Consider the following 115,343-nt stretch of genomic DNA (forward strand, 5'->3'; position numbering starts at 1 on the left):
GCCGATCGCCGAACAGGCCGTCGCGATCGGCGCCAAGGCGCTCTGGCTCCAGCAGGGCATCGTCTCCGCCGAGTCTCGCCGGATCGCCGAAGAGGGCGGACTGGCCTATGTCGAAGACCGCTGCACGGCCGTCGTCCGAGCGGTCGCGAAGCTGTCGGTGCGTTAGAAACACACTCCCGTCCGAACCCTCGCCACGCTCGACCGGCGAGGGTTCTTTGCTATCCGTGAACAGAACGACGACCCCTGAGGTCATCCGCCGAATCGGAACGGATTGGGCCGATCCGGTGATCTTGACCGACCGGCCCGAACAGGGAAAACTTGTCCGGTGGCCACTTTGTTAAGAAACCTTCCCAACGTCGGGCCGAGCTGTTAACGTCCGAATCCGCTTAGCGGCAACAGGTGCCGACCATCGGTACCCCGGTCCAACGGAGGGGCGCAGTGGGCACACCACGAGGCCTGGATTCCAGTGGCACACTCGAGCGCGGGCTAGCGGTTCTCGAGCACGTCGGCAAGAACCAGGAAATTTCCACCAACGCGATCGCCCGGCAGCTGGGTCTTTCCCGGAGCGCCGCCTACCGCATCGTCGGCACCCTCAAGAACCTCGAATACCTCGAAGCCGATCGCGTCACCGGCCGCGTGCGGCTCGGCACCCGGCTGGTCGAACTCGGCGCCCGCGCGATGGCGGCGACCGACCTCCACCGCTGCGCGCCACGCTATCTCGCGGCGCTGGCCGAGCGGAGCGGAGAGACGACGTACCTCGCCGTCCCGGACAACGACGCGATGGTCTACGTAGCCACCGAACGCAGCGCCGGCGCCGTCACCCTGGCCTGCCGTCTCGGCACCCGCCGTCCGCAGCACGCGACGTCACTGGGCAAGGCGTGGCTGGCGGCACTGCCCGAACAGGACCGCGTCGAACGCATCCGCCGGATGAAACTCGACAGTCTCACGCTCAAGACGATCAACGATCCGGTGCGGCTGCTCGACGACCTGGCAAGGACGAGCCGTCGCGGCTGGGCCGTGGACGACGTCGAAAACGAACCGGACGTGGGTTGCGTGGCCGCCGCCGTCCGCGACCACACCGGACGGCCGATCGCCGCGATCAGCATCGCGGGCCCCGCCGGCCGGGTGCTCCGCCGCACCGACGAACTGGGCGCGACGGTGGCCGGGACCGCCGCCGCGCTTTCGCTCCGGCTGGGGTACGTCCGCGCGCAACGGGGCTGAGATGGCCCGGGGCGGGCTGTGACCCTCCGCGTCGCCGGCGGCGTTTCCGATCGTCGTGCCGCTGGTGGCGCTGGCGGTCCCGCACCGCTCGGCACGATTTGTCGGCCGCACGCCGTTCTTGTGGGCGGTGGCGCTGACCGCCGTGATCGGAGTCGTCGCGGTTGGCCGGGCGGCCTTGCCGGAATTCATGATTTCGTCTCGAACGAGAACGCGGCTGTCCACAATGGTCATCCCCGTGACGCCTTGGCCGAAGCCGCCGTCAAGGCCCCGCCGGAACGGGCTCGGGCTGTGGCCGCGGGATGGCACGAACTCCGGGTTCAAGCTCGCGTCGCGACGGCAACTGGCCGACGAGCTGGTGATTCCGCCGAAACTGTTCCGCAGGCTCGTCGACCACCTCGCGCTCGACGAAAAGCGGCGGGGTCTCGCTCACCGGCTGCTCCGGCTTCCTCGATTCCCGCGACGACCGCCTGTTCACCGTCCCGGACGGGCACGCCACGGAATTCGAGACCCTGGTGACCGTGAAGAGGCAGACCGTGAACCTGACGGCCGAGCCCGAGCGGATCGTCTTCACCGCGGCCTGGACGCCGCCCGTGTCGGCAAAAACACCGTACCTCCGTCCCCCTCCGTCGTGCTCATCTGAAAGGTGGAGAGGGAGCCGATGCAAGGATACGGTTCGCGGCGGCCGCGGGAGGCCGGCGGACGGACGAAGACGGCCTCGAAACCGGTCGACACCGTCCGCGTCCTGGTCGTGCGCTACTGCCGGGCGCGGATCGGACGTCGTTCCGGCACCTACGAAGCCGCCGACGCGATCGCGAAGGCCGGTTGCCGCGAGGTTTTCGCCGGAGCGGCCGGGGCGTCCGCGCTCCTCACGTTCGCCTACGACGTCACGCGCGGCCTCGTCGACGACTTCCACCGGACCACCACCGAACTGCCGAACCCGCTTTCGGGGTTGCCGGACCGGCAACGCGAGATCCTGGTGCTGCGGTCGCTCGTCGGGCTTTCCGCCGACGACACCGCACTGGCGCTCGGCTGCACCGTCCAGGCCGTCCGGCTGGGTCAGCACCGGGCCCTGACCGCGCTGCGCCCCACCCGCGCCTGACCCACCCCCCTTCGCAATTCGTCACCTACTTGCGCCGGATACCGGCCAGTAGGCGCGGTATCGCACGCAAGTAGGTGACGAATTGCGAGGGGGTCAGGGGGCACACTCCGCCGCGCGGTTCAGCAGAAGGGTGCGTTCGCGGTCGTTCCCGGTCATCTCCGCCGCGCGCTCGAACTCGGCGCGGGCCTCGTCCAGGCGGCCGAGCTTCGCCAAGAAGTCGCCGCGCACGCTCGGCAGCAGGTGGTACGACTTCAGCGCGGGCTCCGACGTCAGCTTGTCGACGACCGCGAGTCCCGCTTCCGGTCCGACGGCCATCGACAGCGCCACCGCGCGGTTCAGTTCGATCACCGGCGACGGGTTCAGCTTCCCGAGCCCTTCGTACAGGGTCGCGATGCGTGCCCAGTCGGTCTCCTCGCCCGTTCGCGCCCGCGCGTGGCAGGCCGCGATGGCGGCTTGTGCGGCGTAGACGCCGAATGCGCCGCCCGTGAGCGACTCGGCGAGTTCCAGCGCGGCGAGGCCGCGGCCGATCAGGAGCCGGTTCCATTTCGTCCGGTCCTGGTCCATCAGCAGCACGGGTTCGCCGTTCGGCCCGACGCGTGCGGCCGATCGCGACGCCTGGATCTCCATCAGCGAAACGAGCCCGTGCACCTCGGGTTCCTTCGGCATCAGCCCGGCCAGGATCCGGCCGAGCCGCAGCGCCTCCTCGCACAGCGCCGGCCGCATCCAGTCCTCGCCCGCCGTCGCCGAATAGCCCTCGTTGAAGATCAGATAGATCACTTCGAGCACCGACTCCAGGCGCGCGACGCGATCGGCCCCCTCCGGCACCTCGAACGGCACCTTGGCGTCACCGAGCGTCTTCTTCGCGCGGACGATGCGCTGCGCGATGGCGGTCTCCTTGGCGAGGAACGCCCGCGCGATCTCGTGCGTCTGGAGGCCGCCGATCATCTTCAGGGTCAGCGCCACCCTGGCCTCGGTCGACAGCACCGGGTGACAGGCGGTGAACACCAGCCGCAGCAGATCGTCCTCGATGTGGTCGTCGAGCCCCGCGGTGAAGTCGGGTTCCTCCTCGAACTCCTGCTCGCGGCCGATCTCCCCGAGCTTCCGTTCATACCGCTCGGTGCGCCGGAAGGTGTCGACGGCCCGGCGTTTGGCCGTGGTCATGAGCCAGGCACCCGGATTCCTCGGCACGCCCGACTCCGGCCACTGCTCGAGCGCGGCGACCAGCGCGTCCTGCGCGAGTTCCTCCGCGAGGCCGACGTCGCGCGTCATCCGCGCGAGGCCGGCGATGAGGCGGGCCGACTCGATCCGCCACACCGCGTCGATCGCCGAACGAGGGTCTGCTGTTGCCGTCACGCCGACCAATCAACATCGTCGGCGTGACGACCGCAACCACTAGTTCGCCTCGGCCCGCTCCCGCAGCTTCTGCTCGTGTTCGACGATCTCGGGCGTGGCGTTGTCGAAGTCCTCCAGCTCGGCGACCCGCCGGATCTCGATCTCGCCCTCGCGGAACGGCGCGCGCTTCATCCACTCGATGACCTCGGCCTTGTCCTTGACCTGCAGGATCCAGAAACCCGCGATGAGTTCCTTGCTCTCGGCGAAAGGCCCGTCGACGACCCTGGCCTCGGCGGTGCCGGAATACTGGATGCGGACGCCCTCGGCGCTGGGGAGCAGCCCTTCACCCGCGAGCATGACACCGGCCTTCACCAGCTCCTCGTTGAACTTCCCCATCTCCTGCAACTCCTCGGCACTCGGCTGAGCGCCGGCCACGTCGGTCTTCTCGTCGCTCTTGACGATCACCATGAACCGCATCGTGAATCTCCGTTCCCGGCGGGGCTCGTCCCCTGCCACATCAACGCGTCGATCGGGCACCCCCGGTTTCGACACGGTCCCCGAACTTTTTTCCGCGAGTATTCGAGCAGCCGGAAAACCGCAGGTCAAGCCCGCATGGGAGAATGCCGAACCGTGTCCGCACTCCCCGAAACCCTCCGCTCCGCCCTCGACGAAGAGCTGGGCAAGTACCCGCAGAACAGGCTGACGCAGTCCGTCGAGCGGCTCTCCACGCGCTACCGCGAGAACAACCCCGCGAGCGCGCCCATCCTCTCCTCCGAAGTCGACATCGCGGCGTACGCGGGCTATCGGATGCCGGCCACGTACGCGGCCGTACACGCCGTTCTCGCCGAAGCCGCCCTCCGCGCTCCCGGGTTCGCGCCGCGCACGCAGATCGACGTCGGCGGCGGGACCGGTGCCGCCATCTGGGCGGCGGCCGACGTGTGGCCGTCACTGGAGGAGAGCACCGTCGTCGAGCAGGTACCGGGTGCGATCGAGCTGGGCAGGCGGCTGGCGGGGAACGCCGGGGGCAAGGCGGTCCGCGGCTCGACCTGGCGGCGCGGCCTGATCGATCCGGCCGCTCCTGCCCCGGACGCCGATCTGGTGACCCTTTCCTACGTCCTCGGCGAACTGCCCGAGGCCCGGCGGGCCGACACCGTCCGCTGGCTGTCGGCGAAGGCCGGGATGCTGGTGCTGATCGAACCCGGCACGCCCGCGGGCTACGAACGGGTCGTCGAGGCACGGGATCGGCTCGTCGAACTCGGGCTCTCCCTCGTCGCGCCCTGCCCGCACGAGGGCGCGTGCCCGATCCCGCGCGGCCGGGACTGGTGCCACTTCTCCGCGCGCCTCCCGCGCACCGGCCTGCACCGTCAGCTCAAGTCCGGGACGCTCGGCTTCGAGGACGAGAAGTTCTCCTACGTCGTCGCCTCACGCGCGGCGCCGGACCGGGCCGAAGGCCGGATCCTGCGGCATCCGGCCAAACGCAAGGGCATGGTCAGCCTTTCGCTGTGTGCCGAAGCCGGGCTCACCGAAACGATCGTCACCAAACGGCACGGCGAGGCCTACCGCGCGGCCCGCGACGCCGAATGGGGCGACGCCTGGCCCAGCCGCTGACCAAGTGAGCGTGTCGCTGGGTTTGGCGTCGAGCCGGACGACGCGTGTTTCCAGCCGTAACTCGCGTGCTTGGAGCCGGATCTCGCGTGCTTGGAGCCGGATCTCGCGTGACTGGAGCCGGTACGCCTCCAAGCACGCGAGTTACGTCTTCGAGCACGCGAGTTACGCCTTCGAGCACGGGGCTTCACGGACCGCGCCGCGCCGAATTGCCGATGACGGCGAGCAACGCGCCGAGCGCCGGATTGTCGTTGCCCCGCCGCCACACCAGTTCGAGTTCCGCCGGGCGGCCCTCGACCCCGCCCACCGGGCGGAGCACGACACCCTCGAACCGCAGCGCCGCGGCCGCGGCGGGCACCAACGCGACACCGAGGTCCGCCTTGACCAGCGCGAGGACCGTAGGCACCTGGCAGGGGTACTGCGTGTACTCCGGCAGTACCCGCGCGGCGCGGAACACCGCCACGAGCAGATCGTGGAGGTACCGGTCCTCCGACGGCGAATACATGATGAACGGTTCGCCGTCGAAGTCGCGGACGTCGGGATTCTTCTTGCGCCGCGCCAACGGATGCGCGGACGGCAGCGCGGCCAGCAGCGGCTCGCGCCACAACGGCAGGCTCACGACGTCGGCGCCGGTGACCGGCGGCCGGATCATGCCGAGATCGATCCCGCCCGACGGCAATTCCTCCATCTGCGCCGCCGTCGCCATTTCCCGCAACACGAGATCGACGCCCGGCACTTCGGCGTTCGCCGCGGCGATGACGCGGTCGAGATACGAATAGGCCGCGGTGGCGGTGAAACCAAGCGTGACGACGCCGGCTTCACCTTTCTTCGCGCGGCGGGCATACAGCGCCGCCTCCTGCGCCGAACGCAGTATCTTCCTTGCCTCGGCCAGAAAAACCCGTCCGGCGGGTGTCAGCCGGACCATGCGGTGCGTACGGTCGAAAAGCTCGACCCCCAGTTCGCGCTCCAGCAACTGGATCCGCCTGCTCAACGGCGGCTGGGTCATCGAGAGCCGCTCCGCCGCCCGGCCGTAGTGCAGTTCCTCGGCCACCGCGACGAAACTCACCAGCTGCTCCAGGGAGAACACCCATCCAGTCTAGATATCACCGGCGGGCGGACAAGCGCCGAATCGATATCGTTCAGCGCGGGATTTCCACCGTGCGGTCGACGATCCCGGTCGCGACGGAATGAATCTTGCGGTTGTTGCTCCGCGCGTAGGCGCGCAATACGCCGAACGCGTCGTCCACCGAAACCCGGAGCCGTTCGGCGAGCACGCCTTTCGCCTGTTCGATGATCACCCGGCTGTTCAACGCCGTTTGCAGCTGTGCGGTGATCGTCTCCTGCCGGTGCAACAGGCGGTGGTGCAGGATGCCGATCGTGGCGATGTCCGCGAGTGCCTGTCCCAGCCCCAATCCGGCGTCGTCGAGCGAAGCGGGGCGGGTGTCGAACAGGTTCAGCGCGCCGATCACCTCGTCGCGGCGGCGCATCGGCAACGCGTACACGGAGCGGAAATCCGCGTCCTCCGCCGCACGCGAGAACTTCGGCCAGCTCGCGCCCGCGCGCGTCAGATCCGGGCAGACCACCGGCTCGGCGTGCCGGTAGCAGTCCAGGCACGGCCCCTCGGAATTCCGTAACTGGAACAGTTCGAGCATGCGGGTCCGCTCGTCGGACGCGGCCACCATGGTGAGCGTGCCCTGCGCGTCGGCGAGCAGTAATCCGGCGGTGCGGACGCCGAGCAGTTCGACACATCTGAGCGCGAGCAGGTCGAGGAACTCGATGAGGTCGAAATCGTCGACCAGGGTGTCCGCCAACTGCACGAAGGTTTCGCCCAAGCCCGCCGCGAGGTCGGTCATCGTCTCTGCTGTCTCCTTAGGCACACGTCCGTCACACCCGGGCCGGAAGGTGATCCGGCGCCGCACCACGTCCATGACGACCTCGTCCGGTTTCCGGCCATGGGCGCAGGCGTGGGCCCGCAAGCGGGTGAGCGCGTCCACCAGCCCGAGGTCGAGCTGGACCGACACCAGGCCGACGGCCTGGTGCACCCGGTCGTGGTGGCCGGTGAACGCGCGATCGATCACTTCGGCGAGGCCGGGCCCGTCGCCGCCGAAATCGGCGACGGCGAGGGCGAGCACCGCGTCGGCGCAAACGAGTGCCTCCGCCTGTCCTTCCCTCGACGGGAATCCGGCGAGTTCGCGACAACAGTCGACGACACCCAAGTTGATCGCACCGGCCTGAATCGGCACCGCGATGATCGATTTCACCCCTCTGTCGATCGCTTCGGGCGCGAACATCGGCCATCGGAGTGACGTCTCCGAACTGGTCACATCGGTTACGACGAGGAGCATACCGCCGCGCACCACTTCCCATGCCGGGCCTTCGCTCAAGGTGAACTGCAGATCTTCCCGTTCGCGGCTGCGTTCGCCGGTGGCGAAGAATGGCTCGGTGAAACCTGCGCCGACAGCGAGGAGAGCTCGGCACCGGCCCGCTTCGAGGACGGTTCCGCAGACGACACAGGCGTGTTCCGCGGAAACCGCCGAATCGGTTTCCGCGGCGAGGAAACGCATCTTCGCCCAGACCAGCGCGGCGCGCGCATGCCGGTGAAACCCCATTGCGCCTCCTGGCATCGAACGAACCCACCGGGGCCGGGGCGAACGGCGCGGACGAGTCGCCCACGCACACCTCACTCTCCCATGTTCTCGTCCCTTTGCCGCTGCCTCAACGACTTCTCCGGCACCAATGCCGTAGTCCGAAGGGCCGAACGGGCGACCCGGGCGGCGGTAATCGTCCGTTCGGCCGGTAGCGGCCCTCCGGTTCACCCCTAGGCTGGAACGCGAGACCGCTCGTCCTGGCCCTCGGCGAACGGCGCTCGACAGCGAGCTCTGGAGGGGCCATGTGCGTTCGCATTCTCGAAACCCGCGCCAAACGGGGGAATCCCTTTCTCCGGTTATTGGTCCGTATTCAGCTCAAGACGTCGCGGCGCTGAGCGCAGGCGCGCAGCCTGCTGATCGCCCGGTGTTTGGTCACCCGCACCCGCGACGACGTCGTCCCGAGCGCCGCGGCGGTCTCGTTCGACGTCAATTCGCCGATCACCCGCATCCCCAGCACTTCCCGGTGGGAGACGGGCAGCATCCGCATCAGCCTGCCGAGCCGGACCCCGAGGTCGGCCCGCAACGCGCGCTGCTCCGGTTCGTCGGCGGCCACCGCCGGACGTTCGGGGAGCTCACCGGTCAGCACCTGCTTGCTCCGCGACGCCTTCCGGAAGGCGTCGGCGACCTTGTTCGCCGCGATGGCGCGCAAGAGGAACAGGAAGGAACCGCCGCGCAGGCCGTGCCCGGGGACCGCGACGAAGACCGCGAGGCAGATCTCCTGCGCCACGTCGGCCGGTTCGAGACAGGTCAGCTCGCGGCCACCGAGGCGGGTCTCGGCGTACCTTCGCGCCCACGCGTCGACGGCGACCATGAGGTCGTCCATGCCGTGCGGCTCGCCGGCCGCCACCGCCGCGGCGAGGTCGTCCCAGCCGGCAGGGGAGATCCACGCCTCACCGCCGGTTCTTCGCATCACAAAATCGTCGTTCACGTCCCGCTCCCCACGGATGAGAAATCCGGCCGCCGGGGTCCAGGGCGGAACGCGGACAACGGTAGCCGAGCGGACCGGCCACCTCAATCGACGAAAGTCCGCGACAAAGTGTCCGCCCCTTGGCAAAACCGGACAGATTTCCACCAGTGGTCTGGACATCTCCGGGCCCGGCGACGTAACTTCCCGTGCTGAGACCCCTCGCCAAGGTCACCCCCAGGCCGGGAACGCGCCCCCGGCCGCCATCCGCAAGCACCGCCGCGGCGCGTTCGCGTTCCGCGGCGGGATTCCGCCGAGGAGTGAACTGTGCGCATCCAGGAGAAGATCCGGCGAGTCTTGACCGCGTTGGCGGTCGCCCTGCCCCTGGTCACCGGAGTTTCGGCACTTTCGGCACCCAGCGCGGTCGCCGACGGCCCCGATCCGCTGCCGTTGACCGTCACCAACAATTCGAACCGGTCCGACGCGGTGCACCTCTACGTGCTCGGCACGAACCTCGAGACCGGCAAACTCGGCTACGTCGACGCCGCCGGCGCCTTCAGCCCGTGGCCGCCGGGGGCGAATCCGCCGAGCCCCGCGCCGGACGTCGCGATCGCGGGCCCCGGTAACGGCGGCTCGGCCACGCTGCGGATCCCGCGGATGCTCTCGGGCCGCGTCTACTTTTCGTTCGGGCAGAAGATCAAGTTCTTCCTGACCCCGGACGGGCTGGTACAGCCGGCGCCGTGGGCCGACGGAGACCCGAACCGCGACATCCTGTTCGACTGGAGCGAATTCACCTACGACAACGGCGGGCTGTTCATCAACAGCTCGCAGGTCGACATGTTCAGCGTGCCGCACGCCGTCGGGCTCACCAACGGGGCCGGTGCGAACAAGGAGACCGGACGGCTCAAGGCGGGTGGCCGCGAGGCGATCTTCAACGCCGTCCGAGGACAGTCCGGTTTCTCGAACCTGGCGTACAACCGGCTGCGCGTCCTCGCGCCGGGCAAGGGGCTCGACACCGGCAAATTCAGCGGGACCTACCTCGACGGCTACGTCACCAGCGCCTGGAACACCTACAGGTCGACCCCGCTGACCGTGGTCCCGTTCGAGGCCGAACCCGGCAAGAAGTTCACCGGCCGGACCGGCGGTGACGACGTCCTGCGGTTCACCGACACCTCGGGCGCGACGGTGGCGTCGTTCGGCAAGCCGAGCACCCGCGACGTCTTCAACTGCGACGGGCGGCTGCACGCGCCGAACGACCAGGTCGTCGGCCCGATCGCGCGGACGCTGTGCGCGGCGCTGCACCGTTCGACCCTCGGCTTCCTGCACACGCAACCGACCTACGACGCGGGCCAGTTCTACCAGCGGCCCGTGACCGACCACTATTCGCGGATCGTGCACGAGCAGATGGTCGACGGGAAGGCGTACGGATTCGCCTTCGACGACGTCGGGCACTTCGAGTCACTGGTGCACGACGGTGACCCGCGCACGGCGCGGGTCGTCCTGACCGCGTTCTAGCTCGTGCCGTGAGCGGCAAGTCGCGTTGGGCAGCGCCTGGATCGAGTGACAAGCGCACGATCCAGGCGTTTGCCCGGTCTCCCGCGGGGGTCGTGAGTGGCGAATAGGGTTCTTGAGGGGTAAGGCAAACGTGTCCGGACGCCGAAGTCTTGAATGGCGTGATCGCCACAGGGATCCGGCGCGTACAGGGGACTTCGAAACGGGCCTCAGTGCCCGATCGGATGCTTTGCGTAGCCGCGCGCCGGGGTCGTGAGTGGTGAGGACGGTCAGGGTCCAGAGTGTCTTGGATATCCACTGCATTCCGGCTTCGGCAGGGGTGAGGGTCGGGTTTCGTCGGCTGTGCCGGTGCGCCTGGAACGGACGGAGGTACATGAAGGCCCCCTTCCTTGCGCTAGGCGCAAGGAAGGGGCCTTCATGTACTCCCGCGAAACAGAACCACGGCGGCGGCATAGCGGGCACTGGGATTCGGTTCACCACTCGAAATCCCGAATCGTCACTCATGACGCCTCAGCGTGTCCCGCTCCCGATCCGCCAGGCCGACATACCGATCCCGCTCGGCTTGAGCGAGAACTTCGGCGGCTCGGGAACGCGGAGGCGCTCCAGCTCCTCCGGCGTGTACCGCACGCATTTCCGGTGCCATTCCAGGATTCCGGCCATCCAGTCCTTCAGATTGTCCGCGTACCTGGTCAGCATCGCGCGGACGTCGTCGTCGAGTCCGAGGTCGTCGCACATCCGCGGCAGATCCTCGTCGGCGAGCTGCTCGAACTGGTCCATCCGCGCGTTCATCAGCCGGGCCGCGACGTCGCGGGCCTCGATGCGGTCGACTTCCAGGAAGCGCTCCACGACGTAGACGAGATTGTGCACCTCGCCCTCGTATTCGATTTCCTTTTGATAGGAGAAGAGATCGTTGGTGAACGTCGCGTAGTCCTGGGCGGCGGTGTCGAGTTCGAACAGCACCCGGTTCTGGTAGATCTCCGGCGGTACGACCTCGCCGAGCTGGAGCCGGGCGAGGCTCTTCGTCAGATCCGATCCGAACGTCCGCCGCCGCATCTCCACGTAGTCGACCGGATCGGGGACACGGTTCTGCGCCTGGTTCGCCACCTCCCAGACCCAGCTCGCGGTCATCCTCTCGACCGCCTGCCGGAACTCCGCCCGCGCGGACGGGGTCAGTGGCCCGGCGGTGCGGTTCCACAGGTCCGCGAGGCCGCGTTCGACCGGATTCGACGGCTTCGGTATCGGCTCGCCGTCGAGTGGCATGAAGAGGGACAAGCGGTCATCGCACAGTTTCGCGGCGACGGGATCCCTTCTCATCCCGAACACCAGCGGAAAGTAGTCGTCGCCGTAAGTGCCCCAGGTCAGCCAGTCCGACGACAGCTTGAGCTGTTCGAGGTCCGCGTCGGCGTGGATCATCGCGGCGCAATGCGGCAGGTCGATGCCGCGCATCCGGCGCTCGTCCCAGATCCCGCCGTCCCCGAACATCCCCATCGCCCGCGCCCAATCCGGCGCGTACTCGCGGGCGGCGGCGAGGTGCGGGCTGGTGCGCACGGGGTATGGCATGCGGAATTCCGGCAGCGGCAGAGGCCCCACCTTCGCGAACGGCGGAGGCGCCTGCTGCCGCACCCGCTGGACCAACCCCAGCCGGTTCGGCGAGAGCCGCAGCGATCCGGTGCCGAGCCCGCTCGGCCCGTTGGCGCCGGACACCGGCCCCTCGTTCATGTACCGGCTCGACCGCGCGTGCCATTCGTGACCGCCGGACTGCCAGTCCTGCAGGCCTTTGACGTACCGCCCGACCGCGATCTGTTCGGCCAGCGAGACGTCGTGTTCGGCCAGCAGCGCGGGCACTTCGACGAGCGCGGTGTTCTCGAACTGCTGCAGCCGCGAGGTCAGCAGGTCGTTGGTGAGTTCGGCGGCCTCCTGTGTCGGGCGGTCTAGGAACTTCTCGAAGACGAGAACGGCGTTGGAGTTCTCCCCTTCCTCGCGTACTTCTCGTTGGTAGGAGAAGAGATCGTTGCGCAGGTGGACGGCGTCGGCGAAGGTGTCGCGCAGCACCTCCATCGGCCTGGTCGCCGCGATCCTGTCCGGCACTTCGGCGCCGACGGCGAACTCGATCAGGTTCGCCGACCACGGCGCACCGCCGACGCGACGACGCATCTGGACGTACTCGATCGGGTTCGCGATCCGGCCGCGGTCGATGTTGTCCAGTTCCCAGAGCGATTCGACCATCAGGTTGTGCGTACTGGTGACGAAGCGCCGTCGCCAGGCCTCCGACATCGAGGGAATGGTGCGCGCCCAGAGGTCTTCGAGCCCGGCTTCGGCGGGATTCCCCGGTTCCGGAGAGGTTTCTCCCGGCCCGGTCATGAACAGTTCCAGCCGGTCCAAATACGCTTTCGCGCCCTCGGTGTTCCGGGTGTACTTGAATTGTGCGAGAAAATCGTCGTCGAAGAAGAACACCCAGACGTACCAGTCCGTGACCAGATCGAGGGACGGCCCGTCACAGTCCGGATGGGTGTGCGCGCAGAGCAGCGCGTAATCCATTTTCGCGAGCGCCTGCTCCGTCCAGACGACGTCACCGGACGGCGCCGGTGAATCGAGCATGCCCATACGCCTGGCCCAGGCCATGCTGTGCGTTCGCGCCGCTTCGACGTGCGGATTCATCCTGGCCGGATGCGGCACGTAGAACTCGGGCAAGGTGAAAGCCTGCATCGGCGACTGCCTCCCGCGGGTGTCGGACATACCCCGACGTTTCCAGCCCGCGCGGTACCGGGCAACGGCCACCCGAGCGATTCGGTGTGCCATGGAGTGAATCAGTCCCAGATGGACGCCGAATCGACATACGGCGCGAGCAATCCGCTCAATACCTCGTCACCGTCGCCGTGCAATTCGTCCTCGGCGATCCGGCGGGCGACGCCGGCCAGGAAATCGGCGGCCTGCACCCGCGGATCCGTCCGCGAATCCACGAACTCCACCCCGGCCGAACCCGGGCTCGACTCGATCCTGGCGAGCCGTTCGCCCGTGAGCGACGGTTGTTCGTCGTGGACGAGGAAGACCTGTTCCCCGCCCGCGCTCCAGTACTCGACGGCGCGAAGGATCGCGGGCACCAGCGGATCGAGGGGCTTGGCGGCACGCGCCTCGGCGACCTTCGCCCGCAGTTCCGCGGTGTCCCCGACCATCGCGAAGAACGATCCCGCCGCCGGATCCCGGCGGTTCCTGGTCCGGAGCACGTCGTTGAACGCGGCGAGCAGTTCGTCGTCCGGCCGGACCCCGGGGCCGACGAGGGCGCGGAGTTCGTTCGCCAGCAGCAGCTTCTTGTCCACGAGGTACACGTGCGCACGCCCGTGGACCGGGCCGAGCGGACCGAGGAACCATTCGAGCACCCGCCGGTGCTTCGTGCGGAGAAGGTGGTTGGCCTTGTACTCGACCGCCGGCGAGCGGATCCCGCGCCGCAGTTCGGCCAGGCAGTCCGCGGCCTGTTCGGGACTCAGCCGGACTCCCGCGTGCGCGAAGACGTCGGTCTGCCCGCCGATCAGTTTCTCGCCCTCGGATCCGGACTCGTCGCAGGCGATCTCCAGGGGCACGCCGCGCATCGTGCCCGATCCCGGCGGTGTCCGTCGAACGGGTTACGCGGGCTCGGGCAGCGGCGCACCGGTCTCGAGCAGCGTCTTGAGGCTCGACAGGATCGACGGCCAGCCGCCCTCGACCATTTCCAGCACGGTGCTGCCCCGGTCGAAACCGTCGTGCACGACGGTCAGCTTCACCGTGTCGCCGACGGGTTCGAGGTCGAACGCGACCTTCGACCGGGACTCGGCCCGGAGCTTCGCCGACACGTCGTCGTCGAGCCCCACCGACTCGGCGAACTCCGGGGTGAAGGTGTGCCACGTGTAGGACAGCCGCCGGTACGGGTCGGACTCGAGGATGACCTGCTCGGGGTCGTCCAGCCGCACACCGTGCTGCTCCCAGGCCATCGTCGACCCCGGCTTCCAGTCCGAAGTGAACTCACAGCCCCAGTACCGCTTGGTGAAGGCCGGGTCGGTGAGCGCCTGCCAAAGCCGCTCCGGCGTCGTCCTGAGGTAGCTGGTGTACACGAATTCCTCGGTGCTCATGGGTTGCTGCTCCAATGCCTTCTTGAGGTCGGCGAGCGCGTCGACCCGGCCCTGGTGGTACCGGTCGATCCAGCGCTCGGCGATCGCGTTGATCGGCTCCGCGTTCACGAAATGCAACTTCTCGCGGCCGCGGCGGACCGTGGTCACCAGATCGGCCGCTTCCAGCACGGCCAGATGCTTGCTGACCGACTGCCGCGCCATGTCCAGCCCAGCGCACAGCTCGCGCAGGGTCTGCCCGTTGCGCGCGTTCAGGTCGTCGAGCAACCGGCGCCTGCTCGCGTCCGCCAGCGCTTTGAAGACCTCGTCCATACCTCTCCCTCACATGCAGCCTGGTGGCTACCTGTTCACGTTAGGCAGCCACGAGGCTGCATGTCAACATGTCCTGTTGGGAATTTCCCCCTACTGGCTGATCGCCCCGCACGCTGGAGCTACGGCCACCTCACTACGCTCGCCTGACGCCACAGGGCCGTCAGGAAGGGACGGGATGGCCATCCCGCGCACGTTGTACCGGGAACCGAACCTTCCACCATTCCGGGCACGGTGAGCACATTTCCGGCGACACGATCGAACCGGAGAGTGAGCACGGCGGCGCGGACGCTCCCGACCACCGCGATGGCTTCCGATCCAGAGAAGGTGTGCAGGCGAAGTCGCCGGGCTCGTCAGCGCGGTCGGCGAAGCGTTGCGGTCGAATAATTTCTCGGCGCCGGCGATCGTTCGAGCGCCGAACTCCACTGCGAGCGGCCACGCAGCTACCTGCCGGGCGGTACCCGGTCGCCGTCAGCCGCAGCGCTATCCGTCCCGTCGCCGGCGGCTGAACAAACCACTTCCTATCCTGGCGAACCGGCCACCCTGTTCCGGTTGTTGCGGTGTCGGCTGGAACGCGCGGTATCGCTGTTTGGTGACGCACAGGATGACGGCGTGCATGAACCTTTCGCGGTCCGGCACCTGTACTTCCCAGCGTTCGTCGGTGCGGGTATTCCACAGCACACCCGATCGGTGGCCGCTCATCACCAGGTAGAGCGCTAGCTGAAGGAACATGGCGCCGTCGAGTTCGGAGACGAACTTGAGCTCGAAGACCTGGCCGTCGTGCACGGCGTCGGCGACGCCCACGAACGTGATCGGTGTCGCCGCCGGTGCTGCGACGGCCGTGCCGGAGAGGTCCATCGGTACCTGTGCCGCGCAGTCGCGGGGAAGCTGTGTCGCCAATCGTCTGGTCAGTGCGTCGCGAACATCGCCGCTGACTTTTCGGGTGACCTGTTCCGCGTAGCGCATTTGGTCGGTGTCGACGGCGGTCAGCAGTAGCGAGTTGTGCCAGGGATCGTCGGTCAGCTTGCCGCGCAGCTGCTTCGCGATCGGTTTGGGGTTCAGTATCACCTCGAGGGTGGGGTTGTATTTGTCGAAGAAGACCGCTTCCTGGTAGTGCCCCACCACGGGAGAGAGGTCGATCAGCCCGTCGACGCGGTCGATGTTGATCTCTTCGCCCGTGCCGTCGTCGAGGCGTCGCCTGTCGAGCAGGTCGACGCAGGCTTGGAGATTTTCCGCGTAGGTGAAGTCGAAGCAGTCCGATGCCAGCATCGGTTTGTCATACTTGGGTTGTTCGTCGGTCTGTAGTCGCGTGAACCGTTGCACGGGAATGAAGCCGATGCTTTTGGAGTGCCGCTGAGCGTGTTTTGCTCGTACGAAGACGACTTCGTGCTTTCCGCGGGAGGCCGCGACCAGGAACACGTTGCGCATGACGGCCATGTCCACGTTCGGGAAACCGCAGCGCATGTCCCACATGTCCTCGTCGTAGTCGAACACCACGCTCACGGGTCGTTCCAGCCCCTTGCTGGAGTCGAACGTCGTGAACACCGCGGTGTCGTCGCTGTAGGTCACCGCGGTGTCGCTGTCGCGGATGGAGGCGTAGACGGTTTCCTTGTTGAAGATCTCACCATGATCGCGTTCCAGGTGATTCAACGCCTCGGCCATCTGGCCGTTGCGCCTGCCCAGGCACAGCAGGTCACCGGGGCTCTTCGCTTTCATGAAGTCGAGTGCCTTGTGATAGGAGACGTACCGGATCGTTTGCGCGGGATTGACCCCCACCACCGGTTTGTTCCATGCTTCGCTGAGCAGCGCGCCGAGTTCCCGGCCGGCCCGGAAGGACTGCGTGAACGGCAACAGCTCGGCCTGCCGAGTGATCTCTCTGGTGAACCGCTGTACGTCCAGCGTGGTGTTCGAGTGCACCTTTTGAGCCAGGTCACCGACCAACACGGTCTGCATGGACGGGTTCAACGACTTGATGTTGCGCAGCAGCTGCGCGTATTCCTCGTTGATGTCCTGGTACTCATCGACCACGAGCAGGTCGAACGCGGGGAACTGGGCCGAGAGGCTGGGGAACGCCGCGTTGAACCGTCGGATGGATTCGTCAAGACCGCACTTGATGCCCGCCTTGATCAGCGACGGATACACGATGCCGTGGTAGTTCTGCACTTTCGCGTGTTTCACCCGGCGTTGCGCATCGGCTTTCAACAGCTTGCTGTAGGTCAGGTACAGCACCCGCCGGTCCCGGCCCACTTCGGTGCACAGCGCCTGAATCGCCGTGGTCTTGCCCGATCCCACCGTCGCGTCGACGATCACGTCCTGCCCCGACCGCACCGCGTCGATCATCCGCCGCTGTTCGCCACTCAACGACACGGGTGGCACCGAGGCGGTGCGGACAGGACTCCCCCGCCGAGCTGATGTCCGGTTCGGGCTCGTGGCGGCGGCGAAATTCGGGTCGGCCGCCAGTTGACGGCGCAACACCGCCTCGGCATCGGTGCGCAACGCCGGGCGAAGATCCGGCGGCAGCAGCACCTTGCACCGTGCCTGCAGCGCACCGGGCGTGCGCTGCAACGTGCCCGCCAGCACTTCCAGCCCCACACCGCGCCGAAGCCCGTCCAGCAGCGTCGCGATGTCCGTCGCCGACCAAGCCGCGCCCGCACGGCGCGGCGCAGATCCGGCACCCTCGTTTCGGTTCCCCGTGGTCACTTCGTCACGCTATCGGCAACCAGTGACAAAATCTGCCGGTCTCACGAACAAAGGGCCCATCGCGCTTTGGGTAGTCCCACGCGAACTTCGGCCCTACTCGCAGTCCGGCAGCCGACCTGCCGACAACCCGTTCAGGCCCGAACCCCACAACAGGAATCCCAGCTCGACAGCCACTGACAAAAGCACCACTGGAACCGGTCGGCTCCATCCTGCGTGCGGCGGGACTTCCGGGCGAGATGTCGGAACCCGGCGGATATCAGCGCCGTGACCAGTCCGGTCACCAGCAAGAACCACCCGATTCCCTGGCCACGGGAGGCGACGATGCCGATGCCGGCCACCACCCCCATGACGGCCATCAACGCCGTGGTCACAGCCCGCCAGGTAGAGGGCGACCGGTTGTCCGAGTCCTTCGTCGTGTCGGCTCCCAGGGGCTCTCGATACCCGGAAACGGCTTCCGTCGATCCTGGGAAGCGTTCACCCCATTCGGCCGAACCGATGGATCGGGATCGACCCCGCGGTCAAGCGAGCACTGACGCCGTCGAAATAACCGGGCGTGTAGGCGGCCCCGCGGCGGGTAGCCAGGGTGCATGAAACCCCGTGACCTGCTTCGCGCCGCAGAATCTCTCCGTGCGGCGGACACATCTTCCGCCACCTTGGCCGCCGCCGTGCGCCGCGCGCTTCGAGTGACCCGAACCGGCCGGCTGCTCCGGGGAGAGTGGCTCGGCCATCCACTGCACCCCTTGGTCGTGACCGTGCCCCTCGGGGCGTGGATCTCCTCGGCCGTGTTCGATCTGGGGACCCGCAACGAGGACGCCGCCCGGAAACTGGTCGCCGTCGGCCTCGCCGCCACCGGGCCGGCGATCCTGGTGGGGTTGGCCGATTACGCCGATCTCGACGAGCGTCAGCGCCGGGTCGGCGCTCTGCACGCGGCGGTGAACACCGTCGCCGCCGGTGTCTTCACCGCCTCCTATCTCGCACGTCGGCGCGGTGCCCACCGCAAGGGAGCCATACTGGGGCTGGTCGCGCTCACCGTCGTCAGCGCCGGTGGTGCCCTGGGTGGTCACCTGTCCTACGCGCAGGGAGCCGGAGTGCGCCGCTGGCCGGAAGCCACCGGCTCCGGTCCGCGGATGGCCGATACGGCGAGCTGACGCCGGGCGCGTTCCGGATTCGAACCACGATCGCGGGGTATCCGCCACCATGGACCGTTTCCTGAGCATCTACCTCAACGACCAGCTCGCCATGGGCATCGCCTGGCGCGAGCTGGCCCGCAGATCCCAGAAAGCCAACCAGGGAACTGAGACCGGCGACGCACTCGCCCGCGTGGCGACGGGCATCGCCGAGGATGTCGACACCTTCGAGCGCATCATGCGTGAGCTCGGCATCCGCCGAAATCCGCTCAAAGGTGTGCTGACAGCCCTGGGCGAGCGCGTCGGCCGCCTCAAACCCAACGGGCGACTGACGAGCTACTCCCCGCTGAGCCGCTTCGAAGAACTCGAATTCCTGATCATGGGCATCGAGGGCAAGAAACAACTGTGGGAGACCCTGGGCCGCCTCGCGGGCCTGCGTTCGCGCCTGCCCGACATCGACTTCTCGCGGTTGGGCGAACGGGCCGAAGAACAACGCGCCCTGCTCGAACCCCACCGCGCCCGGGCCGGCGCCGATGCCTTCGGGACCTGATTCACCCGCGACCCGTCCCTGTGGTCAGGACGGGCCGCGGCGGCGGGCCGACTCGACCATCCTCTCGGCTCCGTCGGTCCACGCCGGCCCGTGGCCGACGAGGACGGTGCCGACACCGGTTGCGGCGATGAGGCCGATTGTCTCGAGCGCTCGTTCCTCGTCCGCGGTCGCGGCACCGGAGACGATCTGGGGACCGGTGGTACCGCGGTACGGGTCGAGGGTGACCAGCGCGTCGCCGGCGATGACCGCGTCACGGTCGGGAAAGTGCAAGGCACAGTGCCCCAGCGTGTGCCCCGGGGTGAACAGGACGCGGGGGCTGCCCGGGACCGGCAGCACGTCGTCCCGGATCCGTTCGACCCGCCTCACCGGCTTCGGCCACCACGCCCTGCGGACGAGCAGGCCCGCGACGATCGGCATCGCCTTGAACTGGGTCAGCAGATACCACGTCAGCGGCCGGGCGCGGGCATACTGTCTCGGATGCCGGGTCAGCGGAACATCGTTGTCGTGGATGTACACCGGCACACCCAGTTCGCGGCGTACTCGTTCGGCGATGCCGATGTGGTCGAAGTGACCGTGGGTCAGCACCAGCGCCACGATGTCTCGCGGTCGTCGGCCCAGTGCGGTGAGCGCTTCGAGCAGCAGCGGCCACGAGGTGGGCAGTCCCGCGTCGACGAGCAGTATTTCGTCCCCGTCTTCGACGAGGTAGAAGTTGACGTGTGATTCGGTGACGCAATGGATTCCGGGCGCTACATCCTTGGTGAGCATGAACCGGGGTACCTCGCTCGCGACGATTGATGCCAAATGTCTTCGACGAGACCCGCAAGCCGCCGCGATCTCGGACGCCGTTGCAGGGCACAAACGCAGGACTGAGGTCGTAACGTGGTCAACCCCGTCGGCTTCCTGAGGGTCGATTGGCGCATTCCGCTCGCGCTCTGCGATCGCGGACCGTTTCCGCGGCTCACCCGCTTACCGGCTGGTTACGCTCCCGATCCGCAGGCGGAGGGGCGAGCCGTCCGAGCCGTACCGCGCCACCCACGCCGTCGACGGTCGCTCCTCTCGCGTTCGAGCCCGCGCTCGCCGAATCGTTCCTCTGGAGATGGCGACAGTGGTTGTGGCGGAGCCTTTTGCGACACACAGGATCAGGCACCAAGAGCGTGGGGGGGGAACGTCACGCGTGGCGTTCCTCGATCCTAGGCCTCGCCGCACTGGTGACCGCACACGATCACATGGGTAGTCGGCTGGCTATCCCTCGTAACAGAGGCGGTGTCCGTGGCGACAGCTACCGGTGTCGCGGCGTGCGGCCGTGCTGACGAGATTGGGACTTCTCATGAGTTTGCGCCGTCCGCCGTCCTCGGCGGTTCCGTTCGGTGATCCGGACGTGTTGGATCTCGCCCGCGAGATCGTCGGCACGCACTATCCGCCGGAGCTTGACCTGTTCGACGCCGTGGTGGACGAGTACCGGCGTGACCCGGACCGTCTGCTGAATCCGGAGACGCTGCGTGCGCCGGTGGGTATCGGGGTGGATCTGGTGCTGATGACGCCGTACGTTCTCGCGGCGGCGGCCTATCTGGGGAACATGCTCGTGGAGAAGGCCGCAGACAAGACGCTGGACGCGGTACGCGACCGGCTCATCGAGGCGTGGTCCGCGCGCAAAGCACGCCGAGCCGCCGATGACGACGTCGCTCGCCCCGTGACGAATGCCGACGCCGACCTCACCATGGTCATCACGATCCACCTGACCGGTACAGGAGCCAGCCCCGAGGTGGCACGCGAAATCGCGGGAAAGGTCAGCGACGCGCTGCTGCCCGGAAAACCTCCCAGTGACGACGACTGAGCAGCGACCGCCCGGCGTCAGCGCGGAGACCGCACGCGTACCGTCCGCGGGGCGCGGGCGGTACGCACTGCTCATCGTGGTGCTGCTGCTCGCCGGAGTACTCGTCGGAAGCCTTCTCCACGGCCAGTTCCTGGGATTGGCATGGAGGGACGCCTTCCTGGCTTGCCGGGCGGCGACACCTCCAGTCACCGCCGGAGACACACCAGCCCAAAGCGTGGAGAAGTCACAGCAGTTCCTGCAGTGCCTGGCACCCGCCGAACGACGCAAGGGACTGGTCTCGCTCAGCGGTGCGGTCCTGGTACTTCTGCTCGGTCTCGCGCTGACACAGTTGTTGCCGTGGCGGCTCTTTCGCCGCGCGGGTCCCGTCCGGCCCGCGCCGCGGGAGTGGCAGGAACGCGCGGAGCGAGCGGTGCGCTCGATGCACCGCCGCGCGGCACCCCCGCAGGTCGTCTTCGGTTCGCTGGCGTTGCGGGAGGCGTTCACCATCCGGTTCCTGCGCCGGACCCGGATGGTGCTCCCACCCGGAATCGTGACCGCGCCCGCTGAGCAGGCCGAGGCCATTGTGCGGCACGAAAGCGCCCACGTGGCGGCAGGTGATGTCGGCCTGGTGTGGCTCACCCGAGGTGTTTGGTGGGCGTTACCGCCCGTTCTCCTGCTGCCCATGATCACCACCGAGATCCGGGTATTGCTGAGCGGTGACACGGCGTCTCCGCACACGCTGTGGGCACCGTTCTGGGCCGAATACGCCGCTCGTGCGGCACTGGTACTCACGCTGACCGCGCTGGTCTCCACCAGCGTCCTGCGTTCACGCGAGCACGAAGCCGACCTCCGCGCTGTCCAAGGGTTTCCGTCGGGACCGCTGCGCGCGTTGCTCAGCCGCACCACCACCAGGCGAATGTCCTGGTGGCACCGGGCCAGGGCCATCCATCCCCCGCCGGCGCGGCGTATCGCCGTGCTCGACGCGGGCGATCTTCCCGGGCAGACCCGGGTCCTCGACGGTGTCGTCTACGGTGCGCTCGCCGCGATGGCCGCCCAGACAGCCACCCTGGTGGCACTCCCCACTTTCCTTGGCACAGGAGAAAATTCCCAGTCCTACGCGGTACCCCTGTCGTGCCTGCTGGCCGGTGTGCTGACCGCGGCGGGCTGGGGCACCGCGCTCTGGCGAACCCCCCAGCGCTCCGCGCTCACCCTGGCCGGTGTCACCCTCAGCCTGCCGCTGGGTGTGGCCTTGGGTTTCCTGACCGACTTCTCCCGCACCGGCACCACCGACCTGAGTCCCTTCGGCGACTGGCCGCAACTCGTCGCGGTCTCACTCGCCATGGCCGGAGCCGCCTGCCTGAGCCTCGCCCTCGCCGCACTCTGGGCCGGCCACGCCGGCACCATCCCCACGCCACGCCGAATCTGGCTCCTCGCCGCCGTGCTCAATACCGCGTTGTTCACCGGCGCCTGGTGGATCGGGATGACCTCCGGCACCCTGATCACCGTCACCGGAAACTGGTTCCACGGGATAGCCATCGCGGGCATGACCGCAACGTGGCAAGAACCCGTCGCACTCGGCTTGATCGTCGTCGCCGGACTCGCCTGGTGCTGGAACCGCCGACGGCTCTCACTGCTCGCGGTCGGTGTCGCCGCCACGGCCGCGGCACTGGCCGGACGCCGGCTGCTGCCCGTCGACGTCCAGCACACCGACCCGCTGTCCCTGGACCGGCTCGACTGGTGGGTCGCCGTCAGCGCGGCAACGGCATGCGTGCTCGCCCTCACCGCACTCCACGGGCGCACCGGACTCGGAAACTCACTCGCCGCGGCCCCGCTGGCCGCTCTCCTCACCGCCACCGGATGCCTCCTGACCCGCGACCCACAGCACAACCTCATCCCGTACCTCACCTCGGCCATGGCCCTGTCCACCCTCGCCATCCTCTGCCTCGCACTGCCCGTCACCCTGCTCCCCAGCCGATGGCTCCGCGCCCGCCCCTGGCACCGACCGGCACTCGCACTCGCCACGGCGGCGGGCACCACCACGATCGTCATGCATCTGGGAAACGTGCTTACCTGAGACTGGCGAATCGTCCGCACTCGGCGTCACCGTCCTTGTTCGCAAGAATGCGCGAAATGATGCCGCGTCGAACTCTGCCAAGCGGCGGCGGCCGTCATGCCGAACTCGGCCGAGCGTGGACGACACGGTCTCGTGTCGCCTCCGGACGGCGTACGACCATTCGAGGTACAGCCGTATCGGTTTCTGCGACCGCCGGAGTAGCTTGCCTGTTGCACCCCTGGACCTCGGTGACGTGACATATCCGCGAAAATCGCGGTTCAAGATCACGGACCGAGGTCCTTATGCTATCGAGGCGAGCGTCGACGGTTCGGCCGCGCAGCGGCGCACTGTTCGCACACGTCCCATTCCGCCGGCGCACCGCGCCCGTGCGAGTCATCGCTCAATCGTGTTTCATGAAATGAAGAACATGAGATTTCATCAGCATCCGGTCCGCCGGGGAATCGTCGCCATGCTGGCCGGAACCCTTGCGGTCCCGGCCTTGTGGGCGGCTACCCCGCTGACCGCCCACGCCGCCGTCAACTGCGTCGTCAGCCCCGGCGTGACCCAGACCGGTACGGTCGTGACCGGAAGTCCCGGCAACGACACGATCGACTGCGGTGGCACGAACCCCGCCAAGACGATCTACGGCAACGGTGGAAACGACACCATCACCGGCTCGGACTTCGACGACACGATCGACGGCGGCGATGGCAACGACACCATCACCGGAGGCACCGGCAGCGACACCCTCGCCGGCGGCCTGGGCATCGACACGATCTCCGGCAGCGTCGGCAATGACACCCTCATCGGCGCGTCCAATGACGGCAGCCAGGACAGTCTCGACGGTGGCGGCGGCATCGACACCTGCCAAGGCCCCGCGCCGGACCCCGACATCCACGCCAGCTGCGAGAACACGAGCACCCCGCCGACAACGGGACCAGGCTCGAGCACGGGAACCGCGACCGAACTGTGCAACGTCACCGGCGGTGTACTGACCCTCACCGTGAATCCGGTGGGCTACGTCTGCGTGTTCAACCCCCTCAACCCGGCCGACCGCCGCGCCCAGGAAGCCAATCGCATCTGCACCGGGACGGGCGGAACATTCGTGAGCCTGCTCCCACTGAGCTACACCTGTCTCCTGCCCACCACGCAAGCCATCCACTACACCAGCTGACCTCGTCACTTGGTCTTGAACGAACAGAGCCGACAAGGACGGCCGCGCTCGGACTCAGCGCGGCCGTTCGAGGTCGGGTGCTGTTCGGGCAGACGGCTTCGGCCACTGCAAACGGGGTCCGAGCCGGTCACGCTTCCGGGCCGGCATCTTGCGCCGGAGGCGACATCCTCGAAACACCGTGACACCGGCACTCACTCAGGAAAGGGCCTGGCGAGGCTTCAGGGATATCACGACCCCTGTGCCCGCTATGCCGCCGCCGTGGTTCTCTCGTGGGGTACATGAAGGCCCCCTTAATGCACCCCAGGCGCACCGGCACAGCGGCCTGATCGAGATATGTGCCAGAGCCGAGAGCCACGGCGGGCACCGCGCCCTCACCCGCACCATCCCACCGGCAGCGTCCTGACCCGGCACCTTCAGTACTTCTCCTGACGCCTGGCGCTGGAGGCGCGGTGGTCCTCGAAGTTTCGGTGGCCGGATCCCCGGCGACGTCCGCGCCGATTGCGGGAGTCACGGCTCCTGACCTTCCTCCGCTTTCATACTGTCCATACTCTCGGTCGATTTCGAAGAATTCCCTGCGAGAACACGCGCTTTCCGCGGTGCACCACCGGTTTCTTACCCTCGATATTCGCTGCGAAACATTTCGTGATTCCACATGATCGAAAGTCGTCGAGAGGCATCAAGATTGCCTCCCTGTTTATTTCCGGCCGAGGGGCGTAGGGTCGGAAGTGGTTGTTCATCGACCGCCGGTGACCGCTTTCCAGCGGGACGTTCGAGCTTCTTGCTCCTCCACCATCGGTCTCGGATTCAGGAAAGTCGAAATGCGACACAATCGCACGCTGCCCACCCTTGCCTGCACCATCGCCCTGGTGACCGGATCGGCTGTTCTCCTGCCCGCCTCGGCGCTGGCACGTGCCGAATCCGTTCCCTGTGACGAGGCGGCGCTGGTCTCCGCGGTCGACGCGGCCAACGCGGCGGGAGGAGGCACCGTGACCTTGACCCCAGGCTGCACCTACACCCTCGCCACCGCGCACGGCGACGACGGTGTGCACGGCCCGGCCGGCCTTCCGATCATCACCTCGCCCATCGTCATCGAGGGCAACGCCAACACCATCACCCGCGCATCGGCAGCAGCCTCCTTCCGCATCGGCCAGGTGGCTCCCACCGGCGGCATCACCCTCAAAGCGGTCACCATCAGCAATGGTCACGCGGCCGCCGTGGGCACCGACGACGGAGGCGGCATCCTCAGCTTCGGCGCGGTCACCCTCACCGGCAGCGCGTTGTCCGGTAACACCGCCAACGGCCGAGGCGGCGCCTTGTACAGCACCGGAACTCCGGCCGCGGCGACGTTCACCAGTAGTACGGTCAACGGCAACACCGCGGGCCAAGGCGCCGGAATCGCCAGTCTGAACGGGACACTCACGCTCACCAGCAGCGTGGTCAACACCAACGCGGCGACGGTGAATCCCGGCGGGATCTACTACGTGGCGGGGTCGGCGACGCTGAACACCTCCACCGTGACCGCCAACACCGCCACCAACTGCACCGGAAGCCCCTCCCCCGTCTCCGGATGCATCGGATAGTTTCCGGTCCTTTGTGGCCGTACCCCCGGATTTGCTTCCAGGAAAGAAGAAGAAAATGCGAAGAAATCGCAGTATGCTGCGGGCTGTCGTCAGCGCGACAGCCCTCACCGGGGGCATGATCGTGCCGGCCCCGATGGCACAGGCGACCACCATTCCCGTCGCGTGCGGCGAGAACGCCCTTGTCGCCGCCATCGACCTCGCCAACTCCACGATCGACAGAGACACTCTGACGCTGGCGGGCGGCTGCACGTACGCGCTGACCTCCCCGCACGGCGGGCCTGCCAACGGGCTCCCGGTCATCACCACGCCGATCGAACTGCTCGGACCGGCGACCATCACGCGCACCGCGGTGGCGCCCTTCCGGATCGCCCAAGTCGGCCCCACCGGCAATCTCACCCTGACCACCTCCGTCGCCTTCACCAACGGCAGCGCGGTCGGCGACGGGGGCGCCATCCTCAACAGCGGCGCCGTGACGCTCACCACGAGCAGCCTGAGTGGTAATAGCGCCACGCTCGCCGGCGGAGGCCTCGCCAACGCCGACACCCCGTCCGGAACGGCACCCGCCGCGACGTTCACCAGAAGTGCTGTTCTCGGAAACACCGCGCTGTTCCAAGGCGGCGGCATCTACAACGGTTTCCGCGGCACACTGACCACCACCGGTGTTTCCGGCACCCCGATGCTCATCAGCGGTAACAGCGGTGCACAAGGCGGCGGGATCGCGGCGGTCAACTCGACCGCGACGACCATCACCCAGACCGCCGTGACAGTGAATCATTCGCTGCTGACGGCGGGCGGGGCCTACCGGACCGGCGGCACCATGACCACCGACAACGCGCCGATCACCGCCAACACGCCCGGCAACTGCGCCGGGAGCGTCCCGGCGGTCCCCGACTGCACTGGCTGACCCCGACGGCCGGTGTGAGACAGAGACCCCAATGGGTAACCCCCGCTGGGGTCTCCGTCTCACACCGGCCGACGTGTCCGCGGGGCAAGGCTCACCGTGGGACTTTGGGGGCTCACCGAACGGCCAGAACCTCTGCCCGTTCACAACTATCGGTTTGGCTTATGGCTACCGGATACAGGTCGGGATCACGGGTGGTGATGCGGCCACCGGGCACGCCGTCCGGATAGCTGATGGGGCTCGTGTCGATCCCAGCCGACCACAACCTGCAGCACAACCGCAGGAGGTCACCGGTACTCAGTTCCGGGACGATGATTTCCGGACGGCTGCCGGTACCACCGTGTTCGAGAACGAACACGACACCGGCGTTGCGCAGCCGCACCCAACCGACCCCCGACCGGTGGACTTCACACCCCAAGGCGAGATAGAACCCCAGCGATCGCACCAGATGAACGACCCGGACACGCTGTGGTTCCCCGGAAACCGATGAGTTCACCGAGGCGATGCCAACCACGCTGGGCTCCTGACGAGACGGGCGAACGGGAGATCCGCCACGGTTGGAGCGGTGGCACCGGCCGGCGCGGAAACCACGCCGGTAGCTGTCGGCAAGGACCATTGCAGCCATCGAAGCCGGATGCAAGCAGCGAGCGTGGACGCACCCGTGTTCGCGATCGCCGCGGGACTGCCCCTTCCCTTGTACGACAAGCCCCTGACCCGGCCGCGCGACGCTCCTCCGCACCACGGCGATCGGTTCAAGTTGACCCGATCGTGGTGGCTTCGTCCATCGTTCTCGAGCGCACGATGATGGCGCCGGGAGCGAGGTGCGGATGATCGGTTGTTCGTGCAGACGGGTGACCTGCAGCGGCCGCCAGACGGCGTGCGTGGTGGCGACGAGGCGCAGGTCGGTGTCCTGCCCTGTCCACCGGCGCGCGGCAAGCGGCACCTCCGGCCGGGGCCTCCATGACCGCACCGCGGAACAACCGCGCACTACGGAACACCCGGCCCTGCCCGAACTCGGCCAACCCGGCCGCCGATCACCTCACCACGTCACTCCCGCGCGGAAGCCTTGCCACCGAGTCCGCCCTCGGATTCCCAGCGGGACACGTCGCTGTCGCGGGACGCCGACACCGCCTGGCCGACCAGCGCGCCCGACTCGCCGAGGAGCAGCTCCGGGCTGGTCACATTGTTCTGCCCGGAGGCCGCCGTCAACGCCCGCTCGGCGGCGGCGGGGTCCGCGTGCGGTGGCACGACCAGGAGCGTGACCCGGCGCATGGTCCCACCGGTCGCGTGCACGAGATGGATGTTCTGCGAGCTGATTCCCTCCAGCCGAATCAAGCGGCCTTGGTAGATCAGCTCACTGACCGTGACCGTCCAGCCCGCCGGGGAGAACGCCACGCGCCAAACCGGGCCGATCCAGGCGGCGAGCACCGTGGCGAGTTCGGGTACTTCCGCCACCAGATCACGCGACCGCGGCCACCAGGCGCCGTCGACAAAACCGCTCTCCGAGTTGGCGGGCTTGAGCCTGAGCCGTTCGACAACCGTCGGGACACGGGATTCGACGGGTGAATTCAGCGGCATATGATGCTCCGGTCTCCGGCCATGAAGGCCGGCGTGGTGATCAAGCGAAGGCGATATCAGCTCGAACACCGACACGCGGAATATTCTCGATCATCTTCGATTGTACACCCACGCTCCACAGAAATCAGGATCCACTTCTCGGGTATTCCGGATTTCCCGTCGTATTCCACGACCGTAACGGGTTGAGCCGAGGAAACTGTGGCAGAACAGCAATTCCCCCGCTCGCGAATCCGAACGTCGCGCCGCTTTGGTGATCGACTGCCCCGTAGGCGCTGATCACTGAGGTCACCTGGTTTCTCGGAGGTGTGGCCGGTGAGCACGCGCCGAGCTGACAGCCGTTCCGCACCGGACGACAGCGACCTGCCGCGATGGTCTGGCGGCCCGGCCACGTCCGAGGCACGCTTGGCCTACCACGCTTTGCCGGGCAGGTCGTGACTTCTGACAGGTGGACGTTCATGACGGCCGTCAGCCGGCGCCGGCTGGTCGTCGCCGGACTGTTCGCGCCTGCCGTTCCTGGCCGGCCCGCAGGATGGTCCCGCGCGGGCGCGGTGGTCACGTTCGTGGTCGTCACCACCACCGTGGGCATGCCCGAACTGATCGACCAGATCACCGCGAGGGTGATCGCATCGGGCGCGCTCACGCGGCGGTGACCGTGGGAGACCTGCTCGCCGAATTGCCGTCCGTCGTTTCTGCCTGCTCTTCTTCCTCGCCCAGGGCACCAAGATCTGGACATTCGTGCTGCGCGCCGCTCCGGCCCGGATCCGCGGCGACGTCGCCGGGCGCAGCGGATTCACCACTCTCGCGCACTACATCCGCGGCCGTCGCCTTCGCCGACGCCTCGGGTATCGGTCTGGGGCTGCTCACCATCGGCGTCCCCTTGACGGCACCGTTCAGGGCGCGGCCGCTGTCCTCGTCACGCTGGTCACGAAAGCCACGTCCTGCAACCCCTGCTGCTCGGCCGGGCCGTCCGGCTGCACCCACTGGCCGTCGTCCTCGCCCTCGCGACCGGACTCGTCGCCGTCTTCAGCTCAGGGGTGCGAAGTCTCACCACCCGGCCGGTCACTCCGCCGAGACGCCGCCTCAGGACGATCAGTCGCGGTGCCCGGCCCTGCACCACCGTCTCAGCTCGCCGGCATTGTCCGAGCCGGTCGTGCACGGTGGGGGGTAATGTCTACAAGCTCGGGTCATCAGGCGGTCAAGACGCTTCCGGAAGTGATCACGAAAGGAGCGGCTGTTGACCGAGGATCAACGGCGACGGCTGCGGTCGTTGCTGGCGGCGAACGACGACGGCGACTCCTCGGCCGTCGCCCGGATCTGCGCACTGGCCGTGGCGGAACTGGCCGTCTCCGGGGTCTGGGTGACCCTGATCGCACAGGCAGGCACCCCGGCCCCGCAGCAGCGCCTGGTTCGGGCCACCGACGCGATCTCCACCCGTCTGGAGGAATTGCAGTTCACCGTGGGAGAAGGCCCTGGTCTGGAGGCAGTCGTCTTCGGCACCGCGATCCTGGCGCCTGACCTGCTGGTGACGGCATCACGGTGGCCCGCTTTCACTTCCGGTGCCCAGGCCGCCGGGGCAGCGGCAGTGTTCGCGTTCCCCCTGTCGCTGGGCACCATCCGGCTGGGATCGTTGGATTGCTACCGCATCACTGCCGGGCAACTGAATTCACGGCAAATCGCCGCTGCGCTGGTTTTGGCCGAAATGACCTTCGAAGCGGTCCTGTCCGAGACCGCCGGGCACGCCCACAACGATCTGGGCTGGATCACCGACATTCGCGCCGAGGTCCACCAGGCGTCCGGGATGGTGAAGTACGACCTCGGCATCACGATGGAGGCCGCGCTCCTGCGCATCCGCGGCTACGCGTACGCCAACGACATGCCGGTCGCGGTGGTGGCCCAGCGGATCGTGGATCGCGAACTGTTCCTGGAAGAAGAATGATCCACAAGCGACGCGGCAACGGTGAAAGAAGTGAGCGGCGATGAACGACCGGCACGAACGACGGCTGGCGCGGGTGTTCGTGGAACTGGCGGACACGCTCGTCGATGAATTCGACATGTTGGAGTTCCTGAACAGTCTTGTCGAGCGGTGCGTGGAACTGCTGGACATCGCCGCGGCGGGTGTCGTGCTCTCCGACCAGAAGGGCAAGCTGGCCATGGCGGCCGCCTCCTCCGAGCAGGCCCGGCTGCTCGAACTGTTCGCCGTGCAGTCCGATGACGGTCCGTGCCTGGACTGCGTGCGCACCGGCCTGCCGGTCTCGAGTGCGAATCTGGCCGACGAGGGCGCCAGGTGGCCACGGTTCGTGCCCGCTGCCCGCGCGGCCGGCTTCCGGGCGGCCTACGCGGTGCCCATGCGGTTACGCCATACCGTGATCGGGTCGCTGAACATGCTCGACACCCACCGCGACGGGGTTGACGACACCAGTGTGCTGCTCGGCCAAGCCCTTGCCGACGTCGCCACCATCGGCCTGCTGCAGCAGCGAGCGATCCACGACGGCGCGATCCTCTCCGAACAACTGCAGACCGCGCTGAACAGCCGCGTCATCATCGAACAGGCCAAAGGGGTGCTCTCGGCACATGCGGGATTGAACATGCAGGACGCCTTTACCACGCTGCGTGACCATGCCCGCTCGCACAACCTGCGGTTGTCAGACCTCGCCAGAACCGTGGCGGACGGGACAGCCGGCCTCAACGCCATCCGGGTCCGTACACCTCACCCGAAACCACGACCGGGACCCCCCAAAGGTCCCTGAATGCTTTTTCACCTCTTCGTGGAACTCGATCGATCGGTCGTCGTCCGTTGATGCGGTCTGCACATCCGGCAATGGTCTGCCGCCCTCGGTCATGGTGTCAGTGTCGAGCAGGACATACGGCCACGCTCATCGTGTGATCGACAAAGCGAACTGCGCGCGACACTTCCTGGCCAGGTTTCCGCTCGTCCTCACCGTTGCCGAGGTCTGGATCGCCGAACCAGCGGGCGTGGCACGAACACAAGACCTGGCGTCCGGGTGATGTCATCGACCACATTGACGACTATTGAGCGGTAAGTCGAAGGTGGCGTGGCTTCAGGACCAGCCGACGAGGCCGATCGCGCCCGCGCGCGTCCACAAGGGACGAATCCCCCCAATTAAGGTTCCGGTTGACGGCCGTATGCACGGTTACGTGCGAAGTCGGGATGAAGAGCATTAGAACGCTACTTACACTCACGACCTCCCGGCGGGAGCCCTTGTGGACAGTCGAGGATGGGCTGACGCTCCTCGGTGAGTTCGCTCCCGCCTCCAGCTCCAGTACGCCACGTTGATTCACTCCTCGATAACTCGGCAGCGGCCTCCCCGGGCCGGCCACTGTTGTTCGTCGCGTTTCATCCGCCACGTTGCGCCGGACGGCGACAGGGCGGTAGGTGTGCAGAGCGAAAGCAGCGTGTCCGTCGACGAAATCGCGTTCGGCGGCGGCCGGCCCGGTGTGGCGGAGCAGATGACCGTCCTCGCGGCTACCCAGGCTGATACCGCTGTCCTCTCTGACGGCAGATAGTCGGCCGAGGCGCACGAGCGCCTATCTGTCATTCGACACGCCACAGAGCACCGTCATGGCGTTCCGTCTCCTGGCATCCGGCGGCGAGGCCATCAGCTGAGAAACGGGGCACCGTACCTCGTTGAGGCAGGTAAGTGCCCGTGCTCGCGGCAAGCGACGAACTCACGTACACACGTGGGAAGAAGAAGACCGTCTTCGGTGAAGTAGTGGTGTAAGCAGGCCCCAACCGGAAGGACCCCATGACAGAGGCGGGGCATAGGACAGCTGAGGCAGGTGTGAGCGGGGCCGGCCTGAGCACTCGCTTACCCCGGGATCCGGAGTCGTTCACCGAGGTGCACGACCGCTATTTCGCGCTCATCTTCCGGTATGTGGCGGCTCGTCTGGGTGCTCAGGCCGCGGAGGACGTCGCATCCGAGACGTTTCTGGTCGCGTTCGACCGGCGGAGCACTTTCGACCCCGAACGTGGTGACCTGCGGGTCTGGTTGTTCGGCATCGCCACGAACCTGGTGGCCAGGCACCGCCGCCAGGAGGCGCGCCGCTATCGGGCACTGGGCCGGATCGCTCCCGCTCCGGACGCCGAGGGACACGAGAGTCGAGTAGTCGCTTCCGTGGCCGCGCGGCGACTGGCTCCGGAACTCGCGCTGGCGTTGTCTCGGCTGTCGCCGGGAGAACGTGACGTGCTGCTGCTCGTAGCGATCGGGCAGCTCGGCTATGAGGAAGTCGCCTCGGCGCTCAGCATCTCCTCGGGCACCGTCGGCTCCCGGCTCAGCCGGGCCCGCAAGAAGCTCAACACCACTCTTTCCCCGGAGGTTCACGATGAATGACCTGGACGTACTGCGCACCGCGTTGGTCTGTGACGAGCCGCCCCAGGAGGTGATCGACCGCAGTCGGCACCGGCTGCAGAACCATTTGCGTGGCGCCTCCACGCCCCGCAAGCGGATCGGGTGGCTGGTCGCCGGATCAGGGACCGCCGTGGCAGCGGCCGTCGCCGCGGTGCTCGTCCTCGTGCCCGGCCCACAGGCCGGCGGCCCCCCGTTGGCGGAGTCACCGGACCCGGCGGCAGCCAGGACGGTCGCCGGCCAGGAGATCCTGCTCGCGGCTGCCGCCGTGGCCGAGCGCACACCCGAGGGGACGGGCACGTACTGGCACGTCCACGTGACGCTCCCGGAAGTCACCTACGAAACTTGGGTCAAGACCGACGGCAGCAGGTGGTTCCGGGGCGCGAAGTCCGGCAACCGGGTCATCGCAGTAGTGAAGCCAAACCAGGAGAAACCGGTCTCGCCGTTCTCGCTGGTCGGCGTCGATCTGACCCTCGAGCAACTGCGTGGCCTGCCCACGAACCCCGACGCCTTGACGGCATGGATCGCCGAGGCACTCACACACTCGACCGCGCGCACGAGTGCGGGCCCGTTCACCGCGGCCGACAGGGAATACGCGGCATTCCTGTCGTTGATCTCGCTGGCCTCGACGCTGCCGGCACCGCCCGCGGTCCGGGCCGCGGCGTTCCGTGCGCTCGCCACGTATCCAGGCGTCCAGAACCTCGGTGACCAAGGTCTGCTGCTTCCCGACGGCCTGCGCTTCGCGGTCGACCCGGCGACCGGCAGGGTCAATGGGACGTCCTCGTTCGTCGACATGGACGGCGCGCTGTACAAGGTAGTCGACTCACCCGGCGCGAAGATCACCGCCGAATGGGTCAACGACCTGCCCGCGTAATCGCCCTCCCACCGGGGGCCATCCAGAACCGCCTTGCCTTGGGAAAAGGGTGAACGGCGAAACAGATTCCCCTGGCGGGGCAGAGCCCGACCCGGTTTGCTCAGGGATGTGGCAAAGGTGCCGTAGATCGTGAGTGGCGATTCGGGCTATTGAGGGGTAGGGCAACGTGTCCGGACGTCGAAGCCTTGAATGGCGTGCTCGCCACAGGGATCCGGCGCGCCCAGAACCGTCCACAAGGGACTGCGGAGCGGACCTCAGCGCCCGATTCGAGCACTTCGCACAGCGTCGCACACGGGTGTCAGTGGCGAGGACGGCCAGGGGCAAGATCGTCTCGGATACCTACCGCATTCCGGTTTCGTCGGCTGTGCCGATGCACCTGGGGTACATGAAGGCCCCTTGGCTGCATTTCGACTTAGTACTGCAATGACATTTCGTTATAGAGTGGTTGAGTGTGTCGGTTAGGCTTTGGCCCGGCGATCGTGTAGTTGATCTCCTGTGTTGGAGATGGCGACGGGTTGGTCGGCGCATTTCACTGCGTTCGCGGGGCGGTTCGCGTCGCGGTTCTCGCGGGTGGAGCCGCGGCGTCAGATGGTGTCTTACCTGCGGGGACTGCTGGCTGAAGTCGAGCGCAAGAACGGCTGGACCCTGGCGGAGATGGCCGGCGAGGCCGGCCCGCAGGGCATGCAGCGGCTGCTGAACTTCTACGCCTGGGACGCCGAAGGCGTGCGTGATGATGTGCGGGCCACGGTGGTCGAGGTGCTGGCGGACGCCGAACGTGGCGTGTTGATCGCGGACGAGACCGGGTTCGTGAAGAAGGGCACGAAGTCCGCGGGCGTAGCGCGCCAGTATTCGGGCACGGCCGGGCGCATCGAGAATTCGCAGATCGGCGTGTTCTTGGCGTATGTATCGGCTCGGGGGCGGGCTTTGATCGATCGGGAGTTGTATCTACCGAAAGAGTGGATCGCCGATCGGGATCGGTGCAGCGCTGCGGGCATTCCTGACGGCGTCGGATTCGCGACGAAACCCGAACTGGCGCAATTAATGTTGGAACGCGCGCTCGCCGCGAGTATCCCGTTCGCGTGGTTCACCGCCGACGAAGCGTACGGGCAGGTTGGACGGCTGCGGCTCTGGCTGGAAGAACACGACATCGCACATGTACTGGCGGTGCCCAAGTCCCAGATGGTGATTTCCATGGATCTGCGGCAGCGGCGCGCCCACTCGGTTATCGCGGACGCCGCCCCGACTGCCTGGCAGCGCCTGTCCTGCGGCGATGGCGCCCACGGGCAGCGGATCTACGATTGGGCCGTAGTTGACATCCGCCCGCTGCGCCGGCGAGAAGTCGGCCACTGGCTGCTGGCCCGCCGCTCGGTCAGCGACCCCACCGAGATTTCCTACTACATTTGCTTTGGCCCCGCCGAAACCGATCTCCGAGAACTGGTACGCGTCGCTGGCAGCCGCTGGGCGATCGAAGAAAGTTTCCAAACCGCAAAGAACGAAACCGGGCTCGACCACTACCAGGTCCGCCGATACGAAGCATGGTATCGGCATATAACTCTCTCCATGGCAGCGGCAGCATTCCTCGTCATCACTCGAGAGACCGCAAAAAAAGGGGATCTACACCCGGCCTGATACCGCTCACGTCCAACGAAATCCGCAAGCTATTCAACCGTGTCACCACGCGGGTCCAGCACACAATCCAGCACGCTATGCACTGGTCACGATGGCGACGAACCAGCCAAGCCCGCGCCCGAACCAGCCACTACCGCCGGCGCGGCCATCACGAAGTGTCATTGCAGTATTAGAGTGTGTCTTACGCGGTGATTTGTCGCTGATGAGCGATGATGTTGACTGTGGTTGATCAGTTGTCGTTGCGGTTGTCCGGATGAGTTGTGGGTTCTGTCGGAGCCGTTGATCCCGGTGTTCGAGCCGCGTCCGCAGGCGGTGGCACTGCTCCGGTGGACGCTCGCGCGGTGTTCACGGCGATCGTGTAAGTGCCGAGCAGCGGGTGTGCGTGGAGGGATCTGCCGCCGTCGTCCGGGGTGCCGTTCCAGACCGCGCACCGCCCGCACACTCGTACACCCCCCGTGATAGGGGAAACGATTATGCCCACCTGTTCGATCGGGGTCTTATCGGTGGTATCGGATGACGTGCAGGAGCTTGAGTCCTTTCTTGCAATTCAGGATCGATGGCCAGTCGAGCCGGAACGGAAAATCCTACGCTCCTGAGGTGGGAGCAATTTTCGCAGCTTGCGCCACCTGACACCGCTATACACGAACGCGAAGATGACCATGCACTTCGCAGAAAAACTACCTAAAATACTCCAGATCGAACTCTCGCTCCGGCTCAGGTCGAAAAAGAAGTCTAATCCGAGTATTGGCATCAAGGGCACGAGAACGATCGTCACTATGCGTGCTATTACGTATTGGTCCTTTGTTGACCACTTTTTCCCCATAAGGCGAGTCTACTGATACGGCAGCTGACAGTGTGTGATCCGACGGTGTGTGGTGATCATGAGGACGGTCACAGCGTGACCGACTTCAAGCGGATGGGGCTCCCCAGCTGACACCGCTGGACGCCTTGCCGCGCCCCTTGGCCTTGGGGGCGATGGTGGCCTTCTTGCGGGCGGCGCCGCGTCGTCGCTTGGCTGCGGTGGCGGTCAGTCGCTTGCGTGGAGCATTCAGTTCACCCCCTCGGTCTCGTCGGGTTCGGGCATGGTGATGCCGAGCAGTTCCGCGGTGGCGTAGCCGTCGAGGTACTTGTCGCCGATGACGACGAGTTTCGACGGGGTGCGTGCCTGGAGAGGCACGCACCCGCCACAACGTTTCCCCCTCCTGTAGCCCTGACCTGCGGAAATGCTGGTTACGGTTTTACTGCCTCAGGTGAAACTTGACTTTCCTTGCGCTAGACACGAGAAAGGGGGTCTTCATGTACCCACGAGAGACAGAACACGGCGGCGGCATAGCGGGCACTGGGATCGTGATGTCCCTTGTGGACTGTCGAAGCCATGCTAGGTCCCTTCAACGATTTCGCGCCTGCCTCCGACGTCAACACGCCAAGTTCGCCCTTCCCTCTCACCATTGCGGCAGCTCCGATGTGCGTGGCGGCCGGACCACGCCGTGTCCACCGTGAAGGCCACCACGGCATTCGCGGCGCGCGCTGCCCACGGCGAGTTGCCCAGCAGTGGGTACGTCGCGATCGATGACACGACCACCGGGGAACTGATCGCGTCGCTTCGCGATGAGCACACCTCACCGATGTCCGTACAGCAGCAGCGGGTGCGGGTGCGTCACCGGGTGCGGGCGGTGCGCGCCGTATGTCCCATCGACACCGTGCGCTCCTCACACAAGGACGTGTCGGACACACCGATCATGGGATTGACCTTGGGTACGGCAACTCCTGAGCCGAGCTTGCCTTCGAGCGCGCTCGAACGTTTAACGTCGGCGCCATGAAGACGATCAGCGGTACGAAGACATGGATCATCACCGGAGCGTCGTCGGGCTTGGGGCTGGCTTTGGCCGACGCGGCCTTGGAGGCGGGCGAGTTCGTGGTCGGGACCGCCCGGCGTACGGAACGGTTCGACGCGCTACAGGCCAAGCACGGTGACCGGCTTCTGGCGCTCGAGCACGATGTCCGGGACACGGAGGGCGCCGCCGTGGTCGTGGAGCGGGCTGTCGAGGCGTTCGGGCGAGTGGATGTCCTCGTGAACAATGCCGGTGCCGGTCAGGTCGGTACCGCGGAGGAGATCACGGACGCGCGGTTGCGCGACATGCTCGACCAGCATCTGTTCGGTCCTGCGGCGTATGTCCGCGCCGTGTTGCCACCCATGCGGCGGGCCGGGTCGGGCGCGATCGTGCAGATGAGCAGCCAGGGCGGGCGGATGTCGTTCCCGGCGGTCGGCAGTTATTCGGCGGGGAAGTTCGCGTTGGAGGGATGGTCGGAGGCGCTGGCGGGAGAAGTCAAGCCGTTCGGGATCCAGGTGCTGATCGTGGAGCCCAGCCGCTTCCGCACCGAGTTCAACGCGGGCGGAGTGCTCAGGACCGCACCGCGTAACCGTGCCTACGACCAGGTCACCGACGGCATCCGCACCAACATGGCCGACGCGGACGGCAGCCAAGAGGGCGACCCGGTGCGCGGTGCCGATGCGATCCGCCGAGTGCTGGACGCCGAGAATCCACCCCTGCGGCTCCCTCTCGGAGCGGAGGCCGTACGCAACCTCACTCGCGCGTACACGACCGCGCTCGAAGGAGTGCGCACGTGGGCGGAGACCAGCGAATCCGCCGACTTCCCCGGTATGCCGCCGTCGGTCCGGGCTTTCTGAGGACGCCTGCGATGGTGCACATGACGACCGACACGATCCTCGAACGACTGCTCGCTTCCTCGGGCGACCACTCGGTCACCATGATCGACAGACTGCACGAACTCCTGGACGATTCCAGCCTGGACACGTCGGCGACGCCCGTGACCGTCGCCAAAGCGTCCAAGATCATCGGCCTGTCCCCGCACACCCTGCGGTACTACGAGCGGGAGGAGCTCGTCCGGCCCACGCGCAACTCCTCCGGATACCGGCTGTATTCGGTGTCCGACTTGCGACGTCTGGTGTTCCTGGCTCGGATGCGTGTCTCGGGCATGTCGATGCAGGATCTCAAGCACTACGTCGCGTTGGTCGAGCAAGGCGAAAGCACCATCCCCGAGCGTAGTCGCATGATGCTCGAGCAACGCGACCGTATCCAGCGGCGGCTGGACGAACTCGCTGTCGCCTTGGAGGCCACCGAGTACAAGATCCGCACGTATGGTGGCACCGCGCCGAAGGCACCGTGAAGCAGTACGTATCCGCGCTGTTCGACATTCTCGATGTCGGCAACCGAGTGCACGCGGCCGTCCTCGCCTACCGAATCGGACTGCTCCGTTAAGGCACGGGGCAGGTCCGGCGACCATCGACGAAGGCCAGCCCCTGAGTTGATCGAGGGCTCCCCACTGTCACGTCATCGAGCGGTCAGCGCCTTGCCCGAGTAAAGCTCTTTGGTGATACTCGCCAGACGCTCCGCGCCGGCACCGTCGAGGGGGTCGACGCCGAATGCTTCGGTGATACGAGTGCGCAGGATCAATACGGACAGATCGTGGACGAGAAGGAGCACCGCGAGGTCGTCCCGGTCGACTCCCGAGGCGACCATTCCCTCCTCGGCCAGTTGCTCGATGAGGCCGCGAGCGAACTCGGCGAGTCGCTCGAACGCGTGTCGAGAACGGGTGCCTTCTCCCGTGAGCAGCTTTGCCAGGTACGGGCCTGTGCTCGAGGTGCCGAGCAGCCGAGAGAGCGGTGCTCCGATCGCGTCGAGGCCCAGGTCTCCGCCGGACTCGATCACTACGCCGTGCAGTAGCCGCTCTGTGACGCCGAGGACGTGTTCGTCGGCCGCCGTGATCAATCCGTCCCGCGAGCCGTAATGCTTGATGATGAGCGCTTGGGACACCTCGGCCTGAACGGCGACGTTCCGAAGTGGTACGGCGTCGGCACCGTGACGGCCGAACAATTCGACGGCGGTGTCTCTGATGATGGCTTTCGCCGTTCGATCTTCGGGTGAATACATGGTTACTATAGTGACTGAATATTCACCACATGCCAAGTAGGCACCGGAGGAAGCGTCGATGGCAGTACTACGTTCCTGGATCGGCCGGGCGGACCGGACCCTGATCGCCCCCGGAGCGGCTCCGGTCGAGCGACTTCTCGGCTATGGCGCCGCGGTTTTCGGCGCGGTGTTCGCCGGGGCATTGGCCGTCGCCGAGGCCCTGCCTGCGCTCCCGGCGATCATCCTCGTCGTGGTCGGTTTCGACCTTTTCGGAGGCGCGGTGGTCAACGCGACGCCATCGGGGTCGCGCCGGTTTCACGCATCCGGACCGCCGCGGTGGTCAGCGCTCGGGTTCGTCGCCGCGCACATCCACACGCTGATACTCGCCATCGTCCTGCCCGGAATGCCTTGGGCGACGGCGATCGCCGCCTATGCGGGGACCGTGCTCGCCGCCGTTTTCGTACTCCTCGCCCCCGACGCGTTCCGCCAGCCGGTCGCCTTCGCGTCGGCCGTGACTGTGCTCGCCGTGTGCACCGCCGTCCTGCCGCCGTCCGCCGTGATGGCCTGGGTGGTGCCGCTCCTGGTGATCAAGTTGCTGCTCTCGCACCTGCTTCCGCACCCGGCCCACTCCGCCTTCGAAGTCCGCGCGAATCCGTGAGTTCCGCGTGGGCACCGTCATCGAAGAGCGGCACGATCCTTCGGAGGTTTCGTCCGGTCCGTCGGCTAGACCGCTCTCGGCGGCGACCACCCCCTGCCGATACCCGAACGACAACCAGAACGGACACCATGAACCTGCCCCCCGCAGACCAGCCCCTGCCTTCCTGCCGCGATCTGGTGGGCGCGCTCGCCCAGAACGACCGGCGCGCCGCCTACGCGGCTCTCGCCCTCGGTGCGACCACAGTGGCCGAAGTTGCCGAACGTGCCGGGCTGCGCCCACCGGCCGCCGCCGTGGCCCTGCAGAAGCTGGCGAACGTCAGAATCGCTTCTTTCGACCCTGAAACGCACATCTACGGTCTGATCGACGACACCTTCCAGCTGGCGGTTCAAGCGGAAGCCAGGCTCGCTGGGCGAGCAGGCGGGGACGGAGCGGGCGCCTACTTCCGGCGTGGCCGCCTGACCTCCATTCCCGGCGACAAGACAGTGCGAAGCCGGGTGCTGGAGGTGGTGAGCGATTCGTTCGAACCCGGCGTGTCCTATCCCGAAGCCAAGGTCAACGCGATCTGCGGCGAGTGGTTCGACGACTGGGTGACCCTGCGCCGCGCCCTGGTCGACGAGGGCATGCTGCGCAGGGACAAGTCCGGTACGAGCTACGAGCGCGGCTGACGAACAGGCGGTTGACCGACGGTTTCCAGTGCCGGGGGAGGTCGGGCTGGATCAGATCGCCAGGGTCGGCATCGAGGGAATCCGGCCGGGCGGTGGGCGGTAGCCGCGCCAGGCAGCGGCCAGGCGTTGGACGGCTTCAGTGAGGTCGTCCGGCGTTGCGAGGAAGTGGAGCCGCAGGTGGTCCGTGCTGCCTCCTTCCGCGTCGAGTCCGGTACCCGGGAGCACCGCGACGCCGTGGCGCAGGGCGGTCTGGGTGAAGGACGTCCCGTCGCCGTGCGGCAACCGAACCCACAGGGTCTGGCCGCCGGGCACGGCGGGCACGTGCCAGTCCGGTAGCTGCCGGGCGAGCTCGGTACGGAGGTGGTCGTGACGGGCCTGTCGCTCTGCGGCGCCGCGGCGCTGGAGCGTGTCCAGGCGGGAGAGCAGGTCGACGGCGGCGAGCTGCGCGGGGATGTTGCCGCCGAGGTCATGCACGACCCGCAGCCGCGCCAGTCGTGCGACAACCCGGGCCGGTGCCCGTACCCAACCGATACGCAGGCCGCCCCAGGCGACCTTGCTGAACGACCCGATCGTGATCACCTGGTCGTCGTAGGCGGCCAACGGCGGCGGTGTCGATTCGCCGGGGAACCCGAGATCGGCGAGTACCTCGTCGTCGACCAGGACGACACCGGCGGCGGCCGCTGTCTCCACCAGTCGCCGCCGTCGCAACGCGGGCATCACCGCACCGGTGGGATTGTGGTGCGTGGCGATCGTGTAGGCGAGCACGGGACGGGGTTCGGCCAAGGCATTCGCGAAACCGGTGAGCCCGACGGGCATCCCCCGCAGCACGGCGCCCTCTGCCCGGAACGCTTCCAGTGCACCGTGGTAGGTCGGGGTCTCCACCAGCACCCGGTCGCCGGGCCGGAGCAGCGCGCGTGCCAGCAGTGACAGCGCCTGCTGCCCGCCGGTGGTGACCAGCACCTGGTCCGGTGTCGTGGGCACGCCACGTTGCCGGTAGCGCTCGGCGATCGCGCGGCGCAGCGCGATGTGTCCCATCGGGTGGTAGCCGATGTCATCCGTGGTGGCCGCCAGCTGCGGCAGGATCCGGGTATACGCCTCGATCAGCTCCGCGGGTGGACCGGCCGGTGCGGCGCACGCCAGCATGATCACCCCGTCCTTCGGTTCGAACAGGTGCAGGAACGCCGGCGCGTCCGTGGTGGATCGGAGCGGTGTCGGGGCGGCTCCGGCGACCCTGGTGCCACTGCCCTGCCGACGCACGATGCGGCCCTCCACCGCGAGCTGGTCGTACGCTGCGACGACCGTGCTGCGGCCGACCGCCAGCGCCGAGGCCAGCGCGCGGTCGGGTGGCAGTCGTGAGCCCGGCGGCAGCTCGCCGTCATCGATCAGCGTGCGCAGCCGCGCCGCGAGCAGGACATACAGCGGTCCGCGGCCCGATGACCAGCGACCGAGGCGCTCGTTCAACCCGGTTGGCTCCATCAGCAAACCAATTTAGCGGTATTGGCTCTGCCGCGACAGCGGGCTTGCTTCGACCATGGACGACATGACCACCTTCCCACCCAGCTCCATGACCAGCCTGATCGACAGCTCGATCCGCTACGACCTGGCCGAGAGCACCTGCCCGCCACTGCGGGTCGCTGATCTGGCCGACCCTGGCGAGCTCGCGGACATGGCACTCGGTTACGGCACCTCACGCGGCGACACCGAGTTGCGTGAGCTGATCGCCGCGGGTGCCGGGGTGCGCGCCGAACAGGTGCTGGTGACGGTCGGCGCGATCGAGGCGATGTTCCTGCTCGCACAGGCCACCTGCGTCCCGGGTGATCGGGTTCTCCTTATCACGCCGTGCTTTCCGCCTGCGCGAACCGTCCCGGAAGGGCTCGGTGCACGGGTGGACGTGGTGCCGTTGTCGTTCGACGACGGGTACCGGCTGGCACTGGACACGGTCGCCGACGCGCTCACCCCCCGCACCCGGCTGGTGTCGCTGGCCTCACCGCAGAATCCTTCCGGTGTCCGGTTCACCGACGACGAGCTGCGCGGACTGCTCACCGTCGTGGCGGATCGCGCACCGGAGGCGGTCGTGCTGGTCGACGAGACCTACCGCGAGTCCACCTACGATGACGACCCGACACCCTGGTCGGCCGCGGCCATGTCGCCACAGCTCGTCACCTGCTCCTCGCTGTCCAAAGCGAACGGCGCACCCGGCCTGCGCATCGGCTGGCTGACCACCACCGACCCCGAACTGTACGAACGGCTCCGCCAAGCCAAGTTCCACACCACCATCGCCTGCTCCACCGTCGACGAGTTCCTGGCCGCACATGTCCTACGCCGGCGAAAGGAAATTCTCCGCCCACGCGCCAACCGGCTGGGCCGAGCGCTCGCCGAACTGGTCGACTGGGCACAGGACGAGCCCGTCGAGATCGTCCGCCCGGACGGTGGCGCCCTGTGCTGCCTACGCCTGCCCGCCGACCTCTTCCCGCACGACGACGCGGTCGCCACCTTCTACGCCCGCCTCGCCAAGAGCGACACCCGCGTCGCGCCCGGCTCATGGTTCGGCGAGCACGACAGGGTGTTCCGGCTTGGCTTCGGCCACCTTCCGGCCGACGACTTCAGCACCGCACTCGGCCGCCTCGCCGACGCCCTCACCCAGTGAACCCGGAGATGACCGATGTACCCCAAGCTCACCGATGACCTGGACGACCTGCCCGAATTGCTGATGGCCACCCGAGCCGCGGCCGAACGCGCGCTCACCAGCCTGGACACGCGGCCGGTCGCCGCGCGAGCGCCTGAGGCCGGTGCCGCCCCGACACCCGTGGCCGGGATCGGCACGGCCGGCGCGCTGACCCGGTTCGAGGAACGCTGGGCACCGTGGTTCTCCGGCAGCGCCGGTCCGAGGTACTTCGGGTTCGTCACCGGCGGCGCCACCCCCGCCTCGGTGGCCGGAGACTGGCTGACCAGCGCGTACGACCAGAACGCCGCCTCCGGAGGAGATTCGGCCGCGGTCGACCTGGAGCGCGAGACGATCGGCTGGCTCGCGGAACTGTTCGGCCTGGGCACTGAACACCACGGCGCCTTCGTCACCTGTGCCACGATGTCGAACTTCGTCGGCCTCGCGGTGGCCAGGGAATGGCTCGGCGAACAAGCCGGCATCTCGGTGACCCACGCCGGCGTCCGCGCGCTCGGCCGGATCCCGGTGCTCTCGGCGACCCCGCACTCGAGTGTCTACAAAGCACTGTCCATGTTGGGCATCGGCAGGGACGAGCTGACCCTGGTACCCGTGTTGCCCGAGCGGGAGGCGGTGGATGTCGACCGCCTGGCCGAAGCCCTCGCGGCGCTGGACGGACAGCCCGCCATCGTGGTCGCCAACGCCGGCACGGTGAACACCGTGGACTTCGACGACCTTCGCGCGATCGCGGCGCTGAAGGAGCGGTTCCCGTTCTGGCTGCACGTGGACGGCGCTTTCGGCGCCTTCGCGGCTTTGTCGCCCCGCCACCGCGGGCTGGTCGACGGCCTCGCGGAAGCCGACTCGGTCTGCGTGGACCTGCACAAGTGGCTGAACGTCCCGTACGACGCCGCGGTGCAGTTCACCCGGCGCCGCGACCTTCAGTTCGCGGTGTTCAAGAACGTCGCCGCTTACCTGCCGCCACCGGTCGGCGAACCCGCGTACGCCGATCTGACCCCCGAGAACTCCCGGCGACTGCGAGCGCTGCCCACCTGGTTCTCACTGGTCGCCTATGGCCGTGAGGGACACCAGGAGATCGTCGACCGCACCACCGCGCTGGCCGCCCGGCTGGGCAAGCGGCTGGCCGGCGAACCAAAGCTGCGACTGCTGGCACCGGTCCGCCTCAACGTCGTCTGCTGCACCCTCGCCGACAACCCGACCCAGGAACGGGTCGACACCCTGATCCGAGCGGTCACCGGCAGCGGCGAGGCCGTGATCACGCCGACCGCGTACCACGGCACACCCGGCTTCCGAGTGGCGTTCAGCAACTGGCGCACCACCGAATCCGATGTGGACAGACTCTGCACGGTACTGACCACGGCCGCGGAGCACGTCACCGACAAGGGAAATCCCGCACCGGCCGATGACTCACCGCGTTGACAGTGCGGTTCCCCCAGGAGTCGCACGGGGTTTCACGCTGCGGGAGTGTGGTCTTGGCGATAGCCGATGCGGGTTTCGTGAGGTGTTCGGTGATCAAGTGTCGAATGTAGCCGGTCGCAGTAGCCGAGATAGCCGAATTCGGCCTGTGGGGCCTGGTCGCGGGCGGGCCAGGCTCGGGTAGCCGGTTACGAACTCTGCCACTGGCCGGCCGGGTGTCGGTAGTCGGAACCCAAGTAGCCTCGGCTACTTCGTGCTGCCGGCACGGTAGTCGACCGTCGGAGAACGCGACGTGATGGTCCTGAACAGCTCGAGCGGTGCCTGGCACTCCGATGCCAGCGCGAGTTCGTCCACCTCGGTTTCGGCGCGAATGAGTTCGATGGCGCGAGGTAACAGGGACGGCCGCTCCAGCAGGGGCATCGGACCGGGCTCGCGCCGCCGCCACCCCTTGGAGGACACCGTGACCATCGCGTTGCGATAGGTGACGTCGCTCATGACGCCAAGAGTTCGTGCCCGGAACAAGAGGGCTTGCAGGCTGACGTTCCAGTGCTGCTTGAGCTGGCCGAGTCGTCGCCAGTCCGCTCTGCTTGGCAGCTGTTCGGCGATCTCGTCCGCCGGCATCAACAACTCCGCGGCGAAGCGGTGTGCCTGATCCTCGACGATCCGGCCCCCTGGTTCGGCATCCACATGCATCACCAAGTGCCCGAGCTCGTGTGCCACGTCGAAGCGTTGGCGGTAGTAGTCGTCCTTCAATGGATTGAGCAGGATGATCGGCCACTCGGGCGTGTCGAAGGAGTACGCGTCGACCGTCGCGTTGTCCAAGGGGCTGAACACGACAAGGCCACCGTGGCTCTCGGTCAGCCTGACAAGATGCCCGACAGGTCCTTCCGGGATTTCCCATTGCTTCCGCAGCAGTGACGCCGCCTCCTCCGGGGCGCGGCCACCGGTTTCCTCGGTCGATACCGGGTAGCTGGGCAAGTCGCGTTTCGGGAACTCGACATGTCGCTCGATCGTGGTCGCGATGTCGACCGCGAGGCATCCGTAGGAGTAGGCCTGATCACGCGAGATCTGACTGGTCGATCTCAATGACCGGAAATGCGGGACGGTGGCGGCGACCGGGAACGACTGCTTCCGGGCCAGAAAGAATCCCGGCGCGACCTCCAGCGCGATCGCCAGGGCGCCTACCGTGGCCGGGGCCGGTCTCTTCGTCCCGCTCTCGTATGCCGCGACCGCTGTAGGCGTTTTCTGGATCAACGCCGCCAGAGCGTTCTTCCGCAAGCCCGCCAGTTGTCGAGCCAGGGTCAGGCGACCGCCGTCGAAGAAGGCGGCGATATCGCCCAGCCGTTCAGTCATGCGTCACCAATAGCACGCGGTCCGCCGCCACCGCGCGCCGACCTCCGGACTCGCACGTCCGCGTCAGCGGCATCTCCGGACGGCGGGAGAATCGGGTCGACCGGCTGCGGCCGCGCCCCGCTCTTCGGGGGCCCAGGCGGCAGATCCAGCAGATTCTCCCGCCACACCCAGGCATCGCCATGGTCGGAGTTCCACCGGATGCGACCGAAGAACAGCTCGAAGTCGACGGTCACCGGGTCCATCGCATGCGCGAGAACCAAGGTCTTCCGGAGATCACGCTCGTGGTCCGGAAGCCCCTCCAACGGCGGCAAGCCGGGAATCGCCGTGACCGGGAACAGGCCACCGTCGTCCTCGGAGTGAGGCTGCCGCGCGACTGTCTGCTTCGTATCGCTCTTCTCCGGCCAGCGAATCTTCTCGACCTGCCCGAATTTGTACGAGGCCAGCAGCCATCGCCAGCCATCGACCACCCAGCCAGGAGATCCGTTGAGGTCATATCGGACCACGGTGCCCGCAGGCAGCAACGGTATCGACTGGAAGTCCCGCCCGGCGATGCCATCCGCCAGCACGTCGCGCCCCACCGATTCCTCACCCGGCTGTGCCGCGAAGTCTCCGCACTGGAAGACCCGGTCGAGACGATCCAGCAGGTAGATGTAGGCGTTGTAGCCGATCCAGGACTGCTTGTGGCCACCTGCAGGGTTGTAGTCCTGGCGCACCTGCCGGTAGGCCGACCTGTGCGCCCAGGCGATGCCGTCCAGCACGCCAGAGCCACGCAGCATGCCCAGGACCTTCGCCTGCTCACTCATGGGCCCGAACTCTACCCCAATGCAGTATCGAGCGCTCGAAAATGAACCACGTCGGCGGCCTTCGGCACGGCGAGGGAAACGGAGCCCACCGAGGCTGAAGCAAACGTGAACTACCCGCATTGCACATGAAGTCGGCAGGTCGAAGACAAAGTAGAACTTGAGCGCCAAGGGGCTCGAACCCCTGACCTTCTGTTTACAAGTCCCCTCCGCCGCACTGTCAGCCGGTGCCACGAAGTGTCGAATTTCGACCATCTATGCAGGTCAACGTGGGCTTCTGACTGCGGCGGGTGTCATGCCGTGCCATGTCGTGTCAGGCTCTCCTTCGGCAACGGAGCCCAAGCGGAGACGTCACGGCATACGCGAGGAGAGCCTCGGCAGGCGCCCAGCCATTGTCCTGCCAGTCCGTTCATCGGCGTGCAAGCTGGCTCGTCCGGCCCCGCAGGTAGTGCCGAGGTTGGCCGGGAACGTCTCGGTCCGTGCGGCGTGCTGGACCCAAGTTGGTCGTGTCCGGTCGAGATCGGTCCTCGACGTTGAGCGCGAGGATCTCCTCGGCACGGGCAGTGGTCTCATACAGCAGTGCCCACAGCACCCGGTCGCGCAGCGGGTGGCCGGTGTCACGCAGCACCGGTCGACGTCGCCGCGCGGCCGGGCGCGCGGGCGCGGTTTGGGCCGCGGGGTACAGGCGAGCACTTACTTCGTCCGGGAGTCGGCGTAGTCCGTTTGATCATCTGCGGCAATGCGGCCAGGCCCGCTTGGTCGTGGAGGGTGCGAAAAATTTAGGCGGGTACCGCGCGCCAACGAGGTACCCGCCTGATCATCCGAGCGCATGTCCGGACCCAACCGGAAAGGCGACATGGATGGGGATCTCCTCACGAAGAGGGTGTCCGACCTCCACGGTAAAGGCCCCGGCCGCCCGGTCGCCAGGCGGGTTGGACGTCCAGGACGCACAAACCCCCGTCCTGGACGCCAACGACTTTTTCGCCGCCGCGCCGTACCTTGTTTCCGCAGGTGAGAGAACCCACTCGAACAAGGTAATGTGACCTAGGACACTTTTGCTTTTCCGGCGAAAGACCGTCCTGCGCCGTCCTGGACGTGGTCACGGACGGCGGGCCGGTGCACCTTCTGGGACATCGGGCCATGATGAACAGGTCGGTCGCGTCACTGTCGGTCCCGGACTCGTTACTTCTCGCTTGGCGGCGCCAAACGCCTCGCGGGTGTCCGGTCTCGGTGTGTATGGCCGGTGTCGTCCGGACCCAACCTGGAGAGTCCCGCGCGTCTGTGCGCGCGGGGAAGAGGAGTTGCGATGTACGCGATGATCACGCCGAGAGGGACCAGAGGGGTTGCCTGCTCGCAGACCGCGGGGGAACAGATCCGCGCGGTGGCGCAGCTGTCGATGCTGCTGGTGTTCGTGCTGGTGCTGCTGCTGCACGGGTTCGACCCGCAGACCGCGGTGGCGACGGCGGCGGCCACGGCGGTGGTCGCCCTGTGGGGCGGGCCGGTCACGTCGGCCGCGCTTGCGCGGCGGCTGCCGGGGTTCGGCGAACCGGCCGGTGCGCGATGAGCACCCCGCAGTCGTTCTCGCAGCCGGAACAGTCTGGGCCGCCGAAGGCATCGTTGCGGCTGGTGCAGGACAAGCCGGTCCGTGCGCAGCGAGGACCGTCGCCGGCGTCGTTCCGGGCAGAGGATGCGGCCACGGCCAAGGAGTTCTGCGGGCTGCTGGACGAGCTGCGCAAGTGGGTCGAGATCTCCTTCATGACCATGCAGCGCCTGACCGACAAGAGACTGTCCAAGTCGCGCGCGCACCAGATCGTGCACGCCGATCACCTGCCCAGCCCCGAGGACCTGACCCTGTTCCTCGAGGCGTGCAACGTCACCGCCGAAGAAGCTAATCGGTGGCGGAGCGGCGCGAACCGCGTCCTCAACGGCCCGCCGCGGGAGACCGTGTTCGAGACCCTGCCGCGGCGCCTGGCACCGGTCCCCCCGCCTGCGGCACCAGAGCCGGAACCGCAGTCCCCGCCCGAGCAGACAGCGCAACCCGTGTCCGCACCGTGGCCTCCCGCACCGTGGCCTCCCGGCGCGGGGGCGGCGGGGACACCACCTCCCCCGCAGGCGGCGCCGTTGTCGGTCGCGCCGCCGCAGTTCGCGACGCCGGTCCCAGCGGGCGCGAAGGTGCCGATGATGGTGACCATGCGGGCGCTGATGGTGTTCACGCTGGTGGTGTTGCTGCTCACCGGCGCCGTCACGACGCTGTGGCTGATGCGGGTCCCCAGCGAGCTGATCATGACGATGCTCGCGGTCATCGCCATCTCGGTGTCGGGCTGGCTGCTGTCGCTGCGCTGGCGCTGGCAACTGCTGGCCGAGCAGCGGAAGGGGGATCGCCACTCCCCGCCTTACCTCGTCCAGGCCGATCCCGAAGAGGTTTTCGGCACGGACGCGAAGACCGCTCCCCCGGTCATCGGCCTGTAGCAGCGGCCGTGGTCGGACGTATCCGCATCCTGCCGCGGCGTCGCCGGCCTGGTGACGCCGCGGCCCGGGACGCCCAGCCCCAGCAAACCGAGGACAGCGTTCCCGCGGCGCCGAGCCTGTGGGACGACTACCTCGCCCGCCCACCCGCGCCCGCCGACGACGAAACCCGCTGGCTCGGCGAGGCCGAGGACGGCGACACCGACGCCATGTTCGCCCTCTCCCAGCTCTATGAGACCGACGGCCGCGCCGCCGACGCCGCGACCTGGCGCCACCGCGCCGCCACAGCCGGGCACCCCGCGGCGATGGCCGCCGAGGCCTATCTGCACGACCAGCGAGGCTCCACCGGCGAAGCCCGTTTCTGGTGGCGCCAGGCCGCGGAACACGGCGACCTGCACGCCCGGTACTCCCTCGCCCTCCTGCTCGAACGCGACGGCGAGACCGACGAAGCCGAAACCTGGTACCTGGCCGCCGCCCAAGACGACCACGTCCTGGCCCAAGCCCAGCTCGCCTACCTGCTGCACCAGCGCGGTGATGAGCAGGACGCGGACTACTGGTGGCACCGCGCCGCCGAACACGACCACCTCACCGCCCTCTACAACCTCGGCGCCCGCGCCCTGGAAGACAACCGCCCCCGCGACGCCGAAACCTGGTGGCACCGCGCCGCCGACCTCGGCCACCTCGACTCCACCCTGCGGCTGGCATCCCTGCTGGCCGGAGAACAGGACGAACGAGCCGAGCACTGGTGGGAACGCATCGCTGACCACCACCCCTACGCCGCACGGCAGGCCGCGGTGACGCGAAAGCGGAAACGCCGCCGCGGCATCGCCGAAGACCAGGATCTCAGCCCCGCCGCCCGGACCTGGAAACTCCAAGCCAGGCACGGCGACACCGACGCGATGTTCCAGCTTGCCTTGTACTACCAGGAAAACCGGCAGCCAGAACACGCCAACACCTGGCTGCTGTCCGCGCTCCACGCGGGCAGCACCGCCGTGCTCGCCTACCTCGACTACGTCCACGACCGGGCCGAACACATCATGACCGGCCGCCCCCCGCCCTGCGAGCACGTCGAACAGACGAGAACCCAGCGGAACCACCAACCCAGCACCGACATCCTGACCACACGCACCGCCGAGATCATGATCCACTGCCGGATCCAGTGCGAGACACGCTCGCCCTACCTCAGCCACTGAAGCCCCCGACGTTGCCACGACCGACGGACAAGAGGATCAAGCGGGACTGCAACGTGCAATCGGGTGATGACCGGCTCCTCAGCAAGTTCGAGGCCCCGGTCCTCGTCGCCAGCGAACGGTTTCCCGATCTGCCCCTTGCCCGTCGGCATCGCGCCCATCGAGGTCGCCTACTTCAGGTTGACGCGTATTCCGGTGGCTCCCAGTAACACGAGACTCCGGTTTGCGGCTATCGATCATGAATCGATCAGGCAAGGGCTCTCATGCAGCCAAGACGATCGCCTTCTTCGATCACAAGGGCGGCGTTGGAAAGACCACGATGTTGTTCGATGTTGCGATCGAGATGGGGCGGCTCGGTCGCAAGGTTCTTATGGTGGATCTGGACGCCCAGGCCAACTTGACTGCCATCACCCTCGAAGAGGAACGGCTCTCTCGGCTCTACCCGCCACCACCGAAGATCAGCCCCGAAACGGTCGCCGGAGCGTTCGCACCACTGGTTGGTGGCTCGGGAGATGTAGCCACTCCTTCAGCTCTGGAGGTACGACCAGATCGAGTCTGGCTCCGGCCAGGCGACATCCAGCTGTCGGCCTTCGAAGCGATCCTCCCGAGCGCCTGGACAGAGTCCCTGGCAGGTAACGAGCGCGGGTTTCGGGTCACTAGTGCTGACATCTGATCTGTTTCGCTACGCGCCCTCCCCAGCGTAGGGCAGAGCTTGGATACCTGGATTCGCCAATGGACGACCGCTAATTCAGTCGCTCCGGCGTTGCCCTTCCCGCTGCCGCGCGGCCTACCAAAGGTGCTGGGTTACGTCTCCCAGCAGTTCAACATCTACAGAGGCGGGGCAACGCAAGCCCCGCCGGAGCTTGTTGCCGGCTGTCCCGCATGGGCCTCCGGTCCTGTACATACTAGTTGTTACAATTACAGCATGGACTCACGGGGCCGGTTGACGGGTGCGATGGCGGAGCTGCTGTGGGAGCGGGGCTACGCCGCGACGAGCCCGCGGGACGTGATGGCGCGCGCGGGGGTCGGGCAGGGCAGCATGTACCACCACTTCGCGGGGAAGCACGAGCTCGCCGTCGAGGCCTTGTCGATGGTCGCCACGGACCTGACGGGCGAGTCGTCGTTGCTGGATGGCGAGGGCTCGCCGCTGGAGCGGATGAAGCGCTACCTCTCGTTGCCGCGACCGGGCACGCGGGGCTGCCGGGTGGGACGGATGACGCAAGACCCGCAGGTCGTCGCGGACGCCCAGCTCATCACGATCGTCGCCGACGCCTTCGAGACGATGCTGGCCCGGTGGGAACAGACGATCGCCGAGGCGATCGCGGCCGGTGAGCTGCCGGCGAGCACCGTGCCGGCCGACCTCGCCCGGACGTTGGCCGCGGTCATCCAGGGCGGCTACGTCCTCGCCCGCGCGCAGGGCGACCAGGCCCCGATGGAAGCCGCGATCCGCGGCGCGATCGGTCTGGTCGACGCCGCACACGCCACCACAGCCGCCGACCACTGACCACCGACATTGACCCATCGCGAGAAGGAGACCACTCATGACCGTTCGGATCGGAATCAACGGCTTCGGCCGCATCGGCCGCAGCTACCTGCGCGCCGCGTTGCGCAGTCGAGCGGATGTCGAGGTCGTCGCGATCAACGACATCGCCGACGCCACGACCCTCGCCACTCTCTTGGAGTGGGACTCGATCGCCGGGCACCTGGACGGCGTGCAGGTCGAGGACGACGCGATCCTCATCGACGGCGCACGCATCCGCGTCACCGCCGAGCGCGAACCCGCCCGCATCCCCTGGGGTGAGGATCATGTCGACGTCGTCATCGAGTCCACCGGCCGGTTCACCGACTCCGCGAGTGCCCGGCGGCATCTGACGGCGGGAGCGCGCAAGGTCCTCATCTCCGCGCCCGCCGACGGCGAGGTGCCCGCGCTGGTGCTGGGCGTCAACGACGACACCCTCGACGTGACCCAGGAGGTGTTCTCCAACGGCTCCTGCACCACCAACTGCCTCGCCCCGATGGCCAAGGTGCTGCACGATGCGTTCGGCATCGAGTCCGGCCTGATGACGACCATCCACGCCTACACCAGCGACCAGCGCCTCCACGACGCCCCGCACGGCGACCTCCGTCGAGCCCGCGCCGCCGCCCTGTCCACGATCCCCACGTCCTCCGGCGCGGCGAAGACGATCGGACGTATCATCCCCGAGCTCGACGGCAAGCTCACCGCCGTCTCCCTCCGCGTACCCGTCCCCGTCGGGTCGATCACCGACCTGACCGCCAAGCTCACCCGCCCCGCCACCGTCGAAGAGGTCAACGAGGCATTCCGCGCCGCAGCAGCGACTCCCACGCTGTCGACGTATCTCGCCTACTCCGAGGCACCCCTCGTCTCCGCCGACATCGTCGGGAACCCACACTCCGCGATCTTCGACGCACCCCTCACCCAAGTCGTCGGCGACCAGGTCAAGATCTTCGCCTGGTACGACAACGAATGGGGCTTCTCCCACCGACTCATCGAACTCTCCCAGCGCATCGCCGCATAGAACACCGACACAACGCAAACCGGACCGGGCGGAAGCGTCGAGAACTCGCTTCCTCCCTGCACGAGCCACTCACCGAGCCGTACGCCATTCCCATGTCCGGGGTTCCCACCTCTGCCGATATCGCGGAGTCGATCGGCGCGAACGGCAGCATCTCCGTCAGCTCCGCCTTCAACGCCCGCGCCTCGTCCGGGACGTCCTCGGCGGTCAACGGTGAATCACCAGATTCCCCGGCCGCCAGGACCTCCTCCAGCTCGCCGAGTGCCTCGCCCAGCTCGTCCTCGGCCGCGGCGAGCGCCCGGTCCGGGTGGGCGGGTTCGCCGACCAGCTGGCAGAACTCCGCCCGCTGCCCGTCCCACTTGTCCGGGGTGAGCAGGGAGGCGGCCGGATCCGAGTAGTGGCGGCTGCCCGGCACGAACACGTCCCCGGCGCGCAGCCCGTCCCGCAACGCCGGCAGCGTGCACAGCTCCCAGTAGTGCCGGTAAGCGTTGTTGTCGCCCGACTTTTTCACAGTCTTCAGATAGCCGCGCCACCGCGCGGGCACGAACCCCTCCGGCGCGCCGGAGGGGACCCGGCGGCGGCGGTGGCGTTCAGGCCGCGCAGGATGCCCACCGCCTCCAGCAGTCCGGTCGCGGCGGTGCCGCCGGCAAATGGCACCGCGGCCAGGACCTGCGGGGTGGACTGGCGCAGGTATCCGTAGGAGCCGTCCAGGGCGGCGAGATGCCCATGATCGCGCGGCAATCGGGGTGTGGCCTGCGCGACCGCAGCCGGGGACAGCCGATCCGGTCTCCCCGGATCAGGCCGCCGATCTGCTCGTCGCTGATCTGCGGGTCGGTGATGATGGCCAACAGATCGTCCAGCAGCGCTTGGCGGTCCTCACCAGACTTGCCGCGCTCGGCGAGCGCGTCGCACATCTTGCGTTCGGCTTTGCTCTCCCGCACCGAGATCGCCTGATCGAACAGCTGCACGACCTCGTCGAGCACCTCGGTCGCCGACTGCGCCAGCAGGATCGGGTACCGGCGCTGCGGATCCTGGCGCTCCAGCGCCTGCCCAATGGCGCCGAGAAAACGTGAACAAGACTTCTAAAAAGCGAGATATCAGCAGGTCAGAAGCTATCTGACCTTGAGCCGCCAAGGGGGCTCGAACCCCTGACCTTCTGTTTACAAGTCCCCTCCGCTGCCGTGTCAGCCGATATCGCAAAGTGTCGAATTTCGACCATCTATGCAGGTCAGCGCGAGTCTTGCGTTACATCCACGTGCCAGGCTGTATCGGGCCGTGTCGGGCTCTACTTCGGCAACGGAGCCCAATCGGAGACGGCGCAAGCGCGGCCTCGCTGCTGTACAGCGGCTCCCTGCCACCTACGAGACCCCAGTTTTACCCGGCAGGGTCACTGGGTGACGCTGGAGCGCTGGCCGATGATGGCGAAATCGGTCACATGAAATGCCCAGTGGCGTCCTCCGGGCAGGTAGACCACCAGAGGTACCGCTCAGGAGGCTTAGTACTGCAATGACATTTCGTTATAGAGTGGTTGAGTGTGTCGGTTAGGCTTTGGCCCGGCGATCGTGTAGTTGATCTCCTGTGTTGGAGATGGCGACGGGTTGGTCGGCGCATTTCACTGCGTTCGCGGGGCGGTTCGCGTCGCGGTTCTCGCGGGTGGAGCCGCGGCGTCAGATGGTGTCTTACCTGCGGGGACTGCTGGCTGAAGTCGAGCGCAAGAACGGCTGGACCCTGGCGGAGATGGCCGGCGAGGCCGGCCCGCAGGGCATGCAGCGGCTGCTGAACTTCTACGCCTGGGACGCCGAAGGCGTGCGTGATGATGTGCGGGCCACGGTGGTCGAGGTGCTGGCGGACGCCGAACGTGGCGTGTTGATCGCGGACGAGACCGGGTTCGTGAAGAAGGGCACGAAGTCCGCGGGCGTAGCGCGCCAGTATTCGGGCACGGCCGGGCGCATCGAGAATTCGCAGATCGGCGTGTTCTTGGCGTATGTATCGGCTCGGGGGCGGGCTTTGATCGATCGGGAGTTGTATCTACCGAAAGAGTGGATCGCCGATCGGGATCGGTGCAGCGCTGCGGGCATTCCTAACGGCGTCGGATTCGCGACGAAACCCGAACTGGCGCAATTAATGTTGGAACGCGCGCTCGCCGCGAGTATCCCGTTCGCGTGGTTCACCGCCGACGAAGCGTACGGGCAGGTTGGACGGCTGCGGCTCTGGCTGGAAGAACACGACATCGCACATGTACTGGCGGTGCCCAAGTCCCAGATGGTGATTTCCATGGATCTGCGGCAGCGGCGCGCCCACTCGGTTATCGCGGACGCCGCCCCGACTGCCTGGCAGCGCCTGTCCTGCGGCGATGGCGCCCACGGGCAGCGGATCTACGATTGGGCCGTAGTTGACATCCGCCCGCTGCGCCGGCGAGAAGTCGGCCACTGGCTGCTGGCCCGCCGCTCGGTCAGCGACCCCACCGAGATTTCCTACTACATTTGCTTTGGCCCCGCCGAAACCGATCTCCGAGAACTGGTACGCGTCGCTGGCAGCCGCTGGGCGATCGAAGAAAGTTTCCAAACCGCAAAGAACGAAACCGGGCTCGACCACTACCAGGTCCGCCGATACGAAGCATGGTATCGGCATATAACTCTCTCCATGGCAGCGGCAGCATTCCTCGTCATCACTCGAGAGACCGCAAAAAAAGGGGATCTACACCCGGCCTGATACCGCTCACGTCCAACGAAATCCGCAAGCTATTCAACCGTGTCACCACGCGGGTCCAGCACACAATCCAGCACGCTATGCACTGGTCACGATGGCGACGAACCAGCCAAGCCCGCGCCCGAACCAGCCACTACCGCCGGCGCGGCCATCACGAAGTGTCATTGCAGTATTAGAGCGTGTCTTACGTGGTGAGCTTTCGGAGTTTCTTGTGGCAGGTGAGGGCGGCTCCGAGGGTAAGGAAGGCGAGGAAGTGTTCGGCTTTGCGTTCGTAGCGCAGGGTGAGGCGGCGGTATCCGGTGAGCCAGGCCATGGTTCGCTCGATCACCCAGCGGTGTTTGCCGAGTTTGTCCGCGGATTCGATGCCTTTGCGGGCGATGCGGACTGTGATGCCGCGGTCGCGGACCCAGTGTCGGAGCGCGGGCTGGTCGTAGGCCTTGTCGGCGTGCAGCTTGGCGGGCTTGCGGCGTCGCGGGCCTCGGTGGGACTTGACCGCGGGGATCGCCATCACCAGGGGTTTGAGCGCGAGCGAGTCGTGGGTGTTCGCGGCGGAGATCGCGATCGTGAGCGGCAGGCCGGCACGGTCGGACAGGACGTGGATTTTCGAGCCGGGTTTACCTCGGTCGACCGGGCTGGGGCCGGTCAGAGATCCCCCTTTTTCGCGCGGACGGAGGCGCCGTCCACGATCGCACGACTCCAGTCGAGCAAGCCCCGGCTGCCCAGTTCGTCAAGCAGTACACGATGGAGCTCGCGCCATAGCCCGGCCTCTGTCCATTGCGCGAACCGGCGGTGCGCGGTCTGGAAGGGCACGCCGAACGACGGCGGCAGATCCCGCCAAGCACATCCGCTGGTCAGCACGTACACGATCGCCGTGAACACCTGCCGCGGATCCAACGGCGCGGTCCCACCACCCTGCGGACGCGGTGTGAACGCGGGGATCAACGGCTTCACCAGTTCCCACAGCTCATCCGGCACAAGACGCAAAGACAACCGATCAACCACGACCAAGATCATGGCGCATCAGCCACCGGTCGCCACGTAAGACACGCTCTTAGCACCCTGCCCGTCAACGCTCATGCTGGAGCGCCTCCAGCAGCCCGTATGCCCCGACATCGGCCAGCTTGTCGACGACGTCGAGACATCTATCGCGCATTACCGCGTCGCCTTGCCGATAGAGCCGGAGCACGACCGTGACAATGTCACGGCTGACGGCCGCGATCGCTCTACTCAGATCACCGAGTTCGACACCGGCGTGTTCGACGGCACGTTCGCAAGCGATGATCGGGTGTCAGACGACTTTCGGGCAACGCCGACATCAGCACGTACTGAGTGTACCCCCAAGCTCCATTTCTTCCGGGCTTCCTCTCCCAGGTGGGGTAGTGGGCAAGGAGCTTCGTGCCTAGAGCCTCGAGTTGGGCATCGCCGCAATGCGGTGTGGTCGCCTCGATGAGTAGCCGTGATGCCCAGACGTTGCTGCCATGCCAGCCTAGTTTCAGGTTTCGGTCATCCGATCGCAGCCAGTCGATCGCCTCGTCCGCTGCTTGCTCGGCGATGACTGCGTAGGCTCGGCACGCGAGAAATCGCGCGACCTCGTGAGCGCTACTGCTCAAAGTAGAGATAGTGGAGCTCGAGTTGCTCCAAAGGTCGTGTGCAGTCGCGCGTAGGGCGATATCGATGCCGTCTAAGACTGCGTCGGTGACTTGATGAGATCGGTAGAACCTGTACGCCCAAGGACCGCCGGCCTTTCGCTCGCTATCGGCGTCTGTGGCAGTGTCGTCCAATACTGTAAGTACGAAGGGGAGCACGTGCTCCAGGTACTGCTGAGGCGCTGCTGTGGCGATCTCGACGATCGTCTTGTCGCCACCGGCACCTCCCGACTGGTCGATGTAATCCGGAAACGGGTTGGCGACGTCGTCGGCCTGTGCTCGTTCTCTGGCGCGGTTTAAGTACGCACCGACAACCCGCGCCGCTCCTGCGGGATCTTCGTCATGCAGGCCGACGATGATCGACCAGAAGTTGCTGTTGACCGCGATCGGCCCTCGAGCTCCGTCCAACAAGCCGCAGCGGAGCAGCTCAACGGTCAGGTCGACCAGGCCTGGCGACAGAAACCACTCGACCATGGACCGCAGTCGAAGCGTCCACTCGTCACAGCTGCCGATGAAGGGCCTGACCAGTTCAGCGACGCGTTTCCCACGCTCCCTGGCCGCCCTGACCAGGACGTTGGCTGTCGGTGTAGCCGTCGCAGGCTCCGCGAGCGGCGGCCCCCAGCGACCGGCCGAGTCGGCAGCATCGAACCAGGCGGGCTCCATCAGCAGGCCGAGAAGCCGCCCACTACGACGTGAGCCCCCGAATGCGAACGGTTCGATCGCCAGCCAGTCATCTGCCACGGCCGGCAGGGAACTGAGGACCCCGATCACGACATCGAGAAGGTTCGAACGAATCGCGTCGCTGGTCAAGAGCCGGACCGCGTCTGTCCGGAACCGCCGTCGATTGACCCCGATGAGGTGTTCGAGGACCTGGCGCAGCTGGGCGCGCCGGAACAGTTGCTGACCCGAGTCCACCACGAAGTCGTGCAGAACTTGTCCCTGGGCGACGAACTCTTGTGCGAACAAGAAGTCGAAGTAAGTCTCATGAAAGAACTGGACAGTGTCGCCGTCATCGCGGATGACACCCACCGAAGCCAGTGCCGGCCATGCACGTTGTGGAAGTCGATCCAGGAGTGCAGCTGGTGCATGCAAGGTCTCGTATTCGCTCATGTAGGTCACGAGAGGCGCGATCGCCCCGTGCCAACCGGCCGCTCCGAGGTCACCTTCAATCAGCGGACGAAGCTGGCTCGTGAACTGTCGATATAGGTCCGGAAGTGTCCCGGTAGGGCAGCTCACGCGACTTGGCTTCCAGCTGGAAGAACACCGCCAGGTGCAGCGGTACATGCAACAAGTTGAACGTATCCGACGCTAAACGCTGTCTCGTAACTGATCTTGAGGTTTTGCCGGGGATGCTGTGGTCAGCCGGTGAGGATGATGTTGTGCAGGTTGGCGATGCCGGATGCGGTGTCGCCGAGTGTGCTGGCGGCGCGGCGGTAGTCGCGCAGGATGGTGAACAGCTTCATCCGGGCGAGGGCGTGTTCGACGCGGGCCCGGATCGTGCGGTGGGCGACGTTGCGGTCTTCCTGCCAGGCCTTCAGTGCCTGCTTGTCGCGTCGTTTGCGGTAGGGCATGATCACGGCCGGGTTGCCTTGGTAGCCGCCGTCGGCCATGACCGGGCGCCCGGCGAGTTTGTCCTTGATGCCGGAGTCGCGGTAGGCGGTGCAGTCGTTGCGGTTGCCGGGTTGCGGGTCACCGGTGGCGATGACCAAGCGGGTCTCGGCGTCGATGACCACCTGCAAATTGGTGGAGTACCGGTGGTTCTTCGACGGGGCTGCCAGTCGGTGGTCGCGGGTCGGGACCAGAGTCCCGTCGATGATCGCGACTTGGTCGACTCGTCGGCGGCGGATCGGGGCGCGGGCGAGCAGAGGGCCGACGGTGTCGATGACCCGGTGCGCCGCGGAGTGCGAGACCCCGAACAGTGGCCCGATCTGACGCATCCGCAGGTTCGTGCGCCAGTAGGTGGCCTTCAGCAGCACCCGGTCCGCCAGGCCCAGCGACCACCGCCTGCCGGGCGCCCGTCGGCGATGTCCTCGCCACCGCGCACGGCCACCACCCGCACGAGCTTGCGGAACTGAGCGGGCTGCAACCCGGTGAACGGGAAGATCCACTCCGGGCTCGATGCCGAGATCACCTGCACACGGTCATGATCAACCACCTGCTGCAGCGACCAGCCACCGGGTTACGAGACAGCGCTTAGCCGCGACGGACGGCGGGGACGCCGCCCCGGATCAGCAAAACTTGCCGCCTGCGAGCGGATCTGGTTAGCGAAAGAAATGTGACCTGGCTCGTCCGCCACGCCCCCCCGAGCGGGCGAGACAGTGCCTCGCCTGTTGGCATTGAGCCCACAGTGAACGGCGGCCGGGGCTTCCATAACTTACTGGAGAACGTCTCATGCCGACCATCGCGCGGGCGACCCTGCACGGAGTCGTAACGCTCGAACTGGCCGGAGCGCTCGACACCGCCGTCGGCGAGGTCGCCTTCCACGCGGCGATCCCGGCGGCACTTCGTGGCTGGGTACCAGCCATGCCATCCCGGGACCACAGGCTCCATGACCTTCGAAACGCTGCAGGGGCTGCTGGACGCGGGCCGAATGATCGCCGACCCCGGCCGGCGGTTCGCCGACGTCGACGAAAGCACAGCCGCGCCAGCAACATTCACTTCGTCGCAGGATTCCGCCTCGAGATCGAAGAACTGCGCGACGACGACGTGGTCGGCGGCAACCACCCGATATCCGTTGCGCCGCCGCCTTCCCAATTACGACGACCAGTGTGCAGACGGGAACGCCACGTGTGATCTGGCTGAAAGGCTTCCGGCAGGCAGGGATCGCGCCTTTGTCTCAGCCGCCACGTCCGGCCCGTACGCCCACGACGTGACAGCCCTGGACCCCACCTGGGCTGACTATCTCGGCCGATCTGTCGGCTGTGGGTTCGGTGGTTCACGCCAAGTCGTAGAGTAAGCGGTAGTAGGCGATGCGTTGTGGGTCGGGGTCGATCCCGTATGTGTCGTACAGGATGCCGTCGAAACCGGGACCGTAGTCCCAGTCGAGACTCCACGTCGCGACCGCCAGGTCGGCCCATCGGTCGGCCACTCCGAGCGAACCCAGGTCGACGTGCGCGGCGAAGGTGCCGTCGTCGTGCAGCAGGGTATTCGGGGTGCAGGCGTCGCCGTGGCAGACCACGAGACGGTCGATCGTGGGCGGTTCACCGAGCCGGACCCTGGTTTCGGTGAGTCCGAGGTGCTGGTGCTCGGGGGACCAGTCGGCCGGTCCCTCGCCGTCGGTGATGCGCTCGTCGGCGCGTACGAGCCGCCGCTCGACGCTCCAGTCGAACGGGCATCGGTCCGTGGGCAGGGTGTCGTGGAGCAGGCGCAGTCCGCGGCCGATCGCGGCCGCCGCGATAGCAGGCTGGGCCTTCCATCGGGGCTCCACCGCCGACCGGCCGGGGACAGCCGCGGTGATCAGCCACGCGCCCTCGGCGTCGGTGCCGTGGTCGAGGACCGGTGGGACGCGCGCCCAGCTTTGCGCCCAGGCCAGGCGCTCGGCTTCGCCGGGCAGGTCGATCTCGGGGGTCCCGGCAGCGACCCACTTGACGTATCTGGCGCCGTCGTCCCCGTCCAGCCGGAAGGTCAGGCCGCCGAGCTCGTTGCGCCATACGGGGGTGATGGCGGCGTCACCGGCGAGCGCTACGACGATGTCAGGGACGGGCACCGGCCCGGCCGGAACCTCGGAAATGACAGGGCGACTGCTCATAAGATCACGATCTTGACAGGGGTCGGGCCCTACCGGCCAATCGATTTCCCGAGCGCTGATCGCAGGTGTCAGCGGCGGACGAGCCAGTGCTGACGGCACGATGGTTGAGCAGCCGGACGACAACGGCCGCCGGCCGCCACCAACCTGGACCACCACCGCGCCTGCTCGCCACCTCCGCCTCGACCCCCAAGCCCGCCCCCGCCTGGTCGAGATCATCCGCAATCTCAACGACCGGATCAACGAGGCACAGGCCAACGGATGGCTCGGGGAGGTCGCCGGCCTGAAGACCAGCCGCGACGCCGCAGCTCGCCGGCTCGTGAACCTCGAAAAGCTCCGCGAGCGCCCACCAGTCGGTCCGGTCGACCTCGGGAGCCCAGCCATCAGCGACGACAGCGCCTAGTCCGGAAAAGACAGGTTCAGCCGGGCAGGACAACCACTGTCTGTCCATTCGAACTTTGCGGAGCTTCACCGCGCTGAGCTGCGGTCCGAAAGGTAGGTCCGGACGATGATCGCTCGAGGTGTCGGGACCTACTTTGCGGAATCGGTGGCGCGTGGTCGTTGGCAGACCGGGTCACTCAAGCGTGGCGTGAGAGTTGGGCCAGGCGTTGCCTCACCGGGCATGGGGTCAGGGACCGATGGTGCAGCATCGCGTCACCGCCGTGATGGTGACGCGTGGACCACCTCGCGCTGGTGCGCCGCGTAGTCTCGGCGTTCTTGTCGGGCTTGCGGGGACTCTGCCGGGCCGCCGAAGGTCCACGGGCCGCAGGACAGACAGGTCCCAACGGGACATCGCGACGTAACAGCGCAATGACCCCGAACGACCACCCGGTGGAAAACGCTACACGACGGGGGCCATGGACATGGCACGCGCCAGATAGCCGAGAGGCTGTGCCGCTACCTTGACTCGCCCGCGTCGCTTCGACGAGCAGAAAGGCGACCTGTGGACTACTGCCGTTGCGGAAATAGCGCAACCGGTCGATGTGTCCGCGACGGCACATTCGTCTGCGCACGCCACCGTTGCGAATACCCCAGCCCTGTCCTCTTCTGGCTGGAGAGAACGAAGGTGGCCCTCTCGCTCTCGAACGGGTCTCCTCAGCATCGCCCCAAGTTCAGAAGCGCGCCGATGTATTCGACCTGGCGTTGTGCGCGGCGTGCTACGACGTGGTGGCGAGCGAGGCGATACGCGTGATCGCCTCGCACCTGCGCAAGGTCGAGGGCGGCTCCGCCGAGCGGGCACTGGTCCGCTACCTCACCGAGACCGTCTCGGACGACAGCGGCAACTACGCCTCCATGCTCACCCCTCCGGGTCTTTGTTAAATCTAGTAATACACGGCAAATCGGGTTAAGCAAGTATCTGGATCGCTGACACGCGGCAGGTCCATCGTGCTCGTAGTCGGTGTCGACATCAGCGAAGAACTCGGTGAGGAACGAACTGCTGCGGTAGACGAAATGCGATGACTCCGCTGGAGATTCCCGCAGATCAGGTCGGCGATCTGAGTCAGCGTCCGTCGCTTGAACTGCATCCCAGCTCCTGCTCGTCATCGGTGGTGACCATCGCGCCCGCCGGTTGTGTGCGGGCTTCTAGCTGGGCCTTGTAGATCATCAACGGCTGCCAACAGTTGACTGGTCGAGTTTTTCCAGTTCAGCGACTTCTGCTTGGGTGCGACCGCTAGCGACGAAGTGCCCCTCGGTGTCCGTGTCCGAAGCTTCGAGCAGATTCGTCAGCCGGACGATGTCCGCCGTGGCTCGCCGCGCAAGGCCGGGTGGGGCGGTTGTCCAGGTAGCCGCTGACGGGCTGGTCGGTGTCGTCAGCGACGTCGCCGGGTTCGAGGTGCCGCAGATACCAGGCGTCGAGGTCCTCGGCCGGTTTCCGGCTCGTGGCGGCTTTCCGGCTGCGCAGGGCGTCCGCGCCGATCCCGTCGGTCAGCGCGTCGACGGTCTCGGCCGCGTCGGCCCAGCGGCGCTGAGCCGACTGCTTGGTGATGCCGCCGGCGGCCGCGCCGATCTCGTTCCAGGTGGCGCCGCGGGCGCGTTCGACGACAATGGCGAGCTCGGCCAGGTGCTCGGCATGCCGCAGGAGCAGGAGTGCTTCGTGGATGTAGTCACCTGGGGCGTGGTCGCGCCCGGTCGCGACGAGCCTACGCGCGAAGTCCGACAACCGACGTGCGTCGTCGGCGTAAAGCAGACGTGCCGCGTCCGCGCCAACCGGTTCCTCGTCCAGCCCAAACCGATCTCGCGAAGACATGGCCACGAGGTCGCTCTTTCTCACCATGCGCACGGTGAGGGCACCGTTCACCTGGTGTCGGCGGATGGTGCATAGAGGTGCGCTAAATGGATCATCCGGCGTTAAGTTTTCTGGCCTGTTCGAGTGGTGGTGATTTTCCGGCGCTGTGTGCGGTGATCTTCGGGCGCAAGCGTCGGCTGTTCTGGCGGCGAACCCGCCGTCTGGGGAAGCCTTCGGGCTTTGAGGGAAGATTTCCTTATTATGCAACGAAAATTGTTGCGTCGCTTTGTGCTGCGCGTAATCAGTGCGACCACCGCTGTGGTGCTGGTGGCCGCGATCCCGGTGTCCGCCTCGGCGGCCACCGGGATCGCTGGTGGTGTGCCGCTGCCGGTGACGTGGACACCGCCGACGCAGGTCAACCGGACTCCGACCGGTGTCCCGGCTGATCAGGTGACCGCGAAACTCGAGGAAGCGACGCCGGGTTCGAGACCATCGATCACATCGGCGAACTGCGCGACCGGGGCCCGCCTGGGCACCCAGCCATGGTTCCCGATGGATCGGTACGCAATCTCCGACCGCACCGAGTTGCTGGTCAACCGGGCCAACGGCAACGCTGTCATCACCGATCGGGCGGTGACGGTCAAGGGCACTGGCCTGGATCTGTCGGTGAACGCGGTCTACAACAGCCGCGGTATCGCCGGCGCGTTCGGCAAGCAGTGGACGGTGTCGAGTGGGCCGGACGTCCGGCTTATTCTCGGTACCGCCGGCGCCGTCGTGGTGCAGGACCCGACGGGATACTGCTCGGAGTACAGACAGAATCCCGACGGCAGCTACGCCACTCCGATCGGTGGGCACGCCACGCTGGTGAAGCTGGCCGACGGCAAGTACACGCTGTCGCAGCACTCGTCGGGTGAGACATGGTCGTTCACCGGTGCGGGGCGGTTGATCTCGCAGGCCGACCGTAACGGGCATGCTCTGACCTACCGCTACAACGCCACCGACGGCACACTCGCCTCGATCACCGACACCCAGGGCCGCGTCACCACCGCCGTCACCAATGCCGACGGGCGCATCAGCGCGATCACCGACCCGTCGGGCCTGGTCGCCGGCGGCTACGCCTACGCCCAGCCTGGCCCGGGCGGCCGGCTGGCAAGCATCACCAACCGCAACGACGGCAAGACCACCTTCACCCAGGACGAGATGGGGCGGGTCACGTCCGTAACACCGCCGGGGGGCGGGACCTATGTACTGGCCTACGACTCGGTGGGGCGGGTGACGCAGGTAAAGGAGCCGGACTCGGACGGCGTTCCCAGCATCACCGACTACGCCTACGGCGACACGACCACCACGGTCACCAACCCCAACCGTCACAAAACCACCTACACCATCGACGACAAGCAGCGTCAGATCAAGGCCACCGACGCACTCGGCCACACCCGGGCCCAGTCGTGGTCGGCGAACGGTGATGTCGCGAGCCTGACCGACGGCATGAACAACTCGGTGACCTACGACTACGACGCGCTCAACAACCTCAAGGGCGGCAAGCTCCCCACCAGCGCGACCGCGTCGGTGGGCTACACCGACACCGCCCACCCGCGTCTGCCGACCCAGGTGTCGGACTTCTCCGGCACCAAGGTCACCAAGTCCTATGACAGCAACGGCAACGTCAAAGCCGTGCGCGCCGACGGTCTCGGCGCCGACGTGGCGAAGTACACCTACACCGCCACCGGCCTGGTCGCGACCAAAGCCGACGGCAACGGCAACATCACCCGCTACGGCTACGACAACGCAGGCAACCTGACCACCGTGATCCCGCCGACGCCGCTCAAGCCCACCACCTACACCTACGACTCCCTGTCACGGGTGACGAGCGTGACCGACGGTAGCGGCGTCACCATCAATTACGGCTACGACAAACTCGACCACATCGTGGCCGTCTCCGCCGCCGACGGCACCGGCCTCGCCGCGTACGGCTTCGACGGCATCGGCAACCGCACCACCGCCCGCACCGCACAAGCTGACTTCACCAGCACCTTCAACCGGCAGCTGCTGGCCAAGGTCACCCGCACCGCCGGCGGGAACATCCAGGCGACGATCTACTCCCACGATCGCGGCGGCAATGTCACCGGGGTGGAAGACCCGAGCGGACGGACTCTCTACGGCTATGACGCCGCGGACCGGCTGACCTCGCTGACCGACCAGGCGGGCAAGGTCACCACCTACGGCTACGACACCGCCGGCAACCGCACCTCTGCGTCCCTGCCCGGTGGTAGCACGCAGACCATCGAGGTCGACGCCAGCGGGCGGCAGAAAGCCATCGCCCTCAAGAACTCCGCGGGCGCCACCCTGTTCTCCAGCACCTACCGCTATACGCGTGCCGACGGCACCGACACCGGCCAGATCCAGTCCCGCACTGACTCCACCGGCACCGCCGCGAACACCTACGACGGATTCGGCAGGCTCACCAAAGCCGGCACCCGCGGCTACGCCTACGACCTGGCCGGAAACCTCACCTCCGGCGACGGACGCACCTACACCGTCAACACCGCCAACCAGATGACCAAGGTCGACACCACCACCGCCACTTACGACGGCGCCGGCAACCTGTCCACCACCACGCCGGGCGGGCACGCGCACTACAGCCCCACCAACCAGCTGACCTCGATCACCTCAGGCACGGACACCCTGTTCACGGCGTCCTACGACACCCTCGACCAGACCCAGCCCAACGCGATCACCGAAACCACTGACACTGCCGAAGGCACCACCACCACCAGCCACGCCTTCACCCGCACCGCGCTCGGCGTGTCCCGCACCGTCGTCAACGGTGCAACCACCACCTACACCCACGACACCGACGGAAAACTGACCGCCGTCACCGACACCGCCGGCCAGCACCACAACGCGATCACCGACGACCAGGGCAGTGTCCTCGCCCTGGTCAACGACACCGGCCAGGTGACCGCCCGCTACGACTACACCCCCTACGGCACCACCACCGCCACCTACCTTTCCGGCTCAGGTGCGGAAGCCAACCGGGTCCGCTGGATCGGCACCTACCGGCTCACCTCCGGAATCTCACTGACCGGATCGCGCCACTACAACCCCGTCTATAGCCGCTTCACCCAACCCGACCCCACCGGACAGGAAGACAACATCTACGCCTACGCCCAAGGCGACCCGGTCAACGCCAGTGACCCCTCCGGCACGAAGGCGAGCAAGGGATGCACCGGCGCCGGGGTCGCCGCGATCTTCGGCCTAGTCGGTGCCGCGGCTGCCGTCGCCGGAGCTGGGGCGACAGGCGGAGCTCTGGTACCAGTCGCCATTCAAACCAGTATCACGGCGACCGGTGCCATCACCGGCGCGGCAATAGCCTGTAGCTGAACACACAAGCTATTGGCCGAGGTGAAAGGACGCCAGCCATCGACAAGAGGATCATCGGTCCCGCAATAGCAGGAACAGTATCTGTTCTTTTCGCGCTCTTCTCGTTCCTGTACTTGCGCAACCTGTATGTCAACATCATCGCCGTAGCAGGCCTCCTAGCGACGGCCTATGCTTTCTGGCACTACTTCCATCACCAAAGACAGGCCGATTAGGTAGTCCTGGCCCGAGTCATCAGCGCCTCGACTGGCTCGGGCCAGGACTTCAGGTATGCCGGCATCAGCTCATCCGAGTTCGCCCTGATCCGCCTGGGACACCTCATCGACCCGTCGGGCTGGCGGCGCGCGATCGCCGAGGAGGCGCTCAGCAGTGACGTCCAGGCCGTCGCCGGGATCGTGATCGAGGTGCCCGCCGACGCGGTCCTGCGACTGCTGCGGGCGGCTGCGCCGATCATCGCGGCTGCGGCGATCGAACCGGATGACTCAGCCAGCTGACGCGGCGGCTGCCCCTGCCGTGGGGCGCGCCCGGCGGCTCGACGCCGACGACGCGATAAGTGCCCTGAACGCACGAAAGCCTCCGGCCTGGGCAGGCCGGAGGCTTTCGTTGTCCTGTCACTTCGTGAGTCGGGTCAGGGGGTTCGTGCTGTTGTGGGCGTTACCGCAGGGCGCGGGCCACATCGTCCGCGCTGGCGGCCAGCAACGTCGTAGAACGTGTCGATCGGCGCTACCTCACGTCGCTGTCCACCGCGCCAGTGCTCGACATGGCCGGCGATCTGCTGCACGCCTGGTGCGCCACCGCGATCGAACGCGGCGCCGACATGTCCGGCGACTACCCCGGCGACGACTGGGCCCAACGGCTCGCCGTCGTCGCCCTGGAGATCACCACCCGCAGCGTCCGCGAGGGGCGCCCATCCGCACCCGAGGAGGCGGTCGCGCTGCTCGACACCGTCGCGGCCGCCTCGGCCAGCGGGGCATCACCACCCACCGCGACGTGCTCTACGTACCACTGCCCCGCACCGAGACCCCCCGGCCTGGGGTGCATTCGAACCACGCCCGCTCGCGATCACCATCGACATCAACCGCGGCTGGGAACTGGTCATCGACCAGCCCAACGCCTCCCCGGTCGTCGAGATCGTCGCTGGCGGCGCAGCCGGCGTGAAGCCAGCATGGTGCCCACTTCGCCGGGAGAACGGTGACGCATTCCGAGGACTGAACGCGGTCTTCGCGCGCGCAGGTACCGGAGGGGGTGGTAATTCGCGTGACGGGCCGGTACCTCGCTGTTAGGCTCCGGCCGCGTCAGGTGTCCCCCGGAAAGGAGAACGGCGTGCGGTGCGCTGTCGAGTCCCCGAGTCGTACGGACCCTTCGACAGCCCTGGAGCCGTTTATCCATGGAGCACCTGAACATCGGAATTCTCGCCCATGTCGACGCCGGTAAGACGAGCCTGACGGAGCGCCTGCTCCATCACACCGGTGCCATCGGCGCTCTCGGCCGCGTCGACGCCGGGGACACCCACACCGACACGATGGAACTGGAACGCCGTCGCGGCATCACCATCCGCTCGGCCGTCGTCGCCCTTCGCGTCGGCGATCTGCGCGTCAACCTGATCGACACCCCCGGCCACCCGGACTTCATCGCCGAGGTCGAGCGCGCGCTGCGCGTGCTTGACGCCGTCGTCCTCGTCGTTTCCGCCGTCGAGGGAGTGCAGGCGCAGACCCGGGTGCTGATGCGTGCGCTCATCCGGCTGCGGATTCCCGTGGTGATCTTCGCCAACAAGATCGACCGCACTGGCGCCCGCTACGACGGACTTCTCACCGACCTCACCGAAAGCCTCGGCGTCGCGTGCGTGCCGATGTCCGAGGTCGAGGACCTCGGCACGGCGTCCGCGAAGGTCCTGCCGCGTCCGGTCTCCCCATCGGCCAGGCTCGCCGAGACGCTGGCCGAGCACAGCGACGACTTTCTTGCCGCGTACCTCGAGGGAGCGCCGACCGCCGAGGATTACCGGGCCGAAGTGGTCCGCCAGACCCGGCTCGGCGTCGTCTTCCCCGTCTTCTTCGGGTCCGCGCACAGCGGTGCAGGGATCGCCGAGCTGACCGGCGGCATCCGGGAATTCCTCGCGGGCACGGCGAAACCCGCGCCCGACGACCGGCTGCGGGCGACGGTGTTCAAGATCGAACGCGGCCGCGCACACGAGAAGATCGCCTACGTCCGCGTGTTCTCCGGTCAGTTCGGTTCGCGGGACGTCGTCCGGTTCCATCGCCGGGGCCCGGGCGGAACGATCACGACGGAGGCGAAGGTGAGCGCGGTGCGCGTCTTCGAAATCGGCGACGACACCGTCGAGGCCCGCGCGCGGGCCGGGCGGATCGCCAAGGTGACCGGTCTCAAGGAGATCCGGATCGGCGACCAGGTCGGCGTACTCGACGCCGAAGGTGTCGCGCCGCAGTTCCCGTCGCCCGCCTTGGAAACCGTGGTCGTTCCCGTCCGGCCCGAGCAGACGCCCGTCGTATTCGCCGCCCTGCAGGAACTGGCGGAACAGGATCCGCTGATCTCCGTCCGGCAGGACGACGAGACACGCCAGATCTCCGTACGGCTCTACGGCGAGGTGCAGAAGGAGATCATCGCGGAGACGCTCGCCGGGCAACACGGCCTCGACGTCGGTTTCGCCGCCACCCGCACAATCTGTGTCGAGCGGCCGATCGGCACCGGCTCTTCGCTGTGGGACATCACCGAGCCGCGGAATCCGCATTTCGCGACGCTTGGTCTCCGCGTCGAACCCGGCCCTCCCGGGTCGGGACTGACCTTCGGCCTCGCCGTCGAACTCGGCTCCCTCCCTCTCGCCTTCCACAAGGCCATCGAGGAGACGGTCGAGGCGGCGCTGCGGCACGGGCTGTCCGGCTGGGAGGTCGTCGACTGTACGGTGACCGTCACCCACACCGGTTATTTCAGCCCGGTCAGCGCGGCGGCCGACTTCCGCAAGGTCGCTCCGCTCGCGGTGAGGGAGGCGCTGGAGGAGGCGGGAACGGAAGTGCTGGAGCCGATCAGCCGGGCCGAACTGGAGTTGCCCTCCGATGCGGTGAACGTGACGCTGTCCCGGCTGATCGAGCTCGGTGGGATCATCACCGGATCGGTGCTTCGCGGCAACCGGGCAGAACTGACCGGCACCCTTCCGACCAGGCAGATCGTTCATTTCGAACGGCAACTCCCAGGGCTGTCCCGTGGCGAAGGCTTGCTGACCACCGAGCCAGGCGGCCACCGGCCGCTGGTCAAACCGAATCGTCCACCGCGTGGGAACCCAGGCCCAGTAGTTTCAGAAGGTCGGCGTACCCAGGCCGGCCATGGGAAAGGGACATGATGGATCAGTTCCGCGCCACCACCTCGCACACAAACCGGAAGATCCGGGAGATCTCGGTGCTGATCGCCGAAGACCCGAAAGCAGTCTTCGGCCGCTAGGCCAGCGAGATCCGGCGGTTCTCCCGTGAGCATTCGAGGACTGCGGTTCCTCGGGCGTCCGACCTGGACCGCCCAGCCGCACGACGCCGACCGTTTCCTCACCCGCCAACGTAAAGAGCCCGGCTGTGCGCGGACGATGGTGCAGCACAAGGCGTGGGCGGTCGGCCATTTCTTCGGCTTCGTTCTCGCCCGCTACCAGGGTGATGTCCACGCTGACTGGGTGCGTGGTCGGCCAGCCGATCGAATGACACACGGATTGTCGGTGAGCCCAGGTACCGTTCTTGATCGTGTCCTCTACCGCAATCCCCACCGACAACGGCCGCGAGATCCCCGGTCTCGCGGACCTCGCCCGCACCGCCACGCGCCTGCACCCCCGGCCAGGCGTGCCCACCGTCCGTGACAGCCACCTCGGAGGCCCACTGTTGTGGCCCACCGACGAGCCGTGGCCACACTGCGACCAGCCACACCCGTCCAAGGACCAAGGTCCGCTGCTGGCGGCTGCGCAGTTCTTCGTCCGCGACCTTCCGAATCTGCCGTTCCCCGACGGGACGGATCTTCTTCAGGTGCTGTGGTGCCCCTGCGAACACGACGCAGCCCACGCCTTCGGCCCGGCCGTCCGCCTGGTCTGGCGCCGCTCCGAAGACGTCAACGACGTGCTCGACGAACCACCCCACCCCACGACGGCAGAAGACGAGTTCTCGCCCACCCCTTGTCTCCTGAGCCCGTGCGAGGTTGTCGAGTACCCAGATGTGCGGGAGATCCCCGACGAGATCAAATCCACACTCTCGTTCGTCGACGAAGACGGCTTCTTCGACGAGGATAGTGATACCTACAACAACTGGCCCACAGTCACGCTCGGCAGCAAGCTCGGTGGCTGGGCCTACTTCTGGCAAAGCGACCCGTGGCAACTCGACTGCCACGACTGCGGCACCCCACTCAGACTCCTGTTGTCCTTCCACACCCACGAACACCAGGACGACCGGTGTTCCTGCAAGCAGCCACAACGAAACTCCGTGGGATGGAGGTTCGGGCGCGATGGCGCGTTGAACATCTTCGCCTGCACACAAGACGTCACCCACACCATCAAACCGCATATCGACTGAACCACATGGACAACGCAGGGCCGGGGCGTCAGCCCCGCCCACTTCACAACAGCGTCGAACCAACCGACCCGAACTGCCCGAACTCCGGACAACGAGTAGCCCCATCTGAGGGGCCCCGGATCTTCCGGATGGCGAACCCACTAGGGTTTTCATTCGGAAGAGAAGGTTTTCGTGTCGAGGAAACGTAGGTCGTTTACTCCTGAGTTCAAGGAGGAAGCGGTGAAGATGGTGGTGGAGTCGTCTCGGTCGACGGCGTCGGTCGCGCGGGAGCTGGGTCTCACCGAGCAGACACTCCGCAACTGGGTCAACGACTATCGGAAAACTCATGCTGCGGATGAGCCGCCATTGACGGTGTCAGAGCGGGCGCGACTACTCTACACCGCCGCGTCAGCGGCCTGAAACACGACACCCCCGGTGTCAACCAAACTCGGGGCAGTCCCCTCAGCTCTGCGACAGATGCCGCTGACGTACCAACCCCGACGTCAGGTGAGCACGGCCACCTCGAGGTAGTTCCCGGGCCGGACGAGGCATGTCGACCTCCGACGATGCGCCACAAACCGCGACCGACATGGCACCTCGAACATCAACAGCGCGTCGACGGCGTGCAGCCGGTGCCCGACGGTCATGCCTGCCGAGCCGAGCGCCTCCGCCCGCGCACCGGCGCCCTGCACGATCAACGGCAGGTCACCGCGCCGGGCGTCGTCGTAACCGTTCTCCAGCAACAGCTTCACGTCGAACAGGTGACGGTCCAGCTTGCCGGAACCGACGTCGGCCACCGCGTCCTGCGGCACCACGAGCAGCTCCGTGCCCGTGCGCCGGATGTCGAACCGCACCCGCTCCCGACCCTTGCCGGGCTGCACGAACGCGGTCGGCACACCAGCTTTCTGCTCCAGCACGGTGCCCTTGTCTCCCGACAACAGCGCCACCTGCCCGCGGACACCGCTCGCCTGCTCCGCACGAACACCGCCCGCCTGCGACTGCGCAATCTCGCCTGCGGCTACCTGCCGCGACAGGGCACCGCCCACCAACGCGACCGTCGACACCGCTGTGACCACCGCTGTGCGACCACGCGCGGAGCCGAGTGTTCCAGCTCGGAATCTGAACATCAATCACCCTCCAGAAAGACGAAATGCGAAAGGGAGATGGAGCATAAAACGGGCCACATAGGGAATGCACTAACGCCCGATTTCCCGAAAGTAACGAAGTGCCCAAATGGAAACAATGTTTGCAGCCGCACATTTTCCGCCTGTTGTGCACAGCGGTCGCGAGCAGCCTTGGACAACGACAACGACAACGCTGCGCGAAGACTGTGAGGACAAGAGCCACTTCATTAACGGGACGAGAACCAACGGGTGTGGTTTTCGACATACGGAGAGAGCTCAAAAGTGTGTATTGAGCCATGTTGTCGCCGGTTTCACCTTCGTAGCATCAGCAAAACAGCGTGACCCCCCGGATCACCTGTCGATTCCCTGCATCACCCGGTCCCTGGAGGCTCTTCGAATGTTCACAAAGAACGCACGCGCCGTCATCCGCCGCCGCGGTCCGGCACTGCTCGCGGTGCTGACCGCGGCGGCGGCCGCGGTGTCCCTGGTCGGGTTCTCGTCCCAGGCCAGCGCCGGCCTCGCCGACACCGCCCCGGCGGCCATCGAGCACGACCCGGTGCTCATCATCCCCGGCATGACCGGCACCACCCAGTACATGGAACCGATGAAGACCAAGTTCGTCTCCGCCGGCTGGCGGTCGGACCGGGTCGAAACCTGGACCGACAGCACGAGCATGACCGGTGACCTCACCAAGGCGGGGCAGGAGATCGGTCAGAAGGTCGACAGCGTGCTGGCCAAAACCGGCGCCCGCAAGGTCGTCCTGGTCACCTGGTCCGCTTCCACGCTGGCCGCCCGCTCCTACCTGAAGAAGGTCACCGGCGCGCAGGACAAGGTCTCGCTGTACTTCTCGATGGCCGGGCCGCACCACGGCACCACCGCCGCCGCGCCCTGGTGCCAGAACCTCTACCCGTCCTGCAAGCAGTTCGCCATCGGCTCGCCCTGGCTGGCCGACCTGAACTCCGGCACCGAGGTCCCCGGCTCCCCCGGTGTCCGCTACACCACCCAGCGCTCCACCTGCGACACCAACGTCAGCCCCAGCACCTCCGCCGAACTCGTCGGCGCCACCAACCTCCAGACACCGACCTGCATCACCCACGGCAGCTTCCCCAGCGACACCGGCGTGTTCACCCAGATCAAGAACATCATCATCGAACACGAAAAGCAGACACCCACCACCACTCCCACCCCGACTCCCACCGGCACCTCGACCGCCACGAGCAGCCCCACGACCACCACCTCCCCGCCTGCCTCGCCCTGCTCGTCGGTCAACGGCCAGTGGGGCACCGCGGGCCCGTTCGCGGTGACCTCGGCCTCCAACGGACGTGGCACCACTGTCGTCCGGCCGGTCAACCCCGGCACCCTGGGCTGCACCACGCACCCGGTCGTGCTGTGGAACAACGGCGCCAAATCCAAGCTGGACCGATACCTTCCCCTGCTCAACCACCTCGCCTCCCACGGCTTCATCGTCGCCGCGGCGGAGGGCAACGCCGGCAACGCGGCCCCCATGCTTCAAGGCCTGGACTACGTGACCGCGGAGAACAACCGCGCCGGAAGCCCCCTGCAGGGCAAGGTCGACCTGACCAACGTCGGCGCCACCGGCCACTCCTTCGGCGGCGGCGCGGCGATCGACGCCGGAGCCGACCCCCGCGTGGACACCATCGCCCCGATCTACCCCCTCGCGACCACCAACGGCAACCGGCTGCGCGGCCCCGCACTGTTCATCGCCGGCCAGAACGACCCCACCATCGTGCCGATCGTCGTCCGCACCCCCTACAACCAGGCCACCCAAGTCCCCGCCATCTTCGCCGAACAACGCGGTGCCGACCACTACAGCATCCCCGCCCTGCACGGCACCATCACCTCCTGGTTCCGCCTCCACCTCATGCGCGACGAACAAGCCCGAGGCCTCTACTTCGGCCCGAACTGCACCTACTGCTCCTCACAGTTCTGGTCGACCTACGAACGCAACGCCAAAGCACAGGCCGTCCCCGGCGCCTGACCACACCCGCACACCACGAGCGGGGAGCCCGACACCGGTCGGGCTCCCCGCTCGTTTCTTCGCGGCACACCACATCGACGGCGCGCCCGGTGCCGACGGTGGGGCGCTTTGTGTCGCGCCCCTCTCGTTGCCGAATGGCGGTTACATCGGTATCCAGAAGTCAAGACCGCATCGCCCCGGCCAACACATTGACGAGGAGGCTCGGGTACAGCACGCGGCAGTCACGACGGCTGACGATCTCGTCCGGATGCCACGGATCAACGCGAGCACAGGGAGCGGCGGGGGACGACCTGGGCGGTACCCACAATGCGCTGTGGCGGCGCGGGCACGCTGGTCGACCTCGGCAGGGCCGGGGCTCGCGAGTGATGCGCTCGTCGAAGCCGACCGCGCCGGTCCGTATCAGCGATGAGGCTGCACATATATACGTCCTTGACCGAACTTACTCGTAGCGGCATCATGCCGGCGAATTCCTTGTTCTTTTCCCACGTAGGACGCGACGACACGGCCGACGTGTCCCGCTTCGAGCAGGAACCCCATGCCGCGGCCGTCGGAGCCGCAGTTGTTTGGCACGACCTTCAGGCCGGAAGCGCCGTTGTGGCGGGCGGCGCGAAATAGGGGTCGGGGCACGCCGCGGAATCTGAAACCGCGGATGGCGATCGGGGGGCCGCCGGGAAGGTCGGCTACCGCCTGTGCAGCGGGCGTATCTCGCGGGCGAAATCGAGGTCGGGCTAATCCCTCAGGGCACGCTCACCGAACGCCTGCGCGGGCGGGGGCGGGTACTCCCGTCTTGTACCCCGCCCACCGGACGCCGCATCACCCTCGAAAGGACAACGTGCTGATGCCCTGGACCGCGACCAGATGGCCGCCCGCGCCGCCGCCGAACTCACCGACGGCAGCTACGTCAACCTCGGCATCGGCCTGCCCACACGCTCGTCCCCAACCACATTCCCGACGGCGTCCACGTCGTCCTACCCGCCGAGAACGGGAGTTCGTGGCTGCCACAACGACATCGCGATCCCGGCGCCATGCAGGTCTCCGTCCGCGGCGACATCGCCAGCTGGACCATCCCCGGCAAGATGATCAAGGGTATGGGGCGCGGCGAGGGACCTCGTCCACGGCGCCCGCCGCGTCATCGCCTCACCGAACACACCGCCCGCGGCGGCAACCCCAAGATCGTCGCCGACTGCACCTGCCGCTCACCGGCCGCCAGTGCATCAGCCGCATCATCACCGACCCGGCCGTTCTCGGCATCATCCCCAACGGTCTCCAGTTGGTCGACACCGCACCAGCTGGCACCGTCTCCGACCTCAGGGACGCCACCGGCGCACACATCACTGTCCCTGCACGACTGTCCGCATAAGCCAGCGCACTACACCATCGCAGGAAACTCCATGACGGTTCGACTGACCATCGACGTCGGCCGCGCGGCCGTATTCCGCGGGCGGAGAACAATTATGTCAGCGAAAAGCCGTGGCTGTGCAGGTAAGAGCTTGCTAGGCCTGAAGGCATACGGCTATCTCGACATTAACGAGGCGAACATCCTCAGCCCATGACCGAACAGGCAGCTTCCGTCGACGTGAAGGTGTCCGGCAATCGGTGCCAGCGTCCAGTCCGCTCTAGTTCACGACCTCGATAGAACCTATAAGTCCTAGCCACGAAGCTCGCTGAGGGTGGCGGTGAGAAGTGCGCAGCCCACAATGACCGCACGGCGCGGGCGGGGCGCGCCGTGCGGTCACCTATGGGGCTTCTTGCTGACTCAGCCTTGTCGGGTGAGAACCTCGCCGGGCTTACCACCTTCCGCGATCCCGCTGACGACCGCTCCCTTCACCTGCTTCTTGAACTGCAGCACCGTGTAGGCGACTCCCGCGTAATACACAGGCGAGCTGACCTGGCTCTTGCCGTCCTCGTCCCAAGCCCCCAGAATGAAGGCACCCGACTCGGCGTTGGTGGCGCAGCCTCCATACACAAGGTTCTGCTCGATCACCGTGAAGCACGCCTGAGCGTTCGACTTCGCCGTCTGGGACGCCGCCTTGAGCTTCGACATCAGCGCCGCATTGCCGGAGACCGTGGGACTCTTGGCAGTCTCGACCGACTCGGAGGCGGATGCGGTCGCGCCGAACGCCAGCCCCGATGCGAGCATCAGGCCTGCCGTGACCGACATGATTCCCTGTGTGGACCTACGCATTATTGTTCCCTTCGAAGTTCCAATCGGAAATGATTTCGCCCGATTCCATCGTGGCGAATAAGGCAATATTAAAGGGGTGATTCGATGACGTAAATGTCTGTTGCCACATCAGTTGCCTTCTAACGGTAGACACGGCAACGTTGCACAGAAGTGGCGACTTGTGCTACCTTCGCCAAGCGTGGTCGTTGAGGTCGCCGGCTAGGACGCCGAGTTGACGTGGACACAATCGAAAAGCCAAGCACTACGCCGACATTAAAGCACCGGGAACGCGCATTATCGTTTTTCTGTCCGCAGTTTGACGGCTCTCCGCGCCCCTTTGAGGTCAATACCCGTTGCGAGCACCTATGCTCTCATGAGAACCTCTGGGAAGCGCAGGCGATGGACTTCATTTCTTCACGAGCCGGCAGACGACGTGTTTTCGGCCGTGCGAAGGCGTCCCAGCAGTCGGTACACAGCCCTGGTAGGGATCCTGTGGTTGAGACATGCCATGACGGTTGCTCCGTCCAGTGAGCCGTTGGTAATCCATTTCCGGCCATTCGTGGATCACCGCAACGCCATCCCGCGCGGAACACCATCCGAGGATCCGGCCCAGAATCCGTAGTCGGCCAGAAGCACCTGAAGGTCAGACTTCCGGTGAATGCACGTCGAGCCGGTAGAGATATGCCTCAGCTTCATGTCGGTGACTGGGACGACTCGATCACGAGATCAGACATTGCAGGTGCGAAGCGATCACCTCGGCGAAGCCGCCCACGATGCCCTTCAAGCTGTGATCTGAACGCTCGTCACCCTCGCACTCACCGGTTCCACCAGCCTTATCCGCAAACTCAGGTGGTCCCCCAGCCTGTGCTTCCTCAAGGACCAGGCGTGCCGCTCAGAAGGTCAGATTGGACAGAGCGTTAATGACGTCCTGTACCCAGTCCTGCACGTCGGACTGCGCCCCCAGCGACCGTACCGGTCGCGGTCGCTTGGCCAAGGTGAAGCACCATGCCAGCAAGAGCTTTGGTCGCGTGGCGCGCCTTTCCCGGTTGGGGTTCCTCAGCCGGTGCCGGATCACTCTGCGACGAGATGACCGCACCAGGAAGTGGAGGACAAGAACACGCGGGCCGCAGACGCACTTCGCGCCCGCCGAGCCGCCGTCGCCGCGCGGTTCCCCGCAGGACCGAACGGCCGGGGCAAACCATGGTGGAGATTCCCGGCGCCGATCGCTTCACCCTGCCCGGCTCGGATCCCAAGTTCGCCTTAGGCCCGGGTTCGCCGACACCGGACGGTTTTCGTAGTTCATCCACGTCGCCGGCGACCACACCGCCGATCCTGCTATCCGCGCCGAGCCCGTCTGCCTGGACGGTCGCCGGCAGCTCGGCGCGCTCAGGGTTCCCGAACGTCGCGCGGGGAGCGGCATCCCCGCCGATGTCCAGTACGTGGCCCTTCGAGTGGTCCGAACGAGGCCTCCGCGATGACCAAGTGCGCGGGCCGGATCCTCGTGGCGGTACGGATCCGCCCGTCCGCCACGGAGCATCCGGTCGAGGGCTGTGACGACCGCACACCGACGTGGATCCCGTACAGCAACCTTTTCACCTCGCTCGCCGCGAGCTGCGGGAAGCCCAGGTCGCCTGCTGACACCGCGCCATGATCGCGCACAAGAAAATCAGTTCGATTCGAAAGCAATGGTTCGTTGAAACATTCCAACACCCTCCAGTATGTGAGAAACAAACATTGTCGGCCAGGCATATGAGTCCACACTGTTGACATCCACATTGCGGTCTGGAGGTGACGCGTGGAAAGAGAATCAGGATGCGATGGACACGGTGGGTCCCCACTCCGCTCGAGAGATGGCCGACGTGCCGCCGGCAAGAGCTGTCGGACAGGTACGGGCCGGATGGCTTCAGCTGGCTGCCCTACGCGGTCGCCCACCGCAGCGCAGGGGTGGTCAGCGGTGGGCAGGAAGGAAGGTTTCGTGCGGAGTTCCTTACCTTCCACCTGCACGGAACCCGATGATCCAGGCGTATCGGCGGGAACACCGCGCCGTCGAGTCCGCGGCCTCAAGGCAGCCGAGACCCGCCTACCCGGCGAAGCCGAATAACACACTCCGCACCAGGAACGAAGCTCATCGAGCGAGACAGCCTGCACACCGCTGTGCAGTGAGGAGACAGGCCCATGGACAGTGACGTCCCCACTCGGCTTCTTGAGTTGCTCGCCTGTGGCGCGGACAGCGACGAACTGGCGCGGGTGACGGTCGAAGACTCCTCGTCAGCTGCGGCCCTCAAGCTCGCGCTGCGGATCAACGCGACGCTGCGCGGACACCGGCGACGAGAGGCGGAGCTGGCGGCGTTGTTCGACACCGCGGGCGATCTGGCCCGGCTGCGTGATCCAGACGAGGTGCTGCGGTCCATCGTGCACCGCGCACGCAGGCTGCTCGCTGTCGATCTGTCCTACCTCACCCTCACCGACGCCGCCGCGGGCGTCACCCGGATGCAGATCACCGACGGCTCGGTGTCGAAGCTGTTCCCACAGGTCAGAATGAGACTAGGGGTGGGGATCGGCGGCCTGGTCGCACAGACGGCCCGCCCGTACACCACCCCCGACTACCGCTTGGACGAGCACTTCCGGCACTCCGAGCCGGTGGACGAGGCGGTCCGCGACGAGGGGCTGACCGCACTGCTCGCCGTGCCGCTGACCGTAGGTGAAACCGTCACCGGCGTCCTGTACGCCGCGGACCGTGCCCCGCGCGAGTTCACCCCTGAGGAAATCGCCTTGCTGTCCTCCCTTGCCGTCCATGCCGCCATCGCGCTGGACAACGCGCGGCTGCTGGCGGAACTCAGCACCCACAGCCAAGCGATGGAACGCGCCGAGGAGGCCCACGACCGGCTGATGGATCTGGTGCTGCGCGGCGAAAACACCTCCGCCGTCGCCGCCGCCGTCGCCGGCGTACTGCACGGCGGCATCGGCGTGTACGACACCGACGGCGGGCAACTCGCCCACGCCGGGCTGCCCACGGCCCCGCCGGACCCCCGGGCAGTCGCCGCGTCCCACAATTCCGGCCGCGCCGCGGTCACCTCGGAGGGCTGGGTCTGCGCCGTGCAGGCGGGGCCTGAATTGCTCGGCAGCATCGTGCTGCGGACCGACACCAGGCTGGCCGCCGCCGATCGACGGCTCTTCGAGCGCGCCGCGGTAGTGACCGCACTGCTGCAGATGCTGCGCCGTTCGGCAGCCAAGGCCGAAGACGAGGTTCGTGGTGAACTGCTCACCGACCTGCTCACCGCACCTGAGCGCAACCCCTCCGCCCTCATCGAGCGCGGCCATCGGCTCGGCGTGGACCTGACCGTCCGGCACGCGGTCTTCATCGTCCACGCCGGCGAGGTGTCCCGGCGACGCCTGGCCGCAGCGGCCGCCCCGTTCGCGGTACTCAGCGGCATCCACTCCGACCAGGTGGTGCTTCTGGCCCTCACTGACACGCCTGGGGCACTGGCCGCCCGCATCGCCTCCGCGCTCGGCTCCCACGCAGGGCTGCCCGTCACAGTCGCGGCAGGCGGCCCAGCGTGCGAACCGTCCGGTCTCGCAGCCGCCTACCACGAAGCAAGCCGATGCCTGCGCGCGCTGCTCCGGCTCGGGCGCGCAGGGACCGGAGCCTCGATGGCGGAACTGGGTTTCATCGGCCTCGTGCTCGCCGACCACGCCGATCACACCGGCTTCGTCCACGAGACGCTGGGCCCGGTCTTCGACTATGACCGCGACCGCGGAACCGAACTGATCCGCACCCTTAAAGCCTACTTCGCTAGCGGCTGCAGCGTTCCTCGCACCAAGGATATCGTCCATGTCCATGTCAACACCGTCGGCCAGCGACTGGACCGAATCGGCAAACTGCTCGGCCCGGACTGGCAATGCCCAGACCGCATACTAGAAATTCAACTCGCGCTGCGCCTGCACGAACTGCATGTCCCCGAACATCATCGCGCGACGCCGACAACGTGAGCTAGCGCATGCAGACCTGCATAAAACCATTTTTTGCGGGCATTCATACCTATTTCAGGTTACTACGATTTGTTCATACAATGACACTTCAAGTGATGACATTTCACCGGCTCCGACAAGCCCGGAACCGGGCGACACAAAGCAGGCGGGGCTCGTCAGCGCGACTCACCATACTCGACCCAAAATGTTAGGACTCTCCAGCGTTTCCGAACGCGTCGGAATGGTCCAGTTGCAGTGGCTGCCCGAGACGCAGTCTAGGGATCGGCAGGGCTCATCGGCCCCTTCCCTACGCACTACCGATTTCGCGGCGACTAGGCCGCGGTACTCGCCAATAGGGACCGTGACCCACTCCACGTCGTGGCAGCCGATGCCTGGTCCCTGGTCACGAACTCGTCGGAGTAGCGCGGTGCGACCTGGCAGCGATCCGTAACCCACATCGATCGCCGCAGGCTAGCACCGTTCGCAATCGTGCCGCTTCGCCAGAGCGGCTCTGGCCTCCGACACCACGAACGTCTCCGGGCTCTGCCTAGCTGGATGTGAGATCGCAGACGGTGAGCCCGCGCCCGAAGCTATGCGGGCAGCAAGCCAACTGTGCGTCTGGACCGCGCGACCGACGTCCTCGAGGGCCTAGCCGGAACTGAGGAATTGGACGTCAGTTCAGGCGTTCGATGATCGTCGCGTTGGCGAGTCCGCCCGCTTCGCACATGGTTTGCAGGCCGAATCGGCCACCGGTCTGTTCGAGTACCGATATCAAGGTGGTCAGCAGCCGGGTGCCGCTGCCGCCGAGTGGGTGGCCAAGCGCGATCGCGCCGCCGTTAATGTTCACTTTCGCAAGGTCTGCGCCCGTCTCGACCTGCCAGGCGAGTACGACGGAGGCGAAGGCCTCGTTGACTTCGAAGGCATCGATGTCGGAGATCCGCAGTCCCGCCCGGGCCAGGACCGTCCGGGTGGCGGGGATGATCCCGGTGAGCATGTACAGCGGGTCGTCGCCGACGACGGCGACACTGTGAATCCGGGCTCGCGGACGCAACCCGAGCGCTTTCGCAGTTGCGGAGCTGGTGATCAGTGCCGCCGCGGCACCGTCGCTGATCGGCGAGGAGTTGCCGGCGGAGACCTGCCAACCGAGCTGCGGGAAGCGCCGTTCCCAGGCGGCAGTACGGAAAGCGGGCTGGAGACCGGCGAGGATCTCCGGCGTGGTGCCGGACCGTACGGACTCATCGATGGTGACCTCTCGCAGCACACCGTCGGACCCGGGGGCTTTGAGCGGGACGACCTCGCGAGCGAACCTGCCATCAGCCCATGCCTTCGCCGCTCGCAGGTGACTTTCCGCCGAGTAGGTGTCCAGCTGCGACCGGGTCAGGCCCCATTTGTCGGCGATGAGTTCGGCACTGATGCCCTGCGGGACGAGACCGTCCGGATAGCGGCCCGCGATCAGCGGGCCGTACGGGTCGCGCCCGGTGGTCTGGCTGCCCATGGGTACGCGGCTCATCGACTCGACGCCGGAGGCGATGACGAGGTCGTAGGCACCGGCGACCACGCCCTGTGCGGCGAAATGGACCGCTTGCTGGCTGCTGCCGCACTGCCGGTCCACGGTCACCGCGGGGACCGACTCCGGCAGGCCCGCGGCGAGCGCGGCCCAGCGGGCGGTGTTCATGCTTTGCTCGCCGACCTGACCGACCGCGCCGCTGATCACATCGGAGATCCGCGCCGGGTCGATACCGTTGCGTTCGACAAGAGAGCGGATCACGTGGGCGTGAAGGTCGACCGGGTGCACCCCGGCGAGTGCGCCGTTGGGTTTCCCTTTGCCGATCGGGGTTCGTACGGCATCGACGATGACCGCGTCCGTCATGAATGTCTGCTTTCTTGAAGAGGAGGTGTCAGGTGTCCTGATACGCCCGGGAGTTTTCCTATTGTGACGTGGAAGTGAGCCGCGAATCAGTGAGTCGGAACTTTCGAAATGTCGCGGCGCCGGGTTTCCCTGGCCGCGAGGATGCCGAGGACCGAGATGGCGGCGGCGATCGCGATGTAGATGACGATAGGTGTGGCGCTGCCGTAGTTCCGCAGCAGCGCGACGGCGATGATCGGCGCGAGGGACCCGGCGAAGATCGAGGTGACCTGGTAGCCGATGGAGGTGGCGCTGTAGCGGACGCTGATGTCGAATTGCTCGGCGAAGAACGCCGCTTGCGGGCCGTACATGGCCGCGTGCATGAACAGGCCGCCGGTCACCGCCAGGATGATGAGTGCGGGTTGGCGGGTGTCGAGAAGGTGGAAGAACACCGGCGCCCACGCGGCGGTCCCGATGGCACCCGCCAGATACACCGGCCGCCGCCCGGCCCGATCGGACAGCGCGCCGAACAGCGGGATCGCCACGAGATGGACGGCGTTGGCGACCAGCAGGGCGGTGAGGACGACGCCGCTGGAAAGTTTGAGATGGGTCGTGACGTAGGTGAGCACGAACGCGGTGATGACGTAGTAGGAGACGTTTTCCCCGACCCGGGCGGCCATGCAGATCGCGATTTCCTTGGGGTGACGGCGCAGTGCTTCCAGGGCGGGTGCCCGGCGCGGGGTGTTGCCGGCGTCCACCAGCTCTTTCGCCTTGATGAACGCGGGGGCGTCTTCGACGGCCGTGCGGATCCAGAAGCCGAGGACGACGAGGGCGGCGGAGAGCAGGAAGGGGATGCGCCAGCCCCAGCTGAGGAAGGCCGCTTCGTCCATCGTCCCGGCGAGGATCGCCAGGACGGCGGTGGCCAGCAGGTTGCCGATCGGGACGCCCGCCTGCGGCCAGCTCGCCCAGAATCCCCGGCGTTCGGCGGAACCGTGTTCGCTGACCAACAGCACGGCGCCGCCCCATTCGCCGCCGACGGCGAAGCCCTGCACCAGCCGCAGACTGGTCAGCAGCACCGCCGCCCAGATGCCGATCGACCCGTAGGTGGGGAGCAGGCCGATGGCGGCGGTGGACGCGCCCATGAGCATGAGGCTGACCATGAGGAGCTTCTTGCGGCCGAGGCGGTCACCGAAGTGCCCGAACACCAGGCCGCCGATGGGGCGGGCGACGAAACCGAGCGCGTAGGTCAGGAACGCGAGCATCACCCCGACGAGCGGGTCGCTGTTGGGGAAGAACAGTTTGTTGAACACCAGCGCCGCGGCCGAGCCGTAGAGGAAGAAGTCGTACCACTCGACGGCGGTGCCGACCAGGCTGGCGGCGACGACTCGGCCCATGCTGGTCCGAGGCGTGGTGGATTCGTTGGTTCTCGTCATTGAGGCTCCACTGGTAGCCCTCACGGTCATGAGTCCGGAGGGGTGCTGTTTGCTGCTGCGGTTGAAGAGTCGCTATTTCTGGCAGGTGAAGCTGCGGGCGTCGTTCGGGTCTCCGCCGGTATAGCGGGGCCAAGTCGGGTATTCGCACAGGGGACGGGTGCGTTGCCCTGCCGTGGGGTTGACGTCGGTGACCACCGGGCGGGTAGGTGCTTTCCCTTGGCTGGTCCAGGTTTCCAGCGCGGTGAGCGAGTCCCATCCCGCGGCGAACGCGGCGCCGACGTTGACGTGGTTGGCGCCGGGCACGACGTAGAACCTGGCGAACCGGTCGGTGGCCTGACGGCCGACGGTGCGCTGGACGCGGTCGAAGTACTCGGCGGTGGAGCGTGAGCTGACCAGTTCGTCGGCGGCGCCGTGCAGCATCAGCAGCTTGCCGCCCGCCCGTGCGAAGGGACGCAGGTCGGGATTGTTGACGTCCTGCAGTGTCGACAGGTCGCTGATTCGCTGCTTCCACTTGCCGGGGGCCCTCGGGTCGAGGGTGAGGGAGTTGAAGGACGGGTCGCGGGTGACGAAGTACCGCGTCCACTGGTCCCAGAACTGCGGTCCGTATCCGGCTGTCGTCGGCATCGGGTGGGTCGGTGCCTGCGCGCCCATACCGAGCAGTGGCGTGCTCATTTTGGCTCCGGACAGGAACGGGAATCCCGGGTAGCCCCGCTCGCCGCTGCCGAGGCGGTAGGTCCAGTACAACGGCGAGGAGATCCGCACGACGGCGTTGATCTGGGCGTTGGACAGGCAGGTGTCCGCGGTGTCCTTCCCGCCGGGACAGCGCAGGACCCAGGGCGTGAAATGGCAGCCGTCCGGATTGGACACGACGCCGTCGGTGAGGCCGTCGCGGCGGTCGCAGGCGTCGATGACACCGTGGTAGAGCAGGGCTTGTTCGGCCGGGTTGAGAAAGGCGCCTGGCTGGGACAGGACCTGTGTTTCGTAGCCGAAGAACAGGTCGAGGCTGGCGGCGTTCCACGCGGGATAGACCGCGATCACCCCGTCGAACGCGGTTGGCCAGCGTTGGGCGACGGCGAGCGCCTCCCTGCCACCGGTGGATCCCCCGGCGAAATAGCTGTGGTCCGGTGGCGTGCCCGCGTAACGCTTGCCAATGAGATAGACGGCCGTGTCCCTGGTCTTCTTCAGCGCGTCGCCCGCGAAATTCCGCACCGCTTCATCGTTGAGGCCGAACGATCCGTCAAGGGTGGTACTCGGCGGAAATCCCGGCGTCGCCTGGTGTCCGGAGTCACTGGCGAAGACGGCATAGCCACGGGCGAGAGGTACGGGTCGGTCTGTGGGTCCGAAGGGGACGTTGCCGGCGACGTTGGGGATGGTGCCGTCGTAACCACCTCCACCGAACATCAGTGAGTTGTGATTCCACTGTGTCGGCAGGGCTAATTGCATTTTAATCTTGGGGGCGGTCGGGTCCACGGGCCGGATCGCGGCATCGACCGAGCAGTACTCCCCCATCGTCGCGGTGGCGGCGACCAGCCGGGTCGCGGTGACCTGAGCCCCCGAGGTGGGCAGGCTGATCACCGCAGCGGGGACCTCGATGCCATCGAGGCCGGCGCAAAGCCCGGCCGTTGATTGCTGGGCGTGTGCGGCGAGCGGCATGGCGAGGGTGGCGAGCAACGGGGTCACCACCACGGCTGTGCGGAAGACCTTCATGACGACCTCCATCGTTCGTACCTTGGCGCGGGCATCAGGCTAGGCAGCAACGACCACTCACCGCGATGTGCGCGTGGCACACAGGATCCGGTTGCCGACTGTTCAGGTGTGACACCTGTGGTGTGTTTCTGACCGACTATCACCCACGCACGCCCGTTGGTGACATCGTGAGTGCGACCTTCACGAGCCGTGTGCGTCCGGTGGAAGACCGCGGAGGGGACTTACCTCACCTCGTCCGCCGAGTCTGTGCGTGGAGGTGGCGTAGTCGTAGTGTTCGCGGCGTCGGTGACCTTGAGCAGGCGCAAGGCGACTTGGATCTCCAGGAGCTGATCGGCGTGACGCCAGGTGTCGCCGATGAGGTGGCTAATGCGATTGAGACGCTGGGACACCGTGTTGTGGTGCAGATGCAGTGTCTGCGCGGTGGTGCGGGCGTTGTGGTTGGTGGCGCAGAAGACTTCGAGCGTGTGCAGGAGTTCGGTCCGGTTGACGCGGTCGTAGTCCAGGATCGGGCCGATCGTGGTGTTGATGAAACCACTGAGATCGGGTCGGCCGTTGAACAAGGTCCCGACGAAACCGAGGTCGCCCGCCTCGGCCGTGTCACCGTGGCGGCCGAGTGACAGCAGAGCGCGCATGCATCGGGTGGCTTCGTCATGTGCGGCGATGATCGCGGTGGGGTGCGGGACCCGGGCCACGCCGGCGGTGACGCGGCGGCGAGAGGCCCGCGCCAACTCCCGGGACGCGGCGCTGGCGACCACACGCGGTTCGTCGCCAGGGGCCAGCAGCACGACCGCGTCCTGATGATGAGTGGCCAGGCCGCGGAAACGGCGGGCCAGCGCGGCGATGGCGGAATAGATCCGCTCGCGCGCGGGGCCTTCCAGGTAAGCGACGACCATGACGTGACAGGTGTCGAGGTCGACACCGAGGATCGCCGCACGCCGTCGCAGCAGGTCGTAGTCCTGGGCCTGCTGGGTGAGCAGTTCGCCGAGCAGTTCACCGCGGACCCGCGCTTCGGCTTCGGCCATCCGCCGCCGGGTGACCAGGACCAGGGCGGCGACCAGCGCGGCCCGCTCCAGGATGCGCCGGTCGGTGTCACTGATCGTCGACGGGCCGATGTGGACGATAGTGCCCAGCGGCTCGGACTCGGTGATCATCGGCACGACGCAAAGATGGTCCCGCACGAGGGTATGACCAGACCGGCGCGCCTCGACACCGATCTCGGCCAGCTCCACCAGCGGCGCATCACCGTCGTCGCCCGACGTGGCGATCGCGACCCCGTGTTCGTCCACGACCACGACCTCACCCGGGACCGCGGCCGCGGTCGCTTGAACGACTTCGTCGACACCCTTGCCCTGGATGACCAGTTTCGTGAGGCGCTCATGCACCTCGGCGGTGCGTTCCAGGTCGTCGACGTGGGAACCGATGGTCGAGTTCGCGATACGCAGATCCTCGACCGCGGTCTGCGCGGCGGTAAGCAGCCGGGAGTTCTGGATCGCGACGGCGGCGTGGTTGGCGAGCATGCTCAACGCGTTGATGTCGCGGCCGCTGAAGGTCCGTACAGCACGGTGGGCCGCGAGCAGGACACCGATCACCTCCTGCTTGAGCTTCACCGGGACACCGAGGAGCGAATCGATTCCCTCGGCGGTGACGGTCCGGTCGACGGGCTCGGTGTGCGTGAGCGCGCTGTCAAGCAGGTAGGACTGCACGCTGTAGGGCTCACCTGTCCGGGCGACCATGCCACCGAGTCCGCAGCCCGGAGCGAGCCGCAGGCCGACGAGCAGGCCGGAGATGTTTCCCGAGGCCGCTTTGATGAAGCAGTCCCCGCGGTCGTTGTCGCTGAGGCTGATGTAGGCCAGGTCGCATTCCAGCAGCCGGCGGGCCCGGTCGGCGATGGCCTGCAGGATCGAATCGAGATCCCGAATCGACGCGAGATCGTTGGCCGTGTCGTTGAGCAGCTGCAACTCGGCTTCGTTCCGGCGGTGCCGGATAAGGGTCTCGCGCAACTGCAACGCGATCGCGCGTTCCCGCTCGACCTCGGCGAGCTCGTCAGGAGACACGTTCTCCGCCCGCGCCCGCGTCACTGCGGTGTCGAAGGCACTGATATCCGCGTCCTGCTGCAGTAACTGCAGCAGGGATTCGCCTTTCGCCCGCATCAATCCTCCTGATGAGCAACGGCACGTCCCGCCGCGCGTTCGACCACGCCTTGTGGACAGTGTGACCTTCGATGATCGAGGTTGCGAGTCAGTTCGGGGACAGGCCTCGGCGGATCCCGGCTTCCAGTCGCGTGGCCACCTCGTCGCCGCGTCCGTCCGGCCAGGTGAGCAGCCCGCTCCCTGTGGGGCGGCCGGTGCGGGCTTGTTCCAGGAGCTGGTCGAGGGTGGGGAACGAGTTCGTCTGGGTGGACAGGTCGTGCGCCAGGTTGGCCAGGATCGCGCGGGTGAGGTCCAGTCCGATGTAGTCGGCGTTCTCCATCGGCCCCACGGCGGCCCACCGCAACCCGAGGCTGGCGCGGACGACGGTGTCGATCGTCTCCGGCTCGCACACACCCTCGTCGAGCAGGTAGAGGGCCTCTCTCACCAGCGCGAACTGCAGGCGGTTCCCGATGAACCCCGGCACGTCCCGGTGCAGCCGGACGGTGGTCTTGCCCAGCGACGCGATCAGGTCGTAGGCGTGTTTGACGACGTTCGCGTCGGACTCCTCCCCTGGCGCGATCTCCACCAGGGGAATCAGATAGGGCGGGTTCCACCAGTGCACGCCGACCAGGCGCTCGGGGTGGGCCATCGCGTGGGCCACCTTGCTGATCGACAGCACCGACGTGTTCGTCCAGATCGGCGTGTCCGGCGCGATGTCGGACTCGATGGCCGCCAGTACGTCGTGCTTGACCGCCAAGCGTTCCGATACCGACTCCACGACGATCTCCGACCGCCGCGCCAGCTCAGGCAGCGAAGCAACGGGAGCGATGCGCTCCTGAACCGTGCGAATCTGGCCGGGCGGAACGCCGATGCGCGACAACGCCTGGCCGACACGGGCGTCAAGACTTGCCAAGACGACGGGATCAATGTCGAAGACACCGACCTGGTGGCCGGCCTGGGCCAAGGCGACGGCGATGCCATGGCCCATGAGACCACCACCGATAATGCCGAAACGGGTCACTGAACGACTTCCTTCAGAATGGGTTCGCGAACCTGACTGGCGCACGGCGTGGAAAAGCCCGGTTACGAGGGGGCGTTACCGAGGTAACCTCGCTCTGTGAGCCGATAACTGTCAGTACTGCCTCGGCCGTGAGCGATAACCGCGAGTGAGCTACACGGTATTAGTGCCGGACCATTGGACAAATAGGCGGACAGCACACTTCTGAGTCCCTAACAATGTTCCCCTGTCACTCCCGGGATGGAAGACCAGCCGGTCACGGGGGTCCGGGCCCGGCGTTGTCGTCCGACAATCGATAGCTTTGTGACCGATTTGCCCACTTCCCGTGCGGCAACGCGACGGGTAACACATCCGTGGCTCCACAAGAGTGTGACTTTTGCACATACCCCTACCGGGGTGCTTTGTCCCTACAGTGTTGCCACCTCGGATCAAACGGCCCTTCACGCACCGAGGGCGCGAAACGCTTAAGCGATTTCGCGCAAGTACCGTAGCTCAAGGAGGCAACGATGCCTGCGAATCCCCAGCCGTCTTTCGCATCAGAACACTCCCCGAACCGACGGACACGACTGCTGGCCGCGGCGTCCGCCGCAGTGGTCGCGGTGGTCACGACGGTGGTCGCGTTGACGTCGTACTCGGCCAATGCCGAGACGACCGCCGCGACGCACGACCCGGTGATCATGGTTCCCGGCATGACCGGCACCCCGTCCAATATGGACACGATGAAATCGAATCTGCAGTCCAACGGGTGGGCGGCGAACCGGCTGTTCACCTGGACCGACAGCAGCAGCATGACCCAGGACCTCGCCAAGGCCGCGCAAGAACTCGGCACGAAGGTCGATCAGGTGCGTTCGCAGACCGGCGCGTCCAAGGTCGTGCTCGCGACCTGGTCCGCGTCCACGCTGGCGGCCCGCTACTACATCAAAAACCTCGGCGGCGCGGACAAGGTGTCGCAATACATCGGCTACGCCGGTCCCCAGCATGGCACCACCAACAACGGCTGCCAGTTCTACGTGTCCTGCCAGCAATTCGGCTCCGCGAACTCCCCGTTCCTGCGTGAACTCAACTCCGGCACCGAAGTGCCGGGGCACCCCCAGGTCGCGTACATGACCATCCGGTCGGTCAAAGACACCAACGCGGCACCCTACGACACCGCCAAACTCGCGGGCGCCGACGACAACCACCTGCTCTCCGGGCCCGCGGCACCGACCCATTTCACCATTATCAAGGACGCCACCGCGCTCGCCGCGATGCGCGCGTTCATCATCGCGCACGAGAACCCGCCGACCGGCACGCCCACCCCCACCACCGGCACGGCGACACCGACCAGCACGACGGCGCCGCCCACCAGCACTCCGGCCGGTCAGTGCTTCACCTCGTCCAACTACAGCCACGTGGTCGCCGGCCGGGCACACAACAGCTACGGCTACGCACTGGCCAACGGCTCCAACCAGAACCTCGGCCTCAACAATCTCCATGTGACAACGAAACTCCGCCAGACCGCCGCGAACTACTACGTCATCGACAGCACCTGCGCGTAGCGGCATCCACCAACCCCGCTTCCCCGGCCGGGGGCACGCGCGATTCCGCTCGCCCCCGGCCGGGGAGCCCCATGACCTCCCTAGGAGCGGTTTTTCCATGAACAAGCTCGTCGCCACCGCCGCCGAGGCCGTGGCAGACATCCACGACGGAGCGTCCCTGGCCGTCGGCGGCTTCGGACTCTGCGGCATACCCCAGACCCTCATCCACGCCGTGCACGGCACCGAAGCGTCCAGGCTGAGCCTCGTGTCGAACAACTGCGGCACGGACGGACGAGGACTCGGAGTTCTGCTGGAATCCGGCCGGGTCGCGCGGGTCGTCGCATCCTATGTGGGCGAGAACAAGGAGTTCGCCCGCCAATACCTGGCAGGCGAACTCGAAGTCGAACTCATCCCCCAAGGCACGCTCGCCGAGCGGTTACGCGCCGGGGGTGCGGGCATTCCCGCGTTCTTCACCCCCGCCGGAGTCGGCACGCAGATCGCCGACGGCGGTCTGCCGTGGCGCTACGCCGAGGACGGCACGGTCGCGCTCGCGTCCCCGCCTCGCGAGACCCGAGAATTCGATGGCCGCGAATACGTCCTCGAACGAGCCATCACCTGCGATTTCGCACTGGTACACGCCTATCGCGGGGATCGGCACGGGAACCTGGTCTTCCACCGGTCCGCGGCCAACTTCAACCCGCTGGCCGCGGCCGCCGGGCGTATCACCATCGCCGAAGTCGAAGAACTCGTCGAACCCGGTGACCTCGACCCCGACCAGATCCACGTACCAGGGATCCACGTCCAACGCGTCGTGGAACTCACGCCCGAGCAAGCCTCGGACAAACCCATCGAACGCCGCACCACCAGTGAAAGGACCACCACCTGATGCCGTGGACACGCGACCAGATGGCCGCCCGCGCCGCCGCCGAACTCGCCGACGGCAGCTACGTCAACCTCGGCATCGGCCTGCCCACCCTCGTTCCCAACCACATTCCCGCAGACGTCCACGTCGTCCTGCACTCCGAGAACGGCATCCTCGGCACCGGCCCCTACCCCAGCGACTCGGAGGTCGACCCCGACCTCATCAACGCCGGAAAAGAAACAGTCACCACACTTTCTGGAGCCAGTTTCTTCGACTCCGCGCACTCGTTCGGCATGATCCGCGGCGGCCACATCGACACCGCGATCCTCGGAGCCATGCAGATCTCCGCCCAGGGCGACCTCGCCAACTGGATGATTCCCGGGAAAATGATCAAAGGCATGGGCGGCGCCATGGACCTCGTCCACGGCGCACGCCACGTCGTCGCCCTCACCGAACACACCGCCCGCGACGGCAGCCCCAAGATCGTGGAGAAATGCACCCTGCCGCTCACCGGCCGCCGATGCATCAACCGCATCATCACTGACCTCGGCGTCCTCGACGTGACCGACGAAGGGCTCCAGCTGATCGAGACCGCACCCGACGTCACCGCCGACGACATCGTCGCCGCCACGGGCGCACCCGTCCTCACCACGGCCCCTCCTGCCCGCGCGAACAACATCGGCTCGGGAGCCCACCTATGACAGCCCGGTTGGCAATACTCACCCACGAACCGGGCAAGGTGGAAGCCACAGCAGAACCACCGGCTGACACAGCCACTGGGTTGGCAGGCGGCCACCACTCCGATGCCTGCGCCACAGAGCCGCACAGGCGGCTCTGTGGCCGCCTTACCCGGCGCCCCGAAGCCGTCTTGAGCTGCACCTCCGAGCGACATAGTGCCGGTTGGTAAAAGTTAGCGTACGAGAACGCGTCGTTATTCTCGCCGTTCTATGTAGCCGCGGACATTGTGCTTTGAGGGGAACCTCCCTACTGTCGGATCAAGCGACGGCTCGTATCTTTCTTTTATCTGTCCGGGACTTCCTTCTTCGATTAGAGGAGAACCCATGAGTTACATGTTTTTTCTCCGAAACGCTGACGCGGGAGCGGCACCACCGGCACCGCATTCTCAACCGTGGCTCTACTGGCGGTGGGTGGCGTCACAGGGACGATCGCGAACGCCGCGCCGGCGACCCTCGACCGGTACCGCTCCGCTATTGAAGCACCTTGCCTCGCACGGCTTCGTCGTCGCCGCGGCCTAGTACTTCAGTCGTAGTTCGTGATGGTCATGGTTCGTGGGTCGATTGTCGCTGGTAGTGGCCTTGTTGGGCGCGGTATTGGTGGCGTCTGCGCCACGTCGAGCAGCGGATCCGGTGCGCGACATCGAGAACGGGTCGGCTGATGAGTGTGGTGAACAGGTGGTGGATTTCGTTGCAGGTCAACGAGATCCATCCGGCGGTTGCTGGTTCGGTGTTTCGTTCGGTGGACGCGACAACGGCGAGGAACGCGTGGGCGAGCATCGCCATGACCGTCCAGCGGTGCCAGGAGGTCCAGCGTCGGACCTGGTGTTGATCAAGCCCGGTGAGACCTTTGCCGGTCTGGAAGGATTCCTCGATCGTCCATCTGCGGCCCGCGACCTGGAGCAGGATCCGTAGCGGCACGGGTTCGGGCGAGTAGCAGCGGTAGAACGCCAACTCGCCGGTGGTGCGGTGACGGCGCATCAGCAGCCACCGGTGCCCGTCGGGCTCGTCGGTGTCGATGTCGGCGAAAGCCCAGTCGTAGTAGCGATGTCCTTTCGCCCCGGCGCCGGCGGAGAGGCGTTGCCAGACGTGCTTGGGCAGCCTCGCGGCGACACCGTCAGCGCGCAGCACGCCGGCTGGAGTGCTGACCCGGCGGTCGCGGCCGATGGCGAGAACATAGCCGATACCGCGCTTTTCCAGGTTCTTGCGCAGGCTGGGGTCGGCTCCGTAAACCTCGTCCCCGGCGACCCACTGTGCACGGACGCCGGCGTCGAGAGCGCGCCCGATCATGGTGGTCGCCAGCGCGGGTTTCGTCACGAACACAGTGTCGGTAGGGATTCCGGCGCCTGCGCAACGTTCGGGATCGGTGGTCCAGGATTTCGGGAGGTAGAGGGCCCGGTCGATGAACGCGTGCCCGGTGTCGGTGGCGTAGGTGAGGTAAACCGCGACCTGGGCGTTCTCGATGCGACCCGCGGTGCCGGTGTATTGGCGTTGCACTCCGACGGTGTGAACGCCTTTCTTCAGGTCACCGGTTTCATCGACGACCAGCACGGCACCGGTGTCGCCGAGGTGTTCGGTGACGTAGTCGCGCAGGTCGTCGCGGACCTCCTCCGCGTCCCAGACCGCTTTGCGCAGCAGGTGTTGAAGCCCGTCGGGGGTGTCGTCGCCGGCGTGTTCGGAGATGGTCCAGCAATTCTTGTCCGGCAGGTCCGACAGCAGCCCGAGCAGCAGTGCTCGTGCACGTCGGCGGGGTTCGACGCGGGTGAACCGACCGGCGATCCGGCTGATCATCTCCTCGAACATCACCGCCCACCGGTCAGGGTTTACGCTGGGACCTGCGGCCACCAGCCGATCAGGGTTAGTCCACACAACCGACCATGATCAACTGGTGGCCGCACCCGTCTCCAGGCAGCCCACCAGCGACATCACAAAGTCCGGCTGGAGTACTAGTGCTCCAGCAGCATGTCGTGATTTTTGGTGCGTCGTCGCTGGTAGTGGGCTTGTGCGGCACGGTGTTGGTGGCGTCTGCGCCAGTGGGACCAGGCCCAGGTCGCGGCGCTTTGGCGAACGGTGGTGATCAGGTGTGCCAGGAGACGCTTGACCGCGCCAAGCGTGATAGGAATGAGGCCGCCGTCAGGGCTTTTTGAGGAGCCCGGCGTTTTCCGGACAGCTGCTTAGTTGCCAACTTTACGCTGCGAGCTGTCGGTTCAGATACTCGGCGTGGACATCGTGTGGGGTCATGTAGCCGAGTCCCGAGTGGAGACGTTGGCTATTGTAACGCTATTCTATACAGCGTGCAATATCCGTCATGGCATGTTGACGCGTGGGATAGATTGTGCGGTGGACAAGCTCGTTCTTCAGTGTCGCGAAGAACGATTCAGCCATGCTGTTGTCGTAGCAGATTCCTGTGCGCCCGACAGGTTGCCGGATCGTAAGCGATTTCAGTGTCTTGCCGAATCGTGCTGATGTGTGATTGCTGCCACGACCGAAGTGGAAGATCGCATCCGGCGCGATTGTGCGGTTTCGTGCGGCCCTGCGGATCGCGTTCTCGATGAGTGGGGTTTTGTGGTTATCGTCCATGACCCAGCCGACGACTGCTTTGGTGTGGCAATCAATGACCGTGGCGAGATAAACCCAGCTTTCCCACGTTGGCACATAGGCGATATCGCCAATTATTTTCTCGCCGGGCGCGTCCGCGGTGAAATCCCGCGCCACGAGGTCGGGGATCTGCCGGGTGGCTGGATCGGCGCCGGTCAGGCTGTGCCGCCACGGACGTGGCTGGCAAGGCATCAAGCCCAGCTCACGCATGATGTCACGGACCAGTTCGGGTGTGCAGGACTCGCCCTGGCGGACCAGCTGGGCGTGTACGCGCCGGTGGCCGCAGGTCTCGCCGGACGCCTCGAAGATCGCTGTCACGAGCACCGCGAGGCCGGCCCGCCGCCGCGCCGCCGCCGAGTCCGGCCGCTCACGCCATTCGTAATATCCCGAGGTTGACACGCCAAGCCAGACGCACATGCTGATAACGGTGTATTTTCTTGCCCTGCTCGGTGGCTTCCTTCTCCGCGTCGATGAACTCGTACTTGTCGCTCACCGATACTCGCTCGCGAAGAAGGCTGCGGCTTTTCCCAAAAATTCCTTCTCGAGCCACAGCTCGCGGACTTCTTTCTCCAGCTCGCGTAGCCGCGCCCGCTCTGACACCGTCAATGGCGGCTCATCCGCGGCATGAGTTTTCCGATAGTCGTTAACCCAGTTGCGGAGTGTCTGCTCGGTGAGACCCAACTCCCGCGCGACCGACGCCGTCGACCGAGACGACTCCACCACCATTTTCCGCCGTAGTGGTTCGTGACTCAACGGGGTGCTCGGCGGTCTCGTCCACAGCGGATACCGGGTCAGCCGTCCGGCGAGGCTTCTCCTGGCTGGTGACTTGGGTCCGTGACGGGAGACCTCCAGCGACACCAGCCCGGCCATGGCCGGGCGGAGCCGATCGCCAGAACGCGGGTGAGAGACACGCCCGTCGTCACGCCACGCTGTCGCTGGCGGCCGAGCCGGTGTGGCAAGCGCTCGACGACCTCGGCACCGAGCCGGGTGAGTCGCTGCCCGCCCACGACGCGAGTTCCACCGCGGGGTCAGGCCTCGGTGCGTCTCGCGATGCACCAGGGTGCCCGGGTATCCGCGGTGCCGGCCGCGCCGGAGACCGACCACGACATCGTTGTCCTGGACTGAGAGCCGGACTTCACGTGGTCGCTACGGTGCTCGGTTGGTCGGCGCCGAAGCGGCGTCGGCGGCGTGAGTATTCGGCGATGGCGTCCAGCAGGTGCCGGCGGTCGAAGTCGGGCCAGAGCACGTCGGTGAAGACGAGTTCGGCGTAAGCGGTGTGCCAGGGCAGGAAGTTGCTGGTCCGTTGTTCCCCTGAGGTCCGGATGAGCAGGTCCACGTCGGGCAGGTCGGGCAGGTAGAACTGCCGCACCAAGTCGTCCTCGCCGATCTCCTCGGGCCGGACCAAGCCGGTGGCCGCGTCGGTGGCCAGGGCTCTGGCGGCGTCGAGCATCTCCGCCCGCCCGCCGTAGTCCAGGCAGGCCGTGAACGACAGTCTGCGGTTGCCGGCGGTCAGCCGTTCCGCTGCCTCGCTTTCCTCCCGCAGGCGCGTCGGGACACGATCGCGGCGACCGCACCAGCGCACCCGTACGCCGAGCTCGTGGTAGCGGTCGAGGTTCCGCTGGACCAGGCCGAAAAACAGCTCCATGAGCGCATCGAGTTCGGTGGAAGCACGCCCCCAGTTCTCCGTGGAGAAAGCGAACACGCTCACGTGCGGTATCTCCAGTTCCAACGCCGAGTCGATCAGTCGCTGCAGCGCGAGCTCGCCGGCGCGGTGGCCGTCCACCGGTGGTCTGCCCCGGGCAGCGGCCCACCGCCGGTTCCCGTCCATGATCACCGCGATGTGGTTGGGCGCCATCACCGTGTTCACGGGCCGAGGGGAGCGTTGCCGGGTGAAGTAGCGCCGCAGCAGTCTCGGCTTCGACGATCGGGACGCCGCGGGGTGGGGAGAGAGCAGGACTTCGGACAGGGCGAGCGAGGATACTGCCTTCGGCAGCGGGATCCTCTCGCGTAGCACGGCGGATTTGCGTCGCTGGACCTCATCGAGATACGCGTGGGTTCCCCGGATGCACGTTTGCAGGAACGGGTGGCTCGACGGGTGCACCAAGGGCACCACCGCCGCACCCTGCTCCAGCAGCTCGCGCGTGCGCCGGACCTGGAGTTCGACCAGCTCGTTCAGGGCGCTGCGGTGTTCTCGTGCCCGTAGATCGTCGTGGGACAGGCCCAGTTGGTGTAGGTCCCGCGTCGGCAGGTAGCACCGGCCCCGGGACAGGTCGATGGGGAAGTCCTGCAGGATGTCGACCAGCTGGAACACCTCGCCCAACGTCGACATCAGCCGCTGTGGCAGGACCAGGTCGTCCGCGGTGGGCTCCAGCAGCGGAGTGAGCAGCTCGGCTGTTGTGCCGGAGACCCCACGCAGGTACCGGCGCAGATCGGCGAATGTGAAGAACGCCGGCGGCGCGGCACTGTCCGCCGAGAGCGCCTCCAGTAGTTCCTCGATCAACTCCATGTCGAGGTGCCACATCCGCACGGTGTGCACGAATGCCCTCCGCAGCGGATGCTCGCTGTGCCCTGCGCGTAGCTCTTCGAGGGAGTCCGCGCACCACCGTTCGAGGTCGTGGGCGCCTCCGGCCGTGCCGATCTCGTCCGCTAGGTGATCGGTTCGTGCGGCGAACGCGGACACCGCGTGGACATGGGGCCGGATCTGCGCCGGCAACAGCGACACCGCCACCACCATCGGAGCAAGATCGTCCCGCAGTTCGCGCTCGCAGAGCAGGAACGACTCGTGTAGATCCGGTGTGCCGATCCCGGCCAATGACAATTGCTGGTCCATCGCGCCTGCCTCCCGTGCCGATATCGGAAAATGGTATCCGAGACAATTCGTCACCCATCTCAGCGAACCCTTTCGGATGATTCAGTGCACCCTTTTGTGGAGCAGTGTCGGTGGTAGCGTACGAATTCGGAAAAGCAACCATGACGACGTTCCACTGATCTGCCGTGGAACCTATTCCGGGTTGGAGCAAGGTGAATCGGCTGGGACGTGTCATGGTTCGCCGCGGTGCGATCGTGATTTCCCTGTGGGCAGTCTTGGCGGCCGCTTCCACCGCCCTCTTGCCCCTCCTGTTCGGCGCCGCGGCACCGCTGTCGATCAACGCGGCGAACACCGAGTCCCAGCACGCCGGCAACTTGGTGGTGGACGGATTCCCCGGGTTGGGCGACGAGCAGTTCATGCTCGCCTTCGACTCCTCCGAGTGGCTCGCCGCCGAGGCCCGTTACCAGCAGGTGGTCGACGAAGTGGCGGATGCCGCGACTGCGTGGCCGGAGGTGGGCTCGGCGGTCCCGATCCCGGCCACGGACACGCAGGACCCCCACCACTACCACCTCGCGATCGGTGTCACGGGGGACGACCGGGCACGCCAGTTGCTGTCCCGGGAACTGGGGACCGCCCTGCAGCAGGTGGTCGACCAGGCCAGTGACGGTCACATGGTCGTCGGCCTGGTGGGAGCGACACCGGTGCTGGACCAGATGGTGCGCAGCGAGACGTCCGCCCTGTGGCGCATCGAGATGGTCGCGGTGCCGCTGGCGGCCGTGGTGCTCGCGATCGGCTTGGGTACGGTCGGCGCCGCGACGGTGCCGCTGCTCGTCGCCGGCGCGGGCGTGCTGACGGGCCTGGGCTTGCTGGCCGTGTTGAGCCTGGTCGTCGCCATCGACGTCACGATGCTGACCGCCATGATGACGGTGGGCTTCGGCCTCGGTCTGGACTACTCGGTGCTGATCCTGCTCCGCTATCGCCGAGCCCGGGCTCGCGGCGCGCCTGCTCAGGACGCGGCGGTGGAGTCGATCTCCACGGCCGGGACCACCGTGGCCTGGTGTGGTCTGGTGATCGCGGTCGCCGCGTGCGCCCTGCTCACCGTCGAGGTCACGGCCGCGCGGACGTGCGCGGCCGGCGCGCTGCTGGCGACCGCGATGGCGATGGCCTCGGCGTTGACCCTGCCCGCGGCCCTGCTGCCGCGGATGGACCGCCTGCTGGACCGGGGCCGGGTGCGCCGCGACCGGGCGGCCGGGCGGGGCTGGGAAAGCTGGGCTCGGCACCTCATGCGCTACCCGTGGCGCTACGTCCTCGGTAGCGGCCTCGTGCTCACGGTGATGGCCGTGCCGACCCTGGGCATCGACCTCGGTCTGCGCCTCGACCGAGACGCGCTGACGAACTCCGGCACCGGCCACGGGATGGCCCGGATGGAAGACGACCAGATCGCCGGCACGACGGTGCTCGTGCTGCCACACCACCCGCAGACCGGCCCCGCCGACGTCTACGCGCTGCTGCGCGGGCTGCGGCAAGACCCGCGCGTCTCGCTCGTCGTTCCCGCGGACAACGGCGATGACCTCACCGTCCTGATCGTGGGACACCGCGATCCCGTCGACAGCCCGGCGTCCGCGGCCCTGATCCACGACATCCGCCAGGACCTCGGCCCGCGACTGCTGCCCGCGGGGCAGAAGCTGTACTTGACCGGGCCGAGCGCGATCATCACCGACCTGACCGGGGAGATCGTCGGCCGGTTCTGGCAGGTCGTCGCCCTGGTCCTGGCCTGCTCGTTCGTGTTGCTCGTGGTGGCGTTCCGCAGCCTGGTGATCCCGCTCAAGGCCATCGTGATGAACCTGCTCACCCTCGGCGCCACCTTCGGCCTGCTGACCGCGGTCACCGGTCACCTCTCCGACGGTGCGGTCAACGCACTGCTGCCCGTAGCCATCTTCACCGTGGTTTTCGGTTTGTCGATGGACTACGAGGTCTTCCTGGTGCACCGCATCGCCGAGCGCTACCGCGCCACCGGGGACAACGAAGCCGCTGTCGCACATGGACTCCGGCACACCGCACAACCGATCACCCTCGCCGCCACCGTCATGGTGGTCGCGCTGGTGGGCCTGTGCTTCACGCCCCGACCCGACCTGCGGCAACTCGGCTTCGCCGCGGTCACCGCCATCGTCATCGACGTCACCCTGATCAGGCTCGTGCTGGTCCCCGCCCTGATGCGACTGCTGGGCGACCGCAACTGGTGGCTCCCGGCCCCTCTCGCCCGGCTGCTACCCCCTCTCCCGCTCGTAACCGCCGTCACGTCCGCACCGCCGTCCGAAGCACACCGTTTGGCACAACAGGAGGTCACATCATGACCAGCCCCACCACCACGAAGTGGATCCGCCGCGCCGGACTGGCCGCGGGGACCGCCGCGCTCGTGTTCAGCGCTCTGCCCGCATCGACCGCGACCGGCCACACACAACCACCGGGCACGACCGGACAAGCACGCACCACGGCCGGCCCGGCCTGCACGATCGAGGTCCCCGAAACCCAGCCGGTCGTCTTCACACCCGCCGTCCAGCAGACCCAGGCGACCGTGACCACCAAGGCGACCTACAAACTGACCGACTGCATCAAGGACGACGGCTCTCCCGCCACTCACCGCACCGGTGTGCTCACCTTCTCGGGCTCCGCGCTGGCTGATTGCACGCGTGCCGAAGCGATCGAGGGCACCGCCACGATCACCTGGCGCGGAATCAACGGCGCCCTGCTCGGCACGTCCACCATCACCCCGATCATCGACTCCGTTGACGAGAACAGCACCGCGGAAAGCCTCATCGCCGGCCGCATCACCAAGGGACGCATGCTCGGCCTGTACGTCGGCGTCGTGTTCTTCACCAACGACCTCAGCCGCTGCTCGACCGACGGCGTGGAGAAGGTCTGGGGCACCGGAAGGGTCTTCTTCCCCGACCAACCAGCCACCTGACCGGGCGGGCGGTTCCCGGTGCCCGAGCACGCGCCTGCCGGACTACGGCCTGGCCGGAGTCACAGGCGAACTTCGCTGCGGGCGCCGCAGCGGCCCGATTACCGCAGGTGGCTCTTGCTGGGGCTCGCACCTTTCTGACCCTGCGCGGCACCCCGGCGGACGAACGCCTGCTCGCCAGCGGAACCGGCGGCACCGAAAACCTTCGCCAATACCCGAAACCTATTGATGGAGGCGTTCGGCGAGCTGGGTTCCTCCTTCCGCGGTGCCGATGTCGAGGCCGGGCAGCTGCACGGCGTCCGGCAGGAGCTCGGGTTCTTCCAGGAGATCGAGTTCTTCTTGCTGTCGCGCTACGCTGGCCGGGTCAGCCAGGTGGAGCTGACTTCGTCGCCGGCCCCGACGATTTGGTCGTGGTGCCGGAAGCCGACCTGCGAGGTGGCATGTTCCGCTCCGGCGGGGACTCCTTCGGCCGCTTTCACGTTTCGCACGAGGAGGCGCTGCGCACCGACTGGACCGCGGCCATCGACGGATGGCTGGCCAAGGTCGCCGAGTCCGGCGGCGGGAACACGTGGTGATGTCACCGCCATGATCGGGTCGTGCTGTGTTGCTGTGTCGCCCAGACGACAATCTGGGTCCGGCTGCGGAAGTCGAGCTTGTTCATGATGTTGGTGACGTGCGTTTGCACGGTACGCAGGGAGATGGCCAGGTGCTCGGCGATCTGCGGGTTGGCAAGCCCTCTGCGGATGAGTTCGGCCACCTGGAGTTCCCGCCGGGTGAGCGAGGGATCCCTGTCGGCGGGCTCGGCCGTGCGTGAGCTGCGTGTGCACGCCGATTTGTTTTGGAGCGCGTACTGAAGAATTTGGTTTTCCGTCATTCTTTCGCCAGCGGCGCGGTGCAAGCGGAACTCCTCGTCCCCGAGAACGGTGCGGGTATGAGCCACGTGGCGATAGTGGGGTACTGCGAATAGCGCGAGCGCGTGCATGGCGAAGCCATGGTTCCGGCATGCTGTCTCAGCGGCGCCGTAGAGGACCGCGGCCCGCGTGTGATCGCCGGTTCGCCCGGCGACCCAGCCGATGGTGGCCAGTGTGTCGCCTGCGAGAGAGCTCACCCCGGACTGCGCGATGGAATGCTGGAGTTTCCGCAGGGTGGCCGATGCCTCGGAGGGAGTGCCGTACTCGGCGTCGGTGCGAGTAAGCGCGTCCAGGAGATAGTTCTTACTGTAGAGCTCCGTTGTGTTCGGTACTGGCTTTGAGCCCGGTGTGCAAGATCTGGCGCCCACGATGCGGGTCGCCGGTGAAACCGGTGCACCAGCCTAGGTGATAGACGCTGGCGAGTTCGCGTTGCCGATCGCCCGCCGCGTGGAACTTCGCGGCCAGTGCACCGAATTCTGCGGTGGCGAAGGCGAGGTCGCCGGTGAAGGTGGCCAGCATGGCCGAGGTGTAGCGTGCTCGAGCGACCAAGGTGGAGTCGCCGGTGCGGCAGGCGAGATCAAGTGCCTCGTCCAGCAGTTGTGTGCTGCGCGGGAAATCGCCGACGATCACAGTGTAGTTGGCGTCGTGCAACAGCGCTTCGACCCGCCCCGCGGCCTCAGGTGGTGTTGCCAGGAGGAGCCGATCGAGCCAGTCGCGGCCCTCGGACTCGGCCGTGTCATGACAACCGTGTAAGCCGCGGATGGACCAAGATCGGGTCGTCCGACGCGACCCAGAAAGGCTCCATCTGTGACCGAGAACACATCTTCTGATCGGGCTGCGGGTCCCGCGGCCGGCGAGGCACTCGCCCGCGTGTTGCCGCCGGACACGCTTGATGCGTTGGTGAAAGACGCGTATGCGAATGGCGGGGCGCTGGGTGCGCAAGAGTTGCTGAACGAGATGACCAAGGCGGTGCTCGAGCGGGCGCTGGACGCCGAAATGACCCATCATCTCGGGTATGAGAAAGGAGATCCTGCCGGGAACGGTTCCGGGAATTCCCGGAACGGCAGGTCCCCGAAAACCGTGTCCACCACCAATGGGCCGGTCGAGCTGGCTGTGCCGCGCGACCGGAACGGCTCGCTCGAACCCGCGATCGTGCCGAAACGTGCACGCAGGCTGGGTAACATCGACGAGGCGATCCTGTCGCTGTATTCGCGTGGCATGACCACCCGGGACATCGAATCCCATTTACGGGAAGTGTGGCGTGAACGTGTCACGGGAACTGATCTCCAACGCCACCGAAGTGGTGACCGACGAGATCGCGCTGTGGCAAACCCGGCCCCTGGAGGAGATGTACCCGATCCTCTATGTCGACGGCCTGCGGCTGCGGATCAAGGACAAGGGCGTGGTCACCTCCAAGGTCGCCTACCTGGCCATCGGCGTGGACATGGAAGGCCGTAAACACGCCCTTGGGCTCTGGATCGCCGATACTGAAGCGGCGAAGTTCTGGGCGAAGGTCGTCACCGACCTGCGTAACCGTGGCGTGAAAGACATCCTGATCGCCTGCTGCGACGGCCTGACCGGGCTGCCCGACGCGATCCGCGGCGCGTTTCCCGACACCGTGGTTCAAACCTGCGTCGTGCACGTGATCCGCAACGCCATGCGGTTCATTTCCTATAGCGACCGGAAGAAAGTCGCCGCCGCCATGCGAGACATCTACACCGCACCGACACTCGAAGCAGCCGAGATCGCGCTCACACAGTTCGACAAAGACTTCGGCACGCAATACCCCGCCGCGATCCAGGTCTGGCGGCACGCCTGGAACGACTTCACCCCATTCCTCAACTATCCACCCGATCTCCGCAGGATCGTCTACACGACAAACCTGATCGAGAACATCAACTTCCAGCTCCGGAAAATCACCAAGAACCGCGGCCATTTCGACAGTGACACCGCCGCAACAAAACTGCTCTACCTTGGACTCCGCAACATCACCAGCAACCGAGGCGGACCATCAGGAGCCGGAACCCGAGGCTGGAAACAAGCCCTCAACACCCTCGCCGCACTCTTCCCAGACCGCCTACCACTCCACTAAAATAACGAACGAAATCGTCGGTGGCTTACACGGAAATCATGACAGAGTCGCACGAGCGCGTTCTCCGGCGGGTCGAGATAGAGCCCGACGACATCACGGACCTTGCCCACGAACAACGGGTCTTTGCTGATCTTGAACGTATCGACCTTGTGCGGCTTGAGACCGAACGCCGCCAGATCCTCGACACGGCGGACTGCGACAGCCCGGTCGCCGCCGCCAGCGACCGAGTCGACCACTGCGTCGCGTCCTTCGGCGTGCTCTCCAGGGTGGTCACCACCGCCAGCTCGACCTGCTCGTCGGTCACCGTGCGCGGACGTCCCGGCCGGGGTTCCTCGGTCAGCCCGTCCAGACGATCACGCAGAAACCTCGCCCGCCACGTTCCTACCGTGTTCCGGCTGATCTCCAACCGTTGCGCCACAACGGTATTGGACTCACCCTCGGCACAGGCGAGCACGATCCGCGCCCGCAAAGCCAGACCCTGAGCGGTGATCCGCCGACGCGACCACCCCTCCAGAACCCGCCGCTCCTCATCAGACAACACCAGCGACACCAGCTTCGAACTCGGCACCCCCACGCCCTACGGTGCCCAAAAATTAACGACTCAGGACACTAGCCTCACGCGAACAAGATCGAGTACCGGCAGCGCGTTGCTCCGCTGCTGCGCCCTCGGCACTCACTCACCAGTCCTGAGCCACAGCGCATCCGATCACCTGATTGGCCCAGCTCGGGAGTAGTCGGTTGAGTATGGCGGTGACGTTCGTGCGGATGCCTGCGGCAGCCTCCGATAGGTGCCTCAGGTCCGATGGCGATCTCCGATTGGGCTCCGTTGCTCACGGAGCACACGATACGTCGCGACACTGCCCGACACTAACGACGGCGAGAAACGCCGCCCGACCTGCACAGATCAACCTTGGGTGGCACTATACAACACTCGTTGACACGGCAAACCCGGGGATTAAAAGCCCACGGGTTCGATCGCGGTGATCTTAAACGGCACACAAATACAGGGCTTCTACCTGCGGTTTCGCTGACCCCAAGATCATGTTTGCGACCGCTAACGTGCGTTCTGGGCTCCGTTCTGTCTCCGTTCTTCCTGCTGTGCTCAAGCGGGTCGGCGACACGGGTTGACCTGGGGTTTTGCCTCGTTCGCGCGGGGGTTCGGTTGCTGGCATTAACTCTGACCGAACGGGACAAAGGCAGGCGTGTGGAGGTCGGTGGGTGGATACGAATGTTGTACCGCTGGACGAGCGCATTCTGCGGTCCGTTCTGAATCACGTAGTCGCGAATGGTAATGCGGCGGAGACGAGCTACCTCGAAGCCAAGAGCACTGTGGACATCGCCTGGAAGCCGGGGCTGGTGGAGGTCGCCAAGTTTCTCCTGGGCTCCGCGAACCGGCTGCTCGAGAGGCGGCGCTGCACTTCAAGGGCTACTCCGTGCTGATGATCGGCGCGCAGCAAGGCGAGGCGGTCGGTGTCGCTCGGGGTACGGAGCCGCACGAGCTCGCGGACCGGCTCCGCCCCTACCTGGGTGTGGCGTTCCCCGGCTTCGAGTTCGGCCGGATCAGCGTGGACGGCGATCGGGAGGTGCTGTTCGTCATTGGCTGCCACCCGAGGACGGGCAACCGATCTATCGCTGCCACAAGGCGTACGGCGTGCTTGGAGAGGACCAGCTGGCCGATGGCGCGATCTACGTTCGCGATCACAGCAACACCACGACCGCGAACGCCGGCGAGATCATGGCGCTCATGGAGCGGGCCCGCGGTGTCCCGCGGCCTCCGATCACCCTCGACATCAACCTCCTCGGTTCCATCAGCCGAGTGGACCGGGTCGCGGAGATCCTCGCCCGGCTGTATGACCTCGAAGAGCAGCAGTATCTCGAGTCGTCATCGAAGAAGGCGTCGCCGCTGCCCGACTACGTCCCACCGGGACTGTTCGGCGACACGGTGACGCCGACGGCCGAGGATCGGGCCGCCCGGCTGGACGTGTGGAGGCAAGCGCGCCCGGCACACATTGAGGCAGACCGTGCGCACCTGCTCGGCGTGGCCTTGGATGGTGTGGGAGTGCGCGTGGTCAGCCAGGACCGGTTCGGCGCCAGACCGGAGATCGCCCTGACTTTCCACGACTGCGAGATTGTGGACTTCGCCGAGCGCGACGATGCAGACCTTTCGCGGCTGATCGAGCCGGTCCGGGGACGCGAGACTCCACACTGGAGTGTGCTCGATCCAGTGGCTTCGCGGGTAACCCCGCGCGACTACCCGATGGACTGGGCACAGTGCGGATCGAACGCCGCGCGCACCGCGATGGCGACCGCCACGGCGATGTCGAGCATGATCGCGTTGCGGTTGGGCACCAGCGTGCCCGCCATAGACTCGTCGGTGTAGCGCCCGTCGGGCACCGCCACCGAGGTGTCGGTCAACGCCGAACCGGTCAGCAGTGCGCCCAGGCTCGTCAGATTGATGCTTCCATGCGGGCTCAAGAGCAGCCGTGAGAGCTCGGCGGCGTGGTCAGCTCGACGCGATGGCGTTGCCCGTAGTCGAACGAGACCAACGTCAGGCGGCAGTGGCGGGGCGGCCAGCCAGTAGGCCAGCACGGTGGAGTCCAGACCGCCGGAGGCGATGACGTCGCCGCCGTTCACGCGAATAACGTGCGCCTCATGCGCTCGCACGTCCCCGGCCACTTCGACGGGAACGCGATCCTGCTGCGAGCCACGCGGGTCGACCCCGAACTGCGCGCGGCACTGGGAGCGCCTTCCTGGCACCCGCGCATCGCAGGCAGCGTCGAGGCCCACGACGTGGACACCGACCACGAGGGCCCGCTGACCGAACCAGCTGCGGTCCGCGCCATCGGAACAGTGCTCGCGCACTGCCTCTGATCTGCAAGACCTGACGAAAGTGGGGAAATGGACACTACCTAAGTGGCTGCGGACCGGTGTCGATCGGGCGCAGCGGCGGCGGACCACCCGGACCTAGCGTGGTGATCACTTCGGGAAGGGCCCGAGCGCGAGGAGGTACACCGATGGTGACGCGGCTGCAACTGGCTGCCGGATCCGGGGACGGCCTGTACGACAGCATCATTGAGTTCGCGGCGTACTCACCGGCCTGGCTGCAGGGGCTCGGCAGCATGTTCACCAAGGTAGGGCTGCTGTTCTTCGGTGCGCTGTTCGTCGCCGTCTGGTGGCGGGCCCGGGCGACGAACGACACCACCCAGGTCACCCGGGCGCTCCTCGCGCCCGTGGTGACCGTTATCGCCTACGTGCTCAGTGAACTGCTCAAGCTGGTCGTGAACGAGGACCGGCCGTGCCGCGGCCTTCCCGAGGGCAGCACCATTCTGGAGTGCCCCGAGGTGGGTGACTGGTCATTGCCGAGCAACCACGCGACCATCGCCGCCGCGGCGGCGATGGGCCTCATCCTCGCCCGGCGCCGGGTCGCACCCCTGGTGATGGCGTTGACCCTGCTGATGGCCTTCTCCAGGGTGTTCGTCGGAGTGCACTACCCGCACGACGTGCTGCTGGGCATCGCGCTCGGCATCGGTGTCGCCTGGCCCACCGCGACCCTGCTGGTCTCGCCTGCCCACTCGATCGTGGCCCGCCTGGCCGGTGTCCCAGCGCTCGGCATCCTGCTCTTCGCCCGGGTACCCCAAGGAGGCGTGCCCGCCCAGCGGCCGGACCGCGCCACCCCCGCCGGTCCCGCTGATGCTGCTCCGCAACGCCCGGTCGGACGGCCGCTTGGCGGCGGTGCCGCGCCTACCGAACGCATGCCGCAGGTCCCGCTCTCCGAGCGCCAGACCGTCCACATGCGCCAGCAGCGGCTGCCGCAGCAGGCACCGGGGCAGCGCCCCAGCCGCAACCAGGAGCAGGCAGGGAGACCGCCCGCGCGGGAGCCGCGCCGCGATGGCAGCAGTAGGGCGGCTCACTCCCGACCGGCGTCCTGAGGAGCCCCGTGCTGCCACGAGAGGGGGACCGCGTCGTGGACCGCCTGGTCGCCGAGCTGCTGCCGGGGGAGGCAGGGTCCCTGGAACGCCAGGAACCGCTCGGCACCCCGCTGAATCCGCTGGGCCTGGTGGAAATCGCCCTGCGCGTGGAGAAGGCCTTCGGGGTCGAACTCCCCGACGAGGTCCTCGACCCGTCCCGTCCGCTGACCCTGCCCCGCTTCCGGGCCCACCTGGCATCCGCACTGAGAGAGACGAACAAGCATGATCACGCTGCGCAACCTGACCAAGCGCTACGGCGAGCGCACCGCTGTCGACGACCTCACCTTCGACGTGGCACCGGGGAGGGTCACCGGCTTTCTCGGACCCAATGGCGCGGGCAAGTCGACCACCATGCGCATGGTGGTCGGGCTCGACGACCCCACCAGCGGTGAGGCCCTGGTGAACGGCCAGTCCTACCGCGACCTCCCCGCGCCGTTGCGCACCATCGGAGTTCTGCTCGACGCGAAGGCGGTGCACCCGCACCGCAGCGCCCGGAACCACCTGCTGGCCCAGGCTCACACCCACGGGATCCCGGCCAAACGCGTCGACGAGGTGCTGGACGTGGTCCACCTCAGCGAGGTGGCCGACCGGGTCGCGGGCAGCTACTCACTCGGCATGAGCCAGCGGCTGGGCATCGCGGGGGCCCTGCTGGGCGATCCGGGCATCCTCATGTTCGACGAGCCGGTGAACGGCCTCGACCCTGATGGCGTCCGCTGGGTGCGCGAGCTCGTGCGCTCCCTCGCCAAGGAGGGGCGCACCGTCCTGCTGTCGAGCCACCTCATGACTGAGATGCAGTTGACCGCGGACCACCTCATCATCATCGGTCGCGGCACCCTGATCGCCGACACCTCGATGGCCGACCTCATCGCCGAGAACTCGGCGGGTGAGGTCGCGGTCCGCACCCCGGACACCGGCGGCCTGACCGCGGTGGAGGAACGCCTGCGCGCGTGGCCATTCGACGTCCGCAGGCCCTCCCCTTACGACCTCGTGGTCCGGGGCGCCCGGCCCGAGCAGATCGGGGACTTCTGCTTCCAGCAGGGGGTCCGCGTGCACAAGCTGGAGACGAAGGAGACCTCGTTGGAAAACGTCTACATGTCACTCACTGCGGGCGCCGCGGAGTACGCGGCACCGGTGGTCCCCGGCGGTACCGAGGAGGTGCGGGTGTGAGCAGCGCGGCCGTTGCCGACCACCCGCGCGCGGGCCTGCTCGGGGCTGTCCGTTCCGAATGGACGAAACTGCGCACCGTGCCATCCACCTTCTGGGCGGCCGGAGCGGCGGTCGTCCTGGTGGTCGCGGGGATCGTGATCGCGTCGATGTCGACCCGCTCCCAACACGCCTCCGGAGCGGCGGACCCGTTCAGCAGCTCCGCCCCGTACGTCGCAGGCCAGGTCTTCGATTACCTCGTCCAGTGGGCCGCGGTGGGCCTCGCCGTGCTCATGATCACCTCTGAGTTCGGCAACGGCAGCATCCGCACGACACTGCAGTGGATCCACAGCCGCGGTCGTCTGCTCGCGGCCAAGGCCTTGGTGCTCGTCCCCGTTCTGCTTTTGCTCGGAGCCGTCCTCGGCGCGCTGTCGATCGGTGCAGCCGTGGTCGGGCTCGGCGAGTACGGCGAGGACTTCACCGCGGCGTACGCGGTCAAGGTGGTCTTCGGCATCGCGGTGTACCTGCCGATGGTGGGCTTGTTCTGCCTGGGGGTGGGCACCGCTCTCAGGAGCGCGGCGACGACGGTCTGCACCGCCTTCGTGGTCCTGCTGATCCTGCCGTCTCTGCTGCCGAGCGTGGGGCTCGGGACGGTGGGTGCCTACATGCAGGGGCACGCGGGTTCCACCCTGATGAAGGCCGTCGGAGACGACTACTACGGTCCCGGGGGTGCGGTCGTAGTCGCCCTGTGCTGGTCTGCGGTCGCCCTGGGCGCCGGGTACGCCGCGCTGCGGCGCAGGGATGCCTGAGGGACAGGGTGCCGAGCCGCGTGGATAGCGAGGGCTGTGTGCAAAGTCCGATCCGTACGCTGCACACGAACGAGGTGTTCGCTGGTCAAACAACCAGCCCCCTGTGGGCGTATCAGAAACGGCGGCCAGCGCCGCGGTGGTCGTTCCAAGCCGCGAAGCCGAGGACCGCCCCGTCACGCGCATCTACGTCCGGCGGCACGGCGGCGCAGATTCGATAGCGGGAAGAGTTCTACCGTCACCTGAGCAGATGCCTGAGTATCGGGCACACGACTACGACACGCTCAAGTTGCAAGAGCACCACTGGCTAGGGGCAGACGGACTTCCGTCGCGCCACCGCACGGAGATCATGATTCGGACGCGTGTCGACGGGCTGTCGGGATATCAGTACCGCATCGATACTCCCCATGCTCGCGTTAGAGCAGTTCGCGGCGGAGAAGCCGGAGTCCTTCACCAGTTGGGACCAGGTATCTGGGCAGTAGATCTCAAATTTCCCCATGCACTGAAGGCTGGGGAGGAGTGGTGAGCCTACTGGCACTGCACTATTCGGCTTGGTCGCAGTAATTGATCCGAAGGTGGGTCACTGAGGGCAGATTACCCGAATCTTGGCCTCAGCATCGGCCAGCTGAGCAATCGGTCACTTTTTGTAGTCCGGTGATGCCATGCAGCTATCCTTGGTTCTTATTCTACAGCACTTCGTGCACCGTCAGCTTGATTTGAAAACCTTAACCTTGGCCACGAAAATATGGATCCCGTAGTTAAGAATGCTGGTGGCGCGTATGCGCCACCAGCATTCAGTTACTTCTCGTCACGGACACCCTTGTGTGGCTTCGGGCTACCGTTCAGGATGCGTCCTGTCTTGGTGTCCCGCTTGAACCAGGTGCCGCCGCGCTGGAACTCACTGCGCTGCTTGACGGCACCCTTGCGGTGGCCGCGGCCAGTGTTCTTGGCCATGTTGATCACCTCCGTTTCAAGAGCTACAAGCTTCGGCTCGAGCCAGGCTGCGCTCTCACTATGTAGTCGAGACAGGCCGTAATGGAGTTAGTCTCCAACGGTCTAATCACGACATTCCACGCAGAGACCTTCGACGAGCAGATGCGGCTGATAGCTCAATGTGCACTTACTGCACCGCTGCTCTCGAGCGGCGGCGCGCAGGCACCGGCACCTATCACAGGCCGGACAGAAGGGCTCCCCACACTTCTGGCAGGGGTAACCGCGAACGGGCTGCCTGCCCTGGCAGCAGTGAATCGTCCTGACCGGACGCTGATCAAACTCGCGCGGCTGATCGATGTGGAGCTGTTCGCAGTTCCAGATGTCAACGTCGGAAAAGACAGCGATGGTGCGCTTGTCGTCGCTAACAGCGTCGACGTAGTAGTCCTCGCGCTTACCCCAAGACGTGCTCCAAAAGGTCTTTCTCGTCAGAGCCGATCCCGCCAGCATGGTTCGCAAAGGGTGGCCATCGGGGACAATTTGCCCTGGCCAGGGGATCACAACCGGCCAGCCTGACTCGACGTCGGGCTGCACGCTCGCGTACTGCACGATTTCACGATCGGTGATCATGATCGCTCCGACGTGCGGAAGCCTGCTAGCCAGCCCAATAGCGCAAGCCGGGACACTGGCATTGCTTTCATGGTATAGATCGAGCACATGACGTGCTCGCAGTACGCCGTCATTCAGCACTAGGTCGACGGCGCTCGTCGGCAACAGCAGTCGCTGGGCGATCTGGTCGCATATTGTCTCCAGCAGGCGCCCTGACTCGTTCTGGTCGGCAAGCCAGTCATACAGCTCATCCGTTTGATCCACGAGCCAATGCCCGAGCTCGTGAGCCAAAGTGAAGTTTTGTCGCCGACTGTACGGAGTAGGCGCATATAAGACGACGCCGTCCTGCAAAAACGACACGCCGTCGCACAACCCACCATCGCCACGGCTTTTCAGGTGCTCTGCGGCCTCAACCTTCAACCCTAGATCGACCCGCAACGTGCTGAGTGGATCTATTGAGAACCGAGTACGCGCTCCAGTATCGAGATGCGCAAGGGCGCGTTGAACACACTTATTGAGGTTCACGTGGGTGACCACCGTCCTCCAACGCAGCTACCAACGCCTCCAACGAGGCGAGGAGTTGCTCAGCGTCTGGACGATCGCCCCGGTGAACTGTGGCGAGTGCCCGAGACTTCAAGGTCGACGCTGCGAGACCGGGCGACGTGCCCTGGATCCCCGCCCACCGCTTCACCAAGCTGGCAAACCTTGACGACTGACTCAGCTCTGCAAGCATCTCGTGTTCGCCAGCTTCCTGCCGACGGACAATGAGTCTGTCCGGTTCAATGCGCATCTCTTCTGCAATCGCCTTGATTAAGGCTGGTGAGACATCAGCCGCTGACTGGTTCTCCCATCGAAAAACGTCTCCTCTACGAACGTCCCACCCGCGCGCCGTGAGCCGGTCCACGAGATCAACCAGCTTGAGATTGGCGCTACGCCGTGCACGTTTTAACGCATCAGGATCCAGGGCATAACGAGGATCGGGCACGAGCCCCAACATCGCTGCGACCGGGTCGGCCTCGAGCGGCGGAGCACCGTGCCCGACCTCCCACAACAGCTCCGCCACCTCGAGGAGTGGCTCGATTTCGGCGCGCTGCTCCTCGTCCAGAGAAGTGACACCGCCGCTTACAGAACTTGCTCGTGCATCCAGGAGCTTTGCAATAACCTCGTCGCGCTCGTGGTCGGTCATGCGGCACCTCCTTGCTCATCGACATAGCGTCGTAACTCCTGCAGAGCGCGTTTTGCCATTTGACTTACGCGGGCCGGCGACACACCCAGCTCAGCCGCGACGTCAGCCCTGGGCCGCTCCAATGCGATGTACTCCCACACGACTCTGCGATGCCGAGCGTCCAGAACCGAAAGCCCATCCCAGGCCACCGCCCGAGCCCGTTCGCGGTCGACCTGGTCGGCTACGTCTTCGGCGATGTCTACCGGATCGACTTGGTCGTACTCAGCATCCAGCTCAGGGCCCGCATGCCGAACGGCGGCTGAACGAAGAAGGTCAAGTGCTTTCCGCTTGGCCGCCGTCACCATGACCGCTTCCCAGTTCTGGACGTCGGCAGGAGGGGAGTTGATGAGCGACGTCATCGCGTCGCTGACGACATCGTTCGCCTGATCCGCAAGTCCGGCAGCACGCAGAACCGACGCAGCGACCCTGTGCATCGCGTCCTTGTGTCGCTGGTACAGCGCTGCCCAATCCGGTTGACCTTGTGACACCAGATCACCCGATCGTCTCGTCTAGCGGAGAAGCCAGCATCGCCCACCTCCGGTTGTCGCTTCCCGGCTGCCAACCTTCGCCGACTCACCACGTAGTCGAGACAGCAGTGCCCGGCGTTATCAGACTCACGGCGACTACGGAGTGTCACTGCATATCCTTAAGCCGCGCCAAGACCACCGGAACGATGATCAGGGTCACAAACGCCTCGACGAACGGCCCTGGCTTGACGATGCCCGCCAGCTCCGATCCCAGAACGACGGAACTGAAGACCCGGCAGCAGGGTTACCTGAGCGATCAGCAACAGCGGCGTGGCGGCGAGCATCCGCCTGCTACCACCGGCTAGCCCGCTGAAGACGATCACGCAATCGACGCGCAGCGTGTCTGCAGGACGCAGAGCCGCACCGACTGGTCCGCAGGCAGGAACGCGAACATCGCCGCGATCACTGACGGCGACCACGAACGCCCGTTCAGGCAAACGCGAAGTGCACCGCTCGGTGAAGAACCGAAACTGTTGGTGGGTATCGCGTGCGCGGTCAGCCGGAGTGCGGGTTGCGTACCGAGGTCGCCGGTTCGCGTTCGGTGGTGAGCGGGATCTCCCGCCCGAGGCCGCGAACGATCGCATCGAAGAGCGGTGTCGGTTCGTGAGGAAACGGTGCTGTGTCGGGCGGTCCGGCCGACTCTGCCTACTGAGACTCCAGTACTCCCCCTCGCGAAGTGGTAACCAGAATATCGTGGAGGCACCACTCTAATGGCGGTAACCCGCGATAACTATCCCTTGACCAGGTGACCAACGTGCCCCCGGCGGCCCATGTTCGCCATACTTCGACGTACCCGGGTCGCGACGGCGGACACCGGCAAACCTGGACCCATCCCCGCCAGAATCATCGACAACCCGACGGAGGCGCGGTGCGTCCGCGTGGACCACAAGACGCAGCGAGCGTGCTGAACGGCGACTATGTCCAGGTCACGACAGACCGCCCTCCCGCCTACGGCCGTGCTGTCGACGAAGGCTTCGCCCGGGTGGAGCGAATCGAACGCGTTCCGGCTGAAGTCGCGCCACGACTCCTTGCCAGCGCCTACGTGGACGGGCTCTCACTGGCGGTGATGTGGTGCCACGGCGTACCGGGTCCGGTCGTGGTGGGCAGCGGCGACGTCTGGGTGCTCGACTGGGCCAGCGAGCACCGCGCACACCACGACCTGCAGCACCCCTGGTGGCCACCCGCGCGTGGCTCCTTGTTCCCCTGTGGTGTTCCCGCCGGGGAGGAGCCCCCGCGTCGCCGGCGTATCCCGGAACCGCTCCGACGGCCGGTCGCGTGGGCGGCGCCGAGCGCTATGCCGAAGGCGCCGGTGCGCGCGACGGGGTTCACCAAGACTGCCTCGGCTCTGTGTGTCGGGGACTACCTGTGCGTTCGTGCCGATCGGTGGCCGACGAGCGATCACGACATCGACGAGGGCTTCGCCCGGGTCGAGCACCTGCGTTACCTCGACGAGCCCGCGGCCCGCGAGATCTTCGCGGACCCCCGGCTGGCACACGCCGGTGATCGCGGTCAGTGTGTACGGGTTGTCCGGCATCCTGCTCCTGACGGCACGCCAGGAGGTGACGGTCCAGGCGCTGGTCAACCCGGAACGGCAGACCCTGGAGCAGCGGAGCCTCTGGACGCCCGACCCGTCGCTGGAGCTGGCCGCGAGCCGCTCACCGACCGACGCTGAGCGCGCCGCCGCGGAGCGCCTCGACCAGGCGGCGCGACCGAAGGTGGACGAGGTGGACTGGTACACCAGCCAGTTCGACGATCCGGCGTACCGGCGTCTGATCATCGACGGGACCTACGGCTGGCGCACCGTCCCGCTCTCGGCACTGCAGACCGCTTCCCCGCACATAGTCGACCACGCATGCGGCGCGCCGTCGACATCGGAGATCTTGAGCTCAAGCTGTCTCGCCGGGGCCCGCCCGGCCGCTCGCGTGACATCGGGGAATTCCGACGATTCAGCCTCGGAAGGACGGCAATGGGTCCCACCCCGCGGCCGTACCGGGGGGAGCATCCATATCGCCAAGTCGCAAGCCGAATCGACCCGAAATCGGCACGCCTGTGAAAACGGAGACGAAACGGAGCCCAATGGCGCCGAGGGAAATGTGAATCCAACTCGCATAACGCGACATACCAGCAGGTCAAACGATATGTTGATCTTGAGCCGCCAAGGGGGCTCGAACCCCTGACCTTCTGTTTACAAGACAGATGCTCTACCAGCTGAGCTATAGCGGCCTGCCCGGGGACAGCCCGGGCAGGCCCAGTATATCGGCGCCCGTTCAGCTCTTCGCAGGGCGCACCCAGGGCTCGCCGGCGACGGCCCGGAAGGCGTGCGCGAACGTCACGGCGGTCGCCGGGTCGCGGCGGTCGGTGACGTAGTACCAGTTCATCCGGACGGCGTCCGGGGTGACTTCGAGGACGCAGGGGCCGTGCGAATCGAGTTCCACGAAGCGCACGTGGGGGTTCAGCGCGCGGATCGCGGCCTCGACCTTCAGCGACCCGGTTCGCGGCGGGACGCCGAGTTGCTCGTCGAGGTTGTCCGAGGTGACCGACGTGCAGACGAACTCCACCGCGACGCTCACCCCGTCCCGCGGTACGTCGTTCGCCCACGACGAGTGGATGTCACCGGTCAGGAACACCGTGTTGCCGCGGCCTCGCGCGGCGATCGCGTCGAGGACCCGGCGGCGATCTTCGGTGTAGCCGTCCCACTGGTCGGTGTTCACCGTGGTCGGCTGGCCGTCGAGGAGGTCACCGAGCGCGAGGCGTTCGCGGGCCGGCAGCGCGGGGACCTCGATCGGCGTGACCATCACCGAGTTCCCGATCAGGTTCCAGGCCGCCGTGCCGCGCGCGAGGCCGTCCAGGAACCACCGCCGCTGCTCGGCGCCGAGGATCGTGCCGTCCGTTCCCACCGCGGGGTCCGGCTGCCGGGTCCGGTACGTCCGCAGGTCCAGCATGGTGAGGTCGGCCAGCCTGCCGAATTTCAGCCGCCGGTACAACCGGTCGCCGCGATGCCGCACCGGCATCCATTCGAAGTACGCCCGGTGCGCGGCCCGCATCCGGTCGAGCCAGTCACCCTCGGTCGCCGGGTCGTGTGACGGCGATCCGCCGGACCAGGCGTTGTCGGCGGCCTCGTGATCGTCCCAGGTAGCGACCATCGGATGACGGGCATGGAGCCGCCGGAGGTGCTCGTCGGTCTTGTACATCGCGTGGCGCTGCCGGTAGTCCGACAGGGTGATCAACTCGTTGGGCGGTACCGAGGGTCGAAGATCACC

93 protein-coding genes, 1 tRNA gene and 9 pseudogenes (2 of these 103 cut by a window edge) are annotated in these 115,343 nt (G+C 66.7%); 57 read left to right on the forward strand and 46 right to left on the reverse strand.

Features of this window, described 5'->3' with window-relative positions; genetic code table 11:
- The 3 genes from P3102_RS33740 to P3102_RS33750 all read left to right on the forward strand — a co-directional run.
- A protein-coding gene (locus P3102_RS33740) for a CoA-binding protein (protein ID WP_276364708.1) crosses the window boundary here: on the forward strand, nucleotides 1-166 show its 3' end. The gene continues 242 nt to the left of window position 1, outside the view; the window shows 166 of its 408 coding nt (coding positions 243-408); its start codon lies off the left edge, out of view; its stop codon occupies nucleotides 164-166.
- A 272-nt stretch (nucleotides 167-438) separates the two neighbouring features.
- Nucleotides 439-1,221, forward strand: coding sequence for an IclR family transcriptional regulator (locus P3102_RS33745; protein WP_276364709.1), 783 nt, complete (start codon nucleotides 439-441; stop codon nucleotides 1,219-1,221).
- 658 nt (nucleotides 1,222-1,879) lie between these two features.
- Nucleotides 1,880-2,320: a sigma factor-like helix-turn-helix DNA-binding protein gene (locus P3102_RS33750; protein WP_276364710.1), complete on the forward strand. Its 441-nt coding sequence runs from the start codon at nucleotides 1,880-1,882 to the stop codon at nucleotides 2,318-2,320.
- Nucleotides 2,321-2,413: 93 nt separating this feature from the next.
- Here P3102_RS33750 and P3102_RS33755 read toward each other — a convergent pair whose 3' ends face one another.
- Together P3102_RS33755 and P3102_RS33760 are read right to left on the reverse strand one after the other, a co-directional pair.
- Nucleotides 2,414-3,682, reverse strand: a complete 1,269-nt coding sequence (locus tag P3102_RS33755; RefSeq protein ID WP_276364711.1) for an RNA polymerase sigma factor — start codon at nucleotides 3,680-3,682, stop codon at nucleotides 2,414-2,416.
- Between the two features lie 30 nt (nucleotides 3,683-3,712).
- Complete coding sequence (locus tag P3102_RS33760) at nucleotides 3,713-4,129, reverse strand: YciI family protein (protein ID WP_276364712.1); 417 nt, start codon at nucleotides 4,127-4,129, stop codon at nucleotides 3,713-3,715.
- 153 nt (nucleotides 4,130-4,282) lie between these two features.
- Here P3102_RS33760 and P3102_RS33765 point away from each other — a divergent pair, with 153 nt between their 5' ends.
- Entirely contained in the window at nucleotides 4,283-5,260 is a 978-nt protein-coding gene (locus P3102_RS33765; protein WP_276364713.1) for a small ribosomal subunit Rsm22 family protein, read from the forward strand.
- A gap of 184 nt (nucleotides 5,261-5,444) precedes the next feature.
- On the opposite strand, the gene P3102_RS33770 is transcribed toward P3102_RS33765, so the two are convergent.
- The 3 genes from P3102_RS33770 to P3102_RS33780 form a co-directional block, all read right to left on the reverse strand.
- The gene (locus P3102_RS33770) at nucleotides 5,445-6,344 is read right to left on the reverse strand and encodes a LysR family transcriptional regulator (protein ID WP_276364714.1); all 900 of its coding nucleotides are present in this window, start codon (nucleotides 6,342-6,344) and stop codon (nucleotides 5,445-5,447) included.
- Between the two features lie 52 nt (nucleotides 6,345-6,396).
- The gene (locus P3102_RS37875) at nucleotides 6,397-7,866 is read right to left on the reverse strand and encodes a GAF and ANTAR domain-containing protein (RefSeq protein WP_346660151.1); all 1,470 of its coding nucleotides are present in this window, start codon (nucleotides 7,864-7,866) and stop codon (nucleotides 6,397-6,399) included.
- 349 nt (nucleotides 7,867-8,215) lie between these two features.
- Nucleotides 8,216-8,815, reverse strand: a complete 600-nt coding sequence (locus P3102_RS33780) for a sigma-70 family RNA polymerase sigma factor (protein ID WP_276364715.1) — start codon at nucleotides 8,813-8,815, stop codon at nucleotides 8,216-8,218.
- A 321-nt stretch (nucleotides 8,816-9,136) separates the two neighbouring features.
- Between P3102_RS33780 and P3102_RS33785 the strand changes: the two genes are divergently transcribed.
- Nucleotides 9,137-10,324 carry a glycoside hydrolase family 64 protein gene (locus P3102_RS33785; protein WP_276364716.1) on the forward strand — a complete coding sequence of 396 codons (1,188 nt, stop codon included), beginning with the start codon at nucleotides 9,137-9,139 and terminating at the stop codon, nucleotides 10,322-10,324.
- 507 nt (nucleotides 10,325-10,831) lie between these two features.
- Here the strand turns inward: P3102_RS33785 and P3102_RS33790 are convergent.
- The 5 genes from P3102_RS33790 to P3102_RS33810 form a co-directional block, all read right to left on the reverse strand.
- Nucleotides 10,832-13,027 (reverse strand): germacradienol/geosmin synthase, encoded by a 2,196-nt coding sequence (locus P3102_RS33790; protein WP_276371477.1) that lies wholly within the window; start codon nucleotides 13,025-13,027, stop codon nucleotides 10,832-10,834.
- Between the two features lie 101 nt (nucleotides 13,028-13,128).
- On the reverse strand, nucleotides 13,129-13,908 hold the full coding sequence (locus P3102_RS33795; protein ID WP_276364717.1) for a DUF3800 domain-containing protein: 780 nt from the start codon (nucleotides 13,906-13,908) through the stop codon (nucleotides 13,129-13,131).
- Nucleotides 13,909-13,941: 33 nt separating this feature from the next.
- On the reverse strand, nucleotides 13,942-14,733 hold the full coding sequence (locus P3102_RS33800) for a metalloregulator ArsR/SmtB family transcription factor (protein ID WP_276364718.1): 792 nt from the start codon (nucleotides 14,731-14,733) through the stop codon (nucleotides 13,942-13,944).
- Nucleotides 14,734-15,213: 480 nt separating this feature from the next.
- Complete coding sequence (locus P3102_RS33805) at nucleotides 15,214-17,430, reverse strand: DEAD/DEAH box helicase family protein (protein WP_276364719.1); 2,217 nt, start codon at nucleotides 17,428-17,430, stop codon at nucleotides 15,214-15,216.
- A 131-nt stretch (nucleotides 17,431-17,561) separates the two neighbouring features.
- Complete coding sequence (locus P3102_RS33810; protein WP_276364720.1) at nucleotides 17,562-17,801, reverse strand: hypothetical protein; 240 nt, start codon at nucleotides 17,799-17,801, stop codon at nucleotides 17,562-17,564.
- Between the two features lie 216 nt (nucleotides 17,802-18,017).
- Between P3102_RS33810 and P3102_RS33815 the strand changes: the two genes are divergently transcribed.
- Both P3102_RS33815 and P3102_RS33820 read left to right on the forward strand, forming a co-directional pair.
- The gene (locus tag P3102_RS33815; protein ID WP_276364721.1) at nucleotides 18,018-18,578 is read left to right on the forward strand and encodes a DUF2231 domain-containing protein; all 561 of its coding nucleotides are present in this window, start codon (nucleotides 18,018-18,020) and stop codon (nucleotides 18,576-18,578) included.
- Nucleotides 18,579-18,627: 49 nt separating this feature from the next.
- A complete protein-coding gene (locus P3102_RS33820) occupies nucleotides 18,628-19,107 on the forward strand; it encodes a hypothetical protein (RefSeq protein ID WP_276364722.1) in 480 nt (159 codons plus the stop codon).
- A gap of 24 nt (nucleotides 19,108-19,131) precedes the next feature.
- Here the strand turns inward: P3102_RS33820 and P3102_RS33825 are convergent, their stop codons facing one another.
- On the reverse strand, nucleotides 19,132-19,872 hold the full coding sequence (locus P3102_RS33825; RefSeq protein WP_276364723.1) for an MBL fold metallo-hydrolase: 741 nt from the start codon (nucleotides 19,870-19,872) through the stop codon (nucleotides 19,132-19,134).
- A 562-nt stretch (nucleotides 19,873-20,434) separates the two neighbouring features.
- Here P3102_RS33825 and P3102_RS33830 point away from each other — a divergent pair.
- The 5 genes from P3102_RS33830 to P3102_RS33850 all read left to right on the forward strand — a co-directional run bounded on the left by P3102_RS33830 (nucleotide 20,435) and on the right by P3102_RS33850 (nucleotide 26,631).
- Entirely contained in the window at nucleotides 20,435-20,941 is a 507-nt protein-coding gene (locus P3102_RS33830; RefSeq protein WP_276364724.1) for a hypothetical protein, read from the forward strand.
- Nucleotides 20,928-22,994 (forward strand): M48 family metalloprotease, encoded by a 2,067-nt coding sequence (locus P3102_RS33835; protein ID WP_276364725.1) that lies wholly within the window; start codon nucleotides 20,928-20,930, stop codon nucleotides 22,992-22,994. Before P3102_RS33830 ends, P3102_RS33835 begins: the two co-directional genes overlap by 14 nt.
- Nucleotides 22,995-23,400: 406 nt before the next feature.
- Entirely contained in the window at nucleotides 23,401-24,147 is a 747-nt protein-coding gene (locus P3102_RS33840; protein ID WP_276364726.1) for a calcium-binding protein, read from the forward strand.
- Nucleotides 24,148-24,965: 818 nt separating this feature from the next.
- Nucleotides 24,966-25,727, forward strand: a complete 762-nt coding sequence (locus P3102_RS33845) for a hypothetical protein (RefSeq protein WP_276364727.1) — start codon at nucleotides 24,966-24,968, stop codon at nucleotides 25,725-25,727.
- A gap of 55 nt (nucleotides 25,728-25,782) precedes the next feature.
- Nucleotides 25,783-26,631, forward strand: a complete 849-nt coding sequence (locus tag P3102_RS33850) for a hypothetical protein (protein ID WP_276364728.1) — start codon at nucleotides 25,783-25,785, stop codon at nucleotides 26,629-26,631.
- A 112-nt stretch (nucleotides 26,632-26,743) separates the two neighbouring features.
- Here P3102_RS33850 and P3102_RS33855 read toward each other — a convergent pair whose 3' ends face one another.
- Complete coding sequence (locus P3102_RS33855) at nucleotides 26,744-27,142, reverse strand: hypothetical protein (RefSeq protein ID WP_276364729.1); 399 nt, start codon at nucleotides 27,140-27,142, stop codon at nucleotides 26,744-26,746.
- A 533-nt stretch (nucleotides 27,143-27,675) separates the two neighbouring features.
- The gene (locus tag P3102_RS33860) at nucleotides 27,676-28,206 is read right to left on the reverse strand and encodes a DUF5994 family protein (RefSeq protein WP_276364730.1); all 531 of its coding nucleotides are present in this window, start codon (nucleotides 28,204-28,206) and stop codon (nucleotides 27,676-27,678) included.
- A 455-nt stretch (nucleotides 28,207-28,661) separates the two neighbouring features.
- On the opposite strand from P3102_RS33860, the gene P3102_RS33865 reads away from it, so the two are divergent.
- From P3102_RS33865 to P3102_RS33900, 8 genes and pseudogenes are all read left to right on the forward strand, one after another.
- A complete protein-coding gene (locus P3102_RS33865; RefSeq protein ID WP_276364731.1) occupies nucleotides 28,662-28,856 on the forward strand; it encodes a hypothetical protein in 195 nt (64 codons plus the stop codon).
- Nucleotides 28,857-29,440: 584 nt separating this feature from the next.
- Nucleotides 29,441-30,142 carry a hypothetical protein gene (locus tag P3102_RS33870; protein WP_276364732.1) on the forward strand — a complete coding sequence of 234 codons (702 nt, stop codon included), beginning with the start codon at nucleotides 29,441-29,443 and terminating at the stop codon, nucleotides 30,140-30,142.
- Nucleotides 30,143-30,215: 73 nt separating this feature from the next.
- Nucleotides 30,216-30,953: a GAF and ANTAR domain-containing protein gene (locus tag P3102_RS33875; RefSeq protein WP_276364733.1), complete on the forward strand. Its 738-nt coding sequence runs from the start codon at nucleotides 30,216-30,218 to the stop codon at nucleotides 30,951-30,953.
- A gap of 133 nt (nucleotides 30,954-31,086) precedes the next feature.
- Complete coding sequence (locus P3102_RS33880; RefSeq protein ID WP_276364734.1) at nucleotides 31,087-31,212, forward strand: hypothetical protein; 126 nt, start codon at nucleotides 31,087-31,089, stop codon at nucleotides 31,210-31,212.
- A gap of 758 nt (nucleotides 31,213-31,970) precedes the next feature.
- Nucleotides 31,971-32,555 (forward strand): RNA polymerase sigma factor, encoded by a 585-nt coding sequence (locus P3102_RS33885; RefSeq protein ID WP_276364735.1) that lies wholly within the window; start codon nucleotides 31,971-31,973, stop codon nucleotides 32,553-32,555.
- A complete protein-coding gene (locus P3102_RS33890; protein ID WP_276364736.1) occupies nucleotides 32,548-33,444 on the forward strand; it encodes a CU044_5270 family protein in 897 nt (298 codons plus the stop codon). The genes P3102_RS33885 and P3102_RS33890 overlap by 8 nt, the downstream gene beginning before the upstream one ends.
- Nucleotides 33,445-33,948: 504 nt before the next feature.
- Nucleotides 33,949-35,246: pseudogene (locus tag P3102_RS33895) on the forward strand (IS701 family transposase).
- 48 nt (nucleotides 35,247-35,294) lie between these two features.
- Nucleotides 35,295-35,507 (forward strand): annotated as a pseudogene (locus tag P3102_RS33900) (transposase); the annotation flags it as partial.
- 614 nt (nucleotides 35,508-36,121) lie between these two features.
- Here P3102_RS33900 and P3102_RS33905 read toward each other — a convergent pair.
- On the reverse strand, nucleotides 36,122-36,250 hold the full coding sequence (locus P3102_RS33905; RefSeq protein ID WP_276364737.1) for a hypothetical protein: 129 nt from the start codon (nucleotides 36,248-36,250) through the stop codon (nucleotides 36,122-36,124).
- A gap of 310 nt (nucleotides 36,251-36,560) precedes the next feature.
- On the opposite strand from P3102_RS33905, the gene P3102_RS33910 reads away from it, so the two are divergent.
- From P3102_RS33910 to P3102_RS33920, 3 genes are read left to right on the forward strand one after another with little or no spacing between them, the layout of a single operon-like run.
- Nucleotides 36,561-36,893 (forward strand): hypothetical protein, encoded by a 333-nt coding sequence (locus P3102_RS33910; protein WP_276364738.1) that lies wholly within the window; start codon nucleotides 36,561-36,563, stop codon nucleotides 36,891-36,893.
- On the forward strand, nucleotides 36,890-37,762 hold the full coding sequence (locus P3102_RS33915) for an SDR family NAD(P)-dependent oxidoreductase (RefSeq protein ID WP_276364739.1): 873 nt from the start codon (nucleotides 36,890-36,892) through the stop codon (nucleotides 37,760-37,762). Before P3102_RS33910 ends, P3102_RS33915 begins: the two co-directional genes overlap by 4 nt.
- Nucleotides 37,763-37,782: 20 nt before the next feature.
- Entirely contained in the window at nucleotides 37,783-38,262 is a 480-nt protein-coding gene (locus P3102_RS33920; RefSeq protein WP_276364740.1) for a MerR family transcriptional regulator, read from the forward strand.
- 164 nt (nucleotides 38,263-38,426) lie between these two features.
- On the opposite strand, the gene P3102_RS33925 is transcribed toward P3102_RS33920, so the two are convergent.
- On the reverse strand, nucleotides 38,427-39,062 hold the full coding sequence (locus P3102_RS33925; RefSeq protein ID WP_276364741.1) for a TetR/AcrR family transcriptional regulator: 636 nt from the start codon (nucleotides 39,060-39,062) through the stop codon (nucleotides 38,427-38,429).
- 22 nt (nucleotides 39,063-39,084) lie between these two features.
- Here P3102_RS33925 and P3102_RS33930 point away from each other — a divergent pair, with 22 nt between their 5' ends.
- Complete coding sequence (locus tag P3102_RS33930) at nucleotides 39,085-39,663, forward strand: hypothetical protein (protein WP_276364742.1); 579 nt, start codon at nucleotides 39,085-39,087, stop codon at nucleotides 39,661-39,663.
- A gap of 128 nt (nucleotides 39,664-39,791) precedes the next feature.
- The gene (locus P3102_RS33935; RefSeq protein WP_276364743.1) at nucleotides 39,792-40,328 is read left to right on the forward strand and encodes a DUF2087 domain-containing protein; all 537 of its coding nucleotides are present in this window, start codon (nucleotides 39,792-39,794) and stop codon (nucleotides 40,326-40,328) included.
- A 51-nt stretch (nucleotides 40,329-40,379) separates the two neighbouring features.
- Here the strand turns inward: P3102_RS33935 and P3102_RS33940 are convergent, their stop codons facing one another.
- Nucleotides 40,380-41,789: a PLP-dependent aminotransferase family protein gene (locus P3102_RS33940; RefSeq protein WP_276364744.1), complete on the reverse strand. Its 1,410-nt coding sequence runs from the start codon at nucleotides 41,787-41,789 to the stop codon at nucleotides 40,380-40,382.
- Between the two features lie 79 nt (nucleotides 41,790-41,868).
- Here P3102_RS33940 and P3102_RS33945 point away from each other — a divergent pair, with 79 nt between their 5' ends.
- A complete protein-coding gene (locus P3102_RS33945; protein ID WP_276364745.1) occupies nucleotides 41,869-42,975 on the forward strand; it encodes a pyridoxal phosphate-dependent aminotransferase in 1,107 nt (368 codons plus the stop codon).
- A gap of 15 nt (nucleotides 42,976-42,990) precedes the next feature.
- Complete coding sequence (locus P3102_RS33950) at nucleotides 42,991-44,424, forward strand: pyridoxal-dependent decarboxylase (RefSeq protein WP_276364746.1); 1,434 nt, start codon at nucleotides 42,991-42,993, stop codon at nucleotides 44,422-44,424.
- A gap of 243 nt (nucleotides 44,425-44,667) precedes the next feature.
- On the opposite strand, the gene P3102_RS33955 is transcribed toward P3102_RS33950, so the two are convergent.
- Together P3102_RS33955 and P3102_RS33960 are read right to left on the reverse strand one after the other, a co-directional pair.
- Complete coding sequence (locus P3102_RS33955) at nucleotides 44,668-45,774, reverse strand: ImmA/IrrE family metallo-endopeptidase (protein WP_276364747.1); 1,107 nt, start codon at nucleotides 45,772-45,774, stop codon at nucleotides 44,668-44,670.
- Nucleotides 45,771-46,577 (reverse strand): hypothetical protein, encoded by an 807-nt coding sequence (locus P3102_RS33960; RefSeq protein WP_276364748.1) that lies wholly within the window; start codon nucleotides 46,575-46,577, stop codon nucleotides 45,771-45,773. Before P3102_RS33960 ends, P3102_RS33955 begins: the two co-directional genes overlap by 4 nt.
- Before the next feature lie 1,303 nt (nucleotides 46,578-47,880).
- Here P3102_RS33960 and P3102_RS33965 point away from each other — a divergent pair.
- From P3102_RS33965 to gap, 6 genes are all read left to right on the forward strand, one after another.
- Entirely contained in the window at nucleotides 47,881-48,138 is a 258-nt protein-coding gene (locus P3102_RS33965) for a hypothetical protein (RefSeq protein WP_276364749.1), read from the forward strand.
- Nucleotides 48,135-49,043, forward strand: a complete 909-nt coding sequence (locus P3102_RS33970; RefSeq protein WP_276364750.1) for a hypothetical protein — start codon at nucleotides 48,135-48,137, stop codon at nucleotides 49,041-49,043. Before P3102_RS33965 ends, P3102_RS33970 begins: the two co-directional genes overlap by 4 nt.
- Nucleotides 49,044-49,051: 8 nt before the next feature.
- Nucleotides 49,052-50,233 carry a tetratricopeptide repeat protein gene (locus tag P3102_RS33975; RefSeq protein ID WP_276364751.1) on the forward strand — a complete coding sequence of 394 codons (1,182 nt, stop codon included), beginning with the start codon at nucleotides 49,052-49,054 and terminating at the stop codon, nucleotides 50,231-50,233.
- 235 nt (nucleotides 50,234-50,468) lie between these two features.
- On the forward strand, nucleotides 50,469-50,903 hold the full coding sequence (locus P3102_RS33980) for an AAA family ATPase (RefSeq protein WP_276364752.1): 435 nt from the start codon (nucleotides 50,469-50,471) through the stop codon (nucleotides 50,901-50,903).
- 252 nt (nucleotides 50,904-51,155) lie between these two features.
- Nucleotides 51,156-51,734 carry a TetR/AcrR family transcriptional regulator gene (locus P3102_RS33985; RefSeq protein WP_276364753.1) on the forward strand — a complete coding sequence of 193 codons (579 nt, stop codon included), beginning with the start codon at nucleotides 51,156-51,158 and terminating at the stop codon, nucleotides 51,732-51,734.
- Between the two features lie 37 nt (nucleotides 51,735-51,771).
- Nucleotides 51,772-52,767, forward strand: a complete 996-nt coding sequence (gene gap / locus P3102_RS33990) for a type I glyceraldehyde-3-phosphate dehydrogenase (protein WP_276364754.1) — start codon at nucleotides 51,772-51,774, stop codon at nucleotides 52,765-52,767.
- On the opposite strand, the gene P3102_RS33995 is transcribed toward gap, so the two are convergent.
- Nucleotides 52,736-53,275: a hypothetical protein gene (locus tag P3102_RS33995; protein WP_276364755.1), complete on the reverse strand. Its 540-nt coding sequence runs from the start codon at nucleotides 53,273-53,275 to the stop codon at nucleotides 52,736-52,738. The genes gap and P3102_RS33995 overlap by 32 nt on opposite strands.
- A 5-nt stretch (nucleotides 53,276-53,280) precedes the next feature.
- On the reverse strand, nucleotides 53,281-53,505 hold the full coding sequence (locus tag P3102_RS34000) for a hypothetical protein (protein WP_276364756.1): 225 nt from the start codon (nucleotides 53,503-53,505) through the stop codon (nucleotides 53,281-53,283).
- A 5-nt stretch (nucleotides 53,506-53,510) separates the two neighbouring features.
- Here P3102_RS34000 and P3102_RS34005 point away from each other — a divergent pair, with 5 nt between their 5' ends.
- Both P3102_RS34005 and P3102_RS34010 read left to right on the forward strand, forming a co-directional pair.
- Nucleotides 53,511-53,837, forward strand: a complete 327-nt coding sequence (locus P3102_RS34005; RefSeq protein ID WP_276364757.1) for a hypothetical protein — start codon at nucleotides 53,511-53,513, stop codon at nucleotides 53,835-53,837.
- 514 nt (nucleotides 53,838-54,351) lie between these two features.
- A pseudogene (locus P3102_RS34010) lies at nucleotides 54,352-55,649 on the forward strand (IS701 family transposase).
- 8 nt (nucleotides 55,650-55,657) lie between these two features.
- On the opposite strand, the gene P3102_RS34015 reads toward P3102_RS34010, so the two are convergent.
- The 3 genes and pseudogenes from P3102_RS34015 to P3102_RS34025 form a co-directional block, all read right to left on the reverse strand.
- Nucleotides 55,658-56,475, reverse strand: a protein-coding gene (locus P3102_RS34015) for an IS5 family transposase (RefSeq protein ID WP_276363339.1) whose coding sequence is annotated in 2 segments (ribosomal slippage) — nucleotides 55,658-56,133 and nucleotides 56,133-56,475 — 819 coding nt in all. Because the reading frame shifts where the segments join, the coding sequence is not laid out codon by codon here.
- A gap of 230 nt (nucleotides 56,476-56,705) precedes the next feature.
- The gene (locus tag P3102_RS34020) at nucleotides 56,706-58,229 is read right to left on the reverse strand and encodes a hypothetical protein (protein WP_276364758.1); all 1,524 of its coding nucleotides are present in this window, start codon (nucleotides 58,227-58,229) and stop codon (nucleotides 56,706-56,708) included.
- Nucleotides 58,230-58,477: 248 nt separating this feature from the next.
- Nucleotides 58,478-59,256 (reverse strand): annotated as a pseudogene (locus P3102_RS34025) (transposase family protein).
- Between the two features lie 254 nt (nucleotides 59,257-59,510).
- On the opposite strand from P3102_RS34025, the gene P3102_RS34030 reads away from it, so the two are divergent.
- The gene (locus tag P3102_RS34030; RefSeq protein ID WP_276364759.1) at nucleotides 59,511-59,912 is read left to right on the forward strand and encodes a hypothetical protein; all 402 of its coding nucleotides are present in this window, start codon (nucleotides 59,511-59,513) and stop codon (nucleotides 59,910-59,912) included.
- Nucleotides 59,913-60,054: 142 nt separating this feature from the next.
- Here the strand turns inward: P3102_RS34030 and P3102_RS34035 are convergent, their stop codons facing one another.
- On the reverse strand, nucleotides 60,055-60,867 hold the full coding sequence (locus P3102_RS34035; protein WP_276364760.1) for an aminoglycoside 3'-phosphotransferase: 813 nt from the start codon (nucleotides 60,865-60,867) through the stop codon (nucleotides 60,055-60,057).
- Nucleotides 60,868-60,967: 100 nt separating this feature from the next.
- Between P3102_RS34035 and P3102_RS34040 the strand changes: the two genes are divergently transcribed.
- Both P3102_RS34040 and P3102_RS34045 read left to right on the forward strand, forming a co-directional pair.
- Complete coding sequence (locus P3102_RS34040) at nucleotides 60,968-61,267, forward strand: hypothetical protein (protein WP_276364761.1); 300 nt, start codon at nucleotides 60,968-60,970, stop codon at nucleotides 61,265-61,267.
- Nucleotides 61,268-62,052: 785 nt separating this feature from the next.
- Nucleotides 62,053-62,184, forward strand: a complete 132-nt coding sequence (locus tag P3102_RS34045) for a hypothetical protein (protein ID WP_276364762.1) — start codon at nucleotides 62,053-62,055, stop codon at nucleotides 62,182-62,184.
- A 352-nt stretch (nucleotides 62,185-62,536) separates the two neighbouring features.
- Here the strand turns inward: P3102_RS34045 and P3102_RS34050 are convergent, their stop codons facing one another.
- Entirely contained in the window at nucleotides 62,537-63,112 is a 576-nt protein-coding gene (locus P3102_RS34050; RefSeq protein ID WP_276364763.1) for a hypothetical protein, read from the reverse strand.
- Nucleotides 63,113-63,331: 219 nt separating this feature from the next.
- On the opposite strand from P3102_RS34050, the gene P3102_RS34055 reads away from it, so the two are divergent.
- The 3 genes from P3102_RS34055 to P3102_RS34065 all read left to right on the forward strand — a co-directional run bounded on the left by P3102_RS34055 (nucleotide 63,332) and on the right by P3102_RS34065 (nucleotide 71,022).
- Complete coding sequence (locus P3102_RS34055; RefSeq protein ID WP_276364764.1) at nucleotides 63,332-66,475, forward strand: RHS repeat-associated core domain-containing protein; 3,144 nt, start codon at nucleotides 63,332-63,334, stop codon at nucleotides 66,473-66,475.
- A gap of 1,384 nt (nucleotides 66,476-67,859) precedes the next feature.
- The gene (locus tag P3102_RS34060; RefSeq protein WP_276364765.1) at nucleotides 67,860-69,821 is read left to right on the forward strand and encodes a TetM/TetW/TetO/TetS family tetracycline resistance ribosomal protection protein; all 1,962 of its coding nucleotides are present in this window, start codon (nucleotides 67,860-67,862) and stop codon (nucleotides 69,819-69,821) included.
- A 385-nt stretch (nucleotides 69,822-70,206) separates the two neighbouring features.
- Complete coding sequence (locus P3102_RS34065) at nucleotides 70,207-71,022, forward strand: DUF1963 domain-containing protein (protein ID WP_276364766.1); 816 nt, start codon at nucleotides 70,207-70,209, stop codon at nucleotides 71,020-71,022.
- Between the two features lie 482 nt (nucleotides 71,023-71,504).
- Here the strand turns inward: P3102_RS34065 and P3102_RS34070 are convergent, their stop codons facing one another.
- Nucleotides 71,505-72,077, reverse strand: a complete 573-nt coding sequence (locus tag P3102_RS34070) for a hypothetical protein (RefSeq protein ID WP_276364767.1) — start codon at nucleotides 72,075-72,077, stop codon at nucleotides 71,505-71,507.
- Between the two features lie 445 nt (nucleotides 72,078-72,522).
- Here P3102_RS34070 and P3102_RS34075 point away from each other — a divergent pair, with 445 nt between their 5' ends.
- On the forward strand, nucleotides 72,523-74,124 hold the full coding sequence (locus tag P3102_RS34075) for a hypothetical protein (protein WP_276364768.1): 1,602 nt from the start codon (nucleotides 72,523-72,525) through the stop codon (nucleotides 74,122-74,124).
- Between the two features lie 858 nt (nucleotides 74,125-74,982).
- Nucleotides 74,983-75,484, forward strand: a pseudogene (locus P3102_RS34085) (CoA-transferase).
- A 396-nt stretch (nucleotides 75,485-75,880) separates the two neighbouring features.
- Here P3102_RS34085 and P3102_RS34090 read toward each other — a convergent pair.
- Entirely contained in the window at nucleotides 75,881-76,285 is a 405-nt protein-coding gene (locus tag P3102_RS34090; RefSeq protein ID WP_276364769.1) for a hypothetical protein, read from the reverse strand.
- Nucleotides 76,286-78,463: 2,178 nt separating this feature from the next.
- On the opposite strand from P3102_RS34090, the gene P3102_RS34095 reads away from it, so the two are divergent.
- On the forward strand, nucleotides 78,464-80,278 hold the full coding sequence (locus tag P3102_RS34095; RefSeq protein ID WP_276364770.1) for a GAF domain-containing protein: 1,815 nt from the start codon (nucleotides 78,464-78,466) through the stop codon (nucleotides 80,276-80,278).
- Between the two features lie 652 nt (nucleotides 80,279-80,930).
- On the opposite strand, the gene P3102_RS34100 is transcribed toward P3102_RS34095, so the two are convergent.
- The 5 genes from P3102_RS34100 to P3102_RS34120 form a co-directional block, all read right to left on the reverse strand.
- On the reverse strand, nucleotides 80,931-82,127 hold the full coding sequence (locus tag P3102_RS34100) for a thiolase family protein (protein ID WP_276364771.1): 1,197 nt from the start codon (nucleotides 82,125-82,127) through the stop codon (nucleotides 80,931-80,933).
- Nucleotides 82,128-82,213: 86 nt separating this feature from the next.
- The gene (locus P3102_RS34105) at nucleotides 82,214-83,536 is read right to left on the reverse strand and encodes an MFS transporter (protein WP_276364772.1); all 1,323 of its coding nucleotides are present in this window, start codon (nucleotides 83,534-83,536) and stop codon (nucleotides 82,214-82,216) included.
- Between the two features lie 72 nt (nucleotides 83,537-83,608).
- Entirely contained in the window at nucleotides 83,609-85,243 is a 1,635-nt protein-coding gene (locus tag P3102_RS34110) for a tannase/feruloyl esterase family alpha/beta hydrolase (protein WP_276364773.1), read from the reverse strand.
- A 221-nt stretch (nucleotides 85,244-85,464) separates the two neighbouring features.
- A complete protein-coding gene (locus P3102_RS34115; protein WP_276364774.1) occupies nucleotides 85,465-87,393 on the reverse strand; it encodes a GAF domain-containing protein in 1,929 nt (642 codons plus the stop codon).
- Nucleotides 87,394-87,481: 88 nt separating this feature from the next.
- Entirely contained in the window at nucleotides 87,482-88,438 is a 957-nt protein-coding gene (locus tag P3102_RS34120) for a 3-hydroxyacyl-CoA dehydrogenase family protein (RefSeq protein ID WP_346660152.1), read from the reverse strand.
- A gap of 458 nt (nucleotides 88,439-88,896) precedes the next feature.
- Here P3102_RS34120 and P3102_RS34125 point away from each other — a divergent pair, with 458 nt between their 5' ends.
- From P3102_RS34125 to P3102_RS34135, 3 genes are all read left to right on the forward strand, one after another.
- Nucleotides 88,897-89,928 (forward strand): hypothetical protein, encoded by a 1,032-nt coding sequence (locus P3102_RS34125; protein WP_276364776.1) that lies wholly within the window; start codon nucleotides 88,897-88,899, stop codon nucleotides 89,926-89,928.
- Nucleotides 89,929-90,025: 97 nt separating this feature from the next.
- On the forward strand, nucleotides 90,026-90,793 hold the full coding sequence (locus P3102_RS34130) for a CoA transferase subunit A (protein ID WP_276364777.1): 768 nt from the start codon (nucleotides 90,026-90,028) through the stop codon (nucleotides 90,791-90,793).
- Nucleotides 90,793-91,470, forward strand: a complete 678-nt coding sequence (locus P3102_RS34135; RefSeq protein ID WP_276364778.1) for a 3-oxoacid CoA-transferase subunit B — start codon at nucleotides 90,793-90,795, stop codon at nucleotides 91,468-91,470. Before P3102_RS34130 ends, P3102_RS34135 begins: the two co-directional genes overlap by 1 nt.
- 579 nt (nucleotides 91,471-92,049) lie before the next feature.
- Here the strand turns inward: P3102_RS34135 and P3102_RS34140 are convergent.
- The 3 genes and pseudogenes from P3102_RS34140 to uppS form a co-directional block, all read right to left on the reverse strand.
- Nucleotides 92,050-93,306: an IS701 family transposase gene (locus P3102_RS34140; RefSeq protein WP_276364779.1), complete on the reverse strand. Its 1,257-nt coding sequence runs from the start codon at nucleotides 93,304-93,306 to the stop codon at nucleotides 92,050-92,052.
- Between the two features lie 384 nt (nucleotides 93,307-93,690).
- Nucleotides 93,691-94,827, reverse strand: a pseudogene (locus P3102_RS34145) (IS3 family transposase).
- 409 nt (nucleotides 94,828-95,236) lie between these two features.
- A complete protein-coding gene (gene uppS, locus P3102_RS34150; RefSeq protein WP_276364780.1) occupies nucleotides 95,237-96,931 on the reverse strand; it encodes a polyprenyl diphosphate synthase in 1,695 nt (564 codons plus the stop codon).
- A 212-nt stretch (nucleotides 96,932-97,143) separates the two neighbouring features.
- On the opposite strand from uppS, the gene P3102_RS34155 reads away from it, so the two are divergent.
- The 3 genes and pseudogenes from P3102_RS34155 to P3102_RS34165 all read left to right on the forward strand — a co-directional run.
- Nucleotides 97,144-99,264 carry an MMPL family transporter gene (locus tag P3102_RS34155; RefSeq protein WP_276364782.1) on the forward strand — a complete coding sequence of 707 codons (2,121 nt, stop codon included), beginning with the start codon at nucleotides 97,144-97,146 and terminating at the stop codon, nucleotides 99,262-99,264.
- A complete protein-coding gene (locus P3102_RS34160; protein WP_276364783.1) occupies nucleotides 99,261-99,875 on the forward strand; it encodes a hypothetical protein in 615 nt (204 codons plus the stop codon). The genes P3102_RS34155 and P3102_RS34160 overlap by 4 nt, the downstream gene beginning before the upstream one ends.
- A 113-nt stretch (nucleotides 99,876-99,988) precedes the next feature.
- A pseudogene (locus P3102_RS34165) lies at nucleotides 99,989-100,438 on the forward strand (sporulation protein); the annotation flags it as partial.
- Nucleotides 100,439-100,449: 11 nt separating this feature from the next.
- On the opposite strand, the gene P3102_RS34170 reads toward P3102_RS34165, so the two are convergent.
- Together P3102_RS34170 and P3102_RS34175 are read right to left on the reverse strand one after the other, a co-directional pair.
- Nucleotides 100,450-100,980: a response regulator transcription factor gene (locus P3102_RS34170; RefSeq protein ID WP_276364784.1), complete on the reverse strand. Its 531-nt coding sequence runs from the start codon at nucleotides 100,978-100,980 to the stop codon at nucleotides 100,450-100,452.
- 106 nt (nucleotides 100,981-101,086) lie between these two features.
- A complete protein-coding gene (locus P3102_RS34175) occupies nucleotides 101,087-101,434 on the reverse strand; it encodes a hypothetical protein (protein ID WP_276364785.1) in 348 nt (115 codons plus the stop codon).
- Nucleotides 101,435-101,590: 156 nt separating this feature from the next.
- Here P3102_RS34175 and P3102_RS34180 point away from each other — a divergent pair.
- Nucleotides 101,591-102,875, forward strand: a pseudogene (locus P3102_RS34180) (IS256 family transposase).
- Between the two features lie 35 nt (nucleotides 102,876-102,910).
- On the opposite strand, the pseudogene P3102_RS34185 reads toward P3102_RS34180, so the two are convergent.
- Nucleotides 102,911-103,443 (reverse strand): annotated as a pseudogene (locus P3102_RS34185) (IS630 family transposase); the annotation flags it as partial.
- Between the two features lie 739 nt (nucleotides 103,444-104,182).
- On the reverse strand, nucleotides 104,183-104,482 hold the full coding sequence (locus P3102_RS34190; protein ID WP_276364786.1) for a hypothetical protein: 300 nt from the start codon (nucleotides 104,480-104,482) through the stop codon (nucleotides 104,183-104,185).
- A gap of 44 nt (nucleotides 104,483-104,526) precedes the next feature.
- Between P3102_RS34190 and P3102_RS34195 the strand changes: the two genes are divergently transcribed.
- From P3102_RS34195 to P3102_RS34205, 3 genes are all read left to right on the forward strand, one after another.
- Nucleotides 104,527-105,255, forward strand: coding sequence for a hypothetical protein (locus P3102_RS34195; RefSeq protein WP_276364787.1), 729 nt, complete (start codon nucleotides 104,527-104,529; stop codon nucleotides 105,253-105,255).
- Between the two features lie 272 nt (nucleotides 105,256-105,527).
- Entirely contained in the window at nucleotides 105,528-105,746 is a 219-nt protein-coding gene (locus P3102_RS34200; protein ID WP_276364788.1) for a hypothetical protein, read from the forward strand.
- A gap of 143 nt (nucleotides 105,747-105,889) precedes the next feature.
- A complete protein-coding gene (locus P3102_RS34205) occupies nucleotides 105,890-106,804 on the forward strand; it encodes a phosphatase PAP2 family protein (RefSeq protein ID WP_276364789.1) in 915 nt (304 codons plus the stop codon).
- On the opposite strand, the gene P3102_RS34210 is transcribed toward P3102_RS34205, so the two are convergent.
- The gene (locus P3102_RS34210; protein WP_276364790.1) at nucleotides 106,783-107,034 is read right to left on the reverse strand and encodes a hypothetical protein; all 252 of its coding nucleotides are present in this window, start codon (nucleotides 107,032-107,034) and stop codon (nucleotides 106,783-106,785) included. The genes P3102_RS34205 and P3102_RS34210 overlap by 22 nt on opposite strands.
- A gap of 31 nt (nucleotides 107,035-107,065) precedes the next feature.
- Between P3102_RS34210 and P3102_RS34215 the strand changes: the two genes are divergently transcribed.
- Complete coding sequence (locus P3102_RS34215) at nucleotides 107,066-108,010, forward strand: ABC transporter ATP-binding protein (RefSeq protein ID WP_276364791.1); 945 nt, start codon at nucleotides 107,066-107,068, stop codon at nucleotides 108,008-108,010.
- The gene (locus P3102_RS34220; protein WP_276364792.1) at nucleotides 108,007-108,795 is read left to right on the forward strand and encodes an ABC transporter permease; all 789 of its coding nucleotides are present in this window, start codon (nucleotides 108,007-108,009) and stop codon (nucleotides 108,793-108,795) included. Before P3102_RS34215 ends, P3102_RS34220 begins: the two co-directional genes overlap by 4 nt.
- 795 nt (nucleotides 108,796-109,590) lie before the next feature.
- On the opposite strand, the gene P3102_RS34225 is transcribed toward P3102_RS34220, so the two are convergent.
- The 4 genes from P3102_RS34225 to P3102_RS34240 all read right to left on the reverse strand — a co-directional run bounded on the left by P3102_RS34225 (nucleotide 109,591) and on the right by P3102_RS34240 (nucleotide 112,044).
- Nucleotides 109,591-109,746: a hypothetical protein gene (locus P3102_RS34225; RefSeq protein ID WP_276364793.1), complete on the reverse strand. Its 156-nt coding sequence runs from the start codon at nucleotides 109,744-109,746 to the stop codon at nucleotides 109,591-109,593.
- Nucleotides 109,747-109,848: 102 nt separating this feature from the next.
- Nucleotides 109,849-110,868: an ImmA/IrrE family metallo-endopeptidase gene (locus P3102_RS34230; RefSeq protein ID WP_276364794.1), complete on the reverse strand. Its 1,020-nt coding sequence runs from the start codon at nucleotides 110,866-110,868 to the stop codon at nucleotides 109,849-109,851.
- Nucleotides 110,843-111,517 carry a hypothetical protein gene (locus P3102_RS34235; protein ID WP_276364795.1) on the reverse strand — a complete coding sequence of 225 codons (675 nt, stop codon included), beginning with the start codon at nucleotides 111,515-111,517 and terminating at the stop codon, nucleotides 110,843-110,845. Before P3102_RS34235 ends, P3102_RS34230 begins: the two co-directional genes overlap by 26 nt.
- The gene (locus P3102_RS34240) at nucleotides 111,514-112,044 is read right to left on the reverse strand and encodes a sigma-70 family RNA polymerase sigma factor (protein ID WP_276364796.1); all 531 of its coding nucleotides are present in this window, start codon (nucleotides 112,042-112,044) and stop codon (nucleotides 111,514-111,516) included. Before P3102_RS34240 ends, P3102_RS34235 begins: the two co-directional genes overlap by 4 nt.
- Before the next feature lie 1,562 nt (nucleotides 112,045-113,606).
- Here P3102_RS34240 and P3102_RS34245 point away from each other — a divergent pair.
- A complete protein-coding gene (locus P3102_RS34245) occupies nucleotides 113,607-114,260 on the forward strand; it encodes a hypothetical protein (protein ID WP_276364797.1) in 654 nt (217 codons plus the stop codon).
- Here P3102_RS34245 and P3102_RS34250 read toward each other — a convergent pair.
- Nucleotides 114,234-114,306, reverse strand: a tRNA-Thr gene (locus P3102_RS34250). The two genes, P3102_RS34245 and P3102_RS34250, sit on opposite strands and share 27 nt — an antisense overlap.
- A 44-nt stretch (nucleotides 114,307-114,350) precedes the next feature.
- Nucleotides 114,351-115,343, reverse strand: the 3' portion of a protein-coding gene (locus P3102_RS34255; RefSeq protein ID WP_276364798.1) for an alkaline phosphatase D family protein. Its footprint extends 579 nt past the window's final position; the window shows 993 of its 1,572 coding nt (coding positions 580-1,572); its start codon lies off the right edge, out of view — the gene reads right to left on this strand; it ends in the stop codon at nucleotides 114,351-114,353.

Origin of the sequence: Amycolatopsis sp. QT-25 (assembly GCF_029369745.1) — a bacterium.
Lineage (GTDB): Bacteria > Actinomycetota > Actinomycetes > Mycobacteriales > Pseudonocardiaceae > Amycolatopsis.

Coding starts and splice junctions, on each gene's coding strand:
- P3102_RS34140 (WP_276364779.1), bottom strand. CDS start 93,306: ATGTTCGAGGAGATGATCAGCCGGATCGCCGGTCGGTTCACCCGCGTC.
- P3102_RS34155 (WP_276364782.1), top strand. CDS start 97,144: ATGGTTCGCCGCGGTGCGATCGTGATTTCCCTGTGGGCAGTCTTGGCG.
- P3102_RS34205 (WP_276364789.1), top strand. CDS start 105,890: ATGGTGACGCGGCTGCAACTGGCTGCCGGATCCGGGGACGGCCTGTAC.
- P3102_RS33945 (WP_276364745.1), top strand. CDS start 41,869: ATGACCACCTTCCCACCCAGCTCCATGACCAGCCTGATCGACAGCTCG.
- P3102_RS34215 (WP_276364791.1), top strand. CDS start 107,066: ATGATCACGCTGCGCAACCTGACCAAGCGCTACGGCGAGCGCACCGCT.
- P3102_RS33930 (WP_276364742.1), top strand. CDS start 39,085: ATGGCAGTACTACGTTCCTGGATCGGCCGGGCGGACCGGACCCTGATC.
- P3102_RS34130 (WP_276364777.1), top strand. CDS start 90,026: ATGAACAAGCTCGTCGCCACCGCCGCCGAGGCCGTGGCAGACATCCAC.
- P3102_RS34115 (WP_276364774.1), bottom strand. CDS start 87,393: ATGCGGGCGAAAGGCGAATCCCTGCTGCAGTTACTGCAGCAGGACGCG.
- P3102_RS33985 (WP_276364753.1), top strand. CDS start 51,156: ATGGACTCACGGGGCCGGTTGACGGGTGCGATGGCGGAGCTGCTGTGG.
- P3102_RS34110 (WP_276364773.1), bottom strand. CDS start 85,243: ATGAAGGTCTTCCGCACAGCCGTGGTGGTGACCCCGTTGCTCGCCACC.
- P3102_RS34090 (WP_276364769.1), bottom strand. CDS start 76,285: ATGTCGGTCACGGCAGGCCTGATGCTCGCATCGGGGCTGGCGTTCGGC.
- P3102_RS33830 (WP_276364724.1), top strand. CDS start 20,435: ATGAGTTTGCGCCGTCCGCCGTCCTCGGCGGTTCCGTTCGGTGATCCG.
- P3102_RS33890 (WP_276364736.1), top strand. CDS start 32,548: ATGAATGACCTGGACGTACTGCGCACCGCGTTGGTCTGTGACGAGCCG.
- P3102_RS33980 (WP_276364752.1), top strand. CDS start 50,469: ATGAATCGATCAGGCAAGGGCTCTCATGCAGCCAAGACGATCGCCTTC.
- P3102_RS33845 (WP_276364727.1), top strand. CDS start 24,966: ATGCGACACAATCGCACGCTGCCCACCCTTGCCTGCACCATCGCCCTG.
- P3102_RS33955 (WP_276364747.1), bottom strand. CDS start 45,774: ATGACTGAACGGCTGGGCGATATCGCCGCCTTCTTCGACGGCGGTCGC.
- P3102_RS33950 (WP_276364746.1), top strand. CDS start 42,991: ATGTACCCCAAGCTCACCGATGACCTGGACGACCTGCCCGAATTGCTG.
- P3102_RS33795 (WP_276364717.1), bottom strand. CDS start 13,908: ATGCGCGGCGTGCCCCTGGAGATCGCCTGCGACGAGTCCGGATCCGAG.
- P3102_RS33780 (WP_276364715.1), bottom strand. CDS start 8,815: ATGCGAAGAACCGGCGGTGAGGCGTGGATCTCCCCTGCCGGCTGGGAC.
- P3102_RS33790 (WP_276371477.1), bottom strand. CDS start 13,027: ATGCAGGCTTTCACCTTGCCCGAGTTCTACGTGCCGCATCCGGCCAGG.
- P3102_RS34060 (WP_276364765.1), top strand. CDS start 67,860: ATGGAGCACCTGAACATCGGAATTCTCGCCCATGTCGACGCCGGTAAG.
- P3102_RS33965 (WP_276364749.1), top strand. CDS start 47,881: ATGTACGCGATGATCACGCCGAGAGGGACCAGAGGGGTTGCCTGCTCG.
- P3102_RS33750 (WP_276364710.1), top strand. CDS start 1,880: ATGCAAGGATACGGTTCGCGGCGGCCGCGGGAGGCCGGCGGACGGACG.
- P3102_RS34030 (WP_276364759.1), top strand. CDS start 59,511: ATGCCGACCATCGCGCGGGCGACCCTGCACGGAGTCGTAACGCTCGAA.
- P3102_RS33800 (WP_276364718.1), bottom strand. CDS start 14,733: ATGGACGAGGTCTTCAAAGCGCTGGCGGACGCGAGCAGGCGCCGGTTG.
- P3102_RS34135 (WP_276364778.1), top strand. CDS start 90,793: ATGCCGTGGACACGCGACCAGATGGCCGCCCGCGCCGCCGCCGAACTC.
- P3102_RS33820 (WP_276364722.1), top strand. CDS start 18,628: ATGGACCGTTTCCTGAGCATCTACCTCAACGACCAGCTCGCCATGGGC.
- P3102_RS34040 (WP_276364761.1), top strand. CDS start 60,968: ATGGTTGAGCAGCCGGACGACAACGGCCGCCGGCCGCCACCAACCTGG.
- P3102_RS33825 (WP_276364723.1), bottom strand. CDS start 19,872: ATGCTCACCAAGGATGTAGCGCCCGGAATCCATTGCGTCACCGAATCA.
- P3102_RS33815 (WP_276364721.1), top strand. CDS start 18,018: ATGAAACCCCGTGACCTGCTTCGCGCCGCAGAATCTCTCCGTGCGGCG.
- P3102_RS33840 (WP_276364726.1), top strand. CDS start 23,401: ATGAGATTTCATCAGCATCCGGTCCGCCGGGGAATCGTCGCCATGCTG.
- P3102_RS33935 (WP_276364743.1), top strand. CDS start 39,792: ATGAACCTGCCCCCCGCAGACCAGCCCCTGCCTTCCTGCCGCGATCTG.
- P3102_RS34160 (WP_276364783.1), top strand. CDS start 99,261: ATGACCAGCCCCACCACCACGAAGTGGATCCGCCGCGCCGGACTGGCC.
- P3102_RS33920 (WP_276364740.1), top strand. CDS start 37,783: ATGACGACCGACACGATCCTCGAACGACTGCTCGCTTCCTCGGGCGAC.
- uppS (WP_276364780.1), bottom strand. CDS start 96,931: ATGGACCAGCAATTGTCATTGGCCGGGATCGGCACACCGGATCTACAC.
- P3102_RS33970 (WP_276364750.1), top strand. CDS start 48,135: ATGAGCACCCCGCAGTCGTTCTCGCAGCCGGAACAGTCTGGGCCGCCG.
- P3102_RS34200 (WP_276364788.1), top strand. CDS start 105,528: ATGCGCTCGCACGTCCCCGGCCACTTCGACGGGAACGCGATCCTGCTG.
- P3102_RS33760 (WP_276364712.1), bottom strand. CDS start 4,129: ATGCGGTTCATGGTGATCGTCAAGAGCGACGAGAAGACCGACGTGGCC.
- P3102_RS34235 (WP_276364795.1), bottom strand. CDS start 111,517: ATGACCGACCACGAGCGCGACGAGGTTATTGCAAAGCTCCTGGATGCA.
- P3102_RS34020 (WP_276364758.1), bottom strand. CDS start 58,229: ATGAGCGAATACGAGACCTTGCATGCACCAGCTGCACTCCTGGATCGA.
- P3102_RS34225 (WP_276364793.1), bottom strand. CDS start 109,746: ATGGCCAAGAACACTGGCCGCGGCCACCGCAAGGGTGCCGTCAAGCAG.
- P3102_RS34050 (WP_276364763.1), bottom strand. CDS start 63,112: ATGTCTTCGCGAGATCGGTTTGGGCTGGACGAGGAACCGGTTGGCGCG.
- P3102_RS33850 (WP_276364728.1), top strand. CDS start 25,783: ATGCGAAGAAATCGCAGTATGCTGCGGGCTGTCGTCAGCGCGACAGCC.
- P3102_RS34035 (WP_276364760.1), bottom strand. CDS start 60,867: ATGAGCAGTCGCCCTGTCATTTCCGAGGTTCCGGCCGGGCCGGTGCCC.
- P3102_RS34095 (WP_276364770.1), top strand. CDS start 78,464: ATGGACAGTGACGTCCCCACTCGGCTTCTTGAGTTGCTCGCCTGTGGC.
- P3102_RS34105 (WP_276364772.1), bottom strand. CDS start 83,536: ATGACGAGAACCAACGAATCCACCACGCCTCGGACCAGCATGGGCCGA.
- P3102_RS33960 (WP_276364748.1), bottom strand. CDS start 46,577: ATGAGTGAGCAGGCGAAGGTCCTGGGCATGCTGCGTGGCTCTGGCGTG.
- P3102_RS33915 (WP_276364739.1), top strand. CDS start 36,890: ATGAAGACGATCAGCGGTACGAAGACATGGATCATCACCGGAGCGTCG.
- P3102_RS34075 (WP_276364768.1), top strand. CDS start 72,523: ATGTTCACAAAGAACGCACGCGCCGTCATCCGCCGCCGCGGTCCGGCA.
- P3102_RS34100 (WP_276364771.1), bottom strand. CDS start 82,127: ATGACGGACGCGGTCATCGTCGATGCCGTACGAACCCCGATCGGCAAA.
- P3102_RS33860 (WP_276364730.1), bottom strand. CDS start 28,206: ATGCCGCTGAATTCACCCGTCGAATCCCGTGTCCCGACGGTTGTCGAA.
- P3102_RS37875 (WP_346660151.1), bottom strand. CDS start 7,866: ATGGGGTTTCACCGGCATGCGCGCGCCGCGCTGGTCTGGGCGAAGATG.
- P3102_RS34125 (WP_276364776.1), top strand. CDS start 88,897: ATGCCTGCGAATCCCCAGCCGTCTTTCGCATCAGAACACTCCCCGAAC.
- P3102_RS33865 (WP_276364731.1), top strand. CDS start 28,662: ATGACGGCCGTCAGCCGGCGCCGGCTGGTCGTCGCCGGACTGTTCGCG.
- gap (WP_276364754.1), top strand. CDS start 51,772: ATGACCGTTCGGATCGGAATCAACGGCTTCGGCCGCATCGGCCGCAGC.
- P3102_RS33885 (WP_276364735.1), top strand. CDS start 31,971: ATGACAGAGGCGGGGCATAGGACAGCTGAGGCAGGTGTGAGCGGGGCC.